Genomic DNA, 115343 nt, shown 5'->3' with positions numbered 1-115343 from the left:
CGCGATGCGTTGGTCGCCAGCGAATTGCCGGTGATCGAAGTCCACCTGTCCAACGTTCATGCCCGCGAGCCCTTTCGCCACCACTCTTTTGTTTCGGCCATTGCCACGGCGGTGATGGCCGGTTTCGGCAGCCACGGCTATCGCCTGGCGCTGGAGCATTTCAGCCAACGTTTGAAGGGGTGAACGCCGTGACTCAGACCAACGCGGTACTGGCCGGACTGATCGGCGCCGGCATCCAGGCTTCTCGCACCCCGGCATTGCACGAGCATGAAGGCGATGCCCAGGGCTTGCGTTACCTCTATCGCCTGATCGATCTGGACCAGTTGAAACTCGACAGCGGCGCCCTGCCCGACCTGTTGATGGCGGCCGAGCGGATGAACTTCACCGGCCTGAATATCACCTTCCCCTGCAAGCAGACGATCATCCCGCTGCTCGACGAATTGTCACCAGAAGCCCGCGGCATTGGGGCGGTGAATACGGTGGTGTTGAAGGACGGCAAACGCATCGGCCACAACACCGATTGCCTTGGGTTCGCCGAGGGGTTTCGTCGAGGCTTGAAGGGCGTTGCCCTTGAGCGCGTCGTGCAAATGGGCGCCGGTGGCGCCGGTGCGGCAGTGGCCCATGCACTCTTGAGTGAAGGCGTACAGCTGCTGAACATTTTTGACGTGGAGATCAGCCGTGCGCAGAGCCTGGCGGACAATCTCAATCAACATTTCGGCGTCGGCCGAGCTGTGGCGGGACATGACTTGCCGAGCACCCTGGCCCAGGCTGACGGTCTGGTGAACACCACCCCCATGGGCATGAAAAAACTGCCGGGCATGCCAGTGCCAGTGGAATTGCTTCGAGGTGAGTTGTGGGTGGCGGAGATTGTTTACTTCCCGCTGGAAACCGAACTGCTGCGCAACGCCCGCGCGTTGGGTTGCCGAACGCTGGATGGCGGCAACATGGCCGTGTTTCAGGCGGTGAAGGCGTTTGAGTTGTTCAGCGGCGTGGTGCCGGATGCGCAGCGGATGCTGGAACATTTTCAGAGCATGAATGGCTGAACGAATGTGGCGAGGGGGCAACCCCCTCACTCCACATCAGGCCTGCAGATAGCGCAAAACCGACTCGCAAATCATCTCTCGATGACGCTGCTTGATGCTTTCGTCCGGCAAGTCGATCTGAAAGATCTCACCGAAGGTATGGCGGTTCGACACGCGATAGAAGCAGAACGAGCTGATCAGCAAATGCACATCCAACGGCTCGAGCCCGGCGCGGAACACTCCTTCCTCAGCACCTCGACGCAAAATCTCGCCCAGTGAATCGAGGATGGTGTTGTTCATCGCCTTGATCGCATCGGAACGTTTCACGTATTCAGCGTTGTGAATATTCTCGATGCTGACGATACGCACGAAATCGACATTGTGATCATGGTGGTCGAAAGTGAATTCCACCAGCCGACGAATCGCTTCCACCGGAGCCAGTTCGGTCAGGTGCAGACGGTTTTCGGTGCTGCGGATATCGCCGTAGAGTTTCTCCAGCACCTCGATGTAGAGCTGTTCCTTACTGCCGAAGTAGTAATAGATCATGCGTTTTGAGGTGTGGATGCGCTCGGCAATCGCATCGACGCGAGCGCCGGAAAGCCCCTGCTGGACGAACTCGACAATCGCCTCTTGAAGGATGTTCTCGCGGGTCTTTTCCGGGTTGTTCTTGCGACTCTTGCGCGGCTCGACAATCGGCTCGTCGGGCGCTGCGGAGAGGTCTGAAGTTATCGTCATTGCGGGCTCACGGCCATCACTGCACAGGTTGGCGATTATGGGCCGCGCCGCACAGTGAAGGAAGCCGTGCGGCGGCGGTTTGTACCCGTGTTTACGATTTTCCTACAACTTTGCCTGACGTACGGCGCCGCTTCGAGACTTGGCCATGGCCGCCAGTCGCACCGCGACGTTGGCTGCGCCGTAACCTGCGTAACCGTTCTTGCGCTGGATAATTTCAAAGAAGAACCGCCCTTCAAACGGCTCGGTGTACACATGAAACAGCTCGCCGCCCTGGGCATCGCGGTCGTAGAGCACGTTGTAATAGGCCAGTTCGCTGAGGAACTCGTCGTCGAAATCGAACCGCGCGGCGAGGTCATCGTAGTAATTGAGCGGGATATCCAGCAGCGGTACGCCCGCCTCTTTGGCCCGGCTGACTTCGGCAAAGATGTCGTCGCAATCGAAGGCGATGTGATGCACGCCAGAGCCGCGATAACTCGACAGCGCGTGTGAGATTGCGGTGTTGCGGTTCTCGGAAATATTCAGCGGCAAACGGATCGAACTGTCCCGGCTGCGCAGCGCCCGACTCTTTACCAGACCGTACGGGTCAGGCAGCACCACTTCGTCGTCGGCTGCGAAATCCAGCAGGCTTTTATAGAACAGCACCCAACTGTCGAGGCTGTCGGCCGGCAGCGCCATGGCCATGTGGTCGATGCGCTTGAGGCCGCCGCTGACCACGGCGGCGGGTTGCAGATTGAAGTCGGTGCCGTAGACGTCGGCGTCCTGGTCCACCAGATAAATCAGACTGCCATCCGGCGCGCGCACTGCGGCAAGCTCCAGTTCATTGGGGCCAACCAGCCCGCGATACGGCTGACCTTTATAGGCCACGGCCCGAGACAGCGCACTGGCGCTGTCCTTGACCCGCACGGCGGTGGCGCACAGAGATGGGCCGTGAGCTTCGAAAAAACTGTGGGCGAACGAGTAAGGCTCGGAGTTGAGGATCAGGTTGATATCACCCTGACGCAGCAGGCTCACGCTCTTGGAACGGTGTTGCCCTGTCTTGACGAAACCCAGCCGCTCCAGCCAATGGGACAGCTTGGCGCCAAGGCGCTCGTCCACGGCGAACTCAAGAAATTCGATGCCGTTGTACTCGCTGGCCTGGGGCGTCTCGAACAGAATGTCTACAGTGGTGGGTGGCGTGGCTTCCTGCGCCAGACGCTCGCGGGTTTTCTCTTCCAGATAGAGCAACGAGCGCAAACCGTCGGCGGCATTGGCCCTCGGTGGTGCAGCGCGGAAGCCGTCGTTGAAGATCTCCAGCGACAACGGCCCGGTGTAACCGCTCTTGATGATCGGCGCGAGGAAACCCGGCAGATCGAATTCGCCCTGGCCCGGGAAACAGCGGAAATGCCGGCTCCACTCCAGCACGTCCATGGCCAGGATCGGCGCGTCGGCCATTTGCACGAAGAAAATCTTGTCGCCGGGAATTTCGGCAATCGCGCTCGGATCACCCTTGAGCGACAGCGTGTGGAAACTGTCCAGCAACACGCCGAGGTTTGGATGATCGGCCTGACGGACGATGTTCCACACCTGTTGATAAGTGTTCACGTGGCGGCCCCAGGCCAGCGCTTCGTAGCCGATCCGCAAACCACGGGCACCGGCGTGTTCGGCCAGCAGGCGCAAGTCGTCGACTAAAATCTGTTCGTCACCGATAGAGTCGGCCGAAGCGTTGCTGCACACCAGCACCAGGTCCGTGCCCAGTTCCTGCATCAGGTCGAACTTGCGCTCGGCCCGCTCCAGGTTGCGCGGCAGGCGGTCGCGGCGGCAGCCCTCAAAATCCCGGAAGGGTTGAAACAGCGTGATCGCGATCCCGAGATCGGCGCACATCTGTTTAATTTCCCGCGGACTGCCGTCGTAGTAGAGAAGGTCGTTCTCGAAAATCTCCACCCCGTCAAAACCGGCGGCGGCAATGGCTTCGAGTTTTTCCGGCAGGGTACCGCTCAAGGACACGGTGGCAATGGAACGCTGCATATTTCGACTCCCGGTGGTGGAGACAATCTTGTTATCGATATCGCACGCTTTCGCTTTTACGTAGGAGCTGTCGAGTGAAACGAGGCTGCGATCTTTTGATCTTAAAAACCGACATCAAAAGATCGCAGCCTCGTTTCACTCGACAGCTCCTACAGGGATCAGGGATCGCGTGGATCGGGTGAACGAATTATTGGCCGGGGGAATCTGCACAGCAATTCAAAGTGTACTACCCGGTTAGTTTTGTGTTCGATTATCGAACACAATGGGCCTTGGCGAATTGACGATTTTTCGTCCACTGCGCAACATCAACACCACATTGGGTCCGGCCGTGAACAACAGGACCCGGTTACCAAAGACCCAGAACACCACATAAAAATAATCGGTGGCCTACATGACTCCTTCTCAAAGCTCTCCCGTGGAGCGTTCCTCCATGACTCCTGCCACTGGCGGCATCGGCGATAAAATCCGCGGCGCCATGGCGGTCGGCAAAACCCGTTGGGGCATGCTGGCGCTGGTGTTCTTCGCCACCACCCTGAACTACATTGACCGCGCCGCACTGGGCGTGATGCAGCCAATCCTCGCCAAGGAAATGAGCTGGACGGCGATGGACTACGCCAACATCAACTTCTGGTTCCAGGTCGGCTACGCCATCGGTTTCGTGCTGCAAGGCCGGTTGATCGATCGGGTCGGCGTCAAGCGCGTGTTCTTCTTCGCCGTGCTGCTCTGGAGCCTGGCGACCGGCGCCCATGGCCTGGCCACTTCGGCCGTCGGCTTCATGGTCTGCCGGTTCATTCTGGGTCTGACTGAAGCCGCCAACTACCCGGCGTGCGTGAAGACCACCCGGTTGTGGTTCCCGGCCGGCGAACGCGCCGTGGCCACCGGCATCTTCAACGCCGGGACCAACGTCGGTGCAATGTTCACCCCCATGTTGTTGCCGCTGATCCTGCATGTCTGGGGCTGGCAGGCCGCGTTCCTGTGCATGTCGTCACTGGGCGGGATCTGGTTGCTGTTCTGGGGCTTGAAGTACTTCAACCCGGAAGATCACCCAAGCGTTAAACAATCGGAACTGGACTACATCCAGAAGGAAGTAGAGCCGGAACAATCCCGCGTACCGTTCTCGAAAATCCTGCGCATGCGTGGCACCTGGGCCTTCGCCCTGGCTTACGCGATCACCGCGCCGGTGTTCTGGTTCTACCTCTACTGGCTGCCGCCGTTCCTCAATCAGCAATACAACCTGGGGATCAACGTGACCCAGATGGGCATCCCGCTGATCATCATCTACCTCACTGCCGATTTCGGCAGCGTCGGCGGCGGGATCCTCTCCTCGTTCCTGATCGGCCGCGGGGTCAACCCGATCAAGGCGCGCCTGATGTCGATGTTCCTGTTCGCCTGCTGCATCATCGGCGTGATCATGGCGGCGGGTTCGAGCAGTCTGTGGGTCGCCGTGTTCGCCATCTCCCTGGCCATCGGCGCGCACCAGGCCTGGACCGCGAACATCTGGAGCCTGGTGATGGACTACACGCCTAAACACATGATGAGTACGGTGTTCGGCTTCGGTGGCATGTGCGCGGCCATCGGCGGGATGTTCATGACCCAGTTGGTCGGCCACATTCTGACGATCACCAACAACAACTACACCGTGCTGTTCACCATGATTCCGGCGATGTACTTCATCGCGCTGATCTGGATGTACTTCATGGCACCGCGCAAGATTCCGACCGTAGAAGTCTGATGCTCCCTCGGCGCAGGCCTGATTTCAGGCCTGCGCTTTTTTATGCCCGCCGTTCCTGCATTCACGTTTTTCTCTCTCGATTCCACAGAGGTCAACCCATGTCGCCAGGTCACCTGAGCATCGCCAAACGCGCCGCGATCAGCTTCGGCGTCATTGCCCTGCTGGTCTTGTTGCAGGGGTTGTTTGCCCTCAAGCAGGTCGCCGAAGTGCGCGCCACCGGCCAGCACACTGAAAACATCTCCCTGCCCAGCACCCGCTACCTGGGTGAAATCCGTGATTACATACTGAGTATTCGCGTGCTCAGCCTGCGCATGGCGCTCAACCGCGAGCCCAAGGTGCTCGACGCAACCGTCGCCCGTCTGCATCAGGTGCAGGGTTGGCTTGAGCAGAGCCTGGACAAATTCACGCCCCTGGTCGGCGACTACAACCGGGGCCCGTTCGAAAAGTTCGTCGCCACCGTCACCCTTTACCGCCAGTCACTGACGCAATACGAAACGTTGTCGCGGGAAAACCGCAGCGAAGAAATGACTGCGTTGCTCAATGGCAAAATCCAGGATTACTCGACCCGGACTGGCGACCAGTTCGCCGAACTGATGGCTCTCACCGCCAACGAAGTCAGCCAGTCGAGCCAGCACGCCGATTCGCTCTACAGCCAGGTCAAGACCACCGTGATCGGGGCCCTTATTGCTGTCTCGGTCCTGACCCTGTGCCTGGCCTGGCTGTTGATTCACAGCATCGTTGTGCCGATCCGTCAGGCGGTGAAAGTGGCCGAGCAAGTCGCCACCGGTGACCTGAGCACACCGATCCAGAGCCACGGCTCCGATGAAACGGCGCGCTTGCTCAAGGCCTTGTCGGTCATGCAAACCAGCCTGCGCGAAACCCTGCAACTGATTAGCGCCACCTCGACCCAACTGGCCGCGGCCGCCGGGCAGATGAATCAGAGTACTCAGCAGGATTCCAGTCGCCTGCAGCAGCAACACAATGAAATCGAGCAAGCCGCCACGGCAGTCAATGAAATGACCGTCGCGGTGGAAGAAGTCGCACGCAATGCAGTCTCGACCTCCGACAGCACGCGCCAGTCCACTCAGCAAGCCAGCCAGGGCCAGGCGCGGGTGATCGAAACACTGAACTCGATTCAGGCGATGAGTGCCGATGCCGGCATCGCACTGCAACAGGTTCAGACCCTGGCCGAGCAATCCCGGGAAATCGGCAAGGTGCTGGACGTGATCCGCGCCATCGCCGAACAGACCAATCTGTTGGCACTCAATGCCGCAATCGAAGCCGCCCGTGCCGGAGAAGCCGGGCGCGGCTTTGCGGTGGTGGCCGATGAAGTCCGGGCGCTGGCCCATCGCACCCAGCAATCGACCCGGGAAATCGAACAGATGATCGGCCGGGTTCAGGGCGATACCGACAGCGTGGTGCTGTCGATGCACGGGAACAGTCAACGCGTGGCCCAAACCCTGTCGATTGCCGAACAGGCGGGCCTGGCTCTGGCGCAAATTACCCAAGCGATGGAGCAGATACACGAACGCAATCTGGTGATCGCCAGTGCCTCGGAAGAACAGGCGCAAGTGGCTCGAGAGGTGGATCGCAATCTGCTGAACATTCGCGACTTGTCGCTTGAAAGCGCCGATGCCTCGACCCGGACCCGCGCCACCAGCCAGGCGTTATCGCAACTGGCGGCAGGCCTGCAAAACCTGGTCGTGCGCTTCAGGTTTTGAACGGCCTCACCGACGACTCTGCTGCCAGGCTGCTGCCAACCCGCTGCAACAAATCACCGCGATCCCGACCACCGTGGTCAGGGTCGGCGTGTGAGAAAACAGCAACCAGCCCAGCAAACCGGCAAAGACAATCTGGCAATAACCGAACGGCGCCAACAACGCAGGGGCGGCGTGGCGGAAGGCTTGTGTCAGAAACAGGTGAGCCGTCATCCCGCAGGCGCCCAGCGCCACCATCATGAATCCATGCCCCAGGCTGGGAACTTGCCAGAAGAATGGCACCAGCGCACTCATCACCAATGTGTTGCATAGCCCAGCGAAGAAGTTGCTGGTGGTCGGGCTGTCGATTTCACTGAGCTTGCGGGTGAGCAACTGATAGAAGCAGAAAAACAGCGCCGAGCAGAGCGGCAGCAACACCGCCGGGGTAAAGAGTTCTCCGCCGGGATGGACGATGATCAACACGCCGATGAATCCGCAAATCACCGCAATCCACTGGCCACGCGTGACGTGTTCGCGCAGCAGTGGCACCGACAGCGCAGTCACCAGAACCGGTGCAAGAAAGTTGACCGCCGTGGCTTCGGCCAAGGGGATGTACTGCAAGCCGGTGGTGAAAAACAGACTGGTGCCCAACAAGCACAACGCCCGCAACAGCTGAAGTAACGGCCGTTTGGTTCGTAGGACACCCAGCCCGGATTGCGGCAGAAAAATCCCGGCCATCAGTAAGGTGTGAACCAGATAACGGGCCCAGACCACCATGACGATCGGGTAGAAGCCCGAGAGGTATTTCGACAAGGCGTCGTGACTGGAAAACAGGAAGGTCGCAACGACGATCAGCAGAATCCCTTTGAAGGGTTGGTTTACGCCGGAGAGCGGAGTGCTGACGGTCATTCGGTATCCCTTGTGTTTTGCAGCAACTATTTAAAAGCATCCCTTACAGCCGAGCTAACAACTCATGGGTTTTACTCAACGCCAACCGCGCCCGCTGCAATCCACTCACGCCCTGCTCAAGCAATTTCACGGTGGGGATCTCCAGGCTCAACGGAATATCGGCCGGTAAACACTGCAACAACCCCGCCAGATCACAATCGCCATCACCCGGGAAACGTCGCTCGTTACGGGCCTGGCGCAGAATCTCGGCCATGTCCTTTGGCCGTGGCCCGGCAACGTCGCACAGCTGGGCATACCGTAACCGTGACGGGGCAACTGTGGCCAGAGCTTCCAGCCGTGAACCCGAACGGTCGAAGTGAAAGGCATCCACCAACACCGCGCCGTTTTCACGCCCCCCGTTTTCGACGATGCGCACCGCGCGCTCAAGATTGCGCGCATCGGTCCACGGCATGAACTCCAGATGCGGATGAAGCCCGTAAGGTGCCGCCAGATCACACAGCCGAGCGAAGTTGTCGGTGAGCCGCTGTTCGTCAGAATCGTTACCGGCCACCAGCAATTCACTGGCACCGAATTCGGCACCGACCGCCAGAATCTTCTCGAAATCGGCGACGATGGTTTCCGGTTTAAGACGCAGGATTTCGACATCCAACACACGAATGCCAGTATCGCGCAGTCGCGCCAACGTCCTGCGCCGTAACCCGACATCGGCGACCAGCGCAAAGTGGTGTTCTTCAGGCGTCGCAGGCTCTAACCGTAATCCGACATGACTGTAACCAGCCTGTGCTGCCACTTCGACCATCTCGGGCGGTGACAATTCCAGCACTGTCAGGCTGGCCAGGGAAAAGATCCGATCGTTCCTGTTCATGTTCAACCCTCGATCAAGGTCGGGGCGCAGGCACGGCCGGTTTCGGCAGCCTCACGAATCGCTTCAATCAGCGCCAAGGTACGGGCGGCATCGGCGACGCTCACCAGCGGCTCGACTTCCCGACGCACCACGCGCACGAAATGCTGCAACTGCAAACGCAGCGCTTCATCGGCGCTGAAGTGTTCCTGCACCGACAGCAACGGTTGATGCCATCCCCCATCGGTGTCGGCGTAGTGCCAACGCTTGAGTTGCGGAATGCTCAACGCACCGCCAGTCCCGGCCAGCAGATAACACGGCTGATCGGCCTGATGTGGGTACACCGGGTTCTCGCCGGAATCCAGCTCCCAGCTCCAGGGCGCCGCGACCGCATCCGAACCGGTCAGGCTACCCAGCGCGCCGCTGTCGAATTGCAGCAACACCGCCGCGCAATCTTCGTTGGCAAACCCGCGCACCGCATTGCTGGTGATCGCCTGAACCTGCCGCACTTCGCCGCACAAATGCCGAAGCAGATCGAGGTCGTGAATCAGGTTGGTCAGCAACATTCCCGCGCCGGGTTCGCGGCGCCAGGGCGTCTCGAAATAGCTGTCGGGTTTGCGCAATTGCCAGAACGCGGTCACCGTCGTCAGCCGGCCCAGCGCGCCGCTCTGCACCAGTTCATGGGCGCGGACGATCAACGGATTGTGCCGGCGATGATGACCGACCAGCACAGGAACGCCCGTGGCTTTCGAAGCGGCAACCAGCTCGCGGACTTCATCCCTGTGCACGCCCACCGGTTTTTCCAGCAGGACCGGCACGCCGACAGCGAGGCAATCGAGGGCGGTGCTGACATGCAGCGTATTCGGGTTGGCGACGATCACCGCGTCTGGCTTCACATGCTCCAACATCTGACGGTGATCCGCGAAATACGCCACGCCCCATTCCGCCGCCAGGCCCGCTGTTTGCGGACCCGGATCGGCCACTGCGCACAAGGTCGCTTCCGTCAGCGACTTCAGATGCTGGTAGTGCTGCTGGCCCATGTTGCCAGCCCCGATCAGGGCAATACGCAGGGGTGAACTCATGGTGCGGTCCTCTTGTGATTATTGTTGGAAGAGCGAATTCCAATAATTTAGAACCTGGTTCCAGATTCTTACACGCGTATGGACTGAAAGTGTTCGAACAGCGCACAGCTTCGTATGGCTAAACACAAATCAAATGTGGGAGCGGGCTTGCTCGCGAAGGCGGAGTGTCAGTCGATTTTGATGTCGCCTGACACTCCGCCTTCGCGAGCAAGCCCGCTCCCACAGTGAATTGTGTGACGCCTGAATTAACTGAACAGCTCAGACGCCAGACTGGCTGCCGACAGTTCCTCGGTAAACTTCAACAACAGCGGCGCCAACTCATGCAGTCGCGCCCCCGGCATCCGCGCGCTGGGCCCGGCGATGCTCAGCACACCGATGACTCGACCATCACTCGGATGTCGCACCACCGCAGCAATCGCCGAGGTGCCCACCGCCGAACTTTCCTCGACCCAGGCATAACCCTGCTCCCGCGCCATACGCAGGCGTTCCAGCAGTTCGATGTTGGAACGCGGAGCATTTGGCCCAAGGTCCCTCGGCCGCTCGCCACCCTGCCGTTCGACCAGAGACAGCGCCTCGGCATCGCTCATACACGCCAGCCACGCATGCCCCGACGCGGTGTAAAACAAGGGCGCATCGCGGCCCATGTCCGGGTCGTAGCGCAAGCCGGAACGGGCGCCCTGGGATTTGGCGATCCAGATCTGCCGCTCACCTTCAATCACCCCAAGCCGCACCAGTTCGCCGGTTTCCTGGGCAAGGCGATCAAGCACCGGCTGAACAATATCGGCGCCGCTGCCCGACAGGTAACGGAAACCCATGGCCACCAGTTTGGTCGACAGGTGATACCGCAGATTCTCCGGATTCTGCCGCACGTAGCCCAGCCTAATCAGCTCGGCGAGCAACCGGTGAGTCGCGCTTTTGGGAATATCCAGTTGCTCAGCCAGCGTCTGCATCGGCAAGCCGCGAGGGTCACTGGTGAGGCTTTCAAGCACGCTGAAAACACGTTCGATCTGACTGCCGGCCATGGGAGGTTCCACACAAAATTTGTCCGATTCTAGAAGACAACCGGCCGAATGCGAAATCTGGAACCCACTGTCCGATTACCGCCCGCTTTACCCGTTGAACGGTTGCCGAGCTCGATTACGCTCCTATATTTTCTGGAATCAAATTCTAAAAAATACAAACCGCCGGAGCTTCAGACGATGCCTGCCGAATCAAAAAATCTCCCGGATATCGATTGCGACGTGCTCATCGTCGGCTCCGGTGCGGCCGGGCTATCGACTGCAGTCACCGCAGCGTGGCACGGCTTGAAAGTCATCGTGGTCGAAAAAGATCCGGTGTTCGGCGGCGCCACGGCATGGTCCGGTGGCTGGGCCTGGGTGCCGTGCAACCCCTTGGCCCGGCGCGCCGGGATCGTCGAAGACGTTGAGCAACCGCGCACTTATCTGAAACACGAATTGGGCGAGCGTTACGAGCCGGCCATGATCGACGCTTTCCTCGAAGCCGGGCCGCGGATGGTGGCGTTCTTTGAGCAGCACACCTCGCTGCAGTTTGCCGACGGCAACGCCATTGCCGATATTCATGGCGATACACCGGGCGCCGGCACCGGTGGGCGCTCGGTCATCGCGGCGCCTTATGACGGGCGAAAAGTCGGCAAGCTGCTTAAGCGTCTTCGCAAGACCCTGCGGGAAACGTCGTTCATGGGCATGCCCATCATGGCAGGCGCGGACCTCTCGGCGTTTCTCAATCTGACGCACTCGCTGTCGGCGGCCTGGCATGTGACCCGGCGCTTTTCGCGACACCTGCTCGACCTCGCGGTGCATGGTCGGGCGATGCAACTGGTCAACGGTGTCGCGCTGGTGGCTCGGCTGGCAAAATCCGCCGAAGACCTCGGCGTATTGCTCTGGGAGTCGGCGCCCGTTACCGAGCTGCTGCGCGAAAACGATCAGGTTCGAGGCGCGGTGGTCAGCACCGCCAAAGGCAAGGTCCGCATCCGTACGCGCAAGGCCGTGGTGCTGGCGGCCGGCGGTTTTGCCAATGACATCGAGCGGCGCAAGGCATTGTTTCCCCGTACGCCAACCGGGCACGAACACTTGGCGTTGCCACCCCTCGGCGTCTGCGGCGATGGCCTGCGACTGGGCGAAAGCGCTGGCGCCCGAGTCAACACCGACATGACCTCCCCCGTGGCCTGGGCGCCGGTTTCGCAAGTGCCACACAAGGACGGCAGCATCGGCCACTTCCCGCACATCATCGAGCGCGGCAAACCGGGGATCATCGGCGTGTTGAGCAACGGCCAGCGCTTCGTCAACGAAGCCAACGGCTACTACGACTATGTGACTGCCATGGTCGCCGCCGCTCCGAAGGGCGAAGCGGTCGCCTCCTGGCTGGTCTGCACGCATGGCTTTCAGCGGCGTTATGGCTTGGGTATCTCTCGGCCGTTTCCGCTGCCGCTGTCATCCTTTATCCGCAGCGGCTATCTGAAAACCGGTAACACCCTTGAGGAATTGGCCGAGACCTGCGGCATCGACCCGAACGGTCTGCGCAGCACTGTGTCCGAATACAACCGGCACGCGCGCCATGGTGAAGACCCGCTGTTCGGTCGCGGTTCGACGCCTTACAACCGCAAACAGGGTGATGCGTTGCAGCAACCCAACCCTTGCGTCGCCCCGATCGAACAAGGTCCGTTCTATGCCGTGAAGGTCCAGCCCGGCTGCTTCGGCACCTTCGCCGGCCTCAAGGTCAATCAACACGCCCAGGTTCTCGGCGAATCGGGCGAGGCCATCACCGGGCTGTACGCAGCAGGCGGTGACATGGCCAGCATCATGGGCGGTCACTACCCCGCCGGCGGCATCAATCTGGGCCCGGCGCTGACCTTCGGCTACATCGCCGCGCGACATATCGCAGGAATTACCGATTACTAACAGGAGATCGACTATGCAGCGCATCGTTAATGCACAGGGTTTGAACATGCCCAAACTCGGCCTCGGCACCTGGCCGATGCTCGGCGAAGAATGCACACGCGCCGTGGAACAGGCCTTGGCATTGGGTTATCGGCACATCGACACCGCCGCGGCCTACAACAATGAAGACGCCGTCGGCCAAGCGCTGATGAACAGTCCTACCCCTCGCAATCACATCCACGTCACCACCAAAGTCTGGTGGGATCAGCTTCAACCCGATGCCATGCGCCATTCCATGGACCGCAGCCTCAAGGCCTTGCACAGCGATTACGTTGACCTGTTCATGATCCACTGGCCGACCACCGATTGGGACCTGCCGCGCATGATCGAGACCCTGGTGTCGTTCAAGGAACAAGGACTGGCGCGCAACATCGGTGTGGCGAATTTTCCACTGCCGTTGTTGCGCAATGTCGTCGAGGAACTGGGTACGCCGCTGTCAGCCATCCAGGTCGAGTACCACGTACTGCTCGGACAAAACGCTCTGCTGGACTACGCCCGTCAACATGACCTGGCGCTGACGGCCTACACGCCACTGGCCCGCAACAAGGTCTCGGACATCCCGCACATTCAGCAGATCGCCGCCAAACACGGAGTCCTGCCAACGCAAGTGGCACTCAAGTGGTTGCTTGATCAACCGAACGTGGCCGCCATTCCAAAAGCCAGCAGCCAGGCCAATCAACTGGCCAACCTGGCGGCGCTCGAGGTGAATCTGGATGACGAAGACCGTGCGTTGATCGCTGGTTTGTCCAAACGCGAACGCCAGGTCAATCCGGACTTTGCGCCAGTGTGGGATGCGTTCGACCAGTGATTCCCTCGAAGCAGTCGGTCGCCTGCTCGATAAAAACCCGTCGTCTGAAGGAATTAGATGGGTTGTCCGTGTTCAATACGAGTCTGGAAGACTCCCGGCCACCCACCACAGGTTGCCGGGAAGGCTGCTGTGCGCAACAAAAGATGGACGACCGGACTGGCGCCGCTCCCACTCAGCAGCAACACTCATCCCCACGGACAATCAGAGGATTCCCACATGCTATGGAAAAAAGGCCGACGCAGCGACAACGTGGTCGATGCCCGTGGAGATGATGTCGGCGGCGGCGGTGGTGGCGGGATGCGCTTTGGTGGCGGCAAAGGTCTGAGCCTGACGGCGATTATCTTGATCGTCGGGATCGGCTGGATCACCGGCCAGGACCCGCTGCAAATCCTCGGACAACTGACCGGGCAGATGACCGAGCAATCGGCACCGGCGCCGACTCAAACCCGCAAGGCACCGCCGGCCACTGACGAAGGAGCCGAGTTCGTGCGTTCGATCCTCGGCGATACCGAAGACACCTGGGGTCAAATTTTCCAGCAGGCTGGTCGTCAATATAAGGAGCCGACCTTGGTGCTGTTCAGCAACCGCGTCAATTCGGCCTGTGGCCTGGCGACATCGGCGACCGGCCCGTTCTATTGCCCGGCAGACCAGAAGGTCTACCTGGACATGAGTTTCTTCCAGGAAATGTCCCAACGTTTTTCCGCCGCTGGCGACTTCGCTCAGGCCTACGTGATCGCTCACGAAATCGGACACCATGTGCAGACCTTGCTCGGTGTTTCGGCGAAGATTCAGACCGCCCGCCAACAGGGCCGGCAGATGGAAGGCGACGGTGGTTTGCTGGTACGCCAGGAACTGCAGGCCGATTGCCTGGCCGGAGTCTGGGCCAACAATGCGCAGAAACGGCTGAACTGGCTGGAACCCGGTGACATCGAAGAAGCCTTGAACGCCGCCAATGCCATCGGCGATGACCGCTTGCAACAGCAAGGTCAGGGGCGCGTGGTCCCGGATTCGTTTACTCATGGTACGTCGGCGCAAAGGGTGCGCTGGTTCAAAACCGGATTCGCGCAAGGCCAGGTCGGCCAGTGCGATACCTTTGCAGCGAAAAACCTATAAATGAACAAGTGGCTGTTAGCTCTACTGATCACCTGCGCAAACGCCCAGGCTGCCGAGCATGCGGTCAAGGAAGTCAGCCCCGGACGCCTGCTGCTGACTGCAGGTGAAATCGCGGTGGGCATCGGCCCGGCGCCGAAAAAAATCGAACGTGTGCTGATCATCGTCCATGGTCGATTGCGCAATGCCGACACCTATCGCCAGAGCGCCGTGCATGCGGCCGAACAGGCCGGGCAAAGCGCGAGCACCTTGGTGCTCGCCCCGCAATTCCTCAATGACACCGACGTCGCGGCCCATCCCGTGGCTGACAGCGTATTGCGCTGGCAGGGCAATGACTGGATGGCGGGCGGTTTATCTACCGCTCCGTTTTCCCTGAGCTCCTACGCGGCGCTCGACGAAATCATCGCCCGAATCGGTGATCGAAAACAGTTTCCAGACGTGAAGCAAATTGTCATCGCCGGTCACTCCGGGGGCGCTCAGGTGGTGCAGCGATACGCGTTGCTGGGCCACGATCAGCCAGCGCTCAAGGCGGCCGACATACAGGTGCGTTACGTCATTGCCAACCCGTCGTCTTATGCGTACTTCGATGAACGACGGCCAGTGGCGTTCAGCCACGCCGGCTGCCCGAATTTCAATCGCTGGAAATATGGACTGGCGGGCTTGCCCGCCTATGCCGAAGGGCAAACCGCCAAGCAACTGGAGGAAAAATACGTCAAACGCGATGTCGTTTACCTACTCGGGCAGCAGGACAGCGACCCGAAGCAGCCAGCGCTGGATAAAAGCTGTGAGGCCCAAGCCCAGGGAGCGAATCGATTGGCTCGAGGGCGCAATTATTTTGCTTATCTGAAGCGGCTGAATCCTCAAGGTTTGAGTCAGCAACTGATTGAAGTGCCCGGGGTCGGGCATGACGGGGATGGGATGTTTAACTCGCCGCAGGGGCAGAAGGCGTTGTTCGGTCAGTGAGTTTTTGTGGTGCCTGATCTGACGCCTTCGCGAGCAAGTCGAATCGTCGCACCGCCGCTCCCACATTTGACCGTATTCCAATGTGGGAGCGGGCTTGCTCGCGAAAGCGATTAACCAGACAACCAACCCCTCAAGCCGACAACATTTCCCGCAACGCCACGCAATCCGCCGCATGCCAATCCGCCAGCTCCGGCCAGGGATTATCCGGCAGGTTCACCAACACCGTCCGCGCCCCTGCCGCCCGACCGCAATCCAGATCAAAACGGTAATCACCGACCATCACCATCTCACTGGCCGGGACATTCCAGGCCTGGGCCAACTTCAGCAAACCACCGGGATGCGGTTTTGGCGGTGCTTCATCACGGCCCAACACATCCTCCACCGCGAAGCAGTCGGCCAGGCCGATCGCCTCCAGCGTGACGTGCGCCAGTTCGCGAGCATTGCGCGTGAGAATGCCCAGGCGATAACCGCGCCCGGCCAGCTCACGCACCAGTTCTACCGCGCCCGGTGCCGCTTTCGAACCGAGCGCCAGGTCTCGTTCATGTTCCAGCAACCACGCATGTTTGGCGGCAGCTTCATCGGCCGGCAGCGCGGCGAGGTGGGTCAGGATGTCGTCTTCGGCAGGAATCGCCAACGCCACGCGGATCGCCGCGAAGTCATGCACGGCCACCGTCAGGGTGCCGTCCATGTCGAACACCCAGTGCCGCACCTCGGCCAGGCTCATGCCCAATCCTTGCGGTGACGAATCAAACCTTCCTGAGTGACCGAAGCCACCAGTTGCCCGGCACGATTGAACACGCTACCACGGGAGAAACCACGGGAATTACCCGCCCAAGGACTGTCCATCGCATACAGCAACCAATCATCGGCACGTAGATCCTGATGGAACCACAGCGCGTGATCGAGGCTGGCGACCTGCATGTCTTTCTGCCAGACCGATTTGCCATGGGGCTGCATCGACGTGGTCAACAGACCGAAATCCGAGGCGTAGGCCAGCAGGTATTTATGCAGCGCCGGCGAATCGGCCAAGGCACCGTCGGCGCGAAACCAGACGTACTTGATCGGATCGGACGGTTGCGGGTTGTACGGATCTTTCTCGGTGATCGGGCGGAATTCGATCGGTTTCGGGCACAGCAGTTTTTCGCGCATGTGCTCGGGAATCAGGTGCGCACGCTGCTGAGCAAGCTCCAGCTCCGAGGGCAGGTTTTCCGGGCCGACCACGGTGGGCATCTCGGACTGATGCTGGAAGCCTTCTTCGTCGTACTGGAACGACGCACTGCAGGTGAAAATCGGGTTGCCCTTCTGGATCGCCGTCACCCGCCGCGTGCTGAAACTGCCACCGTCGCGCACCCGATCAACCTGATAAACCACAGGCAACGCCGAATCGCCGGGACGCAGGAAATAGCCGTGCATCGAATGCACATGGCGCGCTTCTTCGACCGTCTGACTGGCCGCCGACAGGGACTGACCGATCACCTGACCACCGAACAGCTGACGAAAACCCAGGTCCTGGCTGCGGCCACGGAACAGGTTTTCCTCGATTGGTTCCAGGGTCAGCAGGTCAACCAGATCATCCAACACTTGGCTCATTCAGACTCTCCTCACACAACGCATGCCGCGCAGTCTTGGCTGCGACGGTCGATTCAATTTCTGGCCAGGGCCCATGGGAGCCATTGTAAACGTCCGTGCCGGCTTATCCATGCAAGGTTTGCAGCCATTGTTCACGGGTGATGCGGTACAACGCATGGTGACGCAGGGGATGATCGGCCGCGAGCATCGGGTGGTCGAAATCATCGGCTGAATCATGGTGCATGCCGATTGCCTGCATGACTTTCTGTGACGGCGTGTTGGTTTCGGTGGTGAAGGACACGACCTCTTTCAGCGCCAACCGGTCAAACCCGCAGCGCAGAGCGGTCCACGCCGCTTCACTGGCGTAGCCAAGGCCCCAGTGCTCTCGGGCCAGACGCCAGCCGATTTCGGTGGCCGGGGTAAAACGCGCGTCGAAGCCAACCTCTGCGAGCCCGGTAAAACCGATAAATGCCCCGGTGTCCTTGCGTTCCAGCGCCCAGAGACCGAAGCCATGCTCGGCGAAATGGCCACGAATCCGTCCGATCAACGAGGCACTTTCCAGACGACTTAAAGGCGCCGGGAAATATCGCATCACCTGTGGATCGGCGCACATCGCCGCAAACTCCGGCAAATCCTCATCGCGCCACTGCCGCAACAGCAGTCGCGCGCTCTCGAGTTCCAGTATCGGTTCCATCATGCCCCCCGTTCCCATGCCGCAAGTCTACATCGCTGGTAGGATCCTTCACTCATCCCTACCTACCGTCCTGTATAAATCAGCCATGCCCCTGCCCCTGATCTACCACGAAGACTACAGTCCCGAGTTCCCGGCGGATCACCGCTTCCCCATGGACAAGTTTCGCCTGCTGCGCGATCACCTGGTGGACAGCGGACTGACTCGGGACGCTGACCTGCTGCGCCCCGAGCTCTGCCCGCCAGAGATTCTCGCGCTTGCACATGACCCTGCGTATATCGAACGCTACATGGGCGGTGAGTTGTCCCGCGAAGACCAGCGGCGCCTCGGTCTGCCGTGGAGCGAAGCGCTGGCCCGGCGTACAGTACGTGCGGTTGGCGGCTCGCTGCTGGCGGCCGAGCAGGCGCTGGAGCATGGTTTGGCCTGTCACTTGGCCGGAGGCACCCATCACGCGCATTACGACCATCCTGCCGGGTTCTGCATCTTCAACGACCTGGCCGTGATCAGCCATTTCCTGCTGGAAAGCGGTCGGGTGAATCGGGTGCTGATCTTCGACTGCGATGTGCATCAGGGCGACGGGACTGCACGGATCCTGCACAACACCCCGGAAGCGGTGACCGTTTCCCTGCACTGTGAGAAGAACTTTCCTGCACGCAAAGCCGAAAGTGACTGGGACATTCCACTGCCCAAGGGCATGGGCGATGCCGATTACCTGAAGGTGGTGGACGATGCGCTCAATTATTTGCTGCCGCTCTACCAACCTGACCTGGTGTTGTACGACGCCGGCGTCGATGTGCATAAAGATGACGCGCTCGGCTACCTGAAGCTGACAGACGAAGGCGTCGCCGCTCGCGATGAAAGCGTGATGCGCCATTGCCTGGGCCGGGATATTCCGGTGGTCGGCGTGATAGGCGGCGGTTACAGCAAGGACCGCAAGGCGTTGGCACGCCGTCATGGAATCCTGCATCACAGTGCGCAACGGGTCTGGCAGTCATCAGGTTGTCATTGAGGTGTGAGTCTTTACCCACAATGCCTGTGGAACTGCCTGTGGATAACCTGAGTGAAAGGTCCTACAGGCCATGCTGCATATAGCCTGCAAAGTGGTGGTTGTTTTTTGATCAGCCATTTGAAACGACACAGTTCCAATGTGGGAGCGGGCTTGCTCGCGAAAGCGATTTAACATTCAACATTGATGTCGACTGATACACCGCTTTCGCGAGCAAGCCCGCTCCCACATAGATCTGTGCTGGTAGAATGCGCGGCTTATTCCGCCACGCCGCAGCTCTCGCCATGACCCAGCCCTCGCCCTCCTCCTCTTCTCACGTTGCCATCATCGGTGGTGGCCCCGCCGGTTTGATGGCGGCCGAAGTGCTGAGTCAGGCCGGGATCAAGGTCGACCTGTACGACGGCATGCCTTCGGTGGGGCGAAAATTCTTGCTGGCCGGTGTGGGTGGCATGAACATCACCCATTCCGAAGCCTACCCGGCGTTTCTCTCGCGCTACGCCGAACGCGCGCCGCAGATTGCGCCGCTGTTGCGGTCATTTGGCGCTGATGCGCTGTGCCAATGGATTCATGACCTGGGCATCGAAACCTTTGTCGGCAGCTCCGGGCGAGTCTTTCCTACAGACATGAAAGCCGCTCCCCTGTTGCGCGCCTGGCTCAAACGTCTGCGAGATGCCGGCGTAGTTATCCACACCCGTCACCGCTGGCTCGGCTGGGATGACAGCGGTGGATTGCGCATCGACAGCCCCGAAGGCGAAAAAACCGTCAAACCTGACGCAACCTTGCTGGCCCTTGGTGGCGGCAGCTGGTCGCGGCTCGGCTCGGACGGCGCCTGGATGCTGCCACTGGAACAACGCGGCGTAGGACTCGCGCCGCTGCAACCGAGTAATTGCGGCTTCGAGGTGCAGGCCTGGAGCGAGTTGATGGTCAGCAAATTCGCTGGCGCACCGCTGAAAAACATCGCCATAGGCCTCAATGACGACGTGCCGCGGCTCGGGGAATGTGTGATCACGGCAACCGGGATTGAAGGCAGTTTGATCTACGCCTTGTCGGCGCCGATCCGCGAAGCCATCAATCAGCACGGCTCGGCGACTATCCATTTCGACCTGTTGCCGGGCAAGCCTGTGGATAAAGTTCAAGCGGCGCTGAGCAAACCGCGTGGTTCACGTTCCATGGCTAAACACCTGCACAGCCAGCTCGGGATCGATGGTGTGAAAGCGGCGTTGCTGCGCGAACTCACTCCAGCCGAATGCTTCGCCGATCCGGCACTGCTGGCCAAAGCGATCAAGGCGCTGCCACTGACACTGGTGAAAACCCGCCCACTGGACGAGGCCATCAGCAGCGCCGGTGGCGTGATGTTCGAAGCAATGGATGAGCGCTTGATGCTCAAGCAACTGCCTGGCGTGTTCTGCGCGGGGGAAATGCTGGATTGGGAAGCGCCGACGGGCGGCTATCTGCTGACCGCGTGTTTCGCCAGTGGGCGCGCGGCAGGGTTGGGGATGGTGGAGTGGTTGAAGCGCAAGGGCTGAAGACCGAGGTGCGCCCTTCGCGAGCAAGCCCGCTCCCACATTCGACCGAGTTCTTTCAGAAAGAATGCGGTTAATGTGGGAGCGAGCCTGCTCGCGAAGGCGGCCTATCAGACGCCGCGTGTTTTCAAGGCTTCTTCTTACGCGGTCCAGTATTAAACACCGGCACTTTTCGCACAGGCTTGATCGAAGGCTCCGGCGCCGAAGCATCCCCACTCTCAACCCATTTACCCAAGTTGCGTTTACCGCCACCGGAAGTCTTCGGTTTCTTCGGTTTTTTCGGCTTCTTGACCACCTGACCGCTGGCATCGGTATCCGGCACCCGGTGCTCAGGCTCGAAGTCATGTTCCATCTGACGAGGCAATGTCTGACGGGTCAACGTCTCGATGGCCGACAGCAGATTCACTTCATCAGCGCAGACCAGCGAAATCGCCTGCCCGGTTGCACCCGCGCGACCGGTACGACCGATCCGGTGGATGTAGTCCTCAGCCACGATCGGCAGGTCGAAGTTGACCACCAATGGCAAATCTTCGATATCCAGACCACGGGCCGCGACGTCGGTGGCCACCAGAATCTGCACTTCACTGGCCTTGAAACGGTCCAGTGCGCGCTGGCGGGTTGCCTGAGGTTTGTCGCCGTGGATGCCGTCGGCATTGATGCCCAGACCCTGGAGTTTTTCCACCAGCGCGTCCACGCCGTTGCGGGTCTTGGCGAACACCAGCACCTGCTTCCACTTGCCCTTGCGCAGCAAATGGATGAACAGTTCCGGCTTGCGCTTCTTGTCCACCGTCACCACCCATTGCTTGACGGTGTTGGCAGCCACGTTGCGCGGGCTGACTTCGATGCTCAGTGGATCGTTGAGCATTTGCCCGGCCAGCAAGCGGATCGCGTCGGAGAAAGTCGCGGAGAACAACAGCGTCTGACGTTGCTTCGGCAGCACGCGGTAGATATTCCCCAGTTCCTCGGAGAAACCCAGATCAAGCATGCGATCGGCTTCGTCCAGAATCAGGGTTTGCAGCTGATTGAACTTGAGGGCCTTCTGGCGATACAGGTCGAGCAAACGACCCGGCGTCGCCACCAGCACGTCAACACCCTTGCGCAGCTTCATCATTTGCGGGTTGATGCTGACGCCGCCGTACACCGCGTAAGTGCTCAACGGCAGGTTCTCGGCGTACTGACGCACGGCTTCGTGAACCTGTTCGGCCAATTCGCGGGTCGGCACCAGGATCAGTGCGCGCACCGAGTTAGACGCCACTTTCGGCCCTTCCATGGCCAGCAATTGCAGGAGCGGCAGCGCGAAGCCGGCGGTCTTGCCCGTCCCGGTCTGGGCGGCGGCCATCAGGTCGCGACCGGCCAGCACCGCCGGAATGGCTTGCGCCTGAACCGGCGTCGGGGTCTGGTAGCCGAGCGTCTCGAGAGAGCGCAGCAAGGGTTCGATCAGGCCAAGGGAGGCGAAAGTCATGGGATTACCGTAGGAAAATTCAGCGCGGTTGTGCAAAACGAGTGTGCAATGGCGCGCAGTTTACCCTAATTCATGCTCGATTCTGTCTGCACCACCGCAGCAGGTCGTTCCGGAGCCCGGCGCCACTGCGGCAACCCGATCAACACCACGGCGCTGATGATCACCAACATGGCCAGCGCTTCTTCGATTCCGATGGTCTCGCCGACAAACACGATCCCCAGCAACACCGCCACGGCCGGGTTGACGTAGGCATAACTGGTGGCCGCCGCCGGACGCACGTTTTTCAACAGATACATATAAGCGTTGAAAGCGATGATCGAACCAAAGAAAGTCAGGTAGGCCAGGGCCGCCCAGCCTTCGATCGGTGGCATGGCTTCCAGATGCTCTCCACTCAGCGCACTGCCGATCAGCAACGCCACGCCGCCGACCAGCATTTCCACGGCGCTGGCCATCGCGCCCTGAGGCAGCGGCAAGTGCTTGCTCCAGACTGAGCCGAAGGCCCAGGAAGCTGCCGCGAATATCAGCAACATGGCACCCAGCGGGCTCGATTGCAGGTTGGAACCGAGGTTGAGCATGGCGATGCCGATCAACCCGAGCACAATCCCGGCCCATTCGAGACGGGTATTACGCGCGCCCCAGAAATATCCGCAGAGCAAGGTAAACAGCGGCACTGTCGCCACCGCCAACGCAGCCACACCCGAGGCGACACCCATGTGTTCGGCCACGCTCACCCCGCCGTTACCGCACGCCAGCAGCAAAATTCCGATGATCCCGGCGGCTTTCCACTGCGCCCAGGTCGGTGCCGGCGCCCCGCGCCAACGCAGGAACGCATACATCAACGTCCCGGCGATCACGAAGCGGATACCGGCGAGCAGCAACGGCGGCCAGTACTCCACGCCGATGCGAATCACCAGGTAAGTCGAGCCCCAAATCACGTACAACGCGAAAAAGGCAGCGATCAACGGTAAGGGAAAACGACGTAAGCCAGGCATGGGGCAGCTCGTAGGCAAGACAAGTGAACAGCTATTCTAGAAAGGCCAGCGACGTAAAATAAGTTACAAAACCTGTTTATAGCGCCGGTACACTTTTCAAAACACGGAGATCATCGCTATAAACCGTGTTTTCGAAAGTCAGTCATTTTTCAGGAGTCCGACGATGGACAAATACGATCGCATGCTCCTCAGCGCCCTGTTGGAAAACGGTCGTGCGTCCTACGCCGACCTGGCGCGCAAAGTGAACCTGTCCGCCCCGGCCGTGGCCGAGCGCGTGGCCAAACTGGAAGCCTGCGGGGTGATCACCGGTTACCAGGCGAAAGTCGACATGGCCAAGCTTGGATTGCCGATCCAGTGCGTGATCGAACTGCGCTTGAACCAGCACGGTAATCAGAAGGCCTACGACGACCTGATCAAAATCCCACAACTGACCGAATGCCATCGGGTGACGGGTGATCCGTGCGTGATCATGCAAGCGGCAGTGGGTTCGATGCCGGAGCTGGAAGAGCTGATCAACCGGATTGCCAAGTTCGGGTTCAGCAAGACGTCGATCGTATTGTCGAGCGCGATAGAGAAGCGCGTGCCGCTGGGGCAGTTGGAGGGAAATGGCAAGTAGGAGCTGTCGAGTGAAACGAGGCTGCGATCTTTTGATCTTGATCTTAAAATCAACGTCAAAAGATCGCAGCCTCGTTTCACTTGGCAGCTCCTACAGGGGTTCAGCGGTGTTTCAGTCAGAACCCGCGATGGCGTTTCAGGTGCTCATTGATCTTCGCCGCCGGCACTTTCTGCAAGCTGACCAGCAGATCATGCGACAACTCCCGCAACCCATGCTTCTGCCGCAACTCCTGCGCCAAATGTGCCGTCAGGTTAGCCGCCATCTCGGCATCGGCCATGGCCCGGTGAGCTTTACCGGTGTGGGGCAGGTTGGCGAACGTGGTAAGCGTGCCGAGTTTGTGGTTCGGCGCAGCGGGCATCAAACGACGGGCGAGTAGCAGCGAGCAGGCAAAGTTCTGCAAGCGTGTGCGCTTGATGCGACCGAGTTCAAAGTCCCAGAACTTCTGGTCGAACGCGGCGTTGTGCGCCAGCAGCGGTGTGATGCCGACGAATTCGTTGACTTCGTTCATCACCTGCTCGGCCGATGGCGCGGTGCGCAGCATGGCGTTGCTGATGCCGGTGAGTTGTTCGATAAAGGCCGGGACGCGCACGCCGGCATTCATCAGGCTTTGGTAACGCTCGACGATGCGCCCCTGTTCAAGGATCACCACGGCAATTTCCGTGGCCCGGCAGCTGCTGCTCGGGGAGATCCCGGTGGTTTCAAAGTCGATGACTGCTATGCGTTCCAAACCTGTTTCAACTCCGTATAAATCAATTCTTGAGCAGCAACGCGCCTTCGATCGGCACGTAGCGGCTGGCGGCGCGGATCAGCGAGTTGGCCGTCAGGCCCGGCACGCCGTAGGCCACGGCTTGCACCCCGTGCTTGGTGATGATGCGCTCCAGCAGCATGTCGAAATCACCGTCACCGGATGCCAGCACCACTTCGTCGACATGATCGGCGGCGTCCATGATGTCGAGAGTGATGCCCACGTCCCAGTCGCCCTTGGCCGAGCCATCGCTGCGCTGAATGTAGGGCTTGAGCTTCACAACGAAGCCGAGGTTGCGCAGGATCTGCTGGAATTGCTGTTGTTTGCTGTCGCCGCGATCGATCGCGTAGGCATAGGCCTCGACGATATCGCCCTGTTTGCTGATATCAGCCCACAGTGCGGCATAGTTGAAGTGGCAACCATAGGCCTGACGCACGGTGTAATAGAGGTTCTGGACATCGGCGAACACTGCGATTTTTTTCACCGGTCATCCTCGTTGGCGCGCCGGAGCGCGGGCAGGATCAGGCACCAGGCCCGAAAAGTTGCCCAGTATGCCAGCCTGAAGGATTGTTCCGCGAATAATCGGCCGTGTGGCGAGGGAGCTTGCTCCCGCTGGACTGCGTAGCAGGCCCTTAGGTTCTAAAGCAAAGGGGCGCTTCGCACCCCAGCGGGACGGTGCGGCGTTCCGACAAGCTCCCTCGCCACAGAATCAGACGAAGGAATCGTCGTCGCCGCCGAAGAACGATGAGCTGTCATCGCTGTAGTCGGCGTCGGTAAAACCGCCTTGATCATAGGAGTTATCAGCCACGCGCTGATCGTCGCCCGAGCCGTTGTCACCGCTCTGATCGTTGACCTGAGCCGGTTCTTCCTTGATCACTTCAACCACTTCCGGCTGCTGATTGTGATGGAACAGGCTGCTGATGCCTTGCGCCAGCATCACACCACCGGCCACACCGGCGGCGGTTTTCAGTGCACCACCGAGGAAGCTGCTGCCGGCCGGCTGTTGCGGGGCGTAATTCTGCTGAGGCGGCGCTGCACCGAAGTTTTGCTGAGGCGGCTGCGAGTTGAACGACGTCCGCGCCGGTTCACGCCAGCCGCCACCGCTCGATTCCGGTGGGCTTTGGGTCGGCGCTGGCTGCGGATCGCGGGAACCGCCACCGAAGATGCTCGACAAGAAGCCACCGCTGCTCGGTGCCGCAGCAGCCGGCTGAGCCTTGGCCGATTGCAGTTCGGCCTGCAATTGCTGGACTTGCTGGGTGAGTTGCTTGTTCTGCTCGTCGAGGCTCTTGATGGCTGCCTCTTGCACCAGAATCGCCTGGGTCATGAAATAGCCCGCCGCGGGCTGGCGAGTCAGGTGTTCCTTGATCCGCGCCTCGGCCTGGGCGTCGCGCGGGGCTGAGTCCGTTTCGGCCTGTTGCAGCCGGGAAAACAGTCCATCGATCAGGGTTTGTTCTTCGCTGTTCATGGCGACCTCGTAGATTGCCGGGAATATCGTCGCCCTTATCCACTGTGGATAAGGTGCTCATCCGTAATGGAGGCTGGTACAGGATGTTTCAATGGTCTTTACCGAACGTTTACGTTTGCGCCCCAAAGCGCTTCATCGGTTAAAGTGGGCCACTGCTTCCAACCTGCGATACCGACTGATGAATTCGTTCGATGTGCTGCGTGACTCACTGTATTTCTTCAAGCGCAATCTGGGCCAGATCGTGCGGCTGTGCCTGCCGCTGGTGATCTTCGAGGCGCTGCTGCAACAAGTGGTCGATCACTCCACCGAGCCGGACAGCTTTCCCGGTATCAGCGTGATGGTCGGCTTGCTGGTTTATCCGCTGTACACCGCCGCGCTGATCCTGTTTCTCGATGCGCGCAGCCGGGGTGAATCGCCGCGCAACCGTGACCTGCTGTCGAGGGCCGCCTACCTGTGGCCGCGCTTCGCCCTGCTCACTGCGCTCAATACCTTGCTGATCCTGATCGGCCTGTCGCTGTATTTCCTGCCGGGCATCTGGCTGATGGTGACCCTGGCGTTTGGCGAGTACCTGCTGGTGCTGCGCGGCTTCGCACCGCTGGCGGCGATGAAGGAAAGCCTGCGCCTGACTCGCGGCCATTTCCTGCGCATTCTGGTGTGCATTCTCTGTGTAATGGGCCCGTTGTGGGTGCTCAAGGGCGCGACCCTTGCGGTCTATCCCGAACCGCAGAACCCGGTGATTTCGCTGCTGATCGACAGCGCCCACAGCTTCCTGCAACTGTTCGTCAGCGTGGTGCTGTTCCGCCTGTTCATGCTGATCGACGAGGTGCCCGAGAAAATTGACGGGCCGCTCTGACCGCTCCCCCCGTGGGCTTAAGCCCGTCTGTCGGTTATGCTCTGGGTCAACTTTTGTAACGCTATAAGCCGAGCCATGACCCGTCTACTGCGCTACACCCTGCTGGGCCTGTTGATCGTGACCGGCCTGATTGCCCTGATCTACAACCTGACCTGGCGCCCCGAAGCCAAGGAAGCCTTACCGGTCAGTTGCAACGCCCAGGCACCGACGCTGGTGCCCGGTCAGGCGTTGAAGGTGATGACCTGGAACGTCCAGTACCTGGCGGGAAAACGCTACGTGTTCTGGAATGACCTGGCGGCCGGCAATGACGAAAAACCCACGCCCGAAGACATGGCCTTCAGCCTCGATGAAGTGGCGCGGGTGATCCGCGACGAGCAACCGGACGTCGTGCTGTTGCAAGAGCTCGATGACGGCGCCAAGGCCAGCGATTACCAAAACCAGTTCAAGCTGCTTCAGGAGCGGGTCGCGGACCTGTATCCGTGCAGCACTCACGCCTTCGACTGGAAAGCCGACTTCGTGCCTGAGCCACACATCTTCGGTAGCGTCGGCCGGCAGCTGGCCACCCTCAGCCGCTACCAGGTCGAACATGCCGAACGCCTGCAGTTACCGGTCGGACCGGCCAATTTCATCTCCCGCCAGTTCAAACCGAAAAACGCCTTGTTGGTCACGTATCTGCCATTGAGCGGCGGCGGTCAGATAGCGGTACTCAACACCCATCTGGACCGCATTATCCCGCCCGACGAAACGCTGCAATCCCAGGTGACGGCCACAGTCAAAGTCCTCGACAAGTTCGAAAGCCGTGGCACGCCGTGGTTGATCGGTGGGGACTTCAACCTGTTGCCGCTGGGGCAATTTCGACGCCTGCCCGACGAGCAACGCACGGCCTACTCCGCCGACAGCGCGCTGCATGTGCTGTGGGACAAATACCCGATGATCCCGACCAACAACGAAGCCAGCGGCATCGACCGGGCACGGTGGCTGACCCATTTCCCGAATGATCCGGGCTTGAACGGCCCGGACCGGACTGTCGACTACCTGTTCTACAGTCCGCGGATCAAACGGGTCGAAGCGACGGTGAGACAGGACGACACCTTGCGGATCTCCGATCACTTGCCGGTGATCGCCCGTTTCCTCTTACCTGCAGCGCCTTAGCTCGGCACAACGCTTAACCTGTGGGAGCGGGCTTGCTCGCGAAAGCGGTGGGTCAGCCGACATCAATGTTGAATGATAAAACGCCTTCGCGAGCAAGCCCGCTCCCACAGGGATTGCGCATAACGGGCTTCCGTATCAATGCTCCTCCTCCAGCTCATCGTGCAATAGCCCGAAGATCTTGCGCTTCATGTCGATGAACGAGCGCTCCATGACCATGTCCAGGGTCCGTGGGCGTTCGATCGGCACGTCCAGAATCTGCTTGATCCGACCCGGCCGCGCGCCCATCACGTAGACCCGGTCGCCCAGCAGAATCGCCTCGTCGATATCGTGGGTCACGAACAACACGGTCTTCTTGCTGTTGCCCCAGACCCGCAACAACAGCTGCTGCATTTGCAAACGCGTCTGGCTGTCGAGCGCGCCGAAAGGCTCGTCCATCAGCAGGATTTGCGGATCGTTGGCCAGCGCCCGAGCAATTGCCACACGCTGCATCATGCCGCCGGAAAGTTGCTTGGCGTAGTTGTTGGCGAACCCGGTCAGGCCGACTTCATTGACGTAGTAATCGACGATCTCCTTGCGCTGAGCGGCTGCCATACCGCGACGTTTGAGGCCGAATTCGACGTTCTGCCGCACCGTCAGCCAGGGGAACAGCGTGTAGCTCTGGAACACCATGCCGCGATCCGCACCCGGCCCCTGAACTTGTTGGCCACCGACATAGATCTCGCCTTCCGTGGGCTCATTCAATCCGGCGGTGAGGTACAGCAAACTCGACTTGCCGCAGCCCGATGGCCCGACCAGCACAGCGAACTGCTGATCCGGTACTTCGAACGACACCTGATCCAGCGCGGTAAACACGCCACCGTCGGGCTTTTGATAGCGAAGGCTGACCTTGTCCACTTGCAGCCGTGGCGCGGCGTGCACCGGGGTGGTCTGTGGCGTGACGAAACGAGGGTTGACGGCGCTTACTGAGCCCATGCGGCGATCCTCAGACGGAGAAAACGGAACAGTTGATCGGTGACCAGGCCCAGCAGGCCGATGATCGCGATTGCCAGGAAAATCACATCCACTTGAAAACCGCGCATGGCTTTGAGGCTCAAGTAACCTAGACCGCTGGAGGCCGCGACCAACTCGGCGACCACCAGGTAAGTCCAGGCCCAGCCCATGGTCACGCGCAAGGTGTCGAGCACACCCGGCAACGACGCCGGGGCGATCACATGCAGCACCGCATCGCGACGGTTCGAACCCAACGTGTAAGAGGCGTTGATCAAGTCCTTGGAGATGCCTTTGGACACGTCCGCGATCATCACCAGTTGCTGGAAAAACACGCCGAAGATGATCACCGAAACCCGCTGCTCCAGGCCGATGCCGATCCACAGAATGAACAGCGGCACGAACGAAGTTACCGGCAGGTAGCGGATGAAATTGACCATCGGCTCAAGGAACGCCTGGACGATGCGGAAGCTGCCCATCAGCAACCCCAGCGGCACCGCCACCAGCGACGACACGATGAAACCGACCATCACCACTTCGAGGCTGGCCCACACATGCAGACCGAGCGTACCGTCGCGGCTCAGGCGCACGGCGGCCTCGACCACCGCGCCCGGTGTCGGCAGGAACATGCCCGGCACCACGCCACCGTAAGACAACCCGGCCCACAGGCCGACCAACAACACCCAGGCCAGACCGCTCGCGCTCCAGATCACTGAAACCGGCAGGCCGGTCTTGGGCGTGATGCAGCGGCTCAGCCATGAATTGCGCTTGAACATGCAAACCTCCTAGAGCGGGCTGACGAAGCGGTTGTCGATCAGGTCGTCATTGCTGACGTTGTAGGGCTTGCCCTGCAATTCACTGGCGGTCTCATTGGCCAGTTTGATCAGCGGTTCGCTGTCGCCCGGTTTGCCCGGCGAGCCGAGGAGTTTTTCGCTCATGGCCTGATCGTAGAAGCGCACGCCTTGCGCGGCGGCGGCCAGTTCCTTCGGATCGGCGAGGTAACCGCCGACGCCTTTGGCCATGATTTTGTAGGCTTGATCCGGATGGTCCTTGGTGTACTGGACCGCCTTGTACAGACCGGCCACCAACGCCTTGACGTCTTCCGGCTGCTTCTCGATGACCGTGCAGTTGAGCGCGACCACGTCGACAATCACTCCCGGCGTGCTACTGCTGTCGATCAGCACCTTGCCTTGTTGCTTGCTGCGGACCATCGACAGATGCGGTTCCCACGTCACGGCGGCGGGTACGCGACCGGCGATGAACGCGGTAGCGGCATCGTCAGCTGTCATGTTTTGCACAGTGATGTCGCTCATTTTCATGCCGTGTTTTTTCAGCAGGTAAGACAGCCAGAACTGCGAGGTCGACCCTTCGTTCACCGCCACCGCTTTGCCTTTCAGCTCCTGCAGACTCTTGACGTCCTTGCCGACCAAAACACCGTCGCCACCATGGCTGTCATCCAGTGCAGCCACCGCCTTGAAGCAGAATTGCGGGCGGTACTTGAGCACTTCGTCGATGGTCGACGCCGAGCCCGACAATTCGCCCGAGGCTTGCGCGGCCATGTACATCGAAGCCTCTTCGACGACAGGCAATTCAACGGTCAAACCGTTTTCCTTGAAGTAGCCCAGGTCCTGAGCCAGGTAGAGCGTGCCGTAACCGACCCACGTGGTGTGGCCGATAGAGAGGGTACCGGCCTGGGCGCTGGTAGCGACCGTCGCGGCGATGGCGGTGACCGCCAGTGGATGTGCGAAGCGGGTAAGCAAGGACTTGATCATGGAGCACTCCCAAAGCTGTTGATTTAGTTTTGTCATGGGCAGTACGGCCAGCGGCCTTGGAGAAGAGCTGTCACCTGAGGTCTCTGGTGGACCTTTCGGTGAGCAGCGTTTGGCTGACTGGCGAGGTCGATGGTGGCCCAAGGCGGGGATTAGGAAAATTAGGAAATATGTCGATGGGAGTGATGAAAAAACTGGGTAGCGCGCACTGCGAAAGGGCGCTGTGGGCGGGGATGCCCGAGGCGGGTGCAATAGCTGAGCGGTGTGGTGAATTGGCTATCGCATTCGTCGGAACGCCGCCCGGAGCAAGCCCGCTCCCACACTTGATCGGTGTCGTACACAAATTCTGTGATCGACCTAGATCCAATGTGGGAGCGGGCTTGCTCGCGAAGAGGCCTGAAAGATCGCTACTAGATTAAAGGCGGCCGTATTCCTGCGCCGTACGATCAACGGCTTTCAGGGTTTTGCCGACCAGCTCATCAACCTCTTCACGACTGGCAATCAACGCCGGCGCCATGATCATCCGCCCCAGTGTCGAGCGAATAATCACTCCCTCTTCAAAACCAATCGTGCGGCAGCGCCAGGCAATGTCGTTCTCATTGGCAAAGCGCTTGCGACTGGTTTTGTCTTCAGCCAATTGCAGCGCCGCCACCATGCCGACACCCTGAATATCGCCCACCAACGGGTGATTGCCGAACACCTCGCGCAAGCACTGTTGCAGGTACGGCCCGATGTCATCCTTGACCCGCACCACCACCCCTTCGTCACGTAATGCCGTGAGGTTGGCAATCGCCACCGCGGCCGCCACCGGGTGCCCGGAGTAGGTCAAGCCGTGGGCAAACACCCCGCCCTGCTCCACCAGTACCTGAGCCATATTCTTCGACAGAATCAGGCCGCCCATGGGGATGTAACCCGAAGTCAAACCCTTGGCGATCGACAGCGTGTCCGGCTCGAAACCGAAGTGCTCGTGGGCGAACCATTCACCGGTACGACCGAAGCCGCCGATCACTTCGTCAGCGCACAACAGCACATCGTACTTACGGCAGATTCGCTGAATTTCCGGCCAGTAACTCTCTGGTGGAAAGATCATCCCGCCCGCGCCCTGGAACGGCTCGGCGATAAACCCGGCGACCTTGTCCGCACCGAGTTCGAGAATCTTCGCTTCGAGTTGCTGCGCCGCCCGCAGGCCAAACTCAGCCGGGGTCAGGTTGCCCTCGTGGGCGAAAAAGTACGGCTCATCGATGTGTTCGATGTCGGGAATCATGCCGCCCATTTCGTGCATGAACTTCATGCCGCCGAGCGCCGTCGCCGCCAGGGTCGAGCCGTGGTAACCGTTCCAGCGACCGATCATGATTTTCTTCTCAGGCTTGCCGAGAATCGTCCAGTAACGGCGCACGGTGCGGATCAGCACCTCGTTGGCTTCGGAGCCGGAGTTGGTGTAGATCGCGTGGCTGTAGTGCCCTGGCAACAGGCTGAACAGCAGCTCCGACAGCTCGATCACCTGCGGGTGAGTGGTGTGGAAAAACATGTTGTAGTACGGCAACTGCTCCAGCTGCCGAGTCGCCGCAGCGGCCAGGTCCTTGCGGCCGTAACCGAGGTTGGTGCACCACAGCCCGGACATGCCGTCGAGGTAACGCCGACCATCGTTGTCCCACAGGTGCAGGCGCTCGCCACGGACCATCACCCGGGGTCCTTCATCGTTGAGCGCTTTTTGATCGACGAATGCGTGGATGTGGTGCGCAGCGTCGGCGGCCTGGTAGTCGCGGGTTTCACGTGATGTGGTCATCGCCAGTTCTCCGTTTTGTTATTAGCGGCTGTTATGAGCGCAGCTGAAACCAGGTGGTCTTCAACTGGGTGTATTTATCGAATGAATGCAGCGACAGGTCGCGGCCGAAACCGGATTGCTTGCCGCCGCCGAAAGGCACGGTCACATCCAGCGCATCGACGCTGTTGACCGACACCGTGCCCGCCCGCAATTGCCGCGCCACGCGGTGGGCGCGATTGAGGTCGTCGGTCCACAGCGACGCGGCCAAACCGTAGACGCTGTCGTTGGCCAGTTGCAAGGCGTGTGCCTCGTCATCGAACGCCGTGACCGCCAGCACCGGGCCGAACACTTCATCGCGAAACAGCGGCATGTCCGGGCTCACGCCGGTGAAAATCGTCGGCTGAATGAAGTTGTCGGAACCGTTGAAAATCGACTGCCGACCACCACAAAGTTTCGTTGCGCCTTGGCGTTCGGCCTGCTGGATGAACTTCATGATGCGTGCAGTCTGACGGCTGTCGACAATCGCCCCGGCGCGGCTCGACGGGTCCAGCGGATCGCCCGGCTGCCAGCATTCGGCGTGTGCTTTGAGGCGCTCGACGAACTCGTCATGAATCGAACGCTGCACCAGCAACCGCGAGTTGGCCGAGCACACTTCACCCTGATTGAAGAAGATCCCGAACGCGGCTTTCTCAGCGGCGAGATCGAGGTCCTGACAATCGGCGAACACCAGATTGGCGCTCTTGCCGCCACACTCCAGCCACACCTGTTTGAGGTTCGATTGCGCCGAGTACTGCATGAAATATTTGCCGACTTCGGTGGAGCCGGTGAACACCAGGCAATCGACGTCCGGGTGCAAACCGAGGGCTTTGCCGGTCTGCTCGCCGAGCCCCGGCAACACGTTCAACACGCCTGCTGGCAGGCCGGCTTCCAGCGCCAGCTCGGCCAGCCGCAGGGCGGAAAACGGTGACTGCTCGGCCGGTTTGAGGATCACCGAATTGCCCGCCGCCAACGCGGGTGCGAGTTTCCATGCAGCCATGTCCAGCGGAAAATTCCATGGCACCACAGCAGCAACTACGCCCAACGCTTCGCGGGTGATGGTCGCCAGCACGTTCTGCGCACTCGGCGCGATCTGGTCGTAGAGTTTATCGAGGCTTTCGGCGTACCAGCGAAATACCCCGGCGGCACCCGGCACGTCGATGTTGTAGGCGTCCATCACCGGTTTGCCCATGTTCAGCGAGTCGAGCAGCGCCAGTTCTTCGCGATGGGTCATGATCAGTTCGGCCAGGCGCAACAGCACTTGCTTGCGCTCATTCGGCGAACGCGCCGACCAGGTGCCGGCCTCGAACACCTGCCGCGCATTGCGCACCGCGGCGTCCACGTCTTCATCGCCGCACGCGGCTACGTTGGCCAAGCACTGGCCGGTGGCAGGGTTGATCGCGGCGAAGGTCTGCCCCGACTGCGCCGCGCGGGGTTTACCGTCGATCACGGCTTGATCGGGAAACTGCAGCGCAGCGGCTTTGTTTTGCCAGAATGTAAGCTCGAACACGTTCAGATGCTCCATGGGCTTTCTTGTGGATTGGATGGTGGCCCAGGCCTGTGTCCAGGAAAAATAGTAAAAATGTCTTCGCAGACCATGAAAAAACTGGGCAGCCGATCTCCCCGGTGGCGCGGTATGTGGTTATTGTTCAGGCATAACAACACCGTCGTCAGAACGGATGCAGTCGGCGCGAAAATTGCCTGGATGTCGAAATCATCCACCCCGAGGTTTGCCGTGGCTGCCTACAACCTGCGTCAATTGAAGTACTTCATCACCACCGTCGAATGCGGCAGCGTCGCCGAGGCGTCGCGCAAGCTGTACATCGCGCAACCGGCGATTTCCACGGCGATCAAAGGCCTGGAAGACAGCTTCGGCGTGCAACTGCTGATCCGTCATCACGCCCAGGGCGTGTCCTTGACCCCCAGCGGCGCACGCTTCTACCGCAAAGCCCAGGAACTGCTGCGCATGGCCAAGGAGTTCGAACAGAACGCCCTCGCCGACAACGACGTGGTGGCCGGGCAAATCGATATCGGTTGCTTCGAAACGGTCGCGCCGCTGTACCTGCCGCAGTTGATTGCCGGGTTCTCGGCGCTGTATCCGGGGGTGAAAATCCGCATCCGCGACGGCGAACAGCAAGAGCTGGTGCAAGGCCTGACCTCGGGCACCTTCGACCTGGCGATCCTGTATGAACACGACCTCGACGCCACCATCCAGACCGAACCCTTGATGCCGGCGCAGCGACCTTATGCGTTGTTGCCGGCGGATCATCGCTTTGCTCAGCTCAAACAAGTGTCGCTGCGGGATCTGTGCCTGGAGCCGATGATTCTGCTGGACGTGCAACCGAGCCGGACCTACTTCGTCAGCCTGTTCGAAGAGTTGGGACTGACGCCGAACATTGCCTTCAGCTCACCGTCGATCGAGATGGTCCGGGGTATGGTCGGGCAAGGGTTCGGTTTCTCGATCCTGGTCACCCGACCGCATTCGGAGTGCACCTATGACGGCCAGAAAGTGGTGTGCGTGGACATCGTCGAAGACATCACCGGTTCAGGGCTGGTGGCGGCGTGGCTCAAGCGCGGGCAACTGACCAAACCGGCGCAGTTGTTTGCCGACTATTGCCGGGAACAATTGACCGCGAAGGCCGCCTCTTGAACATCTTCAGCTTTTACGCGGCTTGATACGCGCCGTCGCCTCGGCCACCAGCGGATCATCAGGCCAGTAGTGCTTCGGATACCGCCCCTTTAAATCCTTCTTCACCTCGGCATACGTACTGCGCCAGAAGTTCGCCAGGTCCTGGGTCACCTGCACCGGCCGTCGCGCCGGGGACAGCAAATGCAGTTTGACCACTTGCCGGCCACCGGCAATCCGCGGGGTCTCGGCCAAGCCGAACAGCTCCTGCAACCGCACCGCCAGAATCGGCGGCTGCTCGCTGTAATCCAGGCGAATCGACGAACCCGACGGCACGCTCAAATGATGCGGCGCCAGCTCATCGAGTCGTTGCGGCAGCGGCCACGGCAGCAGGTTATGGACGATGCTCGACAGGTCCAGATTGGCGAAGTGACTGAGCCGCGAAACCTTGCCCAGATACGGCATCAGCCAATGTTCGAGGCTTTTGAGCAATGCAGCATCGCTGACATCCGGCCATTCACTCTGCTCTTTACTGCTGAGGTCCAACTGTCGCAACAACGCCACTCGCGCCTGCCACTGACGCAGCTCCGGAGTCCACGGCAACAGCTCCAGTCCTTTACGCCGCACCAGATTCACCAGTGCCTGACTGCGAGCGGTTTCGTCGAGGCCAGTCAGAGGTTCGCGACTGAGGATCAATTCACCGACCTTGCGCTGACGCTCGGCGCGCAATACGCCTTCACGCTCATCCCAATCCAGTTGATCGACGCAGCGCACCTGTTCGGCCAACACTGAGTCGAACAGCGCCGGATCGAAATCTGCCGCCAGATAAATCCGTTCCTCACGCTGGCCCTGACGACTGCCGAGATCGGCGATCACCAGCCACGGTTGCTTCATCAAACTGTCGGCTTCGGCAAACAGCGCTGCACGACCGTTAGCCAAGCGATATTCCGCGCCACCGGCCCGGCGCTGTTGGGCAACTCGATCAGGATAGGCCAACGCCAACAACGCGCCGAGCCAGCGCGGATGATCCGGATCGCTGACCGGTTCCGACGCCTTGCCCCGCAGATAACCGCGATACTGCCGCGCCAGTTGCCGGGCTCGTTGCACGCCACCCTGAGCGCCGCGTGCGGCCCGTTCTTCACCGGACAACAGCACCAATCGGCTGTGCAGATCCGCCCCGGCGCCACGCAAAATATCTCGCTCGCCGAGCAAGGCCGCGACATCGCAGGCCATGTCGGCCAAGCCGAGCGCCTGACCGCGCAACAGCAAATGCGCGATACGCGGATGCGCTGGCAGTTCGGCCATCGCCTGACCGTGACGGGTCAGCGCTTCGCCGTCCAATGCGCCCAGGCGCTCAAGCAAGTCCTGAGCCTGCGCATAAGCGGCCGCTGGCGGCACGTCGAGCCACACCAATTGTCCCGGCGTCACACCCCAGCGGCCGAGCTGCAACGCTAATCCGGCAAGGTCCGCCGAGAGGATTTCCGCGCTGGCGTAGGCCGCCAGTTGCTCGTGCTGATCCTGCGACCACAAGCGATAACACACGCCCGGCTCCAACCGCCCGGCCCGGCCCGCGCGCTGAGTGGCGCTGGCTTTGGAAATACGCTGAGTATCGAGGCGGGCCATGCCGCTGCCCGGATCGAAACGCGGCACCCGCGCCAACCCGGCGTCGATCACCACGCGCACGCCGTCGATGGTCAGACTGGTCTCGGCAATGTTGGTCGCCAGCACCACTTTGCGTTTGCCGGCGGGGGCCGGATCGATCGCCGCGCGTTGGGCAGCAAGGTCCAGTTCACCGTGCAACGGGCAAAGCAAAACCTGCGTGCTCTCGCCCAGCGCATCAGCCAGCTGCTGATGCACCCGACGGATTTCCGCTTGCCCCGGCAGGAACACCAGCACGCTGCCGGTTTCGTCATTCAAGGCTTCGAGAATGGTCTGCACCAGACGCGGTTCGATGAATTCACCGGGCTGGAATGGTCGGCCCCAGCGCATCGCCACCGGGTACATGCGGCCTTCGCTGCGCAGGATCGGCGCGTCATCGAGCAATCCAGCCAGGCGTTCGCCTTCCAGCGTGGCCGACATCAACAGGATTTTCAGCGGTTGGTCGTCACGGAACAGCTCGCGGCCATTCAGGCTCAAGGCCAGCGCCAGATCGGCATCGAGGCTGCGCTCGTGGAATTCGTCGAAAATCAGCAAACCCACGCCTTCGAGTGCCGGGTCGTCCTGCAAGCGTCGGGTCAGAATCCCTTCGGTAACCACTTCGATACGGGTTTTGGGGCCGACCTTGCTGTCGAGACGAATGCGATAGCCGACGGTTTCGCCGACCTTCTCGCCCAGCTCACTGGCCAAGCGCTCCGCTGCTGCCCGCGCGGCCAAACGGCGCGGTTCGAGCATGAGAATGGTCTGCCCGGCCAACCAGGGCTCGTTGAGCAAGGCCAACGGCACGCGGGTGGTTTTACCGGCGCCGGGCGGTGCTTCGAGCACGGCTTCGTGGCGTGTAGCCAAGGCTTCACGCAGGGCGGGTAAAACTTCATCAATCGGCAAAGAAATCATGCTGGCTCCAAAACAGAGCGGCGAGTATAACGGCGAACTGCTCGGCGTTAATGACGGTCCTAATTCATATAGACGCCCCTTCGTTTTCCAGATGACTCAGGAGATTTCATATGCGTGTTCCCTTTCGCTTGATTGGCGGTGTATTGGTCGCGACGTTGCTGACTCAGGTGACCGCTTGCGGATCGATTTTCTACCCTGACCGTCGCGGTCAGATCGACGGCAAGATCGACCCGGCCATCGCCGCGCTGGATGCCGTGGGTCTGCTGTTCTACATCATTCCCGGCCTGATCGCGTTTGCCGTGGACTTCACCACTGGCGCGATTTACTACGCGCCCGGCGAGACCGCACAGGTGGCCCCGGAAAAACTCAAGGAAGCCATCGGCGCCGACGGCAAGGTCGATAACCACAAATTGCAGACTATTCTCGAAACCGAACTGGGCCGCAGCTTCCCGCTGGATGACCCGCGCCTGATCCAGCACAAGGGCAGCGCCCAGCAACTGGCCATGTTAGGCCTGCAACCTGCCGCGTAAACCGTGCACTTAAAGGAATAGCCGCACTTATGATTTCCAGCTCCGAACACGCCCGCCTGCTGCGGCTGGCGACCCGTGCCTCGGTGGCGGTGGCGTGCACGCTGATCGTCGCCAAAGCCATCGCCTGGTGGTTGAGCGGTTCGGTGAGCATGCTTGCCGGGTTGACCGACTCGACCCTCGACGGCGTCACCTCGCTGCTCAACCTGCTCGCAGTGCATTACGCCTTGCGCCCGGCCGACGATGATCACCGTTACGGGCACGGCAAGGCCGAATCGCTGGCGGGCATGGCTCAGGCGTTGTTCATTGGCGGCAGTGCGGTGCTGATTGCCTTGCAGGCGATTGATCGACTGAAACACCCGGAACCGGTGGGGGCGCCATGGATCAGTATCGGGGTGATTGTGTTTTCCCTGGTGCTGACCCTGGCCCTGCTGATGTTGCAACATCGGGTCGTCAAGGCGACCGGTTCCAACGCGGTGCGCGCCGACTCCCTGCATTACCGCTCGGACATGCTGCTCAACGGCAGCATTCTGGTGGCGCTGGTGCTCGCCGGGTTTGGCTGGCATCAGGTCGACCCTTGGTTCGGATTGGGGATCGCCGCCTACATTCTCTGGAGCGCGATTCATATCGCCCGGGAAAGCTTTACGGTGCTGATGGATGAAGAACTACCGTCGGACGTCAGCCAGCACATGCTCGAACTGGCCTGCAGCGTACCGGGAGTATTGGGGGCGCATGACCTGCGTACGCGGGTTTCCGGCAACCAGTGGTTCGTGCAGTTGCACCTGGAATTGCCGGGGGATTTGACCCTGTCAGTCGCTCATGGCATCAGCGATCAAGCCGCCGATGCCATTCATGCCGCCTACCCGCGAGCCGAAGTGCTGGTGCACGCCGATCCGCAGGAAGTGGTACTGGCAGGCAGGGCTCAGAAAGAAACCTGATAACCGCGACTGCTCAGGCAGTTGCCCTGGGCCTGTCGGTAGACTTGTACCACCGACGGGTCCGGCTGGTAGGTGGCCGTTCGCGGATCGAAGCCGCTCTGCTGCACCGCGTATTGATAGCACTCGTAACCGTCCTGATTGACCTGCTCCGGCGACTGACCGTCGGCCGGATACGCCACCACGTCATAACCATTGCTGACCGGTTGCGGCTGCGGTTGCACGGGCGGTTCGACCACGACGTAATCCTGAGTGCTTTCCTGATAGGCGTAGTAAGAGCCGGCCGCCAGGAACAACAGCGCACCGCCGATCCACACTTCACGCGCGTAATCGGGCAAGTAGCTGACGCGAATCCCGCGTGGCGGCTGCACCACCACATAACGCGGGCCTTGTGGGCGATACCAGTAGCCGCCGGAGTAGAAGTAATCCTGACCGCGATACGGCACACGGTAATCACGGTCCGGGAAGCGATCGATCACATGACCGGGACGGTACTGCGGGCCGGGGCCCCAGCCATTGCCATGCCCATCCGGGCGACCGGCCCAGCGATGGTCATCGGGACGCGGACCGTTGTTCTGCCAATGCTGGTTGTTATCGTTGCGCCGCGGAACGTCCTGATAGTAACCACGCTGCGGCTGCTGGGTCTGACGCACGGTATCGGGCCGGCCCTGAATCGGCAGGTCGTTGGCTGGTAACTGCGGAGGTGGCGGCGGCGGCGAGCGAACCGGATTGTTGTAATCGTGCTGCGGCCGGGGCTGGTTCTGCCACTGGCCGTCGTTCTGATTCTGGCCGTTGTGCTCGAACTGGCGACTGTTGTCGCCACGAATGATTTCGTTATTCTGCGCACGCGGCTGGTTGTTTCCGCCATGGCCCTGATTGTTTCCCTGATGCCCGTCCGACCCGCGTTGCCCGTCATCGGGGCCACGGTTTTGCGGCTCATCGGCCAGCGATTGCGCAGTGACACTGATACACAGCAAACCAACACCGGCCAAACGCCAGATGCGCGACTTCATGCTTTTCCTCACTGCGGGTTAGGGCCTGTACGTAAGACTGGGAAAGCACCGGCCGGTTCTGCAACAGGTTATCAGTCGCGAAACTTATTTATTGAACGCCGTCGTCAAATTCCGGGCAAAAGAAAAGGGAGACCCGTCGGCCTCCCTTTGAGAACTTCGTCCGTGCTCGACGCTTATGACGTCGGCTCACCTCACGCCGTCTTCTGGACAGTGTGTAGCTCGGGGGCCGGCACATCCCCGGTGGGGGTGGCGACCGCAGCTGGCCTGATTCGGCGAGCGGCTGTGGACTGTTTGTCCGAGCAGTGATTCTGGTGATAAGAATAGGCTCGCGGCGCCGGCAGAGGATTGCGAAGATTGCTCAAATAAACATCACTTGCGCAATTTTTAACCCTGGATAGATAATCCACCGCAATAGTTATGACAAAGGCCTGATTGATGAGCAAACTCGACCGATACGACCTGAGCATTTTGGCGGAATTGCAGCGTGACGCGCGCATCTCCAACCAGGAGCTGGCCGAACGCATCGGCCTGTCCCCCTCTCCATGCTCGCGGCGGGTCAAGCAGCTGGAGGACGACGGCTATATCTCCCGCCAGGTGGCCCTGCTGGACCGCAAGATGCTCGGCCTGAGCCTGACAGCTTACGTGTTGATCGGCATGGACCGGCATACGCCAGAGCGGTTCGAGAACTTCGAAGCGGCGATTCGTACGTTGCCGCAGGTGCTGGAATGCAGTTTGGTGACGGGGATGGATGCGGACTATCAGCTCAAGGTCGTCGTGCCGGACATGGATCATTATCAGAAATTGCTGCTGGGACACCTCACCCGGATTGAAGGGGTGACGAGCGTGCGGTCGAGTTTTGTGTTGAATCAGGTGCTCAATAGTACTGAACTGCCCCTCACTCACTTGCGCAGCTGATTGTGGCGAGGGGATTTATCCCCGTTGGGTTGCGAAGCTACCCTAAAAGTCTTGGCCAGTGCTACGCACTGGAACGGGGATAAATCCCCTCGCCACAGTGTGTCTTCAGACAAATGACTGCGACACGCTGCCGCAGGTCAATACTTCGCCAATCGCCCATGACGTATACTCCAGCGCCTTTTAGCCCCGCCCGCGCTGGAGATGCCTGATGGATCCTGCAGTATTCGAAGAGTGGATGATGACCGGACTGGTCAGCATTCTGATCATTTTCATGGGTTTCATCGTCTGGGATCTGGCGAAGAAGTCCAAGGCCGGACGCTTTGGCTCGTTCATCCTGTTCTTCGTACTCGGCCTGGGCGTGGCCGCGTTCGTGATCAAAAGTGTGGTCATCGGCCTGATCGAATCCGGCACGTTATAAACGCGCCGGCACTTCCTTCCACTGGCCCTGATCGAGCCCTTCTATCGACCAGTCGCCGATCTTGACCCGCACCAGACGCAATGTCGGCAAGCCGACCGCTGCGGTCATGCGCCGTACCTGACGGTTACGCCCTTCGCGAATCACCAGCTCCAGCCAACTGGTCGGCACACTTTTGCGAAAGCGCACCGGCGGGTTGCGTGGCCACAGTTCTGGCTCTTCAAGCTGTCGCGCTTCAGCCGGTAGCGTCATGCCATCGTTCAGCTCCACGCCATCGCGTAAACGCTGCAATTGCTCGGCACTCGGCTCGCCTTCCACCTGCACCCAATAGGTCTTGGCCAGTTTGTGTTTCGGGTCGGCGATCCGCGCCTGAAGCTGACCGTCGTTAGTCAGCAGCAGCAAACCTTCGCTGTCGCGATCCAGCCGTCCTGCCGGGTAAATCCCGGGAATCTCGATGTAATCCTTGAGCGTCGCCCGCCCTTCGCCGTCGCTGAATTGCGTCAGCACATCAAAAGGCTTGTTGAACAGAATCAGCTTCGGCTCGGCCGGCGGCGCTTTGGCGACACGGCGCGGGGCTGAGGACGATGGCGCAGGCTTCACGCCAGGGCGGCGGGAAACGGGACGTTGAGGACGAGACATGGGAAAAGGAACATCTAACGGTCAGGGCTGCTAATGCTAGTGCCCTGACCGCCAAATGACCACGACAAACCGTTAGCGGAACGGCGGCTCGTCGAAGCTGCGCAGTTTGCGCGAGTGCAGCGAGTTGAGTTCGGTGCGCAACAGATCCACCGCCTCGATACCGATCTTCAAGTGCTGGCTGACCGCGCGCTCATAGAAGGCGTTGGCCGAACCCGGCAGTTTGATTTCGCTGTGCAACGGTTTATCCGAAACACAGAGCAACGTGCCGTACGGAACCCGCAGGCGATAACCTTGTGCTGCGATGGTGCCGCTTTCCATGTCCACCGCCACGGCGCGAGACAGGTTGATCAGCGGACGTTCCTGAGCCCAGCGCAATTCCCAGTTACGGTCGTCGTAGGTCAGTACGGTGCCGGTGCGCAGGCGTTTTTTCAGCTCGTCGCCCTTCTCACCGGTGATATTGGCCGCTGCTTGCTGCAACGCCATCTGCACTTCAGCCAGGGCCGGAATAGGAATATTCGGCGGCACGACCCGATCGAGAATCCCGTCGCGGCGCATGTAAGCGTGCGCCAGTACGTAATCGCCAATCGTCTGCGACTGACGCAAGCCGCCACAGTGGCCGATCATCAGCCAGCAATGCGGACGCAGTACCGCCAAATGGTCAGTGATGTTCTTGGCGTTGGACGGGCCGACGCCGATGTTCACCAGGGTCACGCCGTGGCCGTCGCTGGCGATCAGGTGATAGGCCGGCATCTGATAGCGGTGCCAAACCACACCGGCGGCAATCGCCGAGGCTTCGCCGTGGTCCATGCTCTTTTCGATGATTACGTTACCGGGCAGAACCATGCGCACGAAGCGTGGATCGTTGCGCAACTGTTCCAGGCCATGGACGATGAATTGGTCAACGTAGCGGTGGTAGTTGGTCAGCAGAATCCATGGCTGCACATGACGCCAGTCGCTGCCGGTGTAATGCACCAGACGGCGCAGGGAGAAATCCACCCGCGCGGCGTCGAACAGGGCCAGCGGCAGCGGGTCGGTGTTTTCCCAATCGTACAAACCGTCGGCGATGCCATCGGTCGCGGCAGACAAATCCGTACTCGGGAACACCCGCGCCAGCACCGCAGCGGTGACGCCGGAGCCGGCCAGTTCTTCGCCCTGCTCAACCACGTACGGATAAGGAATATTTTGCTGGCTGATGCCGACCTCCACCGTCACGGTGAAGTCGTGCATCAACGGCACCAGCTGTTCCAGCAGGTATTTACGGAAGGCGGCGGGATGAGTGACGGTGACGCTGTAAGTCCCCGGCAGTTGAACCTTGGCGTAGGCCCGAGTGGTCTGTGGGACTTCGCCCTGGCAATGGTAGGTCAGACGCAGTTCGGGATAACGAAACATCGCACGCTGTTCGGCGTCCGGTTCGACTCGATCCTTGAGGTAACGCTTGAGCGCCTGGTTCAGCGCGGTGGTTGCACGATTGTGCAAGAGCGCAAGCCGGTCCACGGCTTGCTCGGCGGTTTGAACGACAATAAAAGCTTCGGTCACGATCAGCATCCTGTGTTCTGACTTGCAGGCCTTCATCTTGCCTGCATCGTCGCTTCACGGGAACAGTGGAGTGTTGATTCACAGATGCTATGCACACCATCAATCCAATGTGGGAGCGGCGGTGCGACGATTCGACTTGCTCGCGAATGCGGCGGTACATTCAAAATTGATGTGACTGACAGACCGCTTTCGCGAGCAAGCCCGCTCCCACAGGGCCGGTGTTGTTCACACAAGCGGAGTCGACCGGGCGACAATCGCTTCCACATCCAACCCACGTGGCAACGCGCCATACACCCGACCGGCCGAACCCAGGCGGCTGGCGATGAAGGCATCACTGACGGCGGCGTTGCCCGCCTCCAGCAACAGCTTGGCCTGAAGACCCAAGGCAATGTCTTCCGTGAGCTGACGGGCCCGGTATTGAATGTCGCTGGTGTCCTTGAAGGCCGCCTTCAATTGGCTGATGTGCGCGGCCAGGCGTTGGTCGCCATGACCGTCTCCCAACTCGCAGAACAACACATCGAGCACACCCGGCTCCTTCGACAACGCTCGCAGCACGTCAAGGCATTGCACGTTGCCAGACCCTTCCCACGTCGAATTGACCGGTGCCTCACGGTACAACCGCGGCAGGATGCTGTCTTCGACATAACCGGCGCCGCCCATGCATTCGGCGGCTTCGTTGATCATTCCGGGCGCGCGTTTGCAGATCCAGTACTTGCCCACCGCCGTGACCAGCCGGGCGAATTTGGCTTCATGGTCGTCATCCAGATGATCCAGCGCCTGGCCCATGCGCAGGCTCAAGGCCAGGGCGGCTTCGCTTTCCAGGGCCAGGTCGGCCAGTACGTTCTGCATCAAGGGTTGTTCGCTGAGCAACTTGCCACCGACCTTGCGGTGAGCGCAGTGATGGCTGGCCTGGGTCAGGGCCTGGCGCATCAGCGAACTGGAACCGACCATGCAATCGAAGCGGGTCATGGCGACCATTTCGATGATGGTCGGAACGCCGCGTCCCTCCTCGCCGACCATCCACGCCAGCGCACCACGGAACTCCACTTCGCTGGAAGCGTTGGAGCAATTGCCGAGTTTGTTCTTCAGGCGCTGAATGTAGAACTGATTGCGTGTGTCGTCCGGGCGATGGCGCGGCAGCAGGAAACAGGTCAAACCCTTGTCAGTCTGGGCCAGGGTCAGGAAGGCATCGCACATCGGTGCCGAACAGAACCATTTGTGGCCCACCAGCTCATACGCCTGGCCCGGACCACTGGCGCCGACCGGAAAAGCCTTGGTGGTGTTGGCCCGCACGTCGGTGCCGCCCTGTTTCTCGGTCATCGCCATTCCGATGGTGACCCCGGCCTTGTGGGCCATGCCGACGTTGCGCGGGTCGTATTCCGTAGAGAGGATTTTCGGCAGCCACTGCTCGGCCAGATCCGGTTGCAGACGCATCGCTGGAACGCTGGCGAAGGTCATGGTCAGCGGGCAACCACTGCCCGCTTCGGCCTGGCTGTGCAGGTAAGTCATGGAGGCGCGGGCGACATGAGCACCGGACTGCGGATGCGCCCAGGGCAACGAAGTCAAACCGTGCTCGACCGCGGTGCGCATCAACTCGTGATACGCCGGGTGAAACTCCACCAGGTCGATGCGATGGCCGTAACGGTCATGGCTGCTGAAAACCGGCTTGTTCTGATTGGCCAGGAACCCCGCTTCCATCAGCGGCCCGCCGGCCAATGCGCCGTAAGCGTCGATCCGCGACTCGGCCCACCCGGCCCCGAAACGCCGCGACCACTCTTGCAACGGCAGGTCGATGCGATACAGGTTGGCGCCGTCCAGCGACGGCGGCTGATTGGTGACTTCGTGGGTTTCGGCGAACTGATGCAGGTTCATGACGGGGCTCCTTTGGTCAGCCAAGGAACTTCAGTTAAGCACCGCCCCTTGACCGAACAAAGTGTCATATCTGCCTAACTGTCGGCGCTTTCGCCTTGCCTTGGACACAGCACCCGGCGATAGAGCGCTGCCTGCAGGTCCTCGAATTTCACCGGTTTGCTCAGGTAATCAATCAAGGCACCGGTCGGGCAGCGTTCCCGATCAATGCTCAAGGCAATCACGAATACCGGCAGTTCGGCGCAGCCCGGCAACGCGCGGATCTGGCAACAGAGGGACACGCCACCCAGAGATGGAAGCTGGCAATCGAGCAATACCGCATCGAAGGTTTCGCGCTGCAAGTGATCGAGCGCGCCAGTCCCGTTGTCGGCGGTGCACACCCGGAAGCCCAGCTTGAGCAACATGCCGCGCATCACCAACTGATTGATGCTGTTGTCATCGACCAGCAATACCGTGCAGTCCTGAGGCAGTCGCAGGCGAGGAAATTCCCGGGTCATCAGGGGCACTGACGGCCGCTCCACCACGGGCAGTTCGAACTCGACGTCGAGCTGGAAGCGGCTGCCACGACCAAGCTCGGAGCGGTGGGTCAGTTTTCCACCGAGCAGTTCGACCAATTGCCGACAGATCGCCAGGCCGACGCCCAGACCGCCGTATTCACGGGTCATCGAGCCATCGAGCTGGAAGAACCGCTGATACAGGGTCGCCTCCCCCAGATCGGTGAAGCCGATGCCGGTGTCGATCACCGCAAAGGACAGGGCCAGTCGGTCGGGCGCCACGGGTTTACCCGTCACCCGCAGCGCCAATCCGCCGACCCGAGTGAACTTGATCGCGTTATCCAACAGGCATTCCAGGCATTGCGCCAACTTGGCGCTGTCGCCGTGCAAGCGATCCGGCAGCCCCGGTGCGACCTCGACTTTGAAGTCCAGCGACTTGCTCAACGCGTTGCCCTCGAACTGCAGGCGCAAAGCCTCGACCACACCGCGCAAACTGAAAACGGCCGGATAGGTCTTGAGCTTGCCGGCCTGCAACTCAGTCAGGGTGAGGATGCCGTTGACCATGCGCATCATGTCTCGCGCGGAACCGGCGGCCGTTTGCTGATATTGCTCCAGCTCCGGGTCCATCTCGACGGTCTGCATCAGCTCCAGCGAGCCGATCACACCGTTCATGGGCGTGCGCAGTTCGTGGGTCAGGGTGGCGAGGAATTCGTCCTTGAGCTTGTTACTGCGAGCCAGTTGCTGGTTCAGCACTTCAAGCGTTTGACCGGCATCGAACAGGGTCTGTGCCTGTTGCTCGCGCATGGCGTTAATGCGATCGGCCAGCGCCAGGGACAGCAGCGCCACTTCAATCGCCGAGCCGATCTGGCTGGAATACATGGTCAGGAACACGTTTGGCAGGTAACCCAGCACCATCAGGGTGTTGACGATGCCGCCGAGTAAAAACGCCGACCAGGCAATGATGAAATAACGCGCCACTCGCAGGCCACGCAGCCAGGCGAAAATCCCTGCGGCGAAAATCACTACGGTGAAGGTCAGTGCCAGCGTCGTCGCCAGGCGCAGGGCCAGGGCGTAACTGGTCATCAACGACAACCCGACCACCACCGCGCTAAACGCAATCAACGCCAGTAGTAAGCGGTCGAGCCAAAGACTGTAGGTCGCCGTCTGCAAGAAACTGCGGGCGAACTGGCTGCCGAACAGTCCTGAACAACCGATGAAAAACGGCGTCGCGGCGTTGGCCCACCAGGGATTGTTCGGCCAGAAATACTCCACGGCCGCGCCGTTCACTGACAGCTGATACAAGCCGAACGAGGCGATATAGAAGATGTAATAGAGGTAGCTGGTATCGCGCACGCTGAGATAGATGAACAGGTTGTACACCAGCATCCCCAGCAATACGCCGTAAATCAGCCCCAGCACATACAGTCGAACCGGCTGCTCTTCCAGGTAGGCAGTGCTCGACCAGAGGGTGACTGGCGCCTGGATCGACCCTTCACTCTGCAGGCGCAGGTACAGGGTTTGCGCTTTATCAGGGGTGAAGTTCAGATCGAACAGGTAGTTGTTCTGGCGGATCTCGCGACTGTCGAACGGCAAGGCATCACCGGTCTGACGTGCCAGTTGATAGCCACCGGCCGCATCAGGCGAGTACAGATCAAGGTGATCGAGGGGCGGATAGGCCAGTTCCAGTAACCAGGTGCGTTGCACTGCCGGGTTGGCCGGGCGGTAATGCAGGTCGATTTTCAGCCAGAACACTGAACGCGAGTAACCGGCGTTGAGGGTGGCTTTGTCGTGGGGCTTGAAGTTTCCGGCCGCGGCTTGCGCACGGACATCGGCGATGGTCGCCTGACCGCCCGCGTCTTCGAACACTTGCAGGGTTCGGCCCAGGGGAAGGCTTTGAGTGAATTCGTCGAATTCGACTGCACTCGCCAAGAGGGGCAAGCACAACAGCAACATCAGCAAATAGCGCATTTAAGCCCCAGCGTGGCCTGTCCGGTTATCTCAGGAAGCCCCTCATTCCTTTTGAGTAGACGTAAAACCGGCATTACCTGTTATTGGTTTGGATCCACTCTAGCATAGCCGTTGGTGGCCATTGAACACCATTGAAACTTTTCCTACAAAGGCTCTAGCACGGGCGTTCCAGCTCAATGCATTGGGCTAGAGCTGTTTCGCCGGTCAGTTTGTGACAATGGCCTATTCCCTGTAGCAGCTGCCGAAGGCTGCGTTCGGCTGCGTAGCAGTCGTCAAACCAGCATCCACGATTCACCTGAAACACCGTAGTGCCAGATTTTACGACTGCTGCGCAGCCGAACGCAGGCTTCGCCAGCTGCTACATGGCCGCGTCTTGACTCGCTGGGGGCACCCGGAAAAAGATGTTTGGTGGTAAGCTCGCGCACCATGAATATCTACAGCTCTCGCCCCGTTGTCCTCTGTCTCTCCGGCCACGACCCAAGTGGTGGCGCCGGCTTGCAGGCAGATATCGAAGCCCTGCTCGCTCAGGGTTGTCATGCGGCCCCGGCCGTCACTGCCCTGACCGTGCAAGACACGGTCAACGTCACTGACTTCCGCGTCCTCGACCGTGAGTGGGTGTTGGCCCAAGCCAATGCCGTGCTCAACGACTCCGAAGTCGCGGCCGTGAAACTGGGCATGCTCGGTTCCCTGGAAATGGTCGACACCGTGGTCGAACTGTTGTCGGCGCACCCGCATTTGCCGGTGGTCTGCGACCCGGTGCTGCGCGCCGGTGGCGGCGGACGCCTGGGCAAGGACGAAGTCGGCTACGCCATGCGCGAGCGCCTGCTGCCTCTGTCGATCATCGCCACCCCTAACCTTCCCGAAGCCCGCATCCTCGCCGAACTGCCCGAAGGCACCGCGGACGAGTGCGCTGAAAAACTCCTGCCATTCGTCAAACACCTGCTGATCACCGGCGGGCATGGCGATGAACACGAAATCCACAATCGCCTGTACAGCCGCGACGGTCACCGCGAAACCTTCACCTGCCAGCGCTTGCCCGGCAGTTATCACGGTTCCGGTTGCACGCTGGCCAGTGCCCTGGCCGGTCGTCTGGCCCTCGGTGAAAATCTCGCCAGTGCCGTGCAGACCGCGCTTAACTACACGTGGCGCACCCTGCGTGATGCGGAGCAGTTGGGCAAAGGCCAGTTCGTGCCGCGCCGCCTGCCGCTGGATTTCTGTTCGTAACTGTCCATGCGTAAAGCAAAAAGGATTGCCCGATGAAGCTACGTGGCCTGTACGCCATTACCGATAGCCAACTGCTGGCAGGTAAATTTCTTTCGTACGTGGAGGCGGCGCTGGAAGGCGGCGTCACCCTGCTGCAATACCGCGACAAGAGCAGCGACGAGGCCCGCCGCCTGCGCGAGGCCGAAGCCTTGCGCGATCTGTGCGAACGCTACAAGACCCAGTTGATCATCAACGACGATGCCGAACTGGCTGCGCGCCTGAACGTCGGCGTGCACCTCGGCCAGACCGACGGCCCGCTGATGCCGGTTCGGGCACTGCTCGGTCGCCAGGCGATCATCGGTTCGACCTGCCACGCGCAACTCGAACTCGCCGAGCAAGCAGCGAAGGAAGGCGCCAGTTACGTCGCCTTCGGTCGTTTCTTCAACTCCAACACCAAACCCGGTGCACCGACCTGCAGCCTCGAACTGCTCGACCAGGCCCGCAGCAAACTGCACCTGCCGATCTGCGCGATTGGCGGCATCACCCTGGAAAACGCCGCGCCACTGGTGGCCCACGGGGTCGATCTGCTGGCGGTAGTCCATGGCCTGTTTGGCGCCGAGAGCACGGCTGAAGTGACACGCCGCGCCCGCGCATTCAACGCCCTGCTTTCTATTTAAGTAGCTTAAAAATCTGATTTGAGAGCCCGATCATGTCTCGTTCCGAAACGCTGTTTGCCAATGCCCAGAAACACATTCCCGGTGGCGTGAACTCGCCTGTTCGCGCATTCAAAAGCGTTGGCGGCACGCCGTTGTTCTTCAAACACGCCGAAGGCGCCTACGTCACCGACGAAGACAACAAGCGTTATGTGGATTACGTCGGTTCCTGGGGGCCGATGATTCTCGGCCACAGCCACCCCGACGTGCTGGACGCCGTGCGCAAACAGCTTGAGCACGGACTGTCCTACGGCGCGCCGACCGAGATGGAAACCCAGATGGCTGATCTGGTCTGCTCGATCGTGCCGTCGATGGAAATGGTGCGCATGGTCAGCTCCGGCACCGAAGCGACCATGAGTGCTATCCGTCTGGCCCGTGGTTTCACCGGCCGCGACAGCATCATCAAGTTCGAAGGCTGCTACCACGGTCACTCCGACAGCCTGCTGGTCAAGGCCGGTTCCGGCGCCCTGACCCAAGGCGTGCCGAGTTCGGCCGGTGTACCGGCGGCCTTCGCCAAACACACCCTGACCCTGCCGTTCAACGACATCGACGCCGTCGAAACCATGCTCGCCGAAGTCGGCCAGGACGTGGCGTGCATCATCGTCGAGCCAGTGGCCGGCAACATGAACTGCGTACCGCCGGCGCCAGGTTTCCTCGAAGGCCTGCGTACCCTGTGCGACAAGCATGGCGTGGTATTGATTTTCGACGAAGTGATGACCGGTTTCCGTGTCGCCCTCGGCGGTGCACAAGCCCATTACGGCGTGACGCCAGACCTGACCACCTTCGGCAAAATCATCGGTGGCGGCATGCCGGTTGGCTGCTTCGGCGGCAAGCGCGAAATCATGTCGCACATCGCGCCACTGGGCCCGGTCTATCAGGCGGGCACCTTGTCGGGTAACCCGTTGGCCATGGCTGCCGGCCTGACGACCCTGCGTCTGATCAGCCGTCCCGGCTTCCACGCAGAGTTGACGGCCTACACCAGTCGCCTGCTCGATGGCCTGCAACAGCGCGCCGATGCGGCGGGTATTCCGTTCGTGACCACACAGGCCGGCGGCATGTTCGGTCTGTACTTCAGCGGCGCCGACGACATCGTGACCTTCGACGACGTGATGGCCAGCGACGCCGCCCTGTTCGGGCGCTTCTTCCACCTGATGCTCGAAGGCGGCGTGTACCTGGCGCCGAGCGCCTTCGAAGCCGGCTTCACCTCGATCGCCCACGGCGAAACCGAGCTGAAACTGACGCTGGATGCCGCCGAACGTGCATTTGCTGCATTGAAATAACGCCGTGCCGCTGACGTTGGCGATTGCCAGCGTCAGCTTTCACCTGCATTCCCGCCCTCATTCCTACGCTTCTGCTGAGAATCCCCCGCAAATCGGGTGATATATTCCCCGCGCAGCAGAAAAACGAGTAAAGACTTTGTAAGGTTGGCCCTGCTTATTTCATAATGCGCGCTTATTGGATCCCTCGACGGGTCCGCGCGCCCTTCAGAGGTAAGTCGATTCCCATGAACCGCACCGGCCGCGCCCTTGCATTGGGCTGCCTGTTGCTCCTTCAGCCCCTGCTCGCGCTCGCACAAGCAGGCGGCAACTCGTTGTTAATCCCAGCGATGGGTCGTTGCACCCTCAATACTCAGCCGCAAGATCTGGCTCAGGCGCTTGCCGCCTGCCAGAAAGCGTCGGATGAAGGGGATGCGCAAGCGCAATACGAGTTGGGCGAGTTCTACTACGACGGCAAAAACACGCCGCGCGACCTCAAAAAAGCCCTGGGCTACTTCGAGAAGGCCTCGTTGCAAGGCCATGCTCAGGCGCAATTCAAACTCGGCTCCATGTTCTTCCACGGCGAAGGCGTACCGGCCAATAACGTTCAGGCGTATATCGTGCTGAAAATGGCTGCGGTCAATGGCGCTGAAGAAGCATTGGACACCGCCGACGAAGTCGCCGAGAAAATGCCCCGCGAAGAACTTGAAGTGGCTACCCAGGTACTGGGGCAAATCTTCCGCAAGTATTTGATGGAATTGCAGAGCGCCGATGGGCGTACGCCGTTCTCACCACTGCCCTGACTGTGGCGAGGGACTTTGTGGCGAGGGGGCTTGCCCCCGTTCGGCTGCGAAGCAGTCGTAAAGTAAGCAGACGCGGTCTGTCTGGAAGATAGCGGAGGCTGATTTCAGGGCCGCTTCGCAGCCCAACGGGGGCAAGCCCCCTCGCCACAACAAGCTCCTCTAGCCACTCAATTAGCCACTCAATCCGTGGCTTACTTCTCAGGCATCGGCATCGGAAACGGCATGACATTGCCGACCGCGCCGCGGGCTTCGCTGATTTTCGGCGTGCCGAGGCGCTCGACCTCGTCGATCCGCACAATCGAATGCATCGGCACAAAGCTGCGCACAACGCCTTCGAACTGAGCCTTGAGCTTCTCTTCGCTCGGATCGACGACCACTTGCGTGCGCTCGCCAAAGACGAACTCTTCCACTTCCAGGAAGCCCCACAGATCACTTTGATAGATCTGCTTGGCATACATTTCGTACACCTGGCCCTGGTTGAGGAAAATCACCTTGTAGATTGGAGCTTCACGTTTGGTCATGGTGGGCGAGCAACACATCGGGGATAAAAATGAGGGCGCGAACTATAGCATAGCCACCGGACGCACAGCGGTAGGAACCTTGGGTCATGTTCCCTATAATGCGCGGTTCTTTGAATCACGTGATGACTCTTTCCATGGCCAAGAAGCTTTACATCGAAACCCACGGTTGCCAGATGAACGAGTACGACAGCTCGCGCATGGTCGATCTGCTGGGCGAACATCAGGCCCTGGAAGTCACCGCTCGCGCTGAAGATGCCGACGTGATCCTGCTCAATACCTGCTCGATCCGCGAACGCGCCCAGGACAGGGTGTATTCCCAGCTCGGCCGCTGGCGCGAACTGAAACTGGCCAACCCGGACATGGTGATCGCCGTTGGCGGTTGCGTGGCCAGCCAGGAAGGCGCTGCAATTCGTGACCGCGCCCCTTACGTGGACGTGGTCTTCGGCCCGCAAACCCTGCACCGCCTGCCGGAAATGATCGACGCCGCCCGCGCTACCAAGCTGCCGCAAGTCGACGTCTCATTTCCGGAAATCGAAAAATTCGACCACTTGCCCGAGCCGCGCATCGATGGCCCAAGCGCCTACGTGTCGGTCATGGAAGGCTGCAGCAAGTACTGCACGTTCTGCGTGGTGCCTTATACCCGCGGTGAAGAAGTCAGCCGCCCGTTCGACGACGTGATTGCCGAAATCATCCACCTCGCCGAAAACGGCGTGCGTGAAGTGACCCTGCTGGGGCAGAACGTCAACGGCTATCGCGGCACCACGCATGACGGTCGTTTGGCTGACCTGGCCGAACTGATCCGCGTCGTCGCCGCCGTCGATGGCATCGATCGCATCCGTTACACCACCTCACACCCGCTGGAGTTCTCCGATAGCCTGATCCAGGCCCACGCCGACGTGCCGGAACTGGTCAAACACCTGCACTTGCCGGTGCAATCGGGTTCGGACCGGATCCTTTCGGCGATGAAGCGCAACCACACCGCGCTGGAATACAAATCCAAACTGCGCAAACTGCGTGCTGCCGTACCGGGGATTTGCATCAGCTCGGACTTCATCGTTGGCTTCCCGGGCGAGACCGAAAAAGACTTCGAACAGACCATGAAGCTGATCGAAGATGTCGGTTTCGACTTCTCCTACTCGTTCGTCTATAGCCAGCGCCCGGGTACTCCGGCTGCCGATCTGGCCGACGAAACGCCGGAAGCGCTGAAAAAAGAACGCCTGAACGCGCTGCAACATCGCCTGAACCAGCAAGGTTTCGAGATCAGCCGACAAATGGTCGGGTCGATCCAACGGATTTTGGTAACCGATTATTCCAAAAAGGACCCCGGCGAGCTGCAGGGCCGAACCGAGAATAACCGCATCGTCAATTTCCGCTGCGACAATCCAACGTTGATTGGTCAGTTCGCCGATGTGCACATTGATGCTGCTCAGCCGCACTCGCTGCGGGGCTCGCTGATCCAGTAACACCGCATTACCCTGTGGGAGCGGGCTTGCTCGCGAAGAGGGAGTGTCAGTCGACATTAATGTAGCTGACACACCGCTTTCGCGAGCAAGCCCGCTCCCACAGAGACCGCGCCAGACCATGAATCAGATTGGTCTGTATAAGACCTTTCGCACCCAGGCCACTGGCGTTATCCTTGATTTCATCTTAATTGCCCCAGGGCGGCTAAATACGACCTTGAACGCACCCATAGAACCACATCGTTTTATCCTCGAGCCTTTTGAAGCTCGCCGCTTCGCCAATCTGTGCGGGCAATTCGACGAGCATCTGCGCTTGATCGAACAGCGCCTGACTATCGAGATCCGCAACCGCGGAAACCAGTTCGAACTGATCGGCGAGCCCAAACACACCACCTCCGCGGAAAACCTCCTGCGCCGTCTGTACCGGGAAACCAAGGGTACCGAGCTGTCGCCGGACATGGTTCACCTGTTCCTGCAGGAATCGGCCGTCGAAGAGCTGGACAACGTCTCCCCCTCCGAACCTTCCGTCGCCCTGCGCACCAAAAAAGGCATGATTCGCCCTCGCGGCTTGAATCAGTTGCGCTACGTGAAGGAAATCCTCGGTAACGACATCAACTTCGGCATCGGCCCGGCCGGTACCGGCAAGACCTATCTGGCCGTTGCCTGCGCGGTAGACGCGCTGGAACGCGAACAGATTCGCCGCATCCTGCTGGTGCGCCCGGCGGTTGAAGCGGGCGAAAAGCTTGGCTTCCTGCCCGGCGACCTGTCGCAGAAAATCGACCCGTACCTGCGCCCGCTCTACGACGCACTCTACGAAATGCTCGGCTTCGAACACGTCGCCAAGCTGATCGAGCGTCAGGTGATCGAAGTTGCGCCGCTGGCCTATATGCGCGGTCGCACCTTGAACAACAGTTTCATCATCCTCGACGAAAGCCAGAACACCACCGTCGAGCAGATGAAGATGTTCCTGACCCGGATCGGCTTCGGCTCTACCGCGGTCATCACCGGTGACATCACCCAGGTCGACCTGCCGAAAGGCACCAAGTCCGGGCTGCACCATGTGATCGAAGTGCTCAAGGATGTACCGGGAATCAGCTTCACCCATTTCATGCCCAAAGACGTCGTGCGCCATCCACTGGTGCAGCGCATTGTCGAAGCCTACGAGCGCTTCGAGAATCGCGTAGCCGACGAACCGGCGAAGTTCTCGTCCAAGGACAACCGCCACGATGCTTGAGCTTGATCTGCAACTGGCTACCGACGCGCCTGCCCCAAGCGAAGCCGAGTTCCGCCAATGGTGCGAACTGGCCCTGCGCCAGCGCACAGCCGACTCCGAAATGACCGTCCGTTTGGTCGATGAAGCCGAAGGTCGTGAACTCAATCACACCTGGCGGCAAAAGGATTACGCCACTAACGTTCTGTCGTTCCCAGCAGACGTTCCCGACGAATTTCTGGATATCCCGTTGCTGGGCGATCTGGTGATCTGCGTGGCGGTGGTCGAGCGCGAAGCCGCTGAACAAGGCAAGGCACTCAAGGCCCATTGGGCTCATCTGGTCATTCACGGCTGCTTGCATCTGTTGGGTTACGACCATATAGATGACGATGAAGCCGAAGAAATGGAAGCACTGGAACGAACGTTGCTTGCAGAGTTGGGCTATCCCGACCCGTATGCGGACGACGAAACAGATACATCCCCTATCGTTACAACAAAGGATTCAGAGTAATCGCTATGAGCGAAGATCGATCGAGCAACGGGCAAAAGTCATGGCTGGGTAAGCTCACCCAGGCTTTTGCCCACGAGCCGAAGAACCGCCAGGAGCTGCTGGAGCTGCTGCGCGACGCACACCAAAACAAGTTGCTGGACAGCGAAGCGCTGGCCATCGTCGAAGGCGCCATCCAGGTCGCTGACCTGCAAGTACGGGACATCATGGTCCCGCGCTCGCAGATGATCAGCATCAAGGCGACCCAGACACCCCGCGAGTTCCTGCCTGCCGTGGTCGACTCGGCCCACTCCCGCTACCCGGTGATCGGCGAAAGCCACGATGACGTGATGGGCGTGTTGCTGGCCAAGGACTTGCTGCCGTTGATCCTCAAGGAGAACGGCGACAGCTTCAACATCAAGGACTTGCTGCGCCCGGCCACATTCGTGCCCGAGTCCAAGCGTCTGAATGTGCTGCTGCGCGAGTTTCGCGCCAACCACAACCACATGGCCATCGTCATCGACGAATACGGCGGTGTGGCGGGCCTGGTGACCATCGAAGACGTGCTGGAACAGATCGTCGGCGACATCGAAGACGAGCATGACGTCGAAGAAGACAGCTACATCAAGCCGCTGCCCAGCGGTGATTTCCTGATCAAGGCCCTGACGCCGATCGAGAACTTCAACGAGTTCTTCGACAGTCAATTCTCCGATGACGAATTCGACACCGTCGGTGGTCTGGTGATGAGCGCGTTCGGGCACCTGCCAAAACGCAACGAAATCACTGAAATCGGCCCTTATCGCTTCCGCATCCTGAACGCCGACAGCCGTCGGATTCACTTGCTTCGCCTGACGCCCATTGCCCGTTAAGGATTGACATGCTCCGCGTAACCCGCCCCGGCTGGCCCGGTAACCTGCTGGCCGTGGCGGCCGGTGCACTCACCACCCTGGCCCTGGCGCCGTTCGATATCTGGCCGCTGGCATTGCTGGCGGTCGGTTTCTTCTATGCCGGCTTGCGTGAACTGAGCCCCCGTCAGGCCCTGGGCCGTGGCTGGTGTTTCGGTTTCGGCCTGTTTGGCGCTGGCACCAGTTGGATCTACTACAGCATTCACCACTTCGGCGGCGCTTCGGTGCTGCTGGCCGGTTTCCTGATGCTGATCTTCACGGCGGCGATTGCCTGGTTCTTCGCCCTGCCCGCCTGGATCTGGGCGCGCTGGCTGCGCCGTAACGAAGCACCGCTGGCCGACGCCCTGGCATTTGCGGCGTTGTGGGTCGGCCAGGAAGCCTTTCGCGGCTGGTTCCTGACCGGTTTCCCCTGGCTTTACTCCGGCTACAGCCAGCTCGACGGCCCGTTGGCCGGGCTCGCGCCACTCGGCGGAATGTGGCTGATCTCCTTCACCCTGGCCCTGACGGCCGCGCTGATCTATAACGCCTTGCGTCTGGTGCGCACCGGCCGCAAAGGCTTTATCGCCGCGGGTGTGTTGCTGCTGGTCGGCCCCTGGGTGGCCGGCATGGCGCTCAAGGAACACGCCTGGACAACCCCGTCGGGTGCTCCGCTGAGTGTTGCGGCGATTCAGGGCAACATCGAACAGAGCATGAAGTGGGACCCGGCGCAGCTCAACGCGCAGTTGGCGCTGTACCGCGACATGAGTTTCAGCTCGAAACCGGTCGACTTGCTGATCTGGCCGGAAACGGCCATTCCGGTGCTCAAGGAGTCCGCCGAGGGCTACCTGAACATGATGGGGAGCTTCGCTGCAGAGCGTAAGTCCGCGCTGATTACCGGTGTGCCGATTCGCGAGGAAGTCCATCACCAGAAGCGTTTCTACAACGGCATCACCGTCGTGGGCGAAGGCGATGGCACTTACCTCAAACAGAAGCTGGTGCCGTTTGGCGAATATGTTCCGTTGCAGGATGTTCTGCGCGGGCTGATCGCTTTCTTCGATCTGCCGATGTCGGACTTTGCCCGCGGCCCGGCCGATCAGCCGATGCTGCAGGCCAAGGGTTATCAGATTGCGCCGTTCATCTGCTACGAAGTGGTTTACCCGGAATTCGCCGCCAGCCTTGCGGCGCGTAGCGATCTGTTGCTGACCATCAGCAACGACACCTGGTTCGGCACGTCCATCGGCCCGCTGCAACATTTACAGATGGCGCAGATGCGCGCGCTGGAGGCTGGTCGCTGGATGATCCGCGCCACCAACAACGGCGTGACCGGTTTGATCAACCCGTTCGGCCAGATCACCGTGCAGATCCCGCAGTTCGAGCGCGGCATTTTGTACGGTGAAGTGGTGCCAATGCACAACCTGACGCCTTATCTGCAATGGCGTTCGTGGCCGCTGATCATTGTTTGCGTGCTGTTGTTTGGCTGGGCGTTGATCGCAAGCCGGATGGCCAAGACCGTTTAAGTCAGCTTTTGTGGCGAGGGGATTTATCCCCGTTGGGTTGCGGAGCAGCCCTGAAAATGGGCCTGCTTCGCAGTCCAACGGGGATAAATCCCCTCGCCACAGGTCATCAGTAAAACATTGAGTAACCGATCTGCCCCACCGCCTCATTCAACAACTGCCCGCTCTGCCAGATCGATTTGAATTCCGGCATCCAGCCGCCCAGTGGCCGGGCGTTGTCCACGCCTAAAAACCCCACCGGTGCTGGCACCACTTCAAATCCTGCCTTTTTGAAACTCCAGACCGCTCGCGGCATGTGCCAGGCCTGAGTCACGACGACCACGCGTTTGATCCCTTCCGGCAACAACACCTCGGCGCTGAACTGCGCGTTCTCCCAGGTTGTGCGGCTGCGCCCTTCTTGCCAGCGCACTGCCATGCCGAAATCGTCACGCAACGAGTCCGCCATCAACTTCGCTTCGGTCGGCGGCGTGCCGTAATGCAGGCCTCCGCTGGTCAGAATCGGCAAACCGGAGGCCTTGGCCAGCCGCGCCGCATAGCGCTCGCGCTCCAGGCCCACGCCCGTTGGCTGGTCAGCGCCCCATGCCAGATCGCCCCGCTCACGCCCCGAACCGAGCACCACGATCGCATCGGCGCGCTGACTCAGCGTTGCCCATTCATCGCGAGCCAGCGGCGCTTCACGCTCCAGCGCCTTGGCGCCCCACTGCACCACCACCGGCAGGCTCATCAGCCAGAAGCCGCCCACGCCCAGCGCAAAGCACAACCCGGCAAGGCGCGGTCTTGAGCGACGCAACCACCAGGCAAGCACCAACAGCAGCAAAAGAATGCCGGGCGGCAACAGGAGTTGTTTAACGAAATAGCGAAAAGGCATCGAGCATCTCCAAAAAGATGCCCGAAGCCTAAGTGGGTTGACGCAATGCGACAACAAATACGAAAGGACTATGCTTCACAAATACATCAGACATTGCTTCCAGTGTCCTTACTTGAATTGCAAAGACCGGACCTTTACCGCGTCCTTGCCGGGAACTTTGTCCTTGAGCCAGATGATCTTGGCCGAACGTGGTGCGTCGAGTTGCTTCACTGCTTCTGACAAGCATCCGTGTGTCTCACGTTCACTGCGATCGAGATACGCCTTGACCAGTGCAAACTCTGCGGGGCTCAAGCCACGCAACTCCAGTTCCAGCGGACGCTCATCGCGTAACCGGCAAGCGGTTTTTGCCGCGTCCAGGGCAATTCCCAGACGATCGATCAATCTTTCGTACAGCTCCGGTTTTGTAACTTTTCGCCGTGACTCAACCATCCATCACCTCATTGAAGATAAGACTCACTCCCCATTTAGAGCTTAGCTTCCGTGTACAAACCGGCTGAATGCTGCGACCAACGGCCCTCGCAGCGTTTTTTGGGCGACCCGCAGCAGTAATCAGGGTTTCCCTCGGTAGAGTGCGGTCATGTATGCTACGGCGCTTCCTGTAACTCCACTTCCAGCTCGTCTGGGCACCGAAACGCCGATTTGGCGTGATCACCGTCCAGCGTTGCATTGAAGAGGATTAGGCCACCCCTATCCAGTTCAAAAGTAGCCATGCACGAACAATATCAGCCCCGTGAAATCGAAGCCGCCGCCCAGTCGTTCTGGGACGAGCAAAAGTCCTTTGAAGTCAGTGAACAGCCAGGCAAGGAGACTTTCTACTGCCTGTCGATGTTCCCTTACCCCAGCGGCAAGCTACACATGGGGCACGTGCGCAACTACACCATCGGCGACGTGATCTCCCGCTACCAGCGCATGCAAGGCAAGAACGTCCTGCAACCCATGGGTTGGGACGCCTTCGGCATGCCGGCGGAAAACGCCGCGATGAAGAACAACGTAGCGCCCGCCAAGTGGACCTACGAAAACATCGCCTACATGAAAACCCAGCTGCGCAGCCTGGGCCTCGCGGTGGACTGGTCCCGCGAAGTCACCACCTGCAAGCCTGATTACTACCGCTGGGAACAATGGCTGTTCACTCGCCTGTTCGAAAAAGGCGTGATCTACAAGAAAAGCGGCACCGTGAACTGGGACCCGGTCGATCAGACCGTCCTGGCCAACGAACAGGTGATCGACGGTCGCGGCTGGCGTTCCGGCGCGCTGATCGAAAAGCGCGAAATTCCGATGTACTACTTCAAGATCACCGCTTACGCGGATGAGCTGCTGGAGAGCCTCGACGAACTGACTGGCTGGCCTGAACAGGTCAAGACCATGCAGCGCAACTGGATCGGCAAATCCCGCGGCATGGAAGTGCAGTTCCCGTACGACGTCGCTTCCATCGGCGAAGCCGGTGTTCTGAAAGTGTTCACTACCCGTCCGGACACCCTGATGGGCGCGACCTACGTTGCCGTAGCCGCCGAACACCATCTGGCGACCCTGGCCGCGCAGAACAACCCTGAGCTGCAAGCGTTCATCGCTGAATGCAAGGGCGGCAGCGTCGCCGAAGCCGACGTCGCCACCCAAGAGAAAAAAGGCCTGCGCACTTCGCTGTTCGTCGAACATCCGCTGACCGGTGAGAAACTCCCGGTGTGGGTCGCCAACTATGTGCTGATGCACTACGGCGATGGCGCGGTAATGGCCGTCCCGGCGCACGACGAACGTGATTTCGAGTTCGCCACCAAATACAACCTGCCAGTCAAACCTGTCGTGCGCACCAGCGCCGGCGACGAAACACCGACTCCGTGGCAGGACGCTTACAACGAATACGGCACGCTGATCAATTCCGGCGAGTTCGATGGCCTCGACTTCGCGGGCGCTTTCGACGCCATCGAAGTTGCGCTGATCAAGAAGAACCTCGGCGCCTCGCGCACCCAGTTCCGCCTGCGCGACTGGGGCATCAGCCGCCAGCGCTACTGGGGCTGCCCGATCCCGATCATCCACTGCAACACCTGCGGTGATGTGCCGGTCCCGGAAGATCAGTTGCCAGTCATATTGCCGGAAGACGTCGTACCGGATGGCGCGGGTTCGCCACTGGCGCGCATGCCCGAGTTCTACGAGTGCAGCTGCCCGAAATGCGGCGCACCGGCCAAGCGTGAAACCGACACCATGGACACCTTTGTCGAGTCCTCGTGGTACTACGCCCGTTACGCCTCGCCGCACTATGAAGGCGGCCTGGTGGAAAAGTCGGCGGCCGACCATTGGTTGCCGGTTGATCAGTACATCGGCGGTATCGAACACGCCATTCTTCACCTGCTGTACGCGCGCTTCTTCCACAAGCTGATGCGCGATGAAGGCCTGGTGAGCTCCAACGAGCCGTTCAAGAACCTGCTGACCCAAGGCATGGTGATCGCCGAGACTTACTATCGTCGCGAAGCCAACGGTGCCTACACGTGGTTCAACCCGGCGGACGTCGAACTCGAACGCGACAGCAAAGCCAAAGTCATTAGCGCCAAGCTGATCGCAGATGGCCTGCCGGTGGAAATCGGTGGCACCGAGAAGATGGCCAAGTCGAAGAACAACGGCGTTGACCCACAATCGATGATCGACCAGTTCGGCGCAGACACCTGCCGCCTGTTCATGATGTTCGCCTCGCCACCCGACATGAGCGCGGAATGGTCCGACTCCGGAGTAGAAGGTTCGCACCGCTTCCTCAAGCGCGTCTGGCGCCTGGCTCAAGCCCTCGTCACTCAAAGCCTGCCGGGCAAACTGGACGTCGCCAGCCTGAATGACGAACAGAAAGTCATTCGCCGTTCGATCCACCAGGCCATCAAGCAGGCCAGCCACGACGTCGGCCAGAACCACAAATTCAACACCGCCATCGCTCAGGTGATGACGCTGATGAACGTGCTGGAAAAGGCCCCGCAAGGCACCGAACAGGATCGCGCACTGGTTCACGAAGGTCTGGAAACCGTAGTCTTGCTGCTGGCACCAATCACTCCGCACATCAGCCACGAGCTGTGGCATCGCCTGGGTCACGCCGATCCGGTGATCGACGCCGCTTGGCCGGTGCTGGACGAAAACGCTCTGGTGCAAGACAGCCTGCAACTGGTCATCCAGGTCAACGGCAAGCTGCGTGGCCACATCGAAATGCCCGCCAGCGCCAGCCGCGAAGAAGTCGAAGCCGCCGCACGGGCCAACGAGAACGTGCTGCGCTTTGTCGACGGCCTGACCATTCGTAAAGTGATCGTAGTGCCCGGGAAACTGGTCAATATCGTCGCCAGCTAATTGGATCAGGCGCCAGGTCATGCCTGGCGCCGAGTAAAACCTTTCGGGCCGCATGATCGGCCCACATGGTTTCAAGGGGAGCAACAAGATGATCAAACGCAATTTGCTGGTGATGGGCCTCGCCGTTCTGCTGAGCGCCTGCGGTTTCCAGCTGCGCGGCACCGGCACCACCGAACTGGCGATCAAGGAACTCGACCTGAGTGCCCGTAACGCCTACGGCGAAACCGTGACTCAACTGCGCCAGGTACTCGAAAGCAGCGGCGTCAAGGTTTACAGCGGTGCACCTTACAAGCTGGTGCTGACCGATGAGCAGGAAAACCAGCGCATCCTCAGCTATGCGGGTGCCGGTCGCACTGGCGAGTATCAGGTAACTACGGTGCTGAACTACGATATCCGTGGTGGGCACGACCTCGCGCTGCTGAGCGACAAGCTCGAAGTGCAGAAGGTCTTCATGCACGACGGCAACAACCTGGTGGGTTCCGACCAGGAAGCCAGTGATGCGCGCAAAGACACCCGTCGTGAGTTGGTTCAACGGATGATGCTGCGCCTGCAACAGCTCACGCCGACCCAGCTGGATCAGCTGCAACAGACCGCCGAAGCCAGAGCCAAGGCTGAAGCCGATGCACTGGAAGCGGCGCAGAAGGCTGAAGCGCAAACCCCGCGCCAGTCGCCAATCGAACTGCCGCAGCAGTAAGACTTACGGGGCGCTCAGGCGCCCCGTTCGACCTCTCCTATGAAACTCGCCCCCGCCCAACTCGCCAAACACCTGCAAGGTGCCCTCGCGCCGGTCTACATCATCAGTGGCGATGACCCACTGCTGTGTCAGGAAGCCGCCGACGCCATTCGTGCCGCCGCCCGGCAACAGGGGTTCGACGAGCGCCAGGTCTTCGCCGCCGACGCCAGTTTCGACTGGGGAACGTTACTGCAAGCCGGCGCGAGCATGTCGCTGTTCGCCGAAAAGCGCCTGCTGGAACTGCGTCTGCCGTCCGGCAAACCCGGTGACAAAGGCGCTGCCGCGTTTATCGAGTACTGCTCACGGCCGGCCGAAGACACAGTGTTGCTGATCAGCCTGCCGAAACTTGATGGCAGTGCGCAGAAAACCAAGTGGGGCAAGGCGCTGGTCGAAGGTCAGCAGACCCAGTTCGTGCAAATCTGGCCGATAGAGACCAACCAGTTGCCAAGCTGGATCCGTCAACGGTTGTCCCAGGCCGGGCTTTCCGCCAGCCAGGACGCCGTTGAACTGATCGCCGCACGGGTCGAGGGCAACCTGCTGGCTGCCGCCCAGGAAATCGAAAAGCTCAAACTGATGGCCGAAGGTGGTCAGATCACCGTTGAAACCGTGCAAGCGGCCGTGGCCGACAGTGCGCGCTTCGATGTCTTTGGCCTGACCGATGCGATTCTCAACGGCGAAGCGGCTCATGCCCTGCGCATGCTCGAAGGGCTGCGTGGTGAAGGCGTAGAACCACCCGTGATTCTCTGGGCGCTGGCCCGGGAGCTGCGTCTGCTTGCCAACCTGTCACTGCAGTACAGCCAGGGCGTGCCACTGGACAAAGCCTTCAGCTCTGCCCGCCCACCGGTCTGGGACAAACGCAAACCACTGATGAGCAAAGCCCTGCAACGCTACTCGGCGCAACGCTGGGCGCAGCTATTGCTGGAAGCTCAGCGCATCGATGCACAGATCAAAGGCCAGGCGGCCGGTTCGCCGTGGATGAGCCTCAGTCGGTTGACGTTGTTGATGGCCGGCCAAAGATTGTCGTTGCCCGCTGAATAAGCTTCCTACAAATCAAATCTGAATTTCCCCTCTAGACAGCCCCCCAACTTCGGCAGATTATTTCCCCCCGCAAAACCCACTCAATCAAGAGATCTGATCATGAGCAAAAAGCCATCGAAGCATGGCCCCAACAAGGCCAAATCCATCATCGCCCAGCCACTGTTCCGCAGCCGTCAGGAACCCGCCGGCAAGGGCAAAGGCAGCTACCGCCGCGAAGCCTTCCAGTCTAATAGCTGGGAGGCTTCTTACTTTCTGGCGGCCTGAAAGGCAAGCGCTCGCTCAACATGTTAAGGTCTGCACCTGATTCGTACTCCCTGGACCCGTGCATGCCCCTTTGTATTTCCCGTCGTTGGCCCCTGCGCCAACTGATCGCTGCCTCCAGCCTCGTTTTGCTAGTCGCCTGCGCGGAAAAACCGACCGCAGCCGACGCCAAGCCGCTTCAGACCCTCCCCGTCGCGACAGCCCCTGCGGTCATTCCGCCCGTGGTTCCGACCGGTGAAAATCTCGATATCCAGCCCACCCAGACCTTCGCCGAATGGCAGGCAGGTTTCCGCAAGGACGCTCTGGCCGCCGGTATCCGCGCCGATCTGTTCGACCGCGCCTTCGCCAATGTCAGCCTCGACACCAGCGTGATCCGCGCCGACCGCAGCCAACCGGAATTCGCAAAACCGGTGTGGGAATACCTCGACGGCGCCCTTTCGCCGCTGCGGGTACGCAAAGGTCAGGCGCTGGTCAGCCAGTACGCCGACATCCTGCAAAGCATCGAACAGCGCTATGGCGTCGATCGTCAGGCACTGGTCTCGGTGTGGGGCATGGAAAGCAACTTCGGGCAGTTCCAGGGCAACAAGTCGGTGATCAATTCCCTGGCGACCCTGGCCTATGAAGGCCGGCGTCCCGGGTTTGCCCACGCGCAACTGATCGCCGCCCTGCAGATCCTGCAACAGGGTGATATCGAGCCTGAGAAAATGCTTGGCTCCTGGGCCGGTGCCATGGGCCAGACCCAGTTCATCCCGACCACTTACAACACCCACGCCGTTGACTTCGATGGCGACGGCCGCCGCGATATCTGGGGCAGCCCGGCCGACGCGCTGGCCTCGACGGCGCACTACCTGCAAAGCTCAGGCTGGCAGAAAGGCCAGCCGTGGGGCTTTGAAGTGCAGCTGCCGGGCAGTTTCAACTACGTCCTGGCCGATGGCACGATTCGCAAGAGCGTCGCCGAGTGGCTGCAACTGGGCGTCACCCTGCCCAATGGCGGCCAGGTTCCGCCAGGCTCCGAACACCTGCCAGCCGCCCTGCTGCTGCCGGCCGGTTACCGTGGCCCGGCGCTCCTGGTCCTCGACAACTTCCGCGCGATCCTCAAGTACAACAACTCGTCGTCTTACGCGTTGGCCGTTAGTCTGTTGTCCGAGCGTTTCAACGGTGCGGGCCTGATCAACGGTGCATGGCCCAAGGATGATTTGCCGCTGAGCCGAACCGAGCGGATCGAATTGCAAAGTCTGTTGAGCGCGCAGAATTATGACGCGGGCAACGCCGACGGCATTATCGGCGCCAACACCCGCAAGGCGATCCGCAGTGCCCAGCAGTCGTTTGGCTGGCCGGCGGATGGGTATCCGACGCACAAGTTGCTGGAAGGTTTGCGTAACCGCTAAAAGCATCGTCGGAACGCCGCCCGGAGCCGGCTCGCTCCCACATTGGATCTGTGTTCGACCTAGATCAAATGTGGGAGCGGGCTTGCTCGCGAAGACTGACTAACAGGCGACCACACTCTAGCGCCTGACAACCACATCCTGCTCCAACACCAATTCCTTGTTCCCCGCATCCAGCCTGACCAGCGCGCCCATTGGCAGCGTCAAATTCGGATCACAATGCCCGCTGCGCCACCCTGCCAGAACCGGTATCCGCAAAGGCGCAAAGGTCTGCTTGAGCAATCGCTCCAACGCAACCGTTTCAACTCCCGCCACATCCCCCACCAGAACCCCGCGCAGCTTGTGCAGCGTGCCGGCCAGACGCAGATGGGTCAGCAACCGGTCGATGCGATACAGCGGCTCGTTGATGTCCTCGATGAACAGGATGACGCCCTCGGCATCCAACTCATACGGCGTACCCATGGTCGCGGCGATCAACGACAGATTGCCCCCCAGCAAACGCCCATGAGCGATACCAGGCTCGATTGTGGTCAACGGGTAGGCCACCGGGTGCGCCAGCACGCTGCCGGCCTTCACCTGTCCTCTGAGCATGTTGAAGAACGAAGACTCGGTAGGTTTTTGCTTGTCACCCAGCAGGTCGGCGTTGAGCATCGGGCCATGAAAGGTCACGAAGCCCGCATAACGGCTGATCGCCAAGTGCAGCGCGGTGATGTCGCTGTAGCCGATGAACGGCTTGGCATTGTTGCGCAGCAATTCAAAGTCGATGCGATCGAGCAACCGCGGCGTACCGTACCCCCCACGCAAGCAAATGATGGCGTCGACCTCACTGTCGGCGAACGCCGCGTGCAGGTCATTGAGCCGCACATCGTCGCTTCCGGCCAGGTAATCGTCTTTCTCATACACGCCGGGAAAAACCCGCAGTGAGTATCCGCGAGCTCGCATCCAGGTGATGGCCTTGTCGGTGTCCAGCGCTGCGGGACCGGCGGGCGCAATAACGCCAATCAGCCCTTGCGACGGCAAGGCCGGAACGGGTGCATGAGGACAAAGGGTGTGGGTCGGTCGAACGGTCATCCATGAATCTCCCTGCGTGAAAGCGTCAAGCACACAGTAGTCAGGAACGGGGACAAACAGAAGAGGGTTCGTTACCCCGCAGGTTGCAGGAAAAGCGCTGATTGCCGTGGGCAAGGCAAAAAAACGCCCGCAAGGCGCAATGCCTTGCGGGCGTTTTCATGTCTTGCAGCCGATCAGGACGACATCAGCTCGGCTTTAACCAGTTTCGCCTGTTCGTCGGCGTGATACGAGGAACGTACCAGCGGGCCGGACGCGACGTTCTTGAAGCCCATCTTGTAACCTTCCTCGGCGAACCAGGCGAAGGTGTCCGGGTGTACGAAACGCTGGACCGGCAAGTGGCTGCGGGACGGTTGCAGGTACTGGCCCAGGGTCAGCATGTCGATGTCGTGTTCGCGCATGCGCTTCATGACTTCGATCACTTCTTCGTCGGTCTCGCCCAGACCCAGCATCAGGCCGGACTTGGTCGGAATGTGCGGCATCATCTGCTTGAAGCGTTGCAGCAGGGTCAGCGACCACTGGTAATCCGAACCCGGACGCGCAGCCTTGTACAGGCGCGGCACGGTTTCCAAGTTGTGGTTGAACACATCCGGCGGCTCGGCAGCGGTGATTTCCAGCGCAACGTCCATACGGCCACGGTAATCCGGGACCAGGGTTTCGAGCTGCACGTTCGGCGACAACTTGCGGATCTCGCGGATGCAGTCGGCAAAGTGCTGTGCACCGCCGTCACGCAGGTCGTCGCGGTCAACCGAGGTGATCACTACGTACTTGAGTTTCAGGTCGGCGATGGCAATGGCCAGGCTTTCCGGCTCGTTGGTGTCCAATGGCTTCGGACGACCGTGGCCAACGTCGCAGAACGGGCAGCGACGGGTGCAGATGTCACCCATGATCATGAAGGTCGCGGTGCCGCCGGAGAAGCATTCGCCCAGGTTAGGGCAGGACGCTTCTTCGCAGACACTGTGCAGCTTGTGTTTGCGCAGCAGGGCCTTGATGCGGTCGACTTCCGGGGAAACCGGGATACGCACGCGAATCCAGTCAGGTTTCTTCGGCAGTTCGGTGGTCGGAATGATCTTCACCGGGATACGTGCAACCTTCTCGGCGCCGCGCAGCTTGACGCCGGCTTCAACCTTGGCACGCGGGGCCGGACGCTCGGTGACATCCAGCGTCGGGATCATGGTTTGCACTGCATCAGTAGTCATATCAGTCGATTCCGCCCGTTAGGGTCGTCTGCTCAGCATAGTCGAGGTGTTTGACGAGCTGCGCGCGCAGCCGGGCACTTACCTCGGCAAATTCAATCGATCCTGCGTGATCGCTCAGCTGGGTCATCGCCAGCCCGGCGTAGCCGCAGGGATTAATCCGTCGAAACGGTTCCAGGTTCATGTCCACATTCAGGGCCAGGCCATGAAAGGAGCAACCGTGGCGGATCCGCAGACCCAGAGAAGCGATTTTCGCCCCATTGACGTAGACACCCGGTGCATCCGGCTTGGCCACGGCGGTCACGCCGTAGCTGGCCAGCAACTCGATCAGGCATTGTTCCATGCGGCTGACCAGGTCACGCACGCCAAAACCCAGCTTGCGCACATCGAGCAACAGGTAGGCCACCAATTGGCCGGGACCGTGATAAGTCACCTGACCACCGCGATCAACCTTTACTACCGGAATATCCCCCGGGAGCAACACGTGTTCAGCCTTGCCGGCCTGCCCCTGGGTGAACACCGGTGGGTGCTCGACCAGCCAGATCTCGTCCGCGGCATCGCTGCCGCGTTCGTTGGTAAAGCGCTGCATGGCATGCCAGACCGGCTCGTAAGCCATCTGGCCGAGCTCGCGAAAGCCCACCGAGGCAGACATCACAGCACCATGTGCACGAAACCGGTAGCCCGCAACTCGCTGTTGATGTCGTACAGCTGTTCTTGACCGGTGGCGATGATGTGCAGCTGGATGGTCGTGTACTTGCCGTTGGTACTCTGGCGCTCGGCCAGGGTCTTGTGGTCAACGGTCGCATGTTTCTCAAGGATCGCGATGATCTTGTCCTTGAAACCCACGCCGGTGTCGCCGATCACCTTGATAGGGTAATCCGCGCAGGGGAATTCGATTTTTGGCGCCTTTACTTCGGTGTCTGTCATGGCGTAACGGCCTCGTAAGCCGTGGCAACGGACATGGCCCCGTTCCGGATTGGAACAGGGCCATGCAGGTCCACACTAATTCAGTTGAACAAGCCGTAGAAGAATAGACGGATGCTATCCCACATGCGGCGGAAGATACCACCCTCGTCGACCGCGTCCAGAGCGATCAGGTCAGCGCTATGCACGACTTTGTCGTCCAGCTTCACTTCGACTTTACCGATTACGTCGCCCTTGGCGATTGGCGCAACCAGTTGCGGGTTCATGGTCATGCTGGCGGCGAGCTTTTTCAGCTGGCCTTTTGGCAGGGTCATGGTCAGGTCTTCAGCCAGGCCGGCCTTGACTTGATTGGTGGTGCCTTTCCAGACAGGAGCCTGAGCCAGCTCGGCGCCTTTCTGATAGAACGTCTGGGTTTCGAAGAAGCGGAAACCGTAGGTCAACAGCTTCTGGGTTTCAGAGGCGCGAGCCACTTCGCTGTTGGTGCCGAACACCACGGCGATCAGGCGCATGCCATCACGTACTGCCGAAGACACCATGCAGTAGCCGGCTTCGTCGGTGTGGCCGGTTTTCAGGCCGTCGACTGTCTTGTCGCGCCACAGCAGCAGGTTACGGTTAGGTTGCTTGATGCCGTTCCAGAAGAACTCTTTCTGCGAGTAGATCGCGTAGTGAGCCGGGTCTTCGTGGATGATCGCGCGAGCCAGCACCGCCATGTCGTGAGCCGACGAGTAGTGCTCCGGGTTCGGCAGACCGGTCGGGTTCATGAAGTGGCTGTTGGTCATGCCCAGATCGGCCACGGTTTTGTTCATCATGTCAGCGAAGGCGTCTTCGCTGCCGGCGATGTGCTCGGAGAGCGCAACGCTGGCGTCGTTACCCGACTGAATGATGATGCCGTGCAGCAGGTCGCTGACAGTGACTTGCGAGCCGACCTTGATGAACATCCGCGAACCGCCGGTACGCCAGGCGTTTTCGCTGACGGTCACCGGGTCGTTTTCACCGATCTGGCCACGACGGATTTCCAGGGTCGCGATGTACGCGGTCATCAGCTTGGTCAGGCTGGCCGGAGGCAGACGCTGGTCACCGTTGTTCTCCACCAGCACGTTGCCGCTGCTGGCGTCCATGAGTACATAGGCTTTGGCGGCCAGTTGCGGCGGCGACGGCATCATCTCGACCGCGAAAGCGGCAGGCGAGAGGAGCAGCGGGACTAGCAGGCACAGGCGTTTGGCAAAGGTGGTGATGTTCATCCGTCTCTCGAAATCGCTAATGGAAACTGCCCGAAGGCAAAACTAATCAGATGACCTTCTAACGGGTCATCGCGTGTTCAGTTGCTCACTCTGTAACCCTTGCCGGGCTTTTGTTCTTTAACGAGCCAACAACCAGGTCCACCCCCCAAACCGCAAGCGAACCGTCAATCAAGTACTACGTATTACTCGGCAGTGACCAGGCTCGGCGAACCGAGATTGGCCAGGCGCACACTGTTCTGCACTTGCTGGATTTCACCCGGCGAGCCGATCGGCCCCAGGCGCACCCGATGCAGCGTCTGTTGATTGCGCACGATCGAACTGATGAACACCGGAGCGCTCACCATCCCGCTGAGCTTCGATCTCAGGAGTTCTGCAGCGTCCGGGTTGGCGAACGCGCCCACCTGCAGATACTGGCCAGAGGCTGGTACAGAAGCGTTTTTTTTTGCATCGATCGGCACGGGCACGACAGCTGCGGCGTGTTGCTGCGGCGGTGGCGTCCATTGTTCGACGGTGCCGGCCGAAGCCGTAATCGTCGGGGCGCTATTTTGCGCGACTTGCGGCTCGTTAAGCATCAAAGGCGCCGGACGGCCTTTGGCTGCCCACCATTGCTGCGGGTCAATGCCTTCGACCTTGACCCGCGCGGTACCGGTTTCGGCATAGCCGAGCTTCTTGGCGGCCGCGTAGGACAAGTCGATGATTCGGTCCGAGTAGAACGGCCCGCGGTCGTTGACCCGCAGGATCACGGTCTTGTTGTTGTCCAGGTTGGTCACCCGGACGTAACTCGGCAGCGGCAAGGTCTTGTGTGCGGCGCTCATGCCGTACAGGTCATAGACTTCGCCGTTGGCGGTGTTCTGACCATGGAACTTGGTGCCGTACCAGGACGCCGTACCCGAAGCGACATACGTCTTGGATTCTTGCAACGGAAAGTAGGTTTTGCCCAGTACCGAGTATGGGCTGGCCTTGTACGGGCCGGAATGCAGGGTAGGCGTGGCGTCCGGGATGCGCGAAACGTCAACATCCCACCATGGCGCGCCATCCTTGTGAGCCCGATTGATGTCCAGCCCCGGCGTCGCGCGCACGGCGGTGGAAGACTTCTGGCTCGGCGAACGGCTGGTCGAACAACTGGCGACCAGCACCGCCAACGCGGCGAATGCCATCAGCTTCAGGGGTTTATTCATAGGCAATGCCCGCATTACTTGACGCCCCGTGCTTGGACCAGCTGTTCAGACAGTTGATGTACGGCCATGGCATACATCACGCTGCGGTTATAACGCGTGATTGCGTAAAAATTCGTCAGACCCATCCAGTATTCGGGGCCATTGTCACCTTCCAGGCGGAAAGCCGTGACCGGCATATCATCGCGCAGCGCATCATGACTTGACCACCCCAGCGCCCGCAACTCCCCGACGGTTTTAGTCGGTTCGATGCCCGTGGTCAAACCTTCGTCTACGTGTTCGCCACGCACATCGGCGCGGCTGACCACCGGTTCGCCGGCGACCCAGCCGTGACGTTTGAAATAACTGGCGACGCTGCCAATGGCATCATCCGGATTGGTCCAGATATTAATGTGGCCGTCACCGTCGAAGTCCACCGCATAGGCGCGGAAACTGCTCGGCATGAACTGCGGCAAGCCCATTGCTCCGGCGTAAGAGCCTTTGAGTGTCAGCGGATCGACCTGCTCTTCCCGGGCCAGCAACAGGAACTCACGCAATTCCTTGCGGAAAAATTCGGCACGGGGAGGATAGTCGAAACCCAGGGTCGACAAGGCGTCGATTACCCGAAAATTGCCGGTATTGCGGCCGAAAAAGGTCTCGACGCCGATGATCGAAACAATAACCTGCGCCGGCACGCCGTATTCCTGTTCGGCACGGGCCAGTACCGCCTCGTGCTGACGCCAGAAGTCCACACCACGGGCGATGCGCGCGTCGGTGATGAACATCGGGCGATACTCGTTCCACTGTTTGACCCGCTCGGCCGGTTTCGAGATCGCGTCCAGAATCGACTGCTTGCGCTCGGCTTCGCGGAACACGCCCATCAGTTGTTCACCGGCAAAACCGTAGTCGCGGGTCATTTCACCGACGAATTCGGCCACCTGTGGTGAGCCTTCGTAATCGCCGGCCAACGCTTCCTGCGCTGTGCCAAGGATGCTTACCAGGCTGACCCATGGCGCATATCGAGTCGCCCAGCCACGCATTACTTGCATTGAAATCTTCACCTTATTCAAACCTGAGCGATCCACTTGCGATGGGTATGGATCGACATCAAAACCCCAAACGCTGACAGCAGCGTCACCAGCGAAGTTCCTCCGTAGCTAATGAACGGCAACGGCACCCCCACAACCGGCAACAGGCCACTGACCATACCGATGTTGACGAAAACGTAAACAAAAAACGTCATGGTCAGGCTGCCCGCGAGCAGTTTGCCGAACAATGTCTGGGCCTGAGCGGTAATCACCAGTCCGCGGCCGATCAACAGCAGGTAAATCAGCAGCAGTGCACAGATGCCCACCAGGCCGAATTCTTCGCCCATGACCGCAATAATGAAGTCGGTGTGGCTTTCCGGCAGGAAGTCCAGGTGCGACTGGGTACCGAGCAACCAGCCCTTGCCGAACACACCGCCGGAACCGATGGCGGCTTTCGATTGAATGATGTTCCAGCCAGTGCCCAGCGGATCGCTCTCGGGGTCGAGGAAGGTCAGGATTCGCTGCTTCTGGTAGTCGTGCATGATGAAGTACCACATGCCGACCGCCACTGGCACAGCCGCGGCAATCACGCTGAGAATCCAGCGCCAGCGCAGGCCACCCATGAACAGAACGAACGCGCCACCGGCGAGGATCAGCAGCGAAGTGCCGAGGTCGGGTTGACGCACGATCAGGATAAACGGCAAGCCGATCAGAAACAGACTGACGCCCACATGCTTGAGCTGCGGCGGCAAGGTGCGCTTGGACAAATACCAGGCGATGGTCGCCGGCATCAGAATCTTCATGAATTCCGAGGGCTGGAAGCGGATCACCCCGGGAATGTTGATCCAGCGCGTGGCGCCCATGGCGTTGTGGCCCATGACGTCCACGACGACCAGCAACAGCACGCCGACCACATAACCGACCGGCACCCAACGGGCCATGAAGCGCGGCTCGAATTGGGCGATGACGATCATCGACACCAGGCCGATGCCGAACGAAGTGGCTTGCTTGGCCAGCAGATCCCAGCTTTTACCGCTGGCCGAATACAGCACGAACAGGCTGCCGGCGGCGAGGGTCAGCAGCAGGATCAGCAACGGGCCGTCAATGTGCATGCGTTGCAACAGTGTCGCGCGGCGACGCATCACATCCTCGCTGGAGAGGATGCGATCGAAATTACTCTTCACGGGCCGTAGCCTCCGCACTGATAGGGCTGGCGTATTCGGCCTTCAACCGACCGTCCTGGTCCAGAAGCCAGGCGTCCATGATTTGACGCACCACGGGCGCGGCGACGCCGGAACCGGACTCGCCGTTCTCGACCATCACCGACACCACGATTTGCGGGTTGTCGGCGGGTGCGAAGCCGACGAACAAGGCGTGGTCGCGATGGCGTTCCTGAACCTTGGAGCGGTCGTACTTCTCGCCCTGCTTGATCGCGACCACCTGAGCCGTACCACTTTTGCCCGCGATGCGGTATTGCGCGCCGATCGCCGCTTTGCGTGCCGTACCCCGGGCACCGTGCATCACCTGTTGCATGCCGTGGTTGACCTTGGTCCAGTCGGACGGGTCACGCAGGATGATGTCCGGCATCGGGTTTTCATCCTTCGGCCGCTCGCCTTCGACGGTCTTGGCCAGGTGCGGACGGTTCCAGATACCCTTGTTCGCGACCAGCGCCGTGGCCTGGGCCAGCTGCAAGGGCGTTGATTGCATGTAGCCCTGACCAATCCCGAGAATCAGCGTTTCACCGGGGAACCAGGCCTGACGCCGGGTTGCACGCTTCCACTCACGTGTAGGCATCAGCCCCGGCGACTCTTCGAACATGTCCAGCGAAACCTTCTGGCCGATGCCGAACTTGCTCAAGTACGCCGACAACCGATCGATTCCCAGTTTGTGGGCCAGGTCGTAGAAGTAGGTGTCGTTGGACCGCATGATCGCCGTGTCCAGATCGACGTAGCCGTCACCGGTACGGTTCCAGTTACGGTATTTGTGATCGTAGTTGGGCAACTGGTAATAGCCGGGGTCATACACCCGACTCGACGCGTTCACAACGCCAGCATCCAGACCGGCAATTGCAACTGCCGGTTTGATGGTCGAGCCCGGCGGGTACAGACCACGCAGCACGCGGTTGAACAGCGGCCGATCAATGGAATCGCGCAGCTCGGAATAGGCCTTGAAACTGATGCCGGTGACGAACAGGTTCGGGTCAAAACTCGGCTGACTGACCATCGCCAGGACTTCGCCGGTTTTCGGGTCCAGCGCCACCACTGCGCCACGGCGACCGCCGAGTGCAGCTTCGGCGGCCTCCTGCAATTTGATGTCCAGGCTCAGGACGATGTCCTTGCCGGAAATCGGTTCGGTACGTTTGAGTACCCGCAGCACGCGGCCGCGGGCGTTGGTCTCGACTTCTTCGTAACCGACCTGACCGTGTAATTCGGGTTCGTAGAAGCGCTCGATGCCGGTTTTGCCAATTTGATGGGTGCCGCTGTAACTCACCGGGTCCAGAGACTTGAGCTCTTTCTCGTTGATCCGCCCCATGTAACCCACCGAGTGCGCAAAGTGCGCGCCCTGCGGATAGTGACGCACCAGCTGCGCGACCACTTCCACACCCGGCAGACGGAACTGGTTCACCGCGATGCGGGCGATCTGTTCTTCGGTCAGCTCGAACAGGATCGGCACCGGCTCGAACGGCCGACGCCCCTGACGCATGCGTTTCTCGAAGATCACCCGATCCTCGGGCGTCAGCTCCAGCACTTCGACGATCACGTCGAGTACTTGCTGCCAGTCGCCGGAACGCTCGCGGGTCATGCTCAGGCTGAAGCTGGGCCGGTTATCCGCCACCACCACGCCATTGCGATCGAAGATCAAGCCCCGAGTCGGTGGAATCGGCTGCACATGGACGCGGTTGTTTTCCGACAGGGTCGAGTGGTACTCGTACTGGATCACCTGAAGGAAATACAGCCGCGCGATCAGCACACAGATCAGCGTCACGACCGCAATTGCCCCGAACACGACGCGGCCACGCACCAGACGGGCGTCTTTTTCGTGGTCCTTGATGCGGATCGGCTGGGACATGAGGGCAGAACTACTTGTGGTAAGGGTGGCCGGACAAGACTGTCCAGGCACGATACAGCTGTTCGCCGATCAGAATTCGCACCAGCGGGTGCGGCAACGTCAACGGCGACAATGACCAGCGTTGATCGGCCCGGGCACAGACTTCCGGCGCCAGCCCTTCGGGGCCGCCGACCATGAAATTCACCGTGCGCGAGTCCAGCCGCCAGCGATCGAGTTCGACCGCCAACTGCTCGGTGCTCCAGGGCTTGCCGTGGACTTCGAGGGTCACAACGCGCTCGTTCGGCCCGACCTTGGCCAGCATGGCTTCGCCTTCCTGACGGATGAAGCGCGCCACGTCGGCGTTCTTGCCACGGGTGTTGAGCGGTATTTCCACCAGTTCCAGCGCCAGCTCGGACGGAAGACGCTTGGCATATTCATGCCAGCCTTCTTCCACCCACTTGGGCATGCGTGAACCGACGGCGATCAGTCGCAGTCGCACAGCGGTCCCTTATTGCTGGTCTTTGTTGAGCTTGACGAAATGCTCATGGGTGTTTTCCGGGCTGTGGTGAGCCGCGTTCAGAGCACGGCTCTGTTCTGCACCGGACCACAGACGCTCCAGGTCGTAAAACTGACGAGCCGAAGCGGTCATCATGTGCACGATGACATCATCCATATCCAGCAGGACCCAGTCGCTGTCGCCCTTGCCTTCTTCACCCAGCGGCTTGACACCCAGGGCTTTGACCGCCTCGCGGACCTTATCCAGCATCGCGCCGATCTGGCGGTTGGACGTACCGGTAGCGATGATCATGAAGTCAGTGATGCTCTGCTTTTCACGAACGTCGATTACCTGAATGTCCTGGCCTTTCACGTCTTCCAGGGCCGCTACGGCAACCTTGACCAGCTCTTCGCCGCGCAGCTCAGGGCCGGTTGGAACTTCTACTGGCAGTGGGGCGCTCTTGAACGTGCCTTTGCGCTTTACTTTAGTTACGTCTTTGTTCGTCATATAAAACTCGTTTTGCTCGTATGTTCGGGCGCTTCGGTACACGCGTTCACGTGTTTTGAAGCGCGCCCTTTTTCAGTTCGACGCACGGTAGAGTCCGTGCGCATCGATGTAGGCCAGGACCGCGTCGGGCACCAGGAAACGTACCGACTTACCGCTGGCCAGCAGTTGACGGATCTGGGTGGCGGATACCGCGAGCGGTGTCTGCCAGACGAATGCAATCTGTCCGCTCGGCCCTTTGAGGGCCAGCGGGTCGCTCACCGAGCGTGCCGCCAACAGATTGCGCAAGGCATCCGGCGGTTCGCTGTCGGCATCCGGGCGTTGCAGCACCAGGATGTGGCAATGCTGGAGCAACTCTTCCCAGCGGTGCCAAGTGGGCAGGCCGCAAAATGCGTCCCAGCCCAAAAGTAGAAAAACCTGGTCGGAGGCGGCAAGTTCTGCGCGCATCAGTTCCAGGGTGTCGATGGTGTAGGACGGTTTGTCCCGCTGCAATTCGCGGGCGTCCACCACTAACGGCGCCACACCGGCCACCGCGCACTCGACCATCGCCAGACGGTCTTTCGCCGACACCTGCGGCGTACCGCGATGCGGCGGTCTGGCACTGGGTGTCAGACGTAACTCGTCGAGCGCCAGCGATTCGGCAACTTCCAGCGCACCGCGCAAATGGCCGATGTGCACCGGGTCGAAGGTCCCGCCCAGCACGCCAATACGTCGAGGGGCAGGCTCGCTGGCGGCTTCCAGGGCTGACAGGTCGAGGTCGCCCAAGTCAGACCGACGCCTGGCCGCGCAACTGGCCATCACCGACCACGATGTACTTCTCGCAGGTCAGACCTTCGAGGCCCACCGGGCCGCGGGCGTGCAGCTTATCAGTAGAAATGCCAATCTCGGCACCCAATCCGTATTCGAAGCCATCGGCGAAGCACGTCGGGGTATTGATCATCACCGACGACGAATCGACTTCCGCGACGAAACGCCGGGTGTCGGCAAGGTTTTCGCTGACGATCGAATCGGTGTGATGGGAGCCGTACTTATTAATGTGTTCGATGGCCTGGTCCAGCCCGTCGACCACACGGATCGAAAGAATCGGCGCCAGGTACTCGGTGTTCCAGTCTTCTTCGCTAGCGGCAACAGCCTCGATGATCGCCCGGGTGCGTTCGCAGCCGCGCAGCTCGACGCCTTTTTCGCGGAACTGTGCCGCCATCGATGGCAGGAAATCCTTGGCGACCGATTGGTCCACCAGCAGGGTTTCCATGGCACCGCAGATACCATAGCGGTAAGTCTTGGCGTTGAACGCGATGCGCTGGGCTTTCGGCAGATCAGCGTGGGCACTGACGTAAACGTGGCAGATGCCGTCCAGGTGCTTGATAACCGGCACGCGGGCGTCACGGCTAACGCGCTCGATCAGGCCACGGCCGCCACGGGGCACGATAACGTCGACGTATTCAGGCATGGTGATCAGTGCGCCAACGGCGGCACGGTCAGTGGTTTCGACCACTTGCACCACGGCGGCAGGCAAATCGGCTTCGGCCAGGCCGCGCTGGATGCAGGCGGCAATGGCACGGTTGGAATGAATCGCCTCGGAGCCGCCGCGCAGGATGGTCGCGTTGCCGGACTTCAGGCACAGGCTGGCGGCATCGATGGTCACGTTCGGCCGGGATTCGTAGATGATCCCGATCACGCCCAACGGCACGCGCATCTTGCCGACTTGGATGCCCGACGGCCGAAAGCTCATGTCGCGGATCGCACCGACCGGGTCCGGCAGAGCCGCTACCTGACGCAAACCGACGATCATGCCGTCGATGCGTTCCGGGGTCAGCGCCAGACGCTCAAGCAATGCAGGCTCAAGACCATTGGCGCGGCCAGCGGCCAAATCCAGTTCATTGGCAGCCGTCAGCTCGGCGCGAGCAGCGTCCAACGCATTGGCAGCAGCCTGCAAGGCGCGGTTTTTCTGCGCGGTGCTGGCACGGCCGATGACGCGAGAAGCTTCGCGGGCAGCGCGACCCAATCGGGTCATGTAGTCAAGAACGGACTCAGTCATGGTCTGGAGTGGTCTTTGCTAAGGTCTTGGTAAAGAGTAAAGCGGCAGATTATAGCTGTCGCGTCCCTCGACTAACAGCGGTGACGGGCGGATGGTCGAAATGGAGGGCAATTTGCCGACGTTCAGCCGTGATTAAGCTGCAAATTGTTATCATCGCGACTCAATCAGCCCTGATAAACGCCGTTCATCATGACCAATCTGACTGTTCGCACGTCCGCGACGAGCCTGCCCAAGGGGCTCGCGGATGCATTTTTCGACAGAGATGCCCAAACGCTGGCCCGGGACTTACTCGGCAAAGTCATTCGTCACCGGGTCGGCGACCTGTGGCTCAGTGCCCGGATTATCGAGACTGAAGCCTATTACTTCGAAGAAAAAGGCAGCCACGCCTCCCTCGGCTACACAGAAAAACGTAAGGCTTTGTTTCTGGATGGCGGCCACATCTATATGTACTACGCCCGTGGCGGCGATTCCCTGAACTTCAGCGCACAGGGTCCGGGCAATGCTGTGCTGATCAAATCCGCCTATCCGTGGGTTGATGACTTGAGCGGGCCGGCGAGCCTGGCGCAGATGCTGTTGAACAATCCCGACGCCCAAGGTCGCCCTCGCCCCTCGCAAAAGCTTTGCGCCGGACAGACTTTGCTTTGCAAGGCGCTGGGCCTGAAGGTGCCGGTCTGGGACGCCAAGCGCTTCGACCATGAAGTGCTGCTGGTGGAGGATGTCGGCCCGGCGCCTGTTCACATCATACAAACCACGCGCCTGGGCATTCCCCACGGGCGCGATGAGCATTTGATGTACCGCTTCGTCGATGTGGCTTACGCGCCGTATTGCACGAGAAACCCGCTGCGACGGGGTCAGGTCGAAGGTCGCGATTATTTTTTGCTGACATGAACAATGAAAATCCCCCCTGTGGGAGCGACTTGTGGCGAGGGGGCTTGCCCCCGTTGGGCTGCGAAGCGGCCCCAAAATTGATGTTGTGCCAAAGATTTTGTGAGTGCTACGCACTCAAACGGGGGCAAGCCCCCTCGCCACAGGTCGCTCCCACATGGGATCTGTAGTGTTTTTTGAAGATTGTGTTCGTCCCTTGGGACCGATTGATTATTTGATGGAGTTGTTTTTATGGGCCCATGGCTCGATAGCGTGACCGGTTGGTTGACGGTCAACCCGCAATGGCTGGCCGCGGCGGTGTTCATAGTGGCCTGTGTGGAATGCCTGGCGATTGCCGGGCTGATCGTGCCCGGCACGGTGCTGCTGTTTGCCGTGGCGGTACTGGCCGGCAGCGGCGCGCTGTCGCTGGGCGAAACACTGTTGCTGGGGTTCCTCGGCGGCGTGCTGGGCGACATCATTTCGTACTTCCTCGGGCGACATTTCCATCAGAACATCCGGCGCCTGCCAGGGTTGCGCCATCATCCGGAATGGATCGCCGGGGCCGAGGCGTATTTCCAGCGGTACGGCATCGCCAGCCTGTTGGTCGGACGTTTCATCGGCCCGCTGCGGCCGATGTTACCGATGGTCGCGGGGATGTTCGACATGCCCTTCCCGCGCTTCGCCGCCGTCAGCCTGCTGGCTGCCGCCGGTTGGAGCGTTGCCTACCTGCTGCCCGGCTGGGCCACAGGGGCGGCGATTCGCCTGCCGTTGCCAGAGGGTTTCTGGCCTGAGGCCGGCATCGTCGCCGGCAGCATCGTCGTCATGGTGGGCTTGAGCGCCACCAGCAGTCTGCGCCGTCATCGCAAAGCGACGATGCTAATTACCGGAATGAGCTTCCTGATTCTGGCCGGACTGTTTATCGGCTATCCACACCTGACCGCCCTCGATCAGGGTGTGATGACCCTGGTGCAGGAACACCGCAGCCCGCTACTCGATGAAGTGGCGGTGACGTTCACGCTGATCGGCGAGTTTCGCAACATGCTGTTGTTCAGCGCCCTGCTGACGGGTTTGCTGTTGCTCACCCGGCAATGGCGCCAGGCGATTTTCGCCGGTAGCACCCTGCTGTGCACCGCGCTGGGCAACACCGTGACCAAACACTTTTTCGCCCGCGTTCGCCCCGAAGTGTTGAGCGATCCCCTGACCAGCTACAGCATGCCCAGCGGCCACGCCTCGGGCTCTTTTGCGCTGTTTCTGACCCTGGCCGTGCTGGCCGGCCGCGGACAACCACCGCGCATGCGTCTGACCTGGCTGCTGTTAGGCTGCTTGCCAGCGCTGGCGATTGCCCTGTCGCGAGTGTACCTGGGCGCGCACTGGCCAACGGATGTGCTGGCCGGCGCGATGCTGGCAGCGTGTATTTGTGCGGCGAGCTTGTGGCTGAATCAACGCCCGGCACCGCTCAACGCCATGCCACCGAAGGTCTGGTGGCTGGTGCTTCCGGCACTGGTGGCGCTGTTCGGGTTCTTTGCTTTGCGGCATTTGCCGCATGCGATGTTGCGGTATGCCTACTGATCAGGCAAACAACTCACCCTGCAACTCATCCAGCAGCGCCTGAATCGCATCCAGTCGCTGCTGCGGATCATCGAGTTGCAGCAGGTCGATCTTGTCCACTTCGGCAAACGGCAACAGGTACGCCAACTGATTGGCCAGTGACTGCTGCCCGGTTGCTTCAGTGCCCATGTTCAACGCTTCGACCATCGGGTGTTCGGCCAAGGCTTTGAGCAGCGCAACCAGGTCGGCGTCCTCGTCCTGCAGCGGTTGCTCAGGTTCGTCCTCCAGCCACTCGACCTCGGCGACGGTCAGCTGATCGCGCTGAATCTCGGTGCGCAACACATGGAAACGCCGTCCGCCCTGCACCCGAATGCCCAGCAAGCCATTGTCCTGCTGTTTGAAATCAGTGATCAGCGCCTCGCATCCGACCAGCGCGTAGCCCGCCGGGGCGATGCCGGCTTCTTCGCCGTCGAGGATGCACACCACGCCGAAGCCGCCGCCCTGTTTCATGCAGCGACTGATCATGTCCAGGTAGCGCGCCTCGAAGATCTGCAAATCGAGGATGCAGCCAGGAAACAACACTGTGTTCAGCGGAAAAAGCGGCAAGCTCATAGACATTTCCTTACACCACCATCGACACCGCCAACGGCAGGAAAACTGCCGTGGCCACGCCCATCAGACTCATCGCCAGCGCCGCGAAGGCGCCGCATTCTTCATTTTCCTGCATCGCCACCGCAGTGCCGACCGCGTGCGCCGTCATGCCCAGTGCCATACCGCGCGCCTCAGGACTGTGCACACCCAGCCTGGTCAAAAGACTCGGCCCGAATATCGCCCCGATCACCCCGGTAATCAACACGAACACTGCCGCCAGCGCCGCAACACCACCGATCTGCTCTGCCACCAGCATGGCAATCGGCGACGTCACCGACTTCGGCGCCATGGTCATCAGGATCATGTGTTCGGCACCAAACGACCAGCCCAGCAATACGCCCATGCCGGTGGCGACGACGCCACCTATCACCAGCGTAGTAAATATCGGCCAGAACAACTGCCGAATGCGTCGCAGATTGAGGTACAGCGGCACAGCCAGCGCAACGGTCGCAGGCCCCAGCAGGATGCTGAGGATCTCGGTGCTCTTGCGGTACTCGGCATAGGTCAGGCCGCAACCCACCAGTACACCGATCACCAGCAGCATCGAGACCAGTACCGGTTGCAGAAAGATCCAGCGGGTTTTCTCGAACGCCGCCAGCACCAGCTGATAAGCCCCCAGCGTAATACCGATACCGAACAACGGATGATGAATCACCGACGTCCAGGCGCCGTGCCAGTCGAAGATCATTGGCCGCCCTCACGGTGAGCGTGACGCTTGACCATGCGCTGCATCAGCACACCGGCGAAGGCCATGGACAGCAACAGTGACAACACCAGCGCACCGACGATGGCCCAGAAATCTGCGGCAATGTCTTTGGCGTAAACCATCACACCTACGGCTGGCGGCACCAGCAGCAACGGCAGGTAACGCAGCAGACTGCTGGCCGCGAGGCTCAGCGGTTCGCCGACCTGGCCACGGCTGATCAGGAATACCAGCAGCAACAGCAGGCCGACAATCGGCCCCGGCAGCACCGGTAAAAACAAGTGGTTGAGGGCTGTGCCCAGCAATTGGAACAGCACCAGCCAGGTCAGGCCACGTAACAACATCCGTCATCTCCCGCCAATATCATCCCGCACAAGCGGGCCGAGCATTATAAGCACGCCAACGCTATAGACCGGCATTCGCCAAAATCATGGTCAGTTGACCGGAGCCATTTGCCATGTTGATCTAAAGTGGTAATCCGGGAGGTCAAATCCCCCCACCTCAAAACTATAAAACCGATGAACCCAAGGAGAGTCTCAATGCCCTATGTTCCAGTTGCAGAGCTCAAAGATTATGTCGGCAAGGAACTCGGACGTTCCGAATGGCTCACCATCGATCAGGAGCGCATCAACCTGTTCGCCGAAGCCACAGGGGACTATCAGTTCATCCACGTCGACCCGGTCAAAGCCGCGCAAACGCCATTTGGCAGCACCATTGCACACGGTTTCCTGTCGCTGTCGCTGATCCCCAAACTGATGGAAGACATCCTGATCCTCCCTGAAGGGGCGAAGATGGTGGTCAACTACGGTCTGGATACCGTGCGTTTCATCCAGCCAGTGAAGGTCAACTCCAGGGTACGACTCAAGGTCGACATGAACGAAGTCACCGAGAAGAAACCCGGCCAATGGCTGCTCAAGGCCACCGCCACGCTTGAGATCGAAGGCTCGGACAAACCGGCCTACATCGCCGAGCCACTGTCGCTCTGCTTCGTGTAACCCATCCCGGATGCGAAGCAGCTCACGCTGTTTCGCGCCCTCTCCTGTTTCCTGGCTATATAAGGTCAAACAGCTGCGGCATACTCGGTCGCCTAATTGCCCGGATCCCGCTATGCGCCCACTTGCACTCCTCGCTCTGACCCTATTGCTCACCGCTTGCGGCGACGGCGAATCGCTGTTGCCCCCTGACGCCCGCTTGCCGGACGGCGGACGCTATCGCGGTGAACTGGTCAACGGATTGCTGCAAGGCCAGGGCCGTATCGATTACCCGAACGGCAGCTGGTACGCCGGCGATTTCGACAAGGGCCAATGGCATGGCCAGGGCGAATGGCACGGCAGTAACGGCGAAGTCTATCGCGGCGGATTCAATCTCGGGCTGTTCGACGGCAAGGGCACACTGACCACCAGCGGCAGCAGCTTCACCGGCGGTTTCAAAGCCGGTCGACGGGACGGCGAAGGCACCCTCAAAGAAAACGGTATGACCTACCGCGGTGAATTCAAGGCCGATCAATATTCAGGGCTCGGTCGTCTCGAACTCGAAGACGGCAGCTCGTATCAGGGCCAGTTCGCCCACGGAAAACCCAACGGCGAAGGCCAACGGGGCGACGCCAGCGGCAATCAGTTCACCGGGCATTTCGTCGACGGTCAGCTCGAAGGCAACGGGACTTTCAACAGCGCCGACGGCGATATCTATGTCGGCGGCTTCAAGAACAACCAACTGCACGGCAAGGGCCGCTACGAGAACGCCGACGGTGATGTCTGGCTCGGTCAATTCAAGGAAGGGTCGCTGAACGGCAAGGGCGAGTTGATCGGCGCCGACGGCAGCCATTACATCGGCCAGTTCAGCGATTGGCGCTTCACCGGCCAAGGTCGATTGAACCTGTCCGACGGCAGCTTCTACATCGGCCAGTTCGACGGTGACAGTTACTCGGGGCGCGGCACCCTGGTGCTGACTGACGGCACGGTGCAAAGCGGTACGTGGATCAATGGCCAGCGTGTTCGCGATGCCGATGGCAAGCTGCTGCCTGACAGCCTGGAACTCGGTTTGCTGGCCCAGGGTCGTTTGCTCGACGATGCACTGTCCAACGTGCCGGCTTCGACCCCGGCAGTCGAGTTGTACACCCTGACACTCGGTGGTGACGGCAAGCAAAGCGTGTTCCTGCGCGAATCCGATTACGTCAGCAACATGCTCAGCAGCCGCTTTGGTGCGTTTGGCCAGATCCGCCTGGTGAACCATCGCGACCACCTCGTCGACCGGCCGATGGCCACCCGGGAGAACCTGCGCCGTGCCGCCGCCGCCCTGGCCGAGCGCAGTGGCCCGGAAGACTTGATCTTCATCTACATGACCAGCCACGGCACCAGCGAACACGAACTGGTACTCGACCAGCCGCGCATGGAACTGTCCGATCTGCCGGCCGACGAACTCGCCGCGGTGCTCTCTCCGCTGAAAAACCGCGACAAGATCATCGTGATTTCGTCCTGCTACTCCGGTGGCTTCATTCCCGCGCTCAAGGATGAACGCACCCTGATCATGACCGCCTCGCGCGCTGACCGCGTGTCCTTCGGCTGCTCGGAAGAAGCCAACTTCACCTACTTCGGCGATGCGCTGTTCGCCCAGGCACTGAACCAGACCGACGACCTGGAGCAAGCCTTCAAACTGGCCAGGGCCACCGTCGCCGAACGTGAACTGGCGGACAGCTTCGAAGCCTCTGAACCGCAGATCTGGGCGCCGAAAACCGTTCTCTCTCACTGGCAGCTGTTACGCAAGCAGCAGGCACGAAAGGCATTGCAAAGTGTCTCCATCAGCAGCAAGGATGCAAAGAGCAACTAAGCTGAATAGTATCAAGGGGGAAACACTATGTACTTGACGCCTCAGCACGTACTGCTTGCCGGAGCTACCGGTTTGACCGGTGAACATCTTCTTGACCGTTTGCTCAACGAGCCAACGATTTCACGGGTATTGGCGCCCTCACGCCGGCCGTTGGCCGAGCATCCCCATCTGGAAAACCCGGTCGGCGACCCTGCGGTGTTTCTGCCGCAATTGAATGGTCGCGTCGACATCGCCTACTGCTGCCTGGGTACCACCATCAAGAAAGCCGGCTCGGAACAGGCGTTTCGCGCGGTGGACCTGGACATGGTGGTGGCATTCGCCAAACGTGCACGGGAGATGGGCGCACGGCACCTGATCGTGATCAGTGCACTGGGGGCTGATCGCAGGTCCCCTATTTTCTACAACCGGGTCAAAGGCGAAATGGAATATGCATTGCGCGCACAGGACTGGCCGCAACTGACCATTTGCCGACCTTCGTTGCTGCTGGGCGAACGTCTCGAACCGCGTATGGCTGAGCAATTCGTTGGGCCCTTGTCCCGCTTGATCCCCGGCAAATACCGCGGCATCGAAGCCTGCCAACTGGCCCGCGCCATGTGGCGACTGGCGCTGGAAGAGCAGGATGGGGTGCGGATTGTCGAGTCGGATGAGTTGCGCAAGCTCGGTAAATAACCCACGGACCTGTGGCGAGGGGGCTTGCCCCCGTTCGGCTGCGCAGCAGTCGTAAATCCATAGCTCGCGGTGTATCTGAAAAATGGAGATGGCCGGTTTTGGGGCTGCTTTGCAGCCCAACGGGGGCAAGCCCCCTCGCCACATGGCTCTCCTACAATCCGCCCGTTGCCTGAAAACTGACCCCGATCACCGTGAGTACCGACAGCGGTAACAACAGCGTGTCGAGCAACGCGCTGGCCGGCAGATCGACGCCGGGGTAGCTCGGGGCTTCGGCGCCGAAGCGGTCCATGGCGCAGCAGCCGCCGTTCATGGCATACAAATCCAGACGCGTCCCCGAATACACCACCGGTGCCCCTGGCTTGGCGGCATCAAGCGTTCGCGCCGTGGCGCAGCCAGCCAATTGCAGCGCCAGCACAATCGCCAGCAGCTTATTCATCGCTGGTCAGATGGTGTTCACCCCAACGCGGCAGCATGTCCTGGGGAATGTTCAGCAGATTAAGAATTCGCGCCACGACAAAATCGATCAAGTCGTCGATGGTTTGCGGCTGATGATAAAAACCGGGCGACGCCGGCAAAATCGTCACGCCCATGTTCGACAACTTGAGCATGTTCTCCAGATGGATGCTCGAATACGGCGCCTCTCGCGGCACCAGAATCAGCTGACGACGTTCCTTCAAGGTGACGTCGGCGGCACGCTCGATCAGGTTGTTGCAGGCCCCCGTCGCGATGGCCGACAAGGTCCCGGTGGAACACGGCACCACCACCATCGCCGCTGGCGCGCCGGAGCCCGAGGCCACCGGCGACATCCAGTCTTCCTTGCCGTACACCCGAATCTGTCCGGCGGCAGCGCCGGTGTATTCGGTGAGGAAGGCCTGCATCATCTGGGTTTTCGGCGGCAGCGTAACGTCAGTCTCGGTGGCCATCACCAGTTGCGCAGCCTTGGAGATCATGAAGTGCACCTCGCGGTCTTCACGAATCAGACAGTCAAGCAGGCGCAAACCGTACTGGGCGCCCGAAGCGCCGGTCATCGCCAGCGTGATGCGTTCCGGGCCGTTGTTCATTGCAGCGCCTCGGCGAGTTTGCCGTGCAGGCCGCCGAAGCCGCCGTTGCTCATGATCACCACGTGAGTGCCGGGCTGGGCTTGGCTCTTCACGCGCTCGATAATGCCTTCAAGCGATTCGCTGACGATCGACGGCACCGTGCACAACGCAGCAATAGCCCCCAGATCCCAACCGAGGTTGGCCGGCGCGTACCAGATCACCTGATCGGCATCGACCACGCTTTCCGGCAAGCCGTCGCGGTGAGCACCGAGCTTCATGGAGTTGGAACGCGGTTCGATGATCGCAATCAACGGTGCATCGCCGATGCGCTTGCGCAGACCGTCGAGGGTCGTCGCAATAGCCGTCGGATGGTGAGCGAAGTCGTCATAGATGGTAATGCCACGGACCTCCGCGACTTTCTCCATCCGGCGCTTGACGCTTTTGAATGCGCTCAGAGCAGCGATGCCCATGGACGGCACAACACCGACGTGGCGCGCCGCAGCCAACGTGGCCAGAGCGTTGGCGACGTTGTGTTGGCCGGTCATGTCCCACTCGACCACACCTTGAGCGACACCTTCGAACATCACTTCGAATTTCGAGCCGTCTTCGCTCAGCAGTTTGACCTGCCACTGACCGCCGGCGCCGGTGGTTTGCACCGGGGTCCAGCAGCCCATCTCGATCACACGCTGCAACGCCGGCTCGGTGGTCGGATGAATCACCAGGCCTTCGCTCGGGATGGTCCGCACCAAATGGTGGAATTGCCGCTCGATGGCTGGCAGATCAGGGAAGATGTCGGCGTGATCGTATTCCAGGTTATTCAGGATCGCCGTGCGCGGGCGGTAGTGAACGAACTTGGAGCGCTTGTCGAAGAACGCGCTGTCGTATTCATCGGCTTCGATCACGAAGAACGGTGTGCCACCCAGACGAGCGGACACCGAGAAGTTTTGCGGCACGCCGCCGATCAGGAAACCCGGGCTCATGCCCGCGTGTTCCAGCACCCAGGCGAGCATGCTGCTGGTGGTGGTTTTGCCGTGGGTACCGGCGACGGCCAGTACCCAGCGACCTTGCAGCACGTGATCCGCCAGCCATTGCGGGCCGGAAACGTAGGGCAGGCCTTTGTTCAGCACGTATTCGACAGCCGGGTTGCCGCGAGACATGGCATTGCCGATCACCACCAGATCCGGTGCCGGATCGAGCTGCGCCGGGTCGTAGCCTTGGGTCAACTCAATGCCCTGAGCCTCTAGCTGCGTGCTCATCGGCGGATAGACGTTGGCATCGGAGCCCGTCACGTGATGGCCCAGCTCTTTGGCCAGAACCGCCATCGAACCCATGAAAGTGCCGCAGATACCAAGAATGTGAATGTGCATTAGTCGACCTCGTAAAACATGGCCGCAGGTTAGCTTAGGGTGGGAAAATTCGCACTCTTTAGGTGATGGGGTGGATTGGGGGTGGTGATATTAGGGATGTGGGGCTGACTCCGGATCCACCCCTCACCCCAGCCCTCCCGAAACGTCGGACCGCCCCAAGGGGGAGAGGGGGAAAGGGAGCCGATCTCCATGGTTTTCGTAACCTGAGTTCGACTCGGAATTTCAGGTCGATGTATTTCGAAAGACACTTTGGTCAGTCCCCTCTACCTCCGGGAGAGGGTTAGGGTGAGGGTTGGATTTACCTGCCTACCGCTCAATTCCATGTTTACGCAGTTTTCTGTAAAGGGTGTTACGGCTGACGCCAAGTTGTTCAGCCGTGTGAGTCATATGCCAACGCGTCTGTTCCAGCGCATTCAGCAACGCCAGCCGCTCAGCGTCATCCAGCGGATAGTCCGACGGCTCTTCAACGGCAACAACCGGAACCGGTCGGGCCTGACGAATCATCACCGGCAAATCCCCCAGCCCTATCCGCCCGCCGTCACACAGCGCCGCCAAGGTGCGCAGCACATTGCGCAACTGCCGCACGTTCCCCGGCCAGGCAAACGCCAGCAACGCCTGGCGTGCCGGACCGTCGATCAATACGGTTTCCCCACCCGCCTCTTCGGCCAGCAAAAAGTCGAGCAGTTGGGATTTATCACTGCGATCACGCAGCGCTGGCAGTGCAACTTCCAGCCCGTTGAGCCGGTAATACAAATCCTCGCGGAAGCTGCCGTCCTGTACCCGCTCCAGCAGATTGCGGTGAGTGGCGCTGATGATTCGTACATTGACCGATTCCGGCTCGCCGCCGATCGGCACCACCTGACGATCCTCCAGCACCCTTAATAGCCGGGTCTGCAAAGCCAGGGGCATGTCGCCGATTTCATCGAGGAACAACGTGCCGCCATCGGCCTGTTGCAATTTGCCGCGCATGCCTTCCTTGCGCGCGCCAGTGAAGCTACCGCCGCGATAGCCAAACAGTTCGCTCTCGATCAGGCTTTCGGGGATGGCGGCGCAGTTGAGGGCGACGAAGGCTTTTTCTGCTCGCTGGCTGGCCTGATGGACGGCTTTGGCAAACGCTTCTTTGCCGGATCCGGTTTCGCCATTGATCAGTAGCGGTACGTCCCGCTCGAATACGCGCAAGGATTTGCGGAAATCTTCCTGCAACCCCGTGTCGCCCAGACAAATGCCCGACAAGCGCGAAGGTTCGGCGATCACCGCACTTTGCACCACCGGCACCGGAATGCTGCGTGGCTGCCCACGCAACAGCGCAAACAGGCTCCGCCCGTCGCGCGTGCGCAACGGCCAACTGGCGCTGGCATTGATGCTGGCGCGGCCGAGCAATTCATCCAGCGAGCAATCAAAAAACGCCTCCACCGGTTTGCCCAGCAGCCCACCGCGAATATGCCCCAGCAGGTTCAGCGCACTCTGGTTGACCGCGCTGATCCGCCCTTCTCCGTCGAATGCCAACAACCCTTCGCTGAATAACCCGACGGATTCGGCCTGAAGGTGAAAACGCAGCAGCCATTGATTGTCGAAGTAGCGCAGGAAATAGCAGCTCTCAATCATCTTCGCCGAAAGATTGACCAGCGCCATGGTGTGGAATTGGCTCTGACGCGAGACCTCGTGACGCGCCGAGGACACGTCGAGCACCGCCAGCAGTTCGCCATGCGGGTCAAACACCGGGCTCGCCGAGCAGGTCAGACCAGTGTGACGGCCGCGAAAGTGCTCGTCCTGATGGATGGTCAGGGACTGACGCTCCACCAGACAGGTGCCGATGCCGTTGGTGCCCTCGCAGGCTTCGCTCCAGTCAGCACCGAGCCAGAGGCCTGCGCGCTCGAAAATCTTCCGCTCGGCAGGCGCGGTGACGCAATTGAGGATCACGCCGCGGGCGTCGGTCAGCAGGACCGCGTGGCCAGCGCCGGAGAGTTGCTGATGAAGGCTGGTCATTTCGCTGCCGGCGATGTGCAGCACTTGCTGCAAGCGCTCGCGGCTTTCCAGGACGCGGCCATGTTCCAGCACCGTCGGCGCCATGGTCAGGGCCGGGTCGAGGTGATAGTCCTCAAGACAGCGCAGCCAGGAACGGGCAATCGACGGATCGCTGCCGGGACCGTGCAGGTGGGATTTGCCCTGAGTGACAGTCAGGACCTGCTGGGCATGGCGACTCAAATGGTTGTCGTGCATTTCTTATTGTTCTCCCCGCAGAGTCTGGTCCGCTTCCGTGTAGCAGCTGTCGAAGGCTGCGTCCGGCTGCGAAGCAGTCGTAAACCTGTGTCCCGTATGCATTGCCGAAAACGAGGCGAGCGCTTCGCACTCGGACGCAGCCTTCGGCAGCTGCTACACGAAGCAAAATTGCGTGATGCCGAGCATCCTCCAGCGCGACGCGCATTGCAATGCTGGCGAGACCGACCCGTCACACGTTGTGCCAGAAGCGGTACAAAGTGTCATCAGGACTGTACCGAAACCGTCACAGGCAACGTCCGTCGGTCCGACAAAAACCGCGTAAGACCTTGATTTGCCTGACCTGCAAGGCAGTGGCCCGACCCTTGCTCTACGCTTATAACAAGCGCACATGCGCTCTCCCTTATAAGCACAAAAGCCAAGGAGAAATCACCATGCGTTACGCTCACCCCGGTACTGAAGGCGCTATCGTTTCGTTCAAGAGCAAATACGGTAACTACATCGGCGGCGAGTTCGTCGCGCCTGTCAAAGGTCAGTACTTCACCAATACCTCGCCAGTAAATGGCCAACCGATTGCCGAATTCCCGCGCTCCACGGCCGAAGACATCGAAAAGGCCCTGGACGCTGCCCACGCGGCCGCCGATGCCTGGGGCGCCACGTCCGCCCAGGCTCGCTCGCTGGTGCTGCTGAAAATCGCCGATCGCATCGAACAGAACCTCGAAGTCCTGGCAATCACCGAATCCTGGGACAACGGCAAAGCCGTGCGTGAAACGCTCAACGCCGACATCCCGCTGGCCGCCGACCACTTCCGTTACTTCGCCGGTTGCATCCGCGCCCAGGAAGGCAGCGCCGCCGAGATCGATGGCAATACCGTGGCCTATCACATCCATGAACCGCTGGGCGTGGTCGGGCAGATCATCCCGTGGAACTTCCCGATCCTGATGGCCGCCTGGAAACTTGCTCCAGCGCTGGCCGCCGGCAACTGCGTGGTGCTCAAGCCTGCCGAACAAACGCCACTAGGCATTACCGTGCTGATGGAGCTGATCGGCGACCTGCTGCCGCCGGGCGTGCTGAACGTCGTGCAAGGCTTTGGCAAAGAAGCCGGCGAAGCACTGGCCACCAGCAAACGCATCGCCAAGATCGCCTTCACCGGTTCGACCCCGGTCGGCTCGCACATCATGAAATGCGCCGCCGAAAACATCATTCCGTCCACCGTGGAGCTGGGTGGCAAGTCGCCGAACATCTTCTTCGCCGACATCATGCAAGCCGAAGAAACCTTCATCGAAAAAGCCGCCGAAGGCCTGGTGCTGGCGTTCTTCAACCAGGGCGAAGTCTGCACCTGCCCTTCCCGCGCCTTGGTGCAAGAGTCGATCTACGACGACTTCATGAAAGTCGTGATGAAAAAAGTGCTGTCGATCAAACGTGGCGACCCGCTGGACACCGACACCATGGTCGGCGCCCAGGCGTCCGAGCAGCAATTCGACAAAATCCTTTCGTACCTGGAAATCGCCAAGGGCGAAGGCGCCGAGCTGCTGACCGGCGGCAAGGTGGAAAAACTCGAGGGCAACCTGGCGACCGGGTATTACATCCAGCCGACCCTGCTCAAGGGCACCAACAAAATGCGCGTGTTCCAGGAAGAAATCTTTGGCCCGGTGGTGAGCATCACCACCTTCAAGGACGAAGCCGAAGCCCTGGCCATCGCCAACGACACCGAGTTCGGCCTGGGTGCCGGCCTCTGGACCCGCGACATCAACCGCGCCTATCGCATGGGCCGCGCCATCAAGGCCGGTCGTGTGTGGACCAACTGCTACCACCTGTACCCGGCGCACGCCGCGTTCGGCGGTTACAAGAAGTCCGGCGTCGGTCGTGAAACCCACAAGATGATGCTCGATCACTATCAGCAGACCAAAAACCTGCTGGTGAGCTACGACATCAATCCGTTGGGCTTCTTCTAAAAACCGGGGGCGACACAGAGGTTTCTGTGCCGTCCTTCAAATTGCTTTCGCGAGCAAGCCCGCTCCCACATTTGCACCGCGTTCCCCCTGTGGGAGCGGGCTTGCTCGCGAAGGCGTTCTCACCAACACATCAAAAACATTGCTCTGCCGCTCTGGCACGGGCTTTGCGTGCTCGCTTTACACGAAAACGTCGCACCTGAAAGTCCAACAAATCAAAAAATAAAAAAGACAGCGAGGACTTATGACTTCTACTACACAGCTCAAACCCACACTCGGCACCCTGCATTTATGGGGCATTGCCGTCGGCCTGGTGATTTCCGGCGAGTATTTCGGCTGGAGTTACGGCTGGGGCACCGCAGGCACCCTGGGTTTCCTCGTCACCGCGCTGATGGTGGCGACGATGTACACCTGTTTCATCTTCAGTTTCACCGAATTGACTACCGCGATTCCCCACGCGGGCGGGCCGTTTGCCTACAGCCGGCGGGCCTTTGGTGAGAAAGGTGGACTGATCGCCGGCATCGCCACGCTGATCGAATTCGTCTTTGCGCCCCCGGCGATTGCCATGGCCATCGGCGCCTACCTCAACGTGCAATACCCGGAACTGGACCCGAAGATCGCCGCCGTTGGCGCCTATTTCGTGTTCATGGGCTTGAATATCCTCGGCGTCAGCATCGCCGCGACGTTTGAACTGGTAGTCACCGTGCTCGCGGTCGCCGAATTGCTGGTGTTCATGGGCGTCGTTGCGCCGGGCTTCAGCTTCAGTAATTTCGCGCTTAACGGCTGGTCGGGCGCCAACGAGTTCACCATGGGCTCAATCCCTGGCATCTTTGCAGCGATCCCCTTTGCGATCTGGTTTTTCCTTGCGATTGAAGGCGCGGCGATGGCGGCTGAAGAAGCCAAAGACCCGAAACGTACGATTCCCAGGGCGTATGTCAGTGGCATTCTGACCCTGGTGTTCCTGGCCATCGGCGTAATGGTGATGGCGGGTGGCGTTGGCGACTGGCGTCAACTGTCGAACATCAACGATCCGCTGCCTCAGGCAATGAAAGCGGTGGTCGGCAACAATTCGAGCTGGATGCACATGCTGGTGTGGATCGGCCTGTTCGGTCTGGTGGCGAGTTTCCACGGGATCATTCTCGGCTACTCACGGCAATTCTTTGCGCTGGCCCGGGCCGGTTACCTGCCTCGCGGCCTGGCCAAGCTCTCGCGCTTCCAGACTCCGCACCGGGCGATCCTGGCCGGAGGCGTGATCGGCATCGCGGCGATCTACAGCGACGGCCTGGTCAACCTGCAAGGCATGACCCTGACGGCAGCAATGATCACCATGTCGGTATTCGGTGCCATCGTGATGTACATCATCAGTATGCTGAGCCTGTTCAAACTGCGTAAAACCGAGCCGAACCTTGAACGCACCTTCCGCGCGCCGGGTTACCCGATCGTGCCGGGGATCGCGCTGTTTCTGGCGGTGGTGTGCCTGGTGGCGATGGCCTGGTTCAATACGCTGATCGGGTGTGTGTTCCTCGGCTTCATGGCGGCCGGCTACCTGTATTTCCAATTGACCGCCAAGCAGCGTTTCGATGCGCCGGCGGACGCGATGCTCGAAGGCGTCTGAGTTGCACCGGCGCCGGGCTGATTCCCGGCGCCTGCCATATTGAAGTGCATGCAGATCCAATGTGGGAGCGGGCTTGCTCGCGAAAACGGTGTGTCATCCGACACATGTACTGGATGACACTCCGCTTTCGCGAGCAAGCCCGCTCCCACAAGGGGTTCGGTGGTGTATTTGAGTTGTTTATAGAATCAGGAGGACTCCGTCCCATGGCCGCATTTGCCCATTCCGTCGGCGCCCAGACCTATCGCTTCGAGAGCCTCAAGGAGGTCATGGCCAAGGCCAGTCCGGCGCGTTCCGGGGACTTTCTGGCCGGCGTCGCCGCCCTCAACGATGGTGAGCGTGTGGCCGCGCAGATGGCCCTCGCCAACATCCCGCTCAGCCATTTCCTGCAAGAAGTGCTGATTCCTTACGAGACTGATGAAGTCACCCGACTGATCATCGACACTCACGATAGACAAGCTTTCGCCGCCGTCAGCCACCTCACCGTCGGCGGCTTTCGCGACTGGCTGCTCAGCGATGCAGCCGACGAACAGAGCCTGCGCGCCCTCGCGCCAGGCCTGACCCCGGAAATGGCCGCTGCCGTGTCGAAGATCATGCGCGTGCAGGATCTGGTGCTGGTGGCGCAGAAAATCCGCGTTGTTACAAAATTCCGCGGCACGATGGGTTTACGCGGCCGGTTATCCACACGCCTGCAACCCAATCACCCCACCGATGAACCGGCCGGCATCGCCGCGAGCATTTTGGATGGCCTGCTGTACGGCAACGGCGACGCGATGATCGGCATCAACCCGGCCACCGATAGCATCGCTTCCATCTGCGCCATGCTGGAAATGCTCGACGCGATCATCCAGCGCTACGAGATTCCAACCCAGGCCTGCGTGCTGACTCATGTCACCACGTCCATTGAGGCTATCAATCGCGGCGTTCCGCTGGACCTGGTGTTCCAGTCGATCGCCGGCACCGAGGCGGCCAACGCCAGTTTCGGTATCAACTTGAACGTGCTGCAGGAAGGCTACGACGCCGGTTTGAGCCTGAATCGCGGCACGCTGGGCCAGAATCTGATGTATTTCGAGACCGGCCAAGGCAGCGCCCTGTCAGCCAACGCCCACCACGGCATCGATCAACAGACCTGCGAAACCCGCGCCTACGCTGTGGCGCGACATTTCAAACCGTTCCTGGTGAACACCGTCGTAGGATTCATCGGCCCGGAATACCTCTACAACGGTAAACAGATCATCCGCGCCGGCCTCGAAGACCACTTCTGCGGCAAGCTCCTGGGCGTGCCCATGGGTTGCGACATCTGTTACACCAACCACGCCGAAGCCGACCAGGATGATATGGACACCCTGCTGACCCTGTTGGGCGTGGCCGGGATCAACTTCATCATGGGCATCCCCGGCTCCGATGACATCATGCTCAACTACCAGACCACCTCGTTCCACGACGCCCTTTACGCCCGTCAGACCCTGGGCCTGAAACCGGCGCCGGAATTCGAACAATGGCTGGCGAGAATGGGTATTTTCACCCAGGCGGACGGCAAGATTCACTTCGGCGACAGCCTGCCGCCGGCTTTCCGCCAAGCGATGGGGCAACTGGGATGAGTGTTGAAATGGATAAACCACCCGTTGACCCACAGAACCCGTTGCTGGAACTGCGTCGCCTGACGCCGGCGCGGATCGCCTTGGGTAGAACCGGCACCAGCATGCCGACCAGCGCGCAACTGGATTTCCAGTACGCCCACGCTCAGGCGCGGGATGCGGTGCACTTGCCGTTCGACCATGCGGGGCTCAGCTCACAACTGGCTGAACGCGGGCGCGCCAGTTTGCTGCTACACAGCGCCGCTACGGACCGGAACAGTTATTTGCAACGCCCCGATTTGGGGCGAAAGTTGAGTGAAGAGTCGGCTCAGGCACTGCGCGATTACGCATTGGCCAATCCCGGCGGTGTCGATTTGGCCATTGTCGTTGCTGACGGGTTGTCGGCGCTGGCCGTTCATCGCCATACCCTGCCGTTTCTGGCGCGGATGGAAGATCAGATTGTGAGCGACGGCTGGTCCGTCTCACCGGTCATTCTGGTGGAACAGGGCCGGGTCGCCGTAGCCGACGAGATCGGTGAACTGCTGGGTGCAAAAATGGTGGTGATCCTGATCGGCGAACGCCCTGGTCTCAGCTCCCCGGACAGCCTGGGGCTATATTTCACCTACAATCCAAAGGTCGGGCTGACGGACGCCTATCGCAACTGCATCTCCAATGTCCGGCTCGAAGGCCTGAGTTACGGCATGGCGGCACACCGTTTGCTGTATTTAATGCGCGAAGCCTGTCGGCGACAGTTGTCAGGGGTCAATCTGAAGGACGAGGCTCAAGTTCAGACACTCGAGTCGGACGCTGGAGCAGGCATGAAAGGTAATTTCCTACTGAGTTCGTCGGATGCCTGAACCGTTTCCGCATTGCGTTTCTGATCCAGTTTCAGGCAGGATCGAAACACGGCCGCCCGAGTGAGAACCGTTCGCCGTCACAGTACGTGAAGACAGCCACTTGAAGACGAGACCTACCATGCGGATTATTCAAGCGACCCTCGAACACCTGGACCTGTTGACCCCGTTGTTCGTCAAATATCGCGAGTTTTATGGCTCCCTGGCTTATCCGGACTCGTCCCGGGCGTTCCTTGAAAAGCGCCTGCGTCGCAAGGAGTCGGTGATCTACCTGGCCCTGGCCGATGACGACAGCAACAAACTGATGGGTTTCTGTCAGTTATATCCGAGCTTTTCGTCCCTTTCGCTTAAGCGCGTGTGGATTCTCAACGACATCTACGTCGCCGAAGAGGCCCGCCGCCAGTTGGTGGCCGACAACCTCATCCGCACCGCAAAGAAAATGGCCAAGGAAACCAACGCTGTACGCATGCGCGTTTCCACCAGCAGCAACAACGAAGTCGCGCGGAAAACCTACGAATCCATCGGGTTCAAGGAAGACACCGAGTTCAAGAACTACGTGTTGCCGATCAGCGACGAGCTCTGATCCGCATCGAACATTGTGGGAGCGAGCTTGCTCGCGATAGCTTCTCCTCGGGATGACTGTTACACCGAGGTGCCTGAATCGCGAGCAAGCTCGCTCCCACAGGAATCGATTGCACCACTCCAACCGGTGTGGCTCCCTGGACATCCCCCGCTACAAACTCAACGCGCTTTTCACTTCTCAGATCGTATAATGCCGACCTTTCCGGCTCGTAAGAAAAACTACACCCGTCTGTAGGCTTTCGCGAAGTCATCCGCACAGGCCTGCCGAGTCGGGCCGTCACCACAGGTGCTCTCCATGGATTTCAACCCGCTCGACATTATTCTGCATCTCGATGTGTACCTCGATTTGCTGGTAACCAACTACGGGCCATGGATTTACGCCATTTTGTTCCTGGTGATCTTCTGCGAAACCGGCTTGGTGGTGATGCCATTCCTGCCGGGCGATTCCCTGCTGTTCATCGCTGGCGCAGTTGCCGCCGGCGGCGGCATGGACCCGGTGCTGCTGGGTGGCCTGCTGATGCTGGCGGCAATCCTTGGCGACAGCACCAACTACCTGATCGGACGAACGGCGGGTGAGCGTTTGTTCAGTAACCCGAACTCGAAAATCTTCCGCCGCGACTACCTGCAGCAAACCCACGACTTCTACGATAAACACGGCGGCAAAACGGTGACGTTGGCGCGTTTCATGCCGATCATTCGCACCTTTGCACCGTTTGTCGCCGGCGTGGCCAAAATGCCCTACCCGCGTTTCTTCGCCTTCAGCGTCCTCGGCACTATTCTGTGGGTGGGTGGCCTGGTGACCCTCGGTTACTTCTTCGGCAACGTACCGTTCATCAAGCAAAACCTGTCGCTGCTGGTCGTGGGCATCATCCTGCTGTCGCTGGTGCCGATGATCATCGGCATGATCCGTAGTCGCCTTGCTAACGCCGCGTCCAAAGCCCAATCGCGCTGATTCACCATGTGGTCCCTTAGCGCCTGGCGTCGCCGGCGCACCTTGGCCAAACATCCGATTGCCGACGACATGTGGCAGCGGGTGCGCCATCACCTGAGTTTTCTCGATGGCCTCAGCGCCGCTGAAGACCGGTGGCTGCGTGAAGCCAGCGTGCTGTTCCTCCAGGACAAACATTTGACCGCCCTGCCCGGCGTCGAACTCCACCAGGAACAGCGCCTGCTGCTTGCCGCCCAGGCGCAATTGCCGTTGCTACACCTGGGCGATCTGAACTGGTATCAGGGTTTCCACGAAATCGTCCTCTACCCCGACGACTTTCTCAGCCCCCAGCGCCATCGCGATGCCAGCGGCGTCGAGCACGAATGGGACGGCGAACACAGCGGCGAAGCCTGGCAGCAAGGCCCGATCATCCTCGCGTGGCCCGGCGTGAAGGCCAGCGGTGGCTGGGAAGGCTATAACCTGGTGATCCACGAACTCGCGCATAAACTCGACATGCTCAACGGCGACGCCAACGGCCTGCCGCCGCTGCACGCCGACATGCGGGTCAGCGACTGGGCCAAGGTCATGCAAGAGGCCTACGACGACCTTGATCGGCAACTGGATCGCAATCCCGACGCAGACACAACCATCGACCCGTACGCTGCGGAAAACCCGGCCGAATTCTTCGCGGTCACCAGCGAATATTTCTTCAGCGCCCCGGATTTGCTGCACGAGGCGTATCCTCAGGTCTATGAGCAGCTGAAGATGTTTTATCGTCAGGACCCTCTGGCCCGGCTGCGGCAACTTCTGGCCGAAGACCCGGTCTATCAGGCACACGACTAAGGTCTCTACGACCCTTGGATCGTGGCATCGGCGGCGGAATATGCCTATAATCGCCGCCACTTTTTGGTCAATCCGGCCAAGTGTTTTTGGTCAACTAACGGGGGCACCGCCCAATGAGCTACAGCAAGATTCCGGCTGGCAAAGACCTGCCGAACGACATCTACGTCGCGATCGAGATTCCGGCCAACCACGCCCCGATCAAATACGAAATCGACAAAGACAGCGATTGCCTGTTCGTTGACCGTTTCATGGCCACCCCGATGTTCTACCCGGCCAACTACGGTTTCATCCCGAACACCCTGGCTGACGACGGTGACCCCCTCGACGTGCTGGTCGTGACCCCTTACCCGGTTGCTCCAGGTTCGGTTATCCGCGCCCGTCCAATCGGCATCCTGCACATGACCGACGACGGCGGCGGCGATGCCAAAGTCATCGCAGTGCCACACGACAAGCTGTCCCAGCTGTACGTAGACGTGAAGGAATGCAGCGACCTGCCACAGCTGCTGATCCAGCAGATCGAGCACTTCTTCGCGAACTACAAAGACCTCGAAAAAGGCAAATGGGTGAAGATCGAAGGTTGGGGCGACGCAGAAGCCGCTCGCACCGAGATCATGAAGTCGGTTGCTGCCTATAAAGGCTGATAGCCGTCTCTCACGAACGGCTGTAACGAAGAACCCCGGTTGATCCGGGGTTTTTTGTGGGCGTTTGAAAATCACCTTCAACAGCACATTTAACTGGCGGGCAAACCGGTTTTTTCTTGTTTAATTTTTACAAAAGACGTCTTACATCAGGACTTAAATTTCACGCCAGATTTGAACGTTTTGTTGAATCAAAGCCTTATGCCGCACGGCTAGACTCGTGTTTATGAAAAAGAACAAAACCTGCGGCCCACGATTCAGAATGCTCCTGAGAGAGCTACAAATCACGACAACGAGATTTGCCGAATTCCTGGGTATTTCCGACCCTCAAACTGTCCATAACTGGTATACCCGCGGAGTTCCTGACTACCGCATGGAAGATGTCGCCAGAAGACTGTCCGTGAACACTGAATGGCTGAAAACCGGCGAAGGACCGCAAGACGCCAGGGAATTGCATCTGATCGATGCCTCCGGCAATACCTTCGACGCCCAATCAATCCGGGGCACCTATCGGGTCATCGACCCAGTCGACATCGAACTACCCTTTTACAAAGAAGCGACCACTGCCCCCGGCTCCGACAAAACCCATGTCATCAAAGACCCCAGCGAATCAATCCGCCTGCCGCGCAGCGATCTTGACTCCCTGGAAATCAACCACGCCGATGCCATCTGCGCCCGCATGGTTGGCAACAGCATGGCCGAAAAAATTGAAGATGGCTCCATCGTCGCCATCGACCGCGGGCTCACGCAAATTGTCGACGGAGAGATTTACGCAATCGAGCACGACGGCATGTTGCGCATCAAATACCTGAGCCGGGTACCAGGCAACGCGATACGCATGCGCAGCCACAACAGCTCCGAATACCCGGATGAAGTTTTCAGACCTCCACAAATCGAAGAACAAAACATAAGGGTTCTGGGATGGGTGTTCTGGTGGTCGACCCTGAATAAACGCAGGCCACCCATACCTTTTCTGTAAACACATAACTGTGTAATTGAATGGACTCGCCCAAGCCGAGGCGTCTGTGCGCCACGGTGGCATTCTTATAGAAGCCAACGACAGCGAGGGCGAGGCCATGAAAAAGCATACGACGATCAATCAGTCTTTGTCAGCCGATGTGTCGGCATGCACCACAGTTGCGGTAGATCTTGCCAAAAGGGTCTTTCAGGTCGCAGGGGAGGATACCCTCGGTCACGTGATATTCGAGGCTCGAATCAAGTCGCGCGAGACCTTCCAGGTGTTTCTGCACAAGCTCCCTGTGAACGTGACCGTATTGGTGGAAACCGGGCCAGGCGCTCAGGCATGGGCGCGGTTACTGCAAATGCAGGGCAATCCGGTGCGCATTCTGCCGGCCCAGCATGTTGCCAAGCATCGCAGTGGCCCGAAAAACGATCGCAACGATGCATTGGCTATCCTGCGTGCAGGCCGCGATTGCAGGATCTCAGCCGTTCCGGTCAAGAGCGCGGCGGCACTGGCGATGCAGGCACTGCACCGAGCTCGGCGGGGATATATACGGCGCCGCACTGCAGTGAGCAATCAGGTGCGCGGCTTGCTGCTGGAACAGGGTGTGGCTCTGGCACAGGGCGAAATGGCGATCAGCCAGCTCGTGCCTCGGATATTGGAAGACGCTACCCAGCCGTTGCCCGATCTACTGCGCGAACTGATCGCCGAACTGCTGGGTGAATGGGGTCAACTGGGTGACCGCGTCAACGCACTGACCGGTCGGCTGGAAACGGCGGCGAAAGAGAGTGAGACCGCGAAGCGGCTGATGACGGTGCGCGGTGTGGGTCCAATCATCGCCACGGCGCTGCTGGCCAAGCAGACCGAGCCCGAACGCTTCGCCAGCGCTCGGCAGTTTGCCGCCTACTTCGGGTTGGTCCCCAGCCAGCACAGCAGCGCCGAGAAGGTTCGGTTGGGCAAGATGTGCAAGCATGGCGATGCCTACTTGCGCAGTCTGGCGATCCAGGGTGCTCATGCCGTTTTAAGACAGCTACGACCTGACTCAGAGCAGCCGGACGATCAACGTCTCCAGCGTTGGATCTCCCGCTTGGGTCGCAAGGAGGCGGCCGTGCGATTGGCCAACCGCAACCTGCGCATTCTTTGGGTGCTACTGCAAAATGACCAGACTTATCGTCGCCAGCCGGGCAATGGCCGGGAGGCTGCGATGAGTCACTGATCAATAGAGTTCTGCCACCGGGGCGTTAAGCCGCTCCAACCCATGCTAAAGAACATTGACCCCAGGTCAGACCGTCGCGGATTGATGCCTGAGCTGCTACCGGCCCTTGAGGCCTCACTGTAATCGGCATACCGCGCGCTTATCCAATGTTGGCCAGAAGCTGTTCAAGGCTTCCTCGAACAGGCCTGATACATAGATGCAACCGGGTAGCAGTGTTCAGAAGCAGGTTGAAAGTGGGGGCGAGTCCATACATAGCAGCTGGCGCAGCCCGCTGCTACACGTAACCGCAATCGCTCTAGGGCGCACGCCACGCTGGGAATTCTGCAAAAAAATCAGTATGCTGCGCCCCACATTTGCGCATCGACCCGCCTCGCGGCGTCAGATCGCACCGACAAGGCAGATGATTTTCTCGCCGAGTCCCACAGCCGGACGCAAGATCCGGGTGTACGTTTTGAAGGCTGGCGCGGTTTACCAAAAATGAACCAAGCCAGTCCCCGAGAAGCCGGCCACAAGCCGGCTTTTTAATTGTCCAAAATAATCCTATCCCATCCGAGAATCTACCTGATAGCTTAGCTATTCCGGGGGTTTCAGGCATTCCCCTGTCCGATGGCGTTCTACGCCATTTGACCTCATCCGACGATGAAGTGGGGGGACAGGTGGGGGGACAAAGGGACGACAGGGGAAATCCAATGGGTAAGCTGAATCCAAAGCAAGTCGAAAACCTGACCGAACCCGGCACCTATGAAGATGGTGATGGGCTTCGCTTGGTCGTCAAACCTACCGGGCGTAAATCCTGGCTGCTTCGCTTCCAACTGGCGGGCCGTCGTAGAGAGATGGGTCTGGGCTCATTCCCTGAGGTGAGTCTCAAGAAAGCCAGACAAGATGCCAGTGCTAAACGTAGCCAACTGAGCGACGGCATTGATCCCCTGGCGGCCAGGGATATAGAGCGTGCTGCTCAACGGGAAGCCCAGCGTGCAAGCGAAGCCAAGCAACTGAAGTTCGAGACACTCGCAACGGAATACCGTGATGCTCACGGCGCGACATGGTCGGAGAAATGGCGTAAAGGCTGGCTGCGAAAGTTAGAGCTGTATGCGTTTGATCACATAGGCAAGCTGGCAGCCGAAGACATCGGTACTCCCGAAGTGCTCAAGGTGTTGCAACCTATCTGGGCCACCAAAACGCGAACCGCCGATGAGGTACGTGGGCAAATTGAGCAGGTCCTGGACGCCGCCAAGGCACGCAACCTGCGAGAGGGTGAGAACCCTGCTCGCTGGCGAGGGCATTTAGACAATCTGTTGAGCCGCGCGGAGAAGAAAAAGGCTCGGAAGCGCGAACACTTCGAAGCGCTACGCTGGCAAGACGTACCCGCGCTGATGGCTAAACTCAGCGCAAATACCACACCGGCCTCCTTAGCCGCTCAACTGTTAATCATGACCAGCGCACGCGCGCACATGGTGAGGTTTGCACGCTGGGATGAGTTTGATTTGGAGGCCGGTACTTGGTCGCTGCCTGATGAGCGTATGAAAATGCGTGTAGCGTTTGTAATCCCGCTTGCCAAAGAGGTCGTAAAGCTGGTGCAGAGCATTCCGAGAGATGAAGGAAGCCCCTTCCTATTCCCTGGTCAGGGTAAGACAGGGGTTATGCATGCAAACGCCATACGAACGCTCCTACATGGCATGGAATACGAACACATAACGCGACACGGCTTTCGTTCTTCATTTCGAGATTGGGCTGGGGAATGCACGCACTACCCACGCGAGGTGTGCGAAATGGCGTTAGCACATGACGAGCGTGACCAAACTGAGGGGGCATACTCTCGCTCCGATTTCCTCGACAAGCGCCGGGCACTGATGATTGACTGGGCCAAGTTTATACGCCATGCACCTTTGGAATCAGAATAAATTCACTCACCTATAGCTTTAGGTAGCAGACTGTACGTGCGGCAAGCGCCAAGTTAGACATAAAACCAAAAAATCCAGAACCGCCTAAATCTTAGAGAAAAAAAATGTCCGAAGACACAAGCCCCGAAGAGCGATCCGCAACTATGGAAAAGCTTACCAACCTCCTACACGACATAAAAATCGATGGAAAGATTGATATTCTCCTACGCCAGCTTGACCATTTAAATGAAGAACTTTTCGGAGAAAACAATACAACCATACAACTTCAAGATATCGCTGACGACATAGACTGCGGGACAATAAACAAGACATACATAAACGATCAATTCTTCTATATAAACTTCAAAGACAAAGACCCAAGAACAAAGCTAACAAGAACTCTTATGCTAGCCCATATTTATACCTACACAGCGATTCAACTTGAAAAAAACAATAGCCTCATGATGGCTTGGAATGCAATTTCGGAAGCGTGCAAGTACATCGGAGCCTGCAACTCAATGTGTGAAACCTTAGCAAACCCCAAGACTAAGAGAGCTAGCAAAGGTGGCAAAGCAAACGCAAAAAAAATAAGCGAATTCAAAGAAGCCGTCATTGAAGCTCTTCATTCTCTTAGGCCAAAAAAAGGCTGGAGCAGCTCAAGCATGGCTACAGACCAAATAATTGACCACCTAATAAAATCAACTCCTCCGTGCAAGGGCGATGAACTCGAGGGCCGGAGCGATTTAATCGCAAAGGTACGAAACATGATTGAAAATGATAGAGAAGTCAAAATGGCATTCAACCCCAAGACCAGCTAAAGCGAAAACTCTTAACTTCTCAAGAGCCATACATCATCCAACAACTAAAACGAATACCGACAAAAACCATTCAACAGTCACAAACCCTGTGAACAATGAACACGACATGTACCTTCCCCTAACGCTTACGACTCTAAGATTTCAACTCGCTGCAAGTTATGCACATTCAAATCCAAGCATATTTGCAGCGCCCACTTCACATCGAAACTTACCACTTCCTATTCAGATCAACACATTGAACCCCCCTCCTATTGAAAAAACTTATTTTCCCTTGGCTATGAAGCTCATCCAAAGCTTTGTTTAATCGACTTTTCTCTCTTATTTTGTTGGGACCATACTGGCGGATGTAATTCTTAGCTACCCAGTCGTCACCCTTATCCCAAATACACAACAACCATTTGTTTAGTTCTACCGCATCTAACTCTTCCTGCCTCTTGGGCAAAAACAAACAATAGAACTCATCAGAGCACCAAAGGCAAAAATCGACTGCAAACTTCAGCGTACTCCATGATACATCCCCCTCAAAACCTTCAAAATAGTGCAAGAGAGCAGCCACTCTAGCAATATTATCCGCAAGTTTTGAAGCGTGATCACCCATTTGATCAAATCGCCCCTCCGCTTTAATTTTAGATTCAATGGCATTGTAAGTTCCCAGCCACATTTCACTCGCTTCCGGCGAGAAGCCAATAGTCATTCGGTTTTGACAGGACGCCGCAAACAAAGCAGAGTTCAGCTCTAGAATCTCGACCAGTCGCACAGAAAACCTATCGCGATATTCCCAAGAAACAGTTTCATTTTTAAGAAACCTAGTACCCTGCGTCGATGCTGGACAACAAACTAAAAATCTAGCCCAGAGACCTGAGCCACGAGACTTTTCTCCAGCGCTCTTGATATATTCATTAAATGCGCTTCTTTGCGACATTATCGAGACAGTCAGTCGCGCCCCAACAACCTCATAACTTGCAGCTGTTTTACGATCAACAGTTATGGCATCTCCACTCCAGATAGCATTATGCTTAGACAAATCAGTTAATGCCCGACCATTAAGCACTCCACCTCCTTCACTCGACACCAATCCAGCCGATGGCAAGTTTTGATAAAGCCCTAGAAATAGAGCTTCAGAAGTAGAGTCTTCGTATAGCATCTTAAACTGCTTAGGTTTCAAAGGCCGGGCAAACCCGTGCTCGATCGAACGGCGCTCAGCTTCTTCCGAACATTCTCCATCACGAGTGAGCTTTGCAATTTGCTTCAGTATTACTTTATTTTTTGTATCCCATATTTTCAGCTTAGATTCCCACTCCTTTAGGTCGCATTGGTACGCAGTTCCTTTCATTTTTTGAAAGTGACGAATCGGTTCAAAAAAAAGGTTTTCTGCTGTTGACTTACGCTCTCCCGAGTCAGCAATAGACAACAGCATTAGCGATAGCGGAACACATTGTCCAATGGGTTTACGGACATCACATAGCCCTTGAACACCGACGGCAATCGCAGCCAAAGCCCCAAAGAAAATTAGCGGTCGCGGAGCTTGGATGTTGTTTTCAGCCTCATCCACAGCCGCCTTCAAAATGGGCAGGCATCCAAATGAAGGGAAAGGCCCTCCTATTTTCGGTAGCACTCTTTCCCGATAACGGTCAGTGCTCATTTCTGGCCCGCCCGTAAACCGCTGCGCCAGCTACTACTCTTGAATCAATCCAAAGGCTGATATCCGACTCGATCCAACCAATAGCGCCCCTTGCGCCTACCGAAAGCTTTATCGGACGTGGAAACGTGGGGTTGTATCGTGGCGAACAGGGATTCATCCAGTCGTAGACCGTCGACCGCCCCACCCCAAGGCGCTCTTGCAGCTTCTTCAAACGCAAGACCCGAATGAATGCCTGACCGTCCCCATCCTGATCCAAAAAATTACGAGTTTTTTCATCGTCAACTGCACGCATCGCACCACCCTCCTTCTAGAAATTCGAGATGACGCAATGCTACCCAGATGAGTTTTTTATTTAACCGCATCTGCTTACGTTACTTTTTTACCGCAAGCGCCCCCCTTGAAATAAAACCAAAAACATGCGAGACAAAATCTCAGGAAATTCCATTTACTCACTCAGCATTCACCTCTCATCCTGCTATTTCCGCTATTCGTAGCGGAAATAGCAGGGGGGCTGGTGCCTGCGACGCAGCTGTTACGCCATCTTCAGCGCTCATTTCGCGAAGACATTCGGTACCAATCAAATTGCACTCAAAATAATTTCAGTAATACATCACGAACCTGAACCAATCCGCATTGACGATTGAGCCCCAGTCACGAATTTGAGCTCACCAACCAGGCCGCCTAGGCGGCTTGGTTGGTGAGCTCTATTCCGCGCAAACACCTCATCCCGAAATTCTCAATAAAGGAAATTGCTCATGACCGACCAGTGTCCTAGCTGCCAATCTGCTTCCGTAATAACCAAAGATATCGCAAGGAAAATCGGTGCCATTATCGGTACTGTCGGGGGTGCCGCCCGAGGGGTTACAGACGCCACGGCCGGTGCCCAGGTGGGCGCAGTTATCGGCGTCGCAGCTGGCCCCGCTGGTGTCATTGCTGGCGGTATGGCCGGAGCCATTCTCGGCGGCTTAGCCGGCGCCGCGACCGGTTGTATCGCGGGTGCCAAACTCGGCGAAGTCATCGATGAGCGAGTTTTGGACAATTACGTTTGTCTCGACTGCGGGCTGTCGTTTAGCTACCGTCATTCCACTTGAACTGCTCGTCTTCCGCTTGACTCCACTGCTGCTCTCCATCTGATCCATCTCCCCTCTCTATCACCCCCCGCACGCCGATTGATTCCTGCTGAGTACTCAGCGGCTTCGCCGTGCGCCTATAAAAAGGAAGTACTCCATGGCACACCTCATCGAGCAAATGGCTTACGTTGGCACTACGCCCTGGCATGGCCTGGGCAATCAACTCTCGCCCAATCAGCCGGTGGAAGTTTGGCAACAAGAAGCCGGCATGAACTGGCAGATCCAGGAGTCACCGGTACGGTTCATGGCGGATGCTGTCGGCCATCTCGGCACCATCCATTCGTTCCCCGAACAGAAAGTTCTCTACCGTTCGGACAGCAAGGAAGCCCTATCCGTCGTCTCGCAACGCTACCAGGTGGTCCAGCCCCGTGAAGTCCTAGAATTTTACCGTGATCTTACGGAGTGCTCTGGCTATGAACTGGAAACCGCCGGCGTCCTGAAGGGAGGTCGAAAACTCTGGGCACTGGCGAGGACCGGACAGTCGACTGCAATTAAAGGTAATGACGTGGTAAACGGTTATCTGCTACTGGCAACGTCCTGTGACGGCACACTAGCCACCACAGCAACTCCCACCACCATTCGCGTGGTCTGCAATAACACACTGACCATATCCCTAAGCGGAGCCACCCGCGCAATCAAGGTTCCACACAGCACGCGCTTTGATTCGCAGGCAGTAAAAAAACAACTAGGCATCGCCGTCTCGCAGTGGGACGAATTCATGTATCGGATACGCGCCCTCGCGGAACGCAAGGTTCAGTGGACTGAGGCCATGAGCTTCTTCATGGAAGTGCTGTGCGACACCAGCGCGCATGACCCCATTCCCAATGTACTGCCCAACAAACGCGCTATGGAGAAGGTACAGAGCCTGTTTGAAGGTAAAGGCCGAGGATCTGAAATAGAGTCCGCTCGCGGAACAGCATGGGGCTTGCTGAACGCTGTGACTGAATACGTGGATCATGAAAGGCGCGCCAGGAGCTCTGAGTATCGAATGGACTCGGCATGGTTTGGACAAGGCGCAGTAATTAAACAGAAGGCACTCGATGCAGCCTTACAACTCGTTGCGTGAGCCACAGCAACACAGAGAGCTGTCACCTAAAGGGGTGTTCAGAATGATTCAATCCCAACACCCAACTCCAGGTAACTGCGCCACCCACCCTCCAGTCCGTTCACGCGTTCGTGATAGGAAGACCAGCATGAAATATCCCAAGCTCAAACCCGGTGAGTCGCCCGACAATTATTTCATGGAGTTACCGGTCACCGAGGCCGACATCCTGCAGATGGCTCAACAACTTGCGATGTATCGTCTATCTAAAGGGCGGGCGCTGACTGAGTGCAGACTCGTCTTCAGTCATCTACAAACACTGCTGCAATTCCATGAATACGAAGTCTTTGCTTTGTTGCTTCTCGATACCGAACACCGGGTTATTGGATTTAGGGAGCTGTTCAAGGGCGCATTGGAATTTGCCTGCGTGTCCCCTCGGGAGGTGGTCAAGATCGCCTTGGAACACAACGCTGCCGCCGTGATTCTGGTTCACAACCATCCCTCTGGTGACTCGGAGCCCAATCAGGCAGATCGTGCGCTAACCGCCCCCCTTAAAAATGCCCTCAACATGATTGGCACCCACATATTGGATCATATCGTAGTGGGCAATGAAGGCTGTGTATCGCTGGCAGAACGGGGGGATCTGTAGGTGCTTTGCCCTTGGCATGCGCTAGGCAAGCCGACCCATCAGGCTGCTGCCGCCACGTCCCCCGGACACATAACCAATCGCCTCAACAACAGGAGAGTCTTATGGCATTGATACGCTTCATGATCGCACTTCTCACCTTCATCGGCGTATTGGCGAGTGCTTTAGCAGTCGTGCTAGTGGTGGTCCTAATGCTACGATTTCCACCGATCTTGGTCGCAGTAGCCCTTGCCTTTCTGCTCTTTCACTGGTTACTGAAGCGCCTCCCCAGAATCGGGTAAATGGCATAACACAGACAGAGCTGTTCAACAGTCTCTGTCTGTTTTTATTTTTTTCTTTTTCACCGAAGGCTATAGGCACAATATCTACTTGCCACTTAGCTCCGACTACATCCAAACCCATGCTGACCATCCCCATAGGCCTTAGTAGCAGCCTTACAGAGATAGCTAGCCCTGAAGAAAAGCTCTCGCTGCTCCCGCTCATCATCTATGCGCAAGTGATAGGTAGGATTATGAGGGATATGTACCAGGCCACCCACCTCATCGACAGATAGCCTCAGAGCACTGGCCCAGGCCTCTACGAGACGATTGAAAATGTTATCCCGGCCTGACTCGAACTTACCGAGCGCATTGAACGCATCGCGATTGAGCAGGATGAGAATGTGGTAATGAGGCTTACCCAAGCACCCGATCTCTCTCGCCCAAACATACCTGACCTTAGTGTCATGAATATACTTTCTCGACAAGCCAGCCTTTAATCGATTGTGCTTAATTTTTGCTTTAAATGACTCTAGAAAACGATCTATCACCTTGTTCGTATAAAGGTTGTCAGGCAAATCTTTAGCAGCGGGGAAGCGCAGATCAAATCTGAAGGCAAAAATACGCGGACAATCGTCGAGCGCTCGCAGAATTACCCTATTAAGACTATTTAAGTAGCTTCGAACAAAAGGCCCTTTACTTACCTGAATAGGCCAGCCAAGGTAATGGTCCTCACGGCACAGCGTGAGATTAGAGTTTTCTGGATGACGCTTCATAACTGATACTCCGACATGTTAATTACATATCGGAGGGACACTTAGTAATTTCTTACAGCTACCATCGCTCTGAACCCCATCTAACTTATCGAGATAGGCCAGGCCATACACGACCCAAGTTACAATCTGACAGTCAGATGCATCACTTATACAACCGATATCGATTAAATTAGTTTGCGAGAGATATTCAGTTGACAGTGAACAGCACACCACAACAACCCATTATCTATCAATACAACGAACGAAGTCTCGGCACTACATAAAGGGCAGAGATAGTACTAAGCATAATCTTAGCAGTGCATATAAACATATTACCAATACCGAGAATCTACCCCACCGCATTACAGCCATGCAACAACAAAAACGCCCACCACACCGCCGAATTACCACCCGTCTCAACTCTGGAGAAATAACACCATAGCCAGAGGATGCTCAACCATGGCTTCTATAATTTCTTCCTTACCCGGCAACCAAATCGTGAATGCCCAATAGCTGACTGGTGTCGTAATCGCAAGCACGACACCGGTCAGAACCTTCAAGTGGATTACGCTCAGTGCCGTCTAGCAATTTATCAGCCTCAGCTCAGATGCTGGATCTGCCATCCCTGTTCTCTCAGCAGTTCCTGATTGCGTTCGTATCGCTGACCGGTGCCCAGAGATCCATTACGCATTGCCAGGCACAACAGGTGAGTCGGCCGGGTCATCGCAACATACATCTCCATCAGCCGCTTACGTTTGGCATCATTGTCACACCGAGTGCCGTTTTGATTTTGGCCTGAAAGCCAAGGCATCAGCGAATGCAGGAAATGTGAACGGTTAAAAGTCTCCAATACCAGAGTCGCCGCATGGGTTTCCCCCTTGGCAATGTGGATCGAGCCGAGCTTGATGTCCACATGCGAACCATTATGGATGCATCGGTAGTGGTTAACTTTGGGAGCCTCCAAGCTCTCTTCGACTCGCTGAAGTGAGCCGGGAGCCAGTTGAGGAGCACCCACTGCAGGTACGCCAACCTGAGCGTTCCAAGCAAGGAATGTGTTGGCCTCAGGTTCGTACTCATTCCCTCCACTTATCAATGCGCCGATTTGCCTAAATCTCTGTATAGAACCGGCCCATGTGGCCTCGTCAATAACTTCAGTAGTGAAAAGGACTCTTGTGATCAGCAAGCGATAGTCAACTCTGAGTTCAGGATGAGCTGCGAGGATTTCTTCCAAATGTTGATGCAGCCTCCCGCGCCCTCTGAACGGCGCTGGCGGTGCCAGTAAGTTTGCTAAACGCACAATGCCTGCCGCAATCTGCTCTAGTCCTAGGTGCGCGGTACTTCCAATTGCTGCCAGTTGCCTGGCCGCATAGAGATGCTCCAATAACGTCGCAGGACGGTGATTGGTGCGGCTGGCACTTGGCATGTAATCCTGCCAGAAGTGGGAAACCGTTTTAGGGTAATGCGCAACGTTCATACCGGCCAGGTCGATTATTTTGTGAACCGCACCCAAGGCTGTGATGGGAGCTTGTGCTATCAGCGCCGGTGGTAAGTGTTGGAGTACTAACTGCCCATAAGCATCCAGCACGCCTGAGGTGTCATCATCAGGAAAAACAAAAATCGTATGAGGAATCTCTGCGGCACCAGGCTCCACTTGTCGGGCCCCAAGGAGACCATCTGGAATGATTGGCGTAAACGCAAATCGACTAGCGAGCGTCGCAATCGACGAGTCGAATCGAAAGCTGTCGGCGATCGCTGCACACCTTGCCAGGTCTGGGAAATTATCCACAGCGAGGACATCGTCTTGCTCAAAAATCGCCTGGTTTGGATCTCCAACACGCATCACACAGATAAGAGGATTATCCCGGGGGAAGAGATCCCTCAACATGGCATTTTGCATTTCCGACGTATCCTGCATTTCATCGATAAGAACACAGGGAAAGCGGTGTTGCAGCGTCAACGCGACACCAGGATGTTCGTCAAGAAGCGCCTTACCAAGCAGAAAGATTTCGTCGTAGCAGAAATAGCCAAGCCTTGCGGCCTCCCTCAGTGCGAGTGATGCGATTTGATGCGTTGGAGTATGTTCACCACTGGGGAAACGTGCGCCGGCAAGCGGCGTATCAAAATTGGTGCTGGTGATTCGCAATGACTCGAAGGAAATATGGTTACGCTCAAGGTAACTCACAAGGAAGGAGTAACGTTGCCCGCCAAGTATTCTTCGCCTCGCATTGAAAGTGAGCTCGTTATCGATAGCTGTGAGCGGGTGTCCCGCTGATAACAGCCATGGTTTCGCTAGAAATTTACTGACGAAGCCATGAATGGTATCGATGAAGTGAGGGTACCGCAGGAGACGTTGCCCAACATCTGTGCCGCCTAGCCTGTGCTCTATCTCTTCGCGCGCTACGTTGGTATGGGACAAGATGCAAAGGCCCTGAGTCTTGCTTTTCCACTTGTTAGCGAGGATCGCAAGCTTTGCGACAACCAATGTGGTTTTTCCGCTGCCTGGACACGCGGAGATGTCCAGCGTGTCCAGTGACTTAAGAAACCGTCGGCGAGGCTCATCAAGGTCTCTGAGCTTCATGAGACTGCAGACCCACTCGATATCTTCGTCGAGGATCGGGTCGACCATTTCATGGAAAGGCCTCATGGCTGCGCCTCTATTGCGGCAATCTGATCGTGCATTGGCGTCGTTGCAAATTCGATTGCGCTCACGATGTAAGTTGGCAGCGAAGCTCTGAGCTGATCAGCCGTCATCGCGCCCTCCTCAACTGCATCCTCCAGAAGCTCAGCAAGATACTGCGCGGTGAGCGCCTTCGAGGCTTTACCCTTACCGAACATCTTGTAAACCCTAGAACAAAGCTCTGCCGTAGTACGCGATAGAGCTTCGAGGGCCAAATAGGAGGCATGTGCCTCACGAAGCACGACACTACGGGTCTTACGATCCTCATTCAGCGGGTCGTCATTCATAGCGAGCGTCGCAGCCAGATAAACCTCTTTTGCCAGCCCGCACGCCGCAAGGTCGTACTCAAGTGTCCAGTGATCTGCAATGAATGTGGCCACATTTTGACCGTCCCCCTCCCCAAGCTTATTGCGTCTAGCAACCAGCGCTGCGGCCTGCTCTTCTGGAGTAGCACCAAAATCTCTTACTGCCTTCCAACGACGTTTGGGGCTTGTCCATTTAGCGTCATCATCGCCGGCTACCAAGCCTAAGATCTGAGGCGCACAGTCAGGCATGACGTCCATATCAGCAAGGCACGCGGTTGGAATTTTCAGCTGTCCTTCATCTGGATTTCGTCGCTGGAGAATTCGTGCGTAACGGCGCAATCCCGTCCCGCCGACGTTCACAACCGAAACGCCGTGTTCAGTTAGATCTCGGCCAACCAACGAAGCAATGGTCGGCAGTAAAATCGACTCCCCATCTCCCTCGACGATGAGAAGACCACGAGAGAAAAATAGGTTTGCCTTCGTGACGTCGAGAAACCGATCTAGAAAGCGGTAATCACCCGTACTGAGTTCCGTCTGGCCGTCAATCAGAGAATAAGCACGCTGGCGATGCATGAGCACCATGTTTTTCAGTGGAATTTTGGAGCTCAAGTTTGGGCTGTGGGTCGACAGAATCACTTGGACGGGACGCTGATCGGATCCTGGAGGTGGCTTAGCTGCCGACTCTAGAAACTGCATCAACCTGAGTTGACGCTGTGGATGCAAGTGAGCCTCGGGCTCCTCAATCAGTAGCAATGGAAGACCTTCTAGCTCCTTGCCCAGCAGCAGCAACTCGCAGGCCATGAAAAGCAGGTTATTTGACCCCAAGCCGTAGTTGCCTCGTTTTACCCCCGTGGTGTTCTCCAGCAGTCCTAGCTCTAGGCGTTCTAGAATCTGACGTAGCTTCGCCGCTTCAGTAGCTCCCTCTGCGAAGTTGATACGTCCATGCAACTGCTCGCCTGACAGCGAAAGCAGCTTGAGGTAATCATCATTGATGGCAGTCTGCGCACTGCTGACGCCTGGATGGCCATCGACCAAGTGTCGAAGGTAGTCTGACATTCCGGCGAGATTCAGCGCCGCTGCGTCTGCAAAAGTGGCTGGTAGGTTGGTGGCATCTAAAGGATTGCCGCGCGTGATGTCAGGGAAATTGCTGAGGATTTGCGACAGGCGAGACCCTCGTCCAGGAGACATCTCGCGCTCCGCATCCCTTAGTGGACGGAGATAAGCAGCGGCAAGCAACTGACGAACATTGGAATCCAAGCTCGGACCGCTTCCGTCTTTGCCCGTCCGTACAGCGATATCCACCCATCGACGCGCAGCGGCTGACTCGCTGAGACGCCGTGCTGTCCAGTACACATAGAGGGAAATCTCAGCGCCCTCATAGGTCAGGTATTCAGCGAAGGCGCCCTGTTCCGCTAGGGAAAGCTTGGAAAACTGACACAGAAGTGTGATCTCGCTTTTCTGTGTCTGATTGGGGGTGATGTGAAAGTCTTCAGGTTGCAATCGCATGAAGTCGGCGTCGCGCGTTTGCAAGACATGGCGGATGGCATCGATGACGGCCGTCTTGCCGGCATCGTTCTCCCCTACCAGCGCTGTCACTCCCTCATGAAATTTGATAGTGAACGCTGGGGGAGTATCACCAAACTGGCGGAAGTTTTTAATAGACAGGGCTGACAGGTACATCTCGCGCTCCATGCAGACGTAGTAAAGCCACCCTATCAGGATGGCCTCTGAGCACTTGAATAGTGCTACATCACGTCACTATCACGTAAGCAACGGCGGCCGTCGAGGTCGCAGGTTAATCAGGGTGTAGGAAAATACGCAACGATGATCGCGGAATTGAGAACAGCGACGATAGGCGCCAGACTATCCGACCGAGAAGGCAGTATTAAACGGTGCTGGTAGCGTCATCACGGCGCTGTCGTATCAACTAGAATTGGATTCCGGTTCTTAATTACGCTCCCTGCATGCGCGCATTGTAAGCGAAAAGCAAACACGGCTACCGAACCCAAAAATAAAGGGCGATGGTGACGGCGTCGGCATTTGGCTGGTAGCACGCCGACTCAACCAGGAAAGATTCGACTGGCCGGGCGTTCGGCGAGGTTCGCAAGTCGAACTCGATACTGAGCAGCTACAGGACTTGGTGCAGGGGTTGCCGACGCTGCGGGTGAGTGAGATTGGGCAGTAACAGCCGCATCAGTGGATGCCTGCTTGATCTGCCTAAGGCTTGTTCCCCGTGCGCTTGCGGCTCTTAGGCCGATACTGTGCCTTACGATGGAGGGGCAAATTCAGCTCTATCATTCATGGCGACTGAGCTCCAAGCTTGCCGATGATTATGAGAGCGAAAGGAACCAATAAAGTCCGAATGAGATTATTGACATTCCCAACAGGAACATAAGTATTCCCATAGGGATTTTTATTGGGTATGATCGCTGCCATCGAGAAGCCACTTAGAGCGAAGCCCGTGTCATCCACATCAGAGAAAGTCACCACTGTTACCAGCATCTGCACTGTTATCCTGCGCGAGCTCCGTACTGAGAAAGGGTTCCACCAAGCTCAGGTTGCGGACTGGATTGGAAAGACCCCTAGCGCCTGGACAAAAATCGAATCAGGTAAAGCCCCGATGCAGTTTGAGACCTTCGTTAGGGTCTGTAGAGGTTTTCAGGTCTGGCCCTCGGCTGTTATGGCGACGGCTGAGCGTTACGCCAACTATCTGGGCCAGAACAATTGGTCGGTCATATCTTCCGAGCTGCCCATCAATGAGGATGATCTTCTGGGTTTCGCTCAGCAGTACTGGGCCTCGCCCGGCTGCCGAATTGC

Annotated in this window: 107 protein-coding genes and 1 pseudogene (2 of these 108 cut by a window edge); 55 read left to right on the top strand and 53 right to left on the bottom strand. The window is 59.2% G+C overall.

Annotation, left to right across the window (positions count from 1 at the left end; genetic code table 11):
* Positions 1-183, top strand: partial view of a type II 3-dehydroquinate dehydratase gene (gene aroQ / locus ACSQ87_RS04740; protein ID WP_008084592.1) — the 3' portion only. 258 nt of this gene lie to the left of the window's left edge; only the last 183 of its 441 coding nucleotides appear in the window; its start codon lies beyond the left edge, outside the window; the stop codon is at positions 181-183.
* 5 nt (positions 184-188) lie between these two features.
* On the top strand, positions 189-1043 hold the full coding sequence (locus ACSQ87_RS04735; protein WP_223431675.1) for a shikimate dehydrogenase: 855 nt from the start codon (positions 189-191) through the stop codon (positions 1041-1043).
* 36 nt (positions 1044-1079) lie between these two features.
* Here the strand turns inward: ACSQ87_RS04735 and ACSQ87_RS04730 are convergent, their stop codons facing one another.
* Entirely contained in the window at positions 1080-1757 is a 678-nt protein-coding gene (locus ACSQ87_RS04730; RefSeq protein ID WP_223431676.1) for a TetR/AcrR family transcriptional regulator, read from the bottom strand.
* Positions 1758-1859: 102 nt separating this feature from the next.
* A complete protein-coding gene (gene quiC / locus ACSQ87_RS04725; protein ID WP_436273450.1) occupies positions 1860-3761 on the bottom strand; it encodes a 3-dehydroshikimate dehydratase QuiC in 1902 nt (633 codons plus the stop codon).
* A 430-nt stretch (positions 3762-4191) separates the two neighbouring features.
* Here quiC and ACSQ87_RS04720 point away from each other — a divergent pair, with 430 nt between their 5' ends.
* The 3 genes and pseudogenes from ACSQ87_RS04720 to ACSQ87_RS04710 all read left to right on the top strand — a co-directional run bounded on the left by ACSQ87_RS04720 (position 4192) and on the right by ACSQ87_RS04710 (position 7214).
* Positions 4192-5493, top strand: a complete 1302-nt coding sequence (locus ACSQ87_RS04720; RefSeq protein WP_223431678.1) for an MFS transporter — start codon at positions 4192-4194, stop codon at positions 5491-5493.
* Positions 5493-6359 (top strand): annotated as a pseudogene (locus tag ACSQ87_RS04715) (MCP four helix bundle domain-containing protein); the annotation flags it as partial. The gene ACSQ87_RS04720 and the pseudogene ACSQ87_RS04715, both read left to right, overlap by 1 nt.
* Positions 6351-7214, top strand: a complete 864-nt coding sequence (locus ACSQ87_RS04710; protein WP_436275080.1) for a methyl-accepting chemotaxis protein — start codon at positions 6351-6353, stop codon at positions 7212-7214. The pseudogene ACSQ87_RS04715 and the gene ACSQ87_RS04710, both read left to right, overlap by 9 nt.
* Positions 7215-7220: 6 nt before the next feature.
* Here ACSQ87_RS04710 and ACSQ87_RS04705 read toward each other — a convergent pair whose 3' ends face one another.
* From ACSQ87_RS04705 to ACSQ87_RS04690, 4 genes are all read right to left on the bottom strand, one after another.
* Complete coding sequence (locus tag ACSQ87_RS04705; protein WP_150658234.1) at positions 7221-8099, bottom strand: DMT family transporter; 879 nt, start codon at positions 8097-8099, stop codon at positions 7221-7223.
* 43 nt (positions 8100-8142) lie between these two features.
* Positions 8143-8964 carry a sugar phosphate isomerase/epimerase family protein gene (locus ACSQ87_RS04700; protein WP_436273449.1) on the bottom strand — a complete coding sequence of 274 codons (822 nt, stop codon included), beginning with the start codon at positions 8962-8964 and terminating at the stop codon, positions 8143-8145.
* Between the two features lie 2 nt (positions 8965-8966).
* Entirely contained in the window at positions 8967-10022 is a 1056-nt protein-coding gene (locus tag ACSQ87_RS04695) for a Gfo/Idh/MocA family protein (protein ID WP_436273448.1), read from the bottom strand.
* A gap of 245 nt (positions 10023-10267) precedes the next feature.
* Positions 10268-11044, bottom strand: a complete 777-nt coding sequence (locus ACSQ87_RS04690; RefSeq protein ID WP_223431683.1) for an IclR family transcriptional regulator — start codon at positions 11042-11044, stop codon at positions 10268-10270.
* Between the two features lie 177 nt (positions 11045-11221).
* Between ACSQ87_RS04690 and ACSQ87_RS04685 the strand changes: the two genes are divergently transcribed.
* From ACSQ87_RS04685 to ACSQ87_RS04670, 4 genes are all read left to right on the top strand, one after another.
* The gene (locus ACSQ87_RS04685; protein WP_436273447.1) at positions 11222-12940 is read left to right on the top strand and encodes an FAD-dependent oxidoreductase; all 1719 of its coding nucleotides are present in this window, start codon (positions 11222-11224) and stop codon (positions 12938-12940) included.
* 13 nt (positions 12941-12953) lie between these two features.
* Positions 12954-13787 (top strand): aldo/keto reductase, encoded by an 834-nt coding sequence (locus tag ACSQ87_RS04680; RefSeq protein ID WP_223431685.1) that lies wholly within the window; start codon positions 12954-12956, stop codon positions 13785-13787.
* A gap of 216 nt (positions 13788-14003) precedes the next feature.
* Positions 14004-14900 (top strand): KPN_02809 family neutral zinc metallopeptidase, encoded by an 897-nt coding sequence (gene ypfJ / locus ACSQ87_RS04675; protein WP_223431686.1) that lies wholly within the window; start codon positions 14004-14006, stop codon positions 14898-14900.
* A complete protein-coding gene (locus ACSQ87_RS04670) occupies positions 14901-15860 on the top strand; it encodes an alpha/beta fold hydrolase (RefSeq protein ID WP_436273446.1) in 960 nt (319 codons plus the stop codon).
* A 130-nt stretch (positions 15861-15990) separates the two neighbouring features.
* Here the strand turns inward: ACSQ87_RS04670 and ACSQ87_RS04665 are convergent, their stop codons facing one another.
* From ACSQ87_RS04665 to ACSQ87_RS04655, 3 genes are all read right to left on the bottom strand, one after another.
* Complete coding sequence (locus ACSQ87_RS04665; protein ID WP_223431688.1) at positions 15991-16584, bottom strand: HAD family hydrolase; 594 nt, start codon at positions 16582-16584, stop codon at positions 15991-15993.
* Entirely contained in the window at positions 16581-17450 is an 870-nt protein-coding gene (gene tesB, locus ACSQ87_RS04660) for an acyl-CoA thioesterase II (RefSeq protein WP_129441008.1), read from the bottom strand. Before tesB ends, ACSQ87_RS04665 begins: the two co-directional genes overlap by 4 nt.
* A gap of 103 nt (positions 17451-17553) precedes the next feature.
* On the bottom strand, positions 17554-18123 hold the full coding sequence (locus tag ACSQ87_RS04655; RefSeq protein WP_436275079.1) for a GNAT family N-acetyltransferase: 570 nt from the start codon (positions 18121-18123) through the stop codon (positions 17554-17556).
* An 85-nt stretch (positions 18124-18208) separates the two neighbouring features.
* Between ACSQ87_RS04655 and ACSQ87_RS04650 the strand changes: the two genes are divergently transcribed.
* Together ACSQ87_RS04650 and ACSQ87_RS04645 are read left to right on the top strand one after the other, a co-directional pair.
* Positions 18209-19129, top strand: a complete 921-nt coding sequence (locus ACSQ87_RS04650; protein ID WP_056744622.1) for a histone deacetylase family protein — start codon at positions 18209-18211, stop codon at positions 19127-19129.
* Between the two features lie 281 nt (positions 19130-19410).
* Entirely contained in the window at positions 19411-20652 is a 1242-nt protein-coding gene (locus tag ACSQ87_RS04645) for a TIGR03862 family flavoprotein (RefSeq protein WP_436273445.1), read from the top strand.
* 124 nt (positions 20653-20776) lie between these two features.
* Here the strand turns inward: ACSQ87_RS04645 and ACSQ87_RS04640 are convergent, their stop codons facing one another.
* Both ACSQ87_RS04640 and yedA read right to left on the bottom strand, forming a co-directional pair.
* Entirely contained in the window at positions 20777-22111 is a 1335-nt protein-coding gene (locus tag ACSQ87_RS04640; protein ID WP_046048739.1) for a DEAD/DEAH box helicase, read from the bottom strand.
* Between the two features lie 65 nt (positions 22112-22176).
* Complete coding sequence (gene yedA / locus ACSQ87_RS04635; protein WP_436273444.1) at positions 22177-23103, bottom strand: drug/metabolite exporter YedA; 927 nt, start codon at positions 23101-23103, stop codon at positions 22177-22179.
* Between the two features lie 163 nt (positions 23104-23266).
* On the opposite strand from yedA, the gene ACSQ87_RS04630 reads away from it, so the two are divergent.
* A complete protein-coding gene (locus tag ACSQ87_RS04630) occupies positions 23267-23719 on the top strand; it encodes an Lrp/AsnC family transcriptional regulator (protein WP_008149219.1) in 453 nt (150 codons plus the stop codon).
* A gap of 115 nt (positions 23720-23834) precedes the next feature.
* Here the strand turns inward: ACSQ87_RS04630 and ACSQ87_RS04625 are convergent, their stop codons facing one another.
* From ACSQ87_RS04625 to ACSQ87_RS04615, 3 genes are all read right to left on the bottom strand, one after another.
* A complete protein-coding gene (locus tag ACSQ87_RS04625; RefSeq protein ID WP_046048736.1) occupies positions 23835-24446 on the bottom strand; it encodes a 3'-5' exonuclease in 612 nt (203 codons plus the stop codon).
* Between the two features lie 22 nt (positions 24447-24468).
* Positions 24469-24948: a LabA-like NYN domain-containing protein gene (locus tag ACSQ87_RS04620; RefSeq protein WP_046048735.1), complete on the bottom strand. Its 480-nt coding sequence runs from the start codon at positions 24946-24948 to the stop codon at positions 24469-24471.
* A 225-nt stretch (positions 24949-25173) separates the two neighbouring features.
* Entirely contained in the window at positions 25174-25929 is a 756-nt protein-coding gene (locus tag ACSQ87_RS04615) for a DUF2076 domain-containing protein (protein WP_436273443.1), read from the bottom strand.
* Positions 25930-26107: 178 nt separating this feature from the next.
* On the opposite strand from ACSQ87_RS04615, the gene ACSQ87_RS04610 reads away from it, so the two are divergent.
* Entirely contained in the window at positions 26108-26782 is a 675-nt protein-coding gene (locus ACSQ87_RS04610) for a YciC family protein (protein WP_223432403.1), read from the top strand.
* Positions 26783-26857: 75 nt separating this feature from the next.
* Positions 26858-27934: an endonuclease/exonuclease/phosphatase family protein gene (locus ACSQ87_RS04605; RefSeq protein ID WP_436273442.1), complete on the top strand. Its 1077-nt coding sequence runs from the start codon at positions 26858-26860 to the stop codon at positions 27932-27934.
* 135 nt (positions 27935-28069) lie between these two features.
* On the opposite strand, the gene ACSQ87_RS04600 is transcribed toward ACSQ87_RS04605, so the two are convergent.
* The 5 genes from ACSQ87_RS04600 to ACSQ87_RS04580 all read right to left on the bottom strand — a co-directional run bounded on the left by ACSQ87_RS04600 (position 28070) and on the right by ACSQ87_RS04580 (position 34001).
* Positions 28070-28906, bottom strand: coding sequence for an ABC transporter ATP-binding protein (locus ACSQ87_RS04600; RefSeq protein WP_436273441.1), 837 nt, complete (start codon positions 28904-28906; stop codon positions 28070-28072).
* Positions 28894-29697 carry an ABC transporter permease gene (locus ACSQ87_RS04595; protein WP_008149230.1) on the bottom strand — a complete coding sequence of 268 codons (804 nt, stop codon included), beginning with the start codon at positions 29695-29697 and terminating at the stop codon, positions 28894-28896. Before ACSQ87_RS04595 ends, ACSQ87_RS04600 begins: the two co-directional genes overlap by 13 nt.
* Positions 29698-29706: 9 nt before the next feature.
* Complete coding sequence (locus ACSQ87_RS04590; protein ID WP_436273440.1) at positions 29707-30693, bottom strand: ABC transporter substrate-binding protein; 987 nt, start codon at positions 30691-30693, stop codon at positions 29707-29709.
* A gap of 412 nt (positions 30694-31105) precedes the next feature.
* A complete protein-coding gene (locus ACSQ87_RS04585) occupies positions 31106-32476 on the bottom strand; it encodes an aspartate aminotransferase family protein (RefSeq protein WP_436273439.1) in 1371 nt (456 codons plus the stop codon).
* A gap of 31 nt (positions 32477-32507) precedes the next feature.
* A complete protein-coding gene (locus ACSQ87_RS04580; RefSeq protein ID WP_436273438.1) occupies positions 32508-34001 on the bottom strand; it encodes an aldehyde dehydrogenase in 1494 nt (497 codons plus the stop codon).
* A 225-nt stretch (positions 34002-34226) separates the two neighbouring features.
* Here ACSQ87_RS04580 and ACSQ87_RS04575 point away from each other — a divergent pair, with 225 nt between their 5' ends.
* Positions 34227-35141, top strand: a complete 915-nt coding sequence (locus ACSQ87_RS04575; RefSeq protein ID WP_046048823.1) for a LysR substrate-binding domain-containing protein — start codon at positions 34227-34229, stop codon at positions 35139-35141.
* A gap of 6 nt (positions 35142-35147) precedes the next feature.
* Here the strand turns inward: ACSQ87_RS04575 and hrpB are convergent, their stop codons facing one another.
* On the bottom strand, positions 35148-37667 hold the full coding sequence (gene hrpB / locus ACSQ87_RS04570; protein ID WP_436273437.1) for an ATP-dependent helicase HrpB: 2520 nt from the start codon (positions 37665-37667) through the stop codon (positions 35148-35150).
* Positions 37668-37777: 110 nt separating this feature from the next.
* Here hrpB and ACSQ87_RS04565 point away from each other — a divergent pair, with 110 nt between their 5' ends.
* On the top strand, positions 37778-38197 hold the full coding sequence (locus ACSQ87_RS04565) for a polyribonucleotide nucleotidyltransferase (protein ID WP_223432396.1): 420 nt from the start codon (positions 37778-37780) through the stop codon (positions 38195-38197).
* 29 nt (positions 38198-38226) lie between these two features.
* Positions 38227-39132, top strand: a complete 906-nt coding sequence (locus ACSQ87_RS04560; protein WP_223432395.1) for a cation diffusion facilitator family transporter — start codon at positions 38227-38229, stop codon at positions 39130-39132.
* On the opposite strand, the gene ACSQ87_RS04555 is transcribed toward ACSQ87_RS04560, so the two are convergent.
* Positions 39117-40142, bottom strand: coding sequence for a DUF6515 family protein (locus ACSQ87_RS04555; protein WP_436273436.1), 1026 nt, complete (start codon positions 40140-40142; stop codon positions 39117-39119). The two genes, ACSQ87_RS04560 and ACSQ87_RS04555, sit on opposite strands and share 16 nt — an antisense overlap.
* A 435-nt stretch (positions 40143-40577) precedes the next feature.
* On the opposite strand from ACSQ87_RS04555, the gene ACSQ87_RS04550 reads away from it, so the two are divergent.
* Together ACSQ87_RS04550 and ACSQ87_RS04545 are read left to right on the top strand one after the other, a co-directional pair.
* Positions 40578-41057: an Lrp/AsnC family transcriptional regulator gene (locus ACSQ87_RS04550; RefSeq protein WP_007937367.1), complete on the top strand. Its 480-nt coding sequence runs from the start codon at positions 40578-40580 to the stop codon at positions 41055-41057.
* A 208-nt stretch (positions 41058-41265) separates the two neighbouring features.
* Complete coding sequence (locus ACSQ87_RS04545) at positions 41266-41475, top strand: DUF2788 domain-containing protein (RefSeq protein WP_007937369.1); 210 nt, start codon at positions 41266-41268, stop codon at positions 41473-41475.
* On the opposite strand, the gene ACSQ87_RS04540 is transcribed toward ACSQ87_RS04545, so the two are convergent.
* From ACSQ87_RS04540 to ACSQ87_RS04525, 4 genes are all read right to left on the bottom strand, one after another.
* On the bottom strand, positions 41470-42111 hold the full coding sequence (locus ACSQ87_RS04540; protein ID WP_095130726.1) for a pseudouridine synthase: 642 nt from the start codon (positions 42109-42111) through the stop codon (positions 41470-41472). The genes ACSQ87_RS04545 and ACSQ87_RS04540 overlap by 6 nt on opposite strands.
* A gap of 72 nt (positions 42112-42183) precedes the next feature.
* Positions 42184-43683 (bottom strand): AMP nucleosidase, encoded by a 1500-nt coding sequence (gene amn / locus ACSQ87_RS04535; RefSeq protein ID WP_191623608.1) that lies wholly within the window; start codon positions 43681-43683, stop codon positions 42184-42186.
* A gap of 189 nt (positions 43684-43872) precedes the next feature.
* Positions 43873-45519 carry an acyl-CoA dehydrogenase family protein gene (locus tag ACSQ87_RS04530; protein ID WP_436273435.1) on the bottom strand — a complete coding sequence of 549 codons (1647 nt, stop codon included), beginning with the start codon at positions 45517-45519 and terminating at the stop codon, positions 43873-43875.
* A gap of 74 nt (positions 45520-45593) precedes the next feature.
* Entirely contained in the window at positions 45594-47978 is a 2385-nt protein-coding gene (locus ACSQ87_RS04525; protein WP_436273434.1) for a 7TM diverse intracellular signaling domain-containing protein, read from the bottom strand.
* 426 nt (positions 47979-48404) lie between these two features.
* On the opposite strand from ACSQ87_RS04525, the gene ACSQ87_RS04520 reads away from it, so the two are divergent.
* The 4 genes from ACSQ87_RS04520 to ACSQ87_RS04505 all read left to right on the top strand — a co-directional run bounded on the left by ACSQ87_RS04520 (position 48405) and on the right by ACSQ87_RS04505 (position 51953).
* Entirely contained in the window at positions 48405-49202 is a 798-nt protein-coding gene (locus tag ACSQ87_RS04520) for a hydroxymethylpyrimidine/phosphomethylpyrimidine kinase (RefSeq protein WP_033054181.1), read from the top strand.
* Positions 49203-49234: 32 nt separating this feature from the next.
* Positions 49235-49858 (top strand): thiamine phosphate synthase, encoded by a 624-nt coding sequence (gene thiE / locus ACSQ87_RS04515; RefSeq protein WP_056744592.1) that lies wholly within the window; start codon positions 49235-49237, stop codon positions 49856-49858.
* Positions 49859-49890: 32 nt separating this feature from the next.
* Positions 49891-51174, top strand: coding sequence for a glutamate-1-semialdehyde 2,1-aminomutase (hemL, locus tag ACSQ87_RS04510; RefSeq protein ID WP_150658258.1), 1284 nt, complete (start codon positions 49891-49893; stop codon positions 51172-51174).
* A 224-nt stretch (positions 51175-51398) separates the two neighbouring features.
* Complete coding sequence (locus tag ACSQ87_RS04505; RefSeq protein ID WP_033054173.1) at positions 51399-51953, top strand: tetratricopeptide repeat protein; 555 nt, start codon at positions 51399-51401, stop codon at positions 51951-51953.
* 191 nt (positions 51954-52144) lie between these two features.
* Here the strand turns inward: ACSQ87_RS04505 and ACSQ87_RS04500 are convergent, their stop codons facing one another.
* Positions 52145-52474 (bottom strand): DUF1820 family protein, encoded by a 330-nt coding sequence (locus ACSQ87_RS04500; protein ID WP_007894425.1) that lies wholly within the window; start codon positions 52472-52474, stop codon positions 52145-52147.
* Positions 52475-52608: 134 nt separating this feature from the next.
* On the opposite strand from ACSQ87_RS04500, the gene miaB reads away from it, so the two are divergent.
* The 5 genes from miaB to lnt all read left to right on the top strand — a co-directional run bounded on the left by miaB (position 52609) and on the right by lnt (position 58032).
* Positions 52609-53937, top strand: coding sequence for a tRNA (N6-isopentenyl adenosine(37)-C2)-methylthiotransferase MiaB (gene miaB / locus ACSQ87_RS04495; RefSeq protein WP_169372937.1), 1329 nt, complete (start codon positions 52609-52611; stop codon positions 53935-53937).
* A gap of 214 nt (positions 53938-54151) precedes the next feature.
* Positions 54152-55168, top strand: coding sequence for a PhoH family protein (locus ACSQ87_RS04490; RefSeq protein WP_033054171.1), 1017 nt, complete (start codon positions 54152-54154; stop codon positions 55166-55168).
* Entirely contained in the window at positions 55161-55655 is a 495-nt protein-coding gene (gene ybeY, locus ACSQ87_RS04485) for an rRNA maturation RNase YbeY (protein ID WP_436273433.1), read from the top strand. Before ACSQ87_RS04490 ends, ybeY begins: the two co-directional genes overlap by 8 nt.
* Before the next feature lie 5 nt (positions 55656-55660).
* Positions 55661-56500 (top strand): HlyC/CorC family transporter, encoded by an 840-nt coding sequence (locus ACSQ87_RS04480; protein ID WP_008152854.1) that lies wholly within the window; start codon positions 55661-55663, stop codon positions 56498-56500.
* 8 nt (positions 56501-56508) lie between these two features.
* Positions 56509-58032: an apolipoprotein N-acyltransferase gene (gene lnt / locus ACSQ87_RS04475; protein ID WP_436273432.1), complete on the top strand. Its 1524-nt coding sequence runs from the start codon at positions 56509-56511 to the stop codon at positions 58030-58032.
* Between the two features lie 106 nt (positions 58033-58138).
* Here lnt and ACSQ87_RS04470 read toward each other — a convergent pair whose 3' ends face one another.
* Together ACSQ87_RS04470 and ACSQ87_RS04465 are read right to left on the bottom strand one after the other, a co-directional pair.
* Positions 58139-58897, bottom strand: coding sequence for a YdcF family protein (locus tag ACSQ87_RS04470; RefSeq protein WP_436273431.1), 759 nt, complete (start codon positions 58895-58897; stop codon positions 58139-58141).
* A 108-nt stretch (positions 58898-59005) separates the two neighbouring features.
* Positions 59006-59326: a hypothetical protein gene (locus ACSQ87_RS04465; RefSeq protein ID WP_223432382.1), complete on the bottom strand. Its 321-nt coding sequence runs from the start codon at positions 59324-59326 to the stop codon at positions 59006-59008.
* A 279-nt stretch (positions 59327-59605) separates the two neighbouring features.
* Between ACSQ87_RS04465 and leuS the strand changes: the two genes are divergently transcribed.
* The 5 genes from leuS to ACSQ87_RS04440 all read left to right on the top strand — a co-directional run bounded on the left by leuS (position 59606) and on the right by ACSQ87_RS04440 (position 65632).
* Positions 59606-62212 (top strand): leucine--tRNA ligase, encoded by a 2607-nt coding sequence (gene leuS / locus ACSQ87_RS04460; protein ID WP_436273430.1) that lies wholly within the window; start codon positions 59606-59608, stop codon positions 62210-62212.
* A gap of 88 nt (positions 62213-62300) precedes the next feature.
* Entirely contained in the window at positions 62301-62906 is a 606-nt protein-coding gene (locus ACSQ87_RS04455) for an LPS-assembly lipoprotein LptE (RefSeq protein WP_223432380.1), read from the top strand.
* A gap of 39 nt (positions 62907-62945) precedes the next feature.
* A complete protein-coding gene (holA, locus tag ACSQ87_RS04450) occupies positions 62946-63983 on the top strand; it encodes a DNA polymerase III subunit delta (RefSeq protein WP_436273429.1) in 1038 nt (345 codons plus the stop codon).
* A 99-nt stretch (positions 63984-64082) separates the two neighbouring features.
* The gene (gene arfA / locus ACSQ87_RS04445) at positions 64083-64247 is read left to right on the top strand and encodes an alternative ribosome rescue factor ArfA (RefSeq protein WP_056744572.1); all 165 of its coding nucleotides are present in this window, start codon (positions 64083-64085) and stop codon (positions 64245-64247) included.
* A gap of 62 nt (positions 64248-64309) precedes the next feature.
* Positions 64310-65632 (top strand): lytic murein transglycosylase, encoded by a 1323-nt coding sequence (locus ACSQ87_RS04440; protein WP_436273428.1) that lies wholly within the window; start codon positions 64310-64312, stop codon positions 65630-65632.
* A gap of 117 nt (positions 65633-65749) precedes the next feature.
* Here ACSQ87_RS04440 and ACSQ87_RS04435 read toward each other — a convergent pair whose 3' ends face one another.
* The 13 genes from ACSQ87_RS04435 to ACSQ87_RS04375 form a co-directional block, all read right to left on the bottom strand.
* Positions 65750-66700 carry a S66 peptidase family protein gene (locus tag ACSQ87_RS04435; protein ID WP_223432377.1) on the bottom strand — a complete coding sequence of 317 codons (951 nt, stop codon included), beginning with the start codon at positions 66698-66700 and terminating at the stop codon, positions 65750-65752.
* Positions 66701-66873: 173 nt separating this feature from the next.
* Positions 66874-67896 (bottom strand): lipoyl synthase, encoded by a 1023-nt coding sequence (lipA, locus tag ACSQ87_RS04430; RefSeq protein WP_405046712.1) that lies wholly within the window; start codon positions 67894-67896, stop codon positions 66874-66876.
* A 1-nt stretch (position 67897) separates the two neighbouring features.
* Positions 67898-68545 carry a lipoyl(octanoyl) transferase LipB gene (gene lipB / locus ACSQ87_RS04425; RefSeq protein ID WP_150658268.1) on the bottom strand — a complete coding sequence of 216 codons (648 nt, stop codon included), beginning with the start codon at positions 68543-68545 and terminating at the stop codon, positions 67898-67900.
* Positions 68545-68820 carry a DUF493 domain-containing protein gene (locus ACSQ87_RS04420; protein ID WP_008152827.1) on the bottom strand — a complete coding sequence of 92 codons (276 nt, stop codon included), beginning with the start codon at positions 68818-68820 and terminating at the stop codon, positions 68545-68547. Before ACSQ87_RS04420 ends, lipB begins: the two co-directional genes overlap by 1 nt.
* Before the next feature lie 80 nt (positions 68821-68900).
* Complete coding sequence (locus ACSQ87_RS04415) at positions 68901-70058, bottom strand: D-alanyl-D-alanine carboxypeptidase family protein (RefSeq protein ID WP_033054153.1); 1158 nt, start codon at positions 70056-70058, stop codon at positions 68901-68903.
* Positions 70059-70240: 182 nt separating this feature from the next.
* The gene (locus ACSQ87_RS04410) at positions 70241-71251 is read right to left on the bottom strand and encodes a septal ring lytic transglycosylase RlpA family protein (RefSeq protein ID WP_223432376.1); all 1011 of its coding nucleotides are present in this window, start codon (positions 71249-71251) and stop codon (positions 70241-70243) included.
* Positions 71251-72261 (bottom strand): lytic murein transglycosylase B, encoded by a 1011-nt coding sequence (gene mltB / locus ACSQ87_RS04405; RefSeq protein WP_415771625.1) that lies wholly within the window; start codon positions 72259-72261, stop codon positions 71251-71253. Before mltB ends, ACSQ87_RS04410 begins: the two co-directional genes overlap by 1 nt.
* Before the next feature lie 17 nt (positions 72262-72278).
* Entirely contained in the window at positions 72279-73382 is a 1104-nt protein-coding gene (gene rodA / locus ACSQ87_RS04400) for a rod shape-determining protein RodA (protein WP_046048707.1), read from the bottom strand.
* 31 nt (positions 73383-73413) lie between these two features.
* Entirely contained in the window at positions 73414-75309 is a 1896-nt protein-coding gene (gene mrdA, locus ACSQ87_RS04395; protein ID WP_436273427.1) for a penicillin-binding protein 2, read from the bottom strand.
* Between the two features lie 10 nt (positions 75310-75319).
* Positions 75320-75787 carry a 23S rRNA (pseudouridine(1915)-N(3))-methyltransferase RlmH gene (gene rlmH / locus ACSQ87_RS04390; protein ID WP_007937439.1) on the bottom strand — a complete coding sequence of 156 codons (468 nt, stop codon included), beginning with the start codon at positions 75785-75787 and terminating at the stop codon, positions 75320-75322.
* Between the two features lie 9 nt (positions 75788-75796).
* On the bottom strand, positions 75797-76291 hold the full coding sequence (rsfS, locus tag ACSQ87_RS04385) for a ribosome silencing factor (RefSeq protein WP_033054148.1): 495 nt from the start codon (positions 76289-76291) through the stop codon (positions 75797-75799).
* Between the two features lie 72 nt (positions 76292-76363).
* Complete coding sequence (gene nadD, locus ACSQ87_RS04380; RefSeq protein WP_223432373.1) at positions 76364-77086, bottom strand: nicotinate-nucleotide adenylyltransferase; 723 nt, start codon at positions 77084-77086, stop codon at positions 76364-76366.
* On the bottom strand, positions 77055-78326 hold the full coding sequence (locus ACSQ87_RS04375; RefSeq protein ID WP_123367691.1) for a glutamate-5-semialdehyde dehydrogenase: 1272 nt from the start codon (positions 78324-78326) through the stop codon (positions 77055-77057). Before ACSQ87_RS04375 ends, nadD begins: the two co-directional genes overlap by 32 nt.
* Positions 78327-78515: 189 nt before the next feature.
* Here ACSQ87_RS04375 and ACSQ87_RS04370 point away from each other — a divergent pair, with 189 nt between their 5' ends.
* A complete protein-coding gene (locus tag ACSQ87_RS04370) occupies positions 78516-79214 on the top strand; it encodes a DNA-3-methyladenine glycosylase (RefSeq protein ID WP_223432372.1) in 699 nt (232 codons plus the stop codon).
* A gap of 228 nt (positions 79215-79442) precedes the next feature.
* A complete protein-coding gene (locus tag ACSQ87_RS04365) occupies positions 79443-80759 on the top strand; it encodes a bifunctional DedA family/phosphatase PAP2 family protein (protein ID WP_436273426.1) in 1317 nt (438 codons plus the stop codon).
* Here ACSQ87_RS04365 and ACSQ87_RS04360 read toward each other — a convergent pair whose 3' ends face one another.
* The 3 genes from ACSQ87_RS04360 to ACSQ87_RS04350 are packed head-to-tail and all read right to left on the bottom strand — an operon-like array spanning position 80760 to position 82436.
* A complete protein-coding gene (locus ACSQ87_RS04360; protein ID WP_223432370.1) occupies positions 80760-81350 on the bottom strand; it encodes an LON peptidase substrate-binding domain-containing protein in 591 nt (196 codons plus the stop codon).
* A gap of 10 nt (positions 81351-81360) precedes the next feature.
* Complete coding sequence (locus ACSQ87_RS04355) at positions 81361-82077, bottom strand: LrgB family protein (RefSeq protein WP_056744547.1); 717 nt, start codon at positions 82075-82077, stop codon at positions 81361-81363.
* Positions 82074-82436: a CidA/LrgA family protein gene (locus tag ACSQ87_RS04350; protein WP_150658276.1), complete on the bottom strand. Its 363-nt coding sequence runs from the start codon at positions 82434-82436 to the stop codon at positions 82074-82076. Before ACSQ87_RS04350 ends, ACSQ87_RS04355 begins: the two co-directional genes overlap by 4 nt.
* Positions 82437-82631: 195 nt before the next feature.
* Between ACSQ87_RS04350 and ACSQ87_RS04345 the strand changes: the two genes are divergently transcribed.
* The 3 genes from ACSQ87_RS04345 to ACSQ87_RS04335 all read left to right on the top strand — a co-directional run bounded on the left by ACSQ87_RS04345 (position 82632) and on the right by ACSQ87_RS04335 (position 85587).
* On the top strand, positions 82632-83087 hold the full coding sequence (locus ACSQ87_RS04345; protein WP_008152797.1) for a MaoC family dehydratase: 456 nt from the start codon (positions 82632-82634) through the stop codon (positions 83085-83087).
* Between the two features lie 112 nt (positions 83088-83199).
* Positions 83200-84918 carry a C13 family peptidase gene (locus tag ACSQ87_RS04340; RefSeq protein ID WP_223432369.1) on the top strand — a complete coding sequence of 573 codons (1719 nt, stop codon included), beginning with the start codon at positions 83200-83202 and terminating at the stop codon, positions 84916-84918.
* 27 nt (positions 84919-84945) lie between these two features.
* Positions 84946-85587, top strand: a complete 642-nt coding sequence (locus tag ACSQ87_RS04335) for an oxidoreductase (protein WP_150658278.1) — start codon at positions 84946-84948, stop codon at positions 85585-85587.
* A gap of 151 nt (positions 85588-85738) precedes the next feature.
* Here ACSQ87_RS04335 and ACSQ87_RS04330 read toward each other — a convergent pair whose 3' ends face one another.
* The 4 genes from ACSQ87_RS04330 to ACSQ87_RS04315 form a co-directional block, all read right to left on the bottom strand.
* The gene (locus tag ACSQ87_RS04330) at positions 85739-86023 is read right to left on the bottom strand and encodes a YceK/YidQ family lipoprotein (RefSeq protein WP_046055560.1); all 285 of its coding nucleotides are present in this window, start codon (positions 86021-86023) and stop codon (positions 85739-85741) included.
* Positions 86016-86648, bottom strand: a complete 633-nt coding sequence (gene ubiX / locus ACSQ87_RS04325; protein WP_046048695.1) for a flavin prenyltransferase UbiX — start codon at positions 86646-86648, stop codon at positions 86016-86018. The genes ACSQ87_RS04330 and ubiX overlap by 8 nt, the downstream gene beginning before the upstream one ends.
* The gene (mpl, locus tag ACSQ87_RS04320) at positions 86645-87994 is read right to left on the bottom strand and encodes a UDP-N-acetylmuramate:L-alanyl-gamma-D-glutamyl-meso-diaminopimelate ligase (RefSeq protein WP_223432367.1); all 1350 of its coding nucleotides are present in this window, start codon (positions 87992-87994) and stop codon (positions 86645-86647) included. The genes ubiX and mpl overlap by 4 nt, the downstream gene beginning before the upstream one ends.
* A 306-nt stretch (positions 87995-88300) precedes the next feature.
* Entirely contained in the window at positions 88301-90214 is a 1914-nt protein-coding gene (locus ACSQ87_RS04315) for a sigma-54-dependent Fis family transcriptional regulator (protein ID WP_436273425.1), read from the bottom strand.
* Between the two features lie 431 nt (positions 90215-90645).
* On the opposite strand from ACSQ87_RS04315, the gene exaC reads away from it, so the two are divergent.
* The 12 genes from exaC (at position 90646) to ACSQ87_RS04255 (ending at position 104072) form a co-directional block, all read left to right on the top strand.
* Positions 90646-92166 carry an acetaldehyde dehydrogenase ExaC gene (gene exaC / locus ACSQ87_RS04310; protein ID WP_033054129.1) on the top strand — a complete coding sequence of 507 codons (1521 nt, stop codon included), beginning with the start codon at positions 90646-90648 and terminating at the stop codon, positions 92164-92166.
* A 241-nt stretch (positions 92167-92407) separates the two neighbouring features.
* On the top strand, positions 92408-93778 hold the full coding sequence (eat, locus tag ACSQ87_RS04305) for an ethanolamine permease (RefSeq protein WP_046055565.1): 1371 nt from the start codon (positions 92408-92410) through the stop codon (positions 93776-93778).
* A 203-nt stretch (positions 93779-93981) separates the two neighbouring features.
* Entirely contained in the window at positions 93982-95376 is a 1395-nt protein-coding gene (locus ACSQ87_RS04300) for an ethanolamine ammonia-lyase subunit EutB (protein ID WP_436273424.1), read from the top strand.
* Positions 95377-95384: 8 nt separating this feature from the next.
* Positions 95385-96209, top strand: a complete 825-nt coding sequence (gene eutC, locus ACSQ87_RS04295; RefSeq protein ID WP_223432940.1) for an ethanolamine ammonia-lyase subunit EutC — start codon at positions 95385-95387, stop codon at positions 96207-96209.
* A 118-nt stretch (positions 96210-96327) separates the two neighbouring features.
* On the top strand, positions 96328-96789 hold the full coding sequence (locus ACSQ87_RS04290; protein ID WP_008153569.1) for a GNAT family N-acetyltransferase: 462 nt from the start codon (positions 96328-96330) through the stop codon (positions 96787-96789).
* Between the two features lie 294 nt (positions 96790-97083).
* Positions 97084-97740: a DedA family protein gene (locus tag ACSQ87_RS04285; protein ID WP_223432939.1), complete on the top strand. Its 657-nt coding sequence runs from the start codon at positions 97084-97086 to the stop codon at positions 97738-97740.
* 6 nt (positions 97741-97746) lie between these two features.
* A complete protein-coding gene (locus ACSQ87_RS04280; RefSeq protein ID WP_436273423.1) occupies positions 97747-98559 on the top strand; it encodes a zinc-dependent peptidase in 813 nt (270 codons plus the stop codon).
* Positions 98560-98672: 113 nt separating this feature from the next.
* Positions 98673-99200 carry an inorganic diphosphatase gene (gene ppa, locus ACSQ87_RS04275; protein WP_095130801.1) on the top strand — a complete coding sequence of 176 codons (528 nt, stop codon included), beginning with the start codon at positions 98673-98675 and terminating at the stop codon, positions 99198-99200.
* Positions 99201-99423: 223 nt separating this feature from the next.
* Positions 99424-100176 (top strand): S24 family peptidase, encoded by a 753-nt coding sequence (locus ACSQ87_RS04270; protein ID WP_223432937.1) that lies wholly within the window; start codon positions 99424-99426, stop codon positions 100174-100176.
* Positions 100177-100315: 139 nt separating this feature from the next.
* Positions 100316-101374, top strand: coding sequence for an IS110 family transposase (locus ACSQ87_RS04265; protein ID WP_436275078.1), 1059 nt, complete (start codon positions 100316-100318; stop codon positions 101372-101374).
* Positions 101375-102063: 689 nt separating this feature from the next.
* Positions 102064-103275, top strand: coding sequence for a tyrosine-type recombinase/integrase (locus ACSQ87_RS04260; protein ID WP_436273422.1), 1212 nt, complete (start codon positions 102064-102066; stop codon positions 103273-103275).
* 104 nt (positions 103276-103379) lie between these two features.
* Positions 103380-104072, top strand: a complete 693-nt coding sequence (locus ACSQ87_RS04255; protein ID WP_436273421.1) for a hypothetical protein — start codon at positions 103380-103382, stop codon at positions 104070-104072.
* Between the two features lie 208 nt (positions 104073-104280).
* Here ACSQ87_RS04255 and ACSQ87_RS04250 read toward each other — a convergent pair whose 3' ends face one another.
* Positions 104281-105714 (bottom strand): YfjI family protein, encoded by a 1434-nt coding sequence (locus ACSQ87_RS04250; RefSeq protein WP_436273420.1) that lies wholly within the window; start codon positions 105712-105714, stop codon positions 104281-104283.
* Positions 105704-106006, bottom strand: coding sequence for a helix-turn-helix transcriptional regulator (locus tag ACSQ87_RS04245; protein WP_436273419.1), 303 nt, complete (start codon positions 106004-106006; stop codon positions 105704-105706). Before ACSQ87_RS04245 ends, ACSQ87_RS04250 begins: the two co-directional genes overlap by 11 nt.
* Before the next feature lie 463 nt (positions 106007-106469).
* Between ACSQ87_RS04245 and ACSQ87_RS04240 the strand changes: the two genes are divergently transcribed.
* The 3 genes from ACSQ87_RS04240 (at position 106470) to ACSQ87_RS04230 (ending at position 108535) form a co-directional block, all read left to right on the top strand.
* Positions 106470-106805 (top strand): hypothetical protein, encoded by a 336-nt coding sequence (locus tag ACSQ87_RS04240; RefSeq protein WP_436273418.1) that lies wholly within the window; start codon positions 106470-106472, stop codon positions 106803-106805.
* A gap of 136 nt (positions 106806-106941) precedes the next feature.
* Positions 106942-107910 (top strand): DUF932 domain-containing protein, encoded by a 969-nt coding sequence (locus tag ACSQ87_RS04235; RefSeq protein WP_436273417.1) that lies wholly within the window; start codon positions 106942-106944, stop codon positions 107908-107910.
* A gap of 127 nt (positions 107911-108037) precedes the next feature.
* Positions 108038-108535 carry a JAB domain-containing protein gene (locus tag ACSQ87_RS04230; RefSeq protein ID WP_436273416.1) on the top strand — a complete coding sequence of 166 codons (498 nt, stop codon included), beginning with the start codon at positions 108038-108040 and terminating at the stop codon, positions 108533-108535.
* A gap of 373 nt (positions 108536-108908) precedes the next feature.
* Here the strand turns inward: ACSQ87_RS04230 and ACSQ87_RS04225 are convergent, their stop codons facing one another.
* The 3 genes from ACSQ87_RS04225 to ACSQ87_RS04215 all read right to left on the bottom strand — a co-directional run bounded on the left by ACSQ87_RS04225 (position 108909) and on the right by ACSQ87_RS04215 (position 114206).
* The gene (locus ACSQ87_RS04225) at positions 108909-109565 is read right to left on the bottom strand and encodes an inovirus Gp2 family protein (RefSeq protein ID WP_436273415.1); all 657 of its coding nucleotides are present in this window, start codon (positions 109563-109565) and stop codon (positions 108909-108911) included.
* A gap of 577 nt (positions 109566-110142) precedes the next feature.
* Entirely contained in the window at positions 110143-112188 is a 2046-nt protein-coding gene (locus ACSQ87_RS04220) for a UvrD-helicase domain-containing protein (RefSeq protein ID WP_436273414.1), read from the bottom strand.
* Positions 112185-114206, bottom strand: coding sequence for an ATP-dependent nuclease (locus ACSQ87_RS04215; RefSeq protein ID WP_436273413.1), 2022 nt, complete (start codon positions 114204-114206; stop codon positions 112185-112187). The genes ACSQ87_RS04220 and ACSQ87_RS04215 overlap by 4 nt, the downstream gene beginning before the upstream one ends.
* 280 nt (positions 114207-114486) lie before the next feature.
* On the opposite strand from ACSQ87_RS04215, the gene tnpB reads away from it, so the two are divergent.
* Both tnpB and ACSQ87_RS04205 read left to right on the top strand, forming a co-directional pair.
* The gene (gene tnpB / locus ACSQ87_RS04210) at positions 114487-114711 is read left to right on the top strand and encodes an IS66 family insertion sequence element accessory protein TnpB (RefSeq protein ID WP_436275077.1); all 225 of its coding nucleotides are present in this window, start codon (positions 114487-114489) and stop codon (positions 114709-114711) included.
* 237 nt (positions 114712-114948) lie between these two features.
* Positions 114949-115343, top strand: partial view of a helix-turn-helix domain-containing protein gene (locus ACSQ87_RS04205; RefSeq protein ID WP_436273412.1) — the 5' portion only. Its footprint extends 157 nt past the window's final position; 395 of the gene's 552 nt are visible here — the first part of the coding sequence; the start codon lies at positions 114949-114951; the stop codon falls past the right edge of the window.

The sequence above is a fragment of the Pseudomonas sp. LjRoot277 genome (assembly GCF_964253845.1).
In the GTDB taxonomy this organism is placed as follows: Bacteria; Pseudomonadota; Gammaproteobacteria; order Pseudomonadales; family Pseudomonadaceae; genus Aquipseudomonas.
Note: the sequence above shows the minus strand (reverse complement) of the source record. Positions and strands in the feature narration are given on the sequence as shown.

Bases quoted from the DNA above. Each gene is read 5' to 3' on its own strand.
- ACSQ87_RS04610 (WP_223432403.1), top strand. From the start codon at position 26,108: ATGAATTCGTTCGATGTGCTGCGTGACTCACTGTATTTCTTCAAGCGC.
- ACSQ87_RS04720 (WP_223431678.1), top strand. From the start codon at position 4,192: ATGACTCCTGCCACTGGCGGCATCGGCGATAAAATCCGCGGCGCCATG.
- ACSQ87_RS04650 (WP_056744622.1), top strand. From the start codon at position 18,209: ATGCCCCTGCCCCTGATCTACCACGAAGACTACAGTCCCGAGTTCCCG.
- amn (WP_191623608.1), bottom strand. From the start codon at position 43,683: ATGAAGGCCTGCAAGTCAGAACACAGGATGCTGATCGTGACCGAAGCT.
- ACSQ87_RS04415 (WP_033054153.1), bottom strand. From the start codon at position 70,058: ATGAACATCACCACCTTTGCCAAACGCCTGTGCCTGCTAGTCCCGCTG.
- ACSQ87_RS04345 (WP_008152797.1), top strand. From the start codon at position 82,632: ATGCCCTATGTTCCAGTTGCAGAGCTCAAAGATTATGTCGGCAAGGAA.
- mpl (WP_223432367.1), bottom strand. From the start codon at position 87,994: ATGCACATTCACATTCTTGGTATCTGCGGCACTTTCATGGGTTCGATG.
- ACSQ87_RS04710 (WP_436275080.1), top strand. From the start codon at position 6,351: ATGCAAACCAGCCTGCGCGAAACCCTGCAACTGATTAGCGCCACCTCG.
- ACSQ87_RS04440 (WP_436273428.1), top strand. From the start codon at position 64,310: ATGCCCCTTTGTATTTCCCGTCGTTGGCCCCTGCGCCAACTGATCGCT.
- quiC (WP_436273450.1), bottom strand. From the start codon at position 3,761: ATGCAGCGTTCCATTGCCACCGTGTCCTTGAGCGGTACCCTGCCGGAA.
- ACSQ87_RS04550 (WP_007937367.1), top strand. From the start codon at position 40,578: ATGAGCAAACTCGACCGATACGACCTGAGCATTTTGGCGGAATTGCAG.
- ACSQ87_RS04225 (WP_436273415.1), bottom strand. From the start codon at position 109,565: ATGAAGCGTCATCCAGAAAACTCTAATCTCACGCTGTGCCGTGAGGAC.
- ACSQ87_RS04500 (WP_007894425.1), bottom strand. From the start codon at position 52,474: ATGACCAAACGTGAAGCTCCAATCTACAAGGTGATTTTCCTCAACCAG.
- ACSQ87_RS04555 (WP_436273436.1), bottom strand. From the start codon at position 40,142: ATGAAGTCGCGCATCTGGCGTTTGGCCGGTGTTGGTTTGCTGTGTATC.
- ACSQ87_RS04645 (WP_436273445.1), top strand. From the start codon at position 19,411: ATGACCCAGCCCTCGCCCTCCTCCTCTTCTCACGTTGCCATCATCGGT.
- hrpB (WP_436273437.1), bottom strand. From the start codon at position 37,667: ATGATTTCTTTGCCGATTGATGAAGTTTTACCCGCCCTGCGTGAAGCC.
- ACSQ87_RS04260 (WP_436273422.1), top strand. From the start codon at position 102,064: ATGGGTAAGCTGAATCCAAAGCAAGTCGAAAACCTGACCGAACCCGGC.
- ACSQ87_RS04565 (WP_223432396.1), top strand. From the start codon at position 37,778: ATGCGTGTTCCCTTTCGCTTGATTGGCGGTGTATTGGTCGCGACGTTG.
- ACSQ87_RS04545 (WP_007937369.1), top strand. From the start codon at position 41,266: ATGGATCCTGCAGTATTCGAAGAGTGGATGATGACCGGACTGGTCAGC.
- ACSQ87_RS04640 (WP_046048739.1), bottom strand. From the start codon at position 22,111: ATGACTTTCGCCTCCCTTGGCCTGATCGAACCCTTGCTGCGCTCTCTC.
- nadD (WP_223432373.1), bottom strand. From the start codon at position 77,086: ATGGCCAGTTGCGCGGCCAGGCGTCGGTCTGACTTGGGCGACCTCGAC.
- ACSQ87_RS04705 (WP_150658234.1), bottom strand. From the start codon at position 8,099: ATGACCGTCAGCACTCCGCTCTCCGGCGTAAACCAACCCTTCAAAGGG.
- ACSQ87_RS04700 (WP_436273449.1), bottom strand. From the start codon at position 8,964: ATGAACAGGAACGATCGGATCTTTTCCCTGGCCAGCCTGACAGTGCTG.
- ACSQ87_RS04605 (WP_436273442.1), top strand. From the start codon at position 26,858: ATGACCCGTCTACTGCGCTACACCCTGCTGGGCCTGTTGATCGTGACC.
- ACSQ87_RS04560 (WP_223432395.1), top strand. From the start codon at position 38,227: ATGATTTCCAGCTCCGAACACGCCCGCCTGCTGCGGCTGGCGACCCGT.
- ACSQ87_RS04315 (WP_436273425.1), bottom strand. From the start codon at position 90,214: ATGCACGACAACCATTTGAGTCGCCATGCCCAGCAGGTCCTGACTGTC.
- ACSQ87_RS04680 (WP_223431685.1), top strand. From the start codon at position 12,954: ATGCAGCGCATCGTTAATGCACAGGGTTTGAACATGCCCAAACTCGGC.
- ACSQ87_RS04230 (WP_436273416.1), top strand. From the start codon at position 108,038: ATGAAATATCCCAAGCTCAAACCCGGTGAGTCGCCCGACAATTATTTC.
- thiE (WP_056744592.1), top strand. From the start codon at position 49,235: ATGAAGCTACGTGGCCTGTACGCCATTACCGATAGCCAACTGCTGGCA.
- ACSQ87_RS04330 (WP_046055560.1), bottom strand. From the start codon at position 86,023: ATGAATAAGCTGCTGGCGATTGTGCTGGCGCTGCAATTGGCTGGCTGC.
- ACSQ87_RS04685 (WP_436273447.1), top strand. From the start codon at position 11,222: ATGCCTGCCGAATCAAAAAATCTCCCGGATATCGATTGCGACGTGCTC.
- ACSQ87_RS04665 (WP_223431688.1), bottom strand. From the start codon at position 16,584: ATGAGCCTGGCCGAGGTGCGGCACTGGGTGTTCGACATGGACGGCACC.
- ACSQ87_RS04355 (WP_056744547.1), bottom strand. From the start codon at position 82,077: ATGATCTTCGACTGGCACGGCGCCTGGACGTCGGTGATTCATCATCCG.
- ACSQ87_RS04730 (WP_223431676.1), bottom strand. From the start codon at position 1,757: ATGACGATAACTTCAGACCTCTCCGCAGCGCCCGACGAGCCGATTGTC.
- ACSQ87_RS04670 (WP_436273446.1), top strand. From the start codon at position 14,901: ATGAACAAGTGGCTGTTAGCTCTACTGATCACCTGCGCAAACGCCCAG.
- ACSQ87_RS04215 (WP_436273413.1), bottom strand. From the start codon at position 114,206: ATGTACCTGTCAGCCCTGTCTATTAAAAACTTCCGCCAGTTTGGTGAT.
- rodA (WP_046048707.1), bottom strand. From the start codon at position 73,382: ATGCGTCGCCGCGCGACACTGTTGCAACGCATGCACATTGACGGCCCG.
- ACSQ87_RS04335 (WP_150658278.1), top strand. From the start codon at position 84,946: ATGTACTTGACGCCTCAGCACGTACTGCTTGCCGGAGCTACCGGTTTG.
- ACSQ87_RS04250 (WP_436273420.1), bottom strand. From the start codon at position 105,714: ATGAGCACTGACCGTTATCGGGAAAGAGTGCTACCGAAAATAGGAGGG.
- ACSQ87_RS04470 (WP_436273431.1), bottom strand. From the start codon at position 58,897: ATGCCTTTTCGCTATTTCGTTAAACAACTCCTGTTGCCGCCCGGCATT.
- eat (WP_046055565.1), top strand. From the start codon at position 92,408: ATGACTTCTACTACACAGCTCAAACCCACACTCGGCACCCTGCATTTA.
- ACSQ87_RS04595 (WP_008149230.1), bottom strand. From the start codon at position 29,697: ATGTTCAAGCGCAATTCATGGCTGAGCCGCTGCATCACGCCCAAGACC.
- ppa (WP_095130801.1), top strand. From the start codon at position 98,673: ATGAGCTACAGCAAGATTCCGGCTGGCAAAGACCTGCCGAACGACATC.
- ACSQ87_RS04540 (WP_095130726.1), bottom strand. From the start codon at position 42,111: ATGTCTCGTCCTCAACGTCCCGTTTCCCGCCGCCCTGGCGTGAAGCCT.
- ACSQ87_RS04520 (WP_033054181.1), top strand. From the start codon at position 48,405: ATGAATATCTACAGCTCTCGCCCCGTTGTCCTCTGTCTCTCCGGCCAC.
- ACSQ87_RS04630 (WP_008149219.1), top strand. From the start codon at position 23,267: ATGGACAAATACGATCGCATGCTCCTCAGCGCCCTGTTGGAAAACGGT.
- ACSQ87_RS04240 (WP_436273418.1), top strand. From the start codon at position 106,470: ATGACCGACCAGTGTCCTAGCTGCCAATCTGCTTCCGTAATAACCAAA.
- ACSQ87_RS04505 (WP_033054173.1), top strand. From the start codon at position 51,399: ATGAACCGCACCGGCCGCGCCCTTGCATTGGGCTGCCTGTTGCTCCTT.
- ACSQ87_RS04270 (WP_223432937.1), top strand. From the start codon at position 99,424: ATGAAAAAGAACAAAACCTGCGGCCCACGATTCAGAATGCTCCTGAGA.
- ACSQ87_RS04655 (WP_436275079.1), bottom strand. From the start codon at position 18,123: ATGGAACCGATACTGGAACTCGAGAGCGCGCGACTGCTGTTGCGGCAG.
- ACSQ87_RS04420 (WP_008152827.1), bottom strand. From the start codon at position 68,820: ATGACAGACACCGAAGTAAAGGCGCCAAAAATCGAATTCCCCTGCGCG.
- ypfJ (WP_223431686.1), top strand. From the start codon at position 14,004: ATGCTATGGAAAAAAGGCCGACGCAGCGACAACGTGGTCGATGCCCGT.
- ACSQ87_RS04340 (WP_223432369.1), top strand. From the start codon at position 83,200: ATGCGCCCACTTGCACTCCTCGCTCTGACCCTATTGCTCACCGCTTGC.
- rsfS (WP_033054148.1), bottom strand. From the start codon at position 76,291: ATGACGAACAAAGACGTAACTAAAGTAAAGCGCAAAGGCACGTTCAAG.
- ACSQ87_RS04615 (WP_436273443.1), bottom strand. From the start codon at position 25,929: ATGAACAGCGAAGAACAAACCCTGATCGATGGACTGTTTTCCCGGCTG.
- eutC (WP_223432940.1), top strand. From the start codon at position 95,385: ATGGATAAACCACCCGTTGACCCACAGAACCCGTTGCTGGAACTGCGT.
- mltB (WP_415771625.1), bottom strand. From the start codon at position 72,261: ATGCAAGTAATGCGTGGCTGGGCGACTCGATATGCGCCATGGGTCAGC.
- ACSQ87_RS04600 (WP_436273441.1), bottom strand. From the start codon at position 28,906: ATGGGCTCAGTAAGCGCCGTCAACCCTCGTTTCGTCACGCCACAGACC.
- leuS (WP_436273430.1), top strand. From the start codon at position 59,606: ATGCACGAACAATATCAGCCCCGTGAAATCGAAGCCGCCGCCCAGTCG.
- yedA (WP_436273444.1), bottom strand. From the start codon at position 23,103: ATGCCTGGCTTACGTCGTTTTCCCTTACCGTTGATCGCTGCCTTTTTC.
- arfA (WP_056744572.1), top strand. From the start codon at position 64,083: ATGAGCAAAAAGCCATCGAAGCATGGCCCCAACAAGGCCAAATCCATC.
- hemL (WP_150658258.1), top strand. From the start codon at position 49,891: ATGTCTCGTTCCGAAACGCTGTTTGCCAATGCCCAGAAACACATTCCC.
- ACSQ87_RS04360 (WP_223432370.1), bottom strand. From the start codon at position 81,350: ATGAGCTTGCCGCTTTTTCCGCTGAACACAGTGTTGTTTCCTGGCTGC.
- ACSQ87_RS04350 (WP_150658276.1), bottom strand. From the start codon at position 82,436: ATGTTGTTACGTGGCCTGACCTGGCTGGTGCTGTTCCAATTGCTGGGC.
- ACSQ87_RS04590 (WP_436273440.1), bottom strand. From the start codon at position 30,693: ATGATCAAGTCCTTGCTTACCCGCTTCGCACATCCACTGGCGGTCACC.
- mrdA (WP_436273427.1), bottom strand. From the start codon at position 75,309: ATGTCCCAGCCGATCCGCATCAAGGACCACGAAAAAGACGCCCGTCTG.
- ACSQ87_RS04480 (WP_008152854.1), top strand. From the start codon at position 55,661: ATGAGCGAAGATCGATCGAGCAACGGGCAAAAGTCATGGCTGGGTAAG.
- ACSQ87_RS04690 (WP_223431683.1), bottom strand. From the start codon at position 11,044: ATGGCCGGCAGTCAGATCGAACGTGTTTTCAGCGTGCTTGAAAGCCTC.
- ACSQ87_RS04245 (WP_436273419.1), bottom strand. From the start codon at position 106,006: ATGCGTGCAGTTGACGATGAAAAAACTCGTAATTTTTTGGATCAGGAT.
- ubiX (WP_046048695.1), bottom strand. From the start codon at position 86,648: ATGAACAACGGCCCGGAACGCATCACGCTGGCGATGACCGGCGCTTCG.
- ACSQ87_RS04695 (WP_436273448.1), bottom strand. From the start codon at position 10,022: ATGAGTTCACCCCTGCGTATTGCCCTGATCGGGGCTGGCAACATGGGC.
- lipB (WP_150658268.1), bottom strand. From the start codon at position 68,545: ATGTCTGCCTCGGTGGGCTTTCGCGAGCTCGGCCAGATGGCTTACGAG.
- holA (WP_436273429.1), top strand. From the start codon at position 62,946: ATGAAACTCGCCCCCGCCCAACTCGCCAAACACCTGCAAGGTGCCCTC.
- ACSQ87_RS04375 (WP_123367691.1), bottom strand. From the start codon at position 78,326: ATGACTGAGTCCGTTCTTGACTACATGACCCGATTGGGTCGCGCTGCC.
- ACSQ87_RS04290 (WP_008153569.1), top strand. From the start codon at position 96,328: ATGCGGATTATTCAAGCGACCCTCGAACACCTGGACCTGTTGACCCCG.
- ACSQ87_RS04220 (WP_436273414.1), bottom strand. From the start codon at position 112,188: ATGAGGCCTTTCCATGAAATGGTCGACCCGATCCTCGACGAAGATATC.
- ACSQ87_RS04530 (WP_436273435.1), bottom strand. From the start codon at position 45,519: ATGAACCTGCATCAGTTCGCCGAAACCCACGAAGTCACCAATCAGCCG.
- ACSQ87_RS04525 (WP_436273434.1), bottom strand. From the start codon at position 47,978: ATGCGCTATTTGCTGATGTTGCTGTTGTGCTTGCCCCTCTTGGCGAGT.
- ACSQ87_RS04410 (WP_223432376.1), bottom strand. From the start codon at position 71,251: ATGCGGGCATTGCCTATGAATAAACCCCTGAAGCTGATGGCATTCGCC.
- miaB (WP_169372937.1), top strand. From the start codon at position 52,609: ATGGCCAAGAAGCTTTACATCGAAACCCACGGTTGCCAGATGAACGAG.
- exaC (WP_033054129.1), top strand. From the start codon at position 90,646: ATGCGTTACGCTCACCCCGGTACTGAAGGCGCTATCGTTTCGTTCAAG.
- ACSQ87_RS04465 (WP_223432382.1), bottom strand. From the start codon at position 59,326: ATGGTTGAGTCACGGCGAAAAGTTACAAAACCGGAGCTGTACGAAAGA.
- ACSQ87_RS04435 (WP_223432377.1), bottom strand. From the start codon at position 66,700: ATGACCGTTCGACCGACCCACACCCTTTGTCCTCATGCACCCGTTCCG.
- ACSQ87_RS04585 (WP_436273439.1), bottom strand. From the start codon at position 32,476: ATGACCACATCACGTGAAACCCGCGACTACCAGGCCGCCGACGCTGCG.
- ACSQ87_RS04365 (WP_436273426.1), top strand. From the start codon at position 79,443: ATGGGCCCATGGCTCGATAGCGTGACCGGTTGGTTGACGGTCAACCCG.
- ACSQ87_RS04455 (WP_223432380.1), top strand. From the start codon at position 62,301: ATGATCAAACGCAATTTGCTGGTGATGGGCCTCGCCGTTCTGCTGAGC.
- ACSQ87_RS04280 (WP_436273423.1), top strand. From the start codon at position 97,747: ATGTGGTCCCTTAGCGCCTGGCGTCGCCGGCGCACCTTGGCCAAACAT.
- lnt (WP_436273432.1), top strand. From the start codon at position 56,509: ATGCTCCGCGTAACCCGCCCCGGCTGGCCCGGTAACCTGCTGGCCGTG.
- ACSQ87_RS04285 (WP_223432939.1), top strand. From the start codon at position 97,084: ATGGATTTCAACCCGCTCGACATTATTCTGCATCTCGATGTGTACCTC.
- ACSQ87_RS04300 (WP_436273424.1), top strand. From the start codon at position 93,982: ATGGCCGCATTTGCCCATTCCGTCGGCGCCCAGACCTATCGCTTCGAG.
- tesB (WP_129441008.1), bottom strand. From the start codon at position 17,450: ATGAGCCAAGTGTTGGATGATCTGGTTGACCTGCTGACCCTGGAACCA.
- ACSQ87_RS04255 (WP_436273421.1), top strand. From the start codon at position 103,380: ATGTCCGAAGACACAAGCCCCGAAGAGCGATCCGCAACTATGGAAAAG.
- ACSQ87_RS04235 (WP_436273417.1), top strand. From the start codon at position 106,942: ATGGCACACCTCATCGAGCAAATGGCTTACGTTGGCACTACGCCCTGG.
- ybeY (WP_436273433.1), top strand. From the start codon at position 55,161: ATGCTTGAGCTTGATCTGCAACTGGCTACCGACGCGCCTGCCCCAAGC.
- lipA (WP_405046712.1), bottom strand. From the start codon at position 67,896: ATGACTACTGATGCAGTGCAAACCATGATCCCGACGCTGGATGTCACC.
- ACSQ87_RS04370 (WP_223432372.1), top strand. From the start codon at position 78,516: ATGACCAATCTGACTGTTCGCACGTCCGCGACGAGCCTGCCCAAGGGG.